This window comes from Sorangium sp. So ce1335 (assembly GCF_051521615.1).
Lineage (GTDB): Bacteria > Myxococcota_A > Polyangia > Polyangiales > Polyangiaceae > Sorangium.
The window spans coordinates 5,740,344-5,855,686 of the sequence record NZ_CP150363.1 but is presented as its reverse complement, the minus strand read 5'-3'; the positions used below and the strand labels follow the sequence as shown (position 1 = coordinate 5,855,686).

Genomic DNA, 115,343 nt, shown 5'->3' with positions numbered 1-115,343 from the left:
CGGGACGCCCGTGGCCGACGCGAAGGGGTTCGCGCGGCACGACGCCGCGTATGCGCAGGCGCGCGCGGCGCGCGCGCTCGACGGCGAGCGCGCGGGGAGGCTCGCCGTCGCCTTCTCGACGAACGCGGCGGACCTGCGGGCGGGCACGGTGTTCACGATGAGCGGCCACCCGCACCCGGACCTCGCGGGCGCGCCGAGGCTTCTCGTGACAGCGCTCTCGATGGAGGGCACGCACGACGATGTCTGGCAGGTGACCGGCCGCGCCGTCTTCGCCGACGCGCCCTACGCGCCGCCGCTCCGGGCGCCGAAGCCGCGGATTCACGGCCTGCAGAGCGCGCGGGTCGTCGGTCCGCCGGGGCAGGAGATCCACACCGACGAGCACGGCCGGGTGCGTGTCCACTTCCCGTGGGATCGAGCGGGGGTGAGGGACCCCGAGGCGTCGATGTGGATCCGCGTGAGCCAGGGCTGGGCCGGGAGCGGCTATGGCATGTTCCTGCTGCCGCGCGTCGGCCAGGAGGTGCTCGTGACGTTCCTGGAGGGCGATCCGGATCAGCCGGTGATCCTGGGCCGGGCGTACAACGCGATCGAGCCGGTGCCTTACGCGCTGCCGGCGAGCAAGACGATCAGCACCTGGAAGAGCGAGTCCTCGCCGGGGGGCGGCGGGTTCAACGAGGTAAAGCTCGACGACGCGAGCGGAGACGAGCTGTTCTATTTGCAGGCGGAGAAGAACCTCCGCGCGCTCGTGAAGAACGACGAGACGATCACGGTGGGTCGCGATCGACGAAAGCAGGTGCTGGGCAGCGAGACCGACACGACGGGGGTGAACCGGACCGAGGTGACGGGGCTGAACCGCGTGGAGGTGACAGGCGCCAACCGGGCGCTCCTCGTGGGCGCCCAGCGCGCGCACTGGGTCAGGAAGGCGGAGATCGAGCGGACCGAGGGGCTCCACGAGCGGCTCGTCGGCAAGGACGTGGACGAGGTGGTGAAGGGCAAGCGGCGCGAGCGCGTGGAGGAGGCCCTTCACACCCACGTGAAGAAGGACCGGCGGCAGAAGATCGACGGCGCGCAGTCGCTGACGGTGCTGGAGGATCAGCACGAGAAGGTGGGCGGCACGCACGCCCTGGCCGCGGGGAAGGCGGTTTATATGACTGCCGGCGAGGACGTCGTCGGCGAGGGGGACAGGGGCGTGACGGTGAAGGGCCCCGGGGGGTTCCTGCAGATCGACAGCACCGGGGTGACCATCAAGGGGACGCTCGTGAAGATCAATGCGGGCGGGTCGGCCGGCAAGGGCGAGGGCCCGAAGGCCGAGGCGCCGGAGGAGCCCGTGGAGGCCGTCGTTCGGGTGCCACCGGTGGGGTAGTACCTCGGGTCAGAGATCCTGCCGGGGCTCTGCCTCGTGAGCGGAGAGATTTTTAACGCAAAGGCGCAAAGGCGCAAAGGCGCAAAGACGCAAAGACGCAAAAAAACAAATCTGTGCATTTTTGCGTCTTTGCGCCATTGCGCCTTTGCGTTGAAATCCCCCTCTGGATCCCTGGCCAGACTCCTGGTGTGTGGAACAGGGGCCGTTCGGCGGTGGCGCAGCGAAGGACCTGCGCCTCCCGTACCGAGGATCAGCGGCTGAATGGCGACGCGCGGTGAGGGCAGGGGCGCCCGGCTCAGGCCCTCTTCGCGGCGCCGGGCACGGTGATCTGGTATTCCTGCGGGAGCGCTGCCTGGAGCGCGCGCGCCTTGTCGCAGGCTTCCTTCGCGCAGCCGGCGATGAGGTCGTCCACGGCCGCCCCGTAGTCGTCGCGCGTCAGGACCCCGTCGCCGTCCCTGTCCAGGCCCGGGTTGCGCTTGTAGACGGCGCGCTGGCGCCTCGTGACGCGGATCTCCTCGCCGCCCCTCATCGCCGTGTGATAGGTCGCCCGCTCGTCGACGCCGAGGAGCTGGCCGTCCTTCGAGCGGATCGTCCGGCCTGTCGCTTCCCTCCTGTGCGCCCGGAAATAAGCGGTCATGTCGTCGGAGACCTCGATCCGGCCCGCGCCGGGATCGTCGAAGAAGGGACCATCGCAGATCGCGGCCGAGACGCCCAGGAGGTGGTGGGCCGGGTCGAGGCCGGCCGGCTCCAGCACGGCGAGCGCGACGTCGCGGGTGCTCCGGAAGTCGGCCCCTGGAAAGGCCTGCTTCTGCGCCCTGAAGTACGCCTCGGCGATCTCGAGCTGCTCCAGGCGGCACATGTCCGCGAGCGCCTCGGTCGAGGTGCCGAGCTCCGCCGCGGCGCCCGGCGTGAGCTGGAGGAGGCCCACGGCGCTCGAGCCGGGGTCCTTGACGCGGGGCGAGGTGGTGTGGCCCGTCGCGAGGTGGATGACGCCAAGGAACGCCGCCGCGTCGCCGTCGAGGCGCCGGGCCATCTCGGCGACGGCGAGGAGGACGTTGCGATCGTTGTCGAGGCAGTCCTCGTGATGGGCGCACAGGCCGCACGTCCCCTTGCGCGCGGGCCTCAGCACGTTGGGCGTCCCGGGCGACACGGCGTTCGCGCCGGCCTTCTTCGCCTTTCTGACCAGCGTGGCGCAGAGGGGAGGCGCCGCGGGGAGCGCCTCGACGACGGCGACAGCGCGGGCGGCGGCCTCGTCCCGGGGGAGCGTCTCCTTGGCTGCGGGCGCGGCCTCTCCCTTGTGGGCGGCCTCGAGCGCCTCCCTCGTGTCGTCGTCGGCGTGACCCGTCGCCGGGAGGCCGAAGTCCGCCTGGAACCGCATCAGCGCGCGGATCGCCGCCGGCAAGACCGGCTCGAGCTCCGGATCGGCCATGTAACCGAGGTTCCTCAGGCGCTCGACGATGCCGGAGACCCCCTCGTCGGGCGTGTTCGCGATCGGGTTCAGGTGCGCGATGTCGAGGTCCCAGCCGTACCTTTCCACATCGAGCCTCGCCCTCGCCGCGTCGGCCGGCACGTCGCGGACGAGCGCCCCCGCGGCGTCGGTGGTCCCCGTCAGCGTCTCTCCAGCGACCTCCAGGGAAAACGCCCTCTCCGCGAGCGGCTGCCCCCGGGCGCCGCGGAGGATGAGGTGAAGCCTCCTCGTCGGCGGCGGGGCCGTGGTGTTCTCGAGCGCGCGCGACACGACGCTCTTCTTCTCGGCCTGTCCGGACGCTGCCGCGCCGCGCTCGGGGATGACGACGACGTCGCCCGGATAGAGCACGTTGGCGTCGCCGCCGCGCAGGTCGTGGAGCTCCTTGTTGGCCGCGTCGGTCCAGATGACCATCGGATCGGCGAAGCCGTAGCGCTTCGCGATCGACGAGAGGCACTCTCCCTGATGTACGATGTGGCTGGGCATGACGCTCCCGGGGACCTCGCGCAGCAGGCCTATCCTCGCCGCTGCTGCCGCGCCTCGCGCTCCTTGCGCTTGCGCTCGCACTCCTCGCAGAACGGCTCGTCGGTCTTCAGGGTCTCCGCCTGGGCCGAGGATCCGATGATCACGGTCGGGCACCCCGCCACGATCACGCCGCCGTGGCTCGTCGGGTCGCCCATGCGCGCCGCGGGCTTGTTGCCGATGAGGACGCTCTTCTCGCCCTGTGACACGGAGTCCGGCGGTCCGACGCAGGTGAGCGTGTCGCCCACACGGGCCGCGGGCTGGAACCCGACAAGCACCGTGGGCTCACCGAGGAGGACGGGGCCGCCGACGTGCGGCACGGGGCCCGGCTCGACCTTGGGGCATGTGTGCATGTCGGTGATCCGTGCGGCAGGGGGCATGGAGTCTCGTCTCCGCGGCGGCCGTCGCGTCCGTCCGGAGCGATGATAGTACGGATCGCGCCGTGCGGGCGAGAACCGCGCGCGGCGTAGTATGCTGGGACGGACCCAGCGCGCCTCGCGCTTGCCGGAGGGATCCCATGGGCGAAAGCGGGAACACGGGGCTCGGCGCCCCCGCGCTCGCGTCGGACGAGGTGTTGAGATCGGTCGCGGCGGGTGAGGCCACGCTCGCGCAGGGGGCGCACGGCGACGGCGTGCGCGCCTTGCAGGAGGCGCTCGGCGCGATCGGCGGCCCGATGAAGGCCGACGGCTCGTTCGGGGCGAAGACGCACGCCGCCGTCGTCGCGCTGCAGGCCGCGGAGGGCCTGCCGCAGACGGGCATCGTCGACGCCGCGACGATCGCCGCCCTCGACAGGCGCCTCGCGGCGGGGCGTCCGCTGCCGCTCGACGAGGCCCTGGCCAGGGCCGCGGGGCTCGGCCCCGACGCGGTGGCGGCGCTCGGCCGCGCGTCGTCCGCGGTCCAGGCGTCCGCCGCGCCCTCGCGCCACGACCAGGGCTATTTCAAGGACGGCAGCGGGCTCCCGCAGGTCGTGCCCGGGGCCGAGCCGGACCCGGACTCGCCGCCGCCCGCCGTGGACTCCGTCGGCGATGGCCCTGCGCGCGCCGCCGCCGGCGCGCTCGCCCCCGATCGGAGCGCGCGCCTCGACGAGGTCCGGCGCGCGCTCGGCGGCGACGCGCGCGCCCTTGCAGCGCTCGACAGGCTGCTCGCGGCGGGCCGGCTGCACACGGGGGCGCTCCTGCCGAACCTCGCGACCATGGCGGGCGTCCGGCGCGACCCGAAGCTCGTCCTCGAGGGCGGCATCGATCCGCACCTCGTGCTCGCGCAGGCGATCCGGCACGTGGACAACCCGCTCCGCGTCAAGCAGGGGGCAGGCCACGGCACGTGCGGCGCGGGGACGATGGAGTACGTCCTGCTGCGCGTCGATCCGGCCGAGCTCGTGCGGATCCTCGACGGGATCACGCGCGAGGCGGGCGAGGTGACGCTCCGCTCGGGCCGCGCTCTGAGGATGCCGCGCAACGCGATCCTGCGCGACGCCTCGGGCCGCGTCGACATCGACAGGCTGCTGCAGTCCGCGCTCATGAACCACGCGACAGCGATGAGCTGGATCTTCGATTACGACAACCCCGCGGACAACGACTCGTTCTGGGCCGCCCTGGGGGGCGACTCGCGCGTCCCGCTCGGCAATTTCACGAGCCTGTTCCAGGACGTCATGGGCGGCAGCTACACGAGCGTCTCGTCGCTCCTGCGCAGCGGCGCGTCCGTCGCCGACGAGGTCGCCGGGGCGATGGGGCGCGGCGAGAAGGTGCCTGTTCTCCTGAAATGGGACGGCGGCTATCACTGGGTCGCGGCCGAGAAGATCGAGCGGGGGGCCGACGGCAAGCCCGCCTCGGTCATCCTGCGCAACCCCGCGGGGTCGGACAGCTGCAAGGGCGCCCCGCCCCGCGCGCCGCTCCCCGAGGGCTGCGGCCGGTTTCGCATGAAGTACGCCGACCTCGCCGCGCACATCGACGGCGCGACGATCCGGGCCTAGAGCAACAAACGGGTTGAACCCGCCTGAAACGCGCAGAGCTTCGAACCGCCAAGACGCCAAAGACGCCAAGACATTGTCTTCTTCTTGGCGTCTCTGGCGTCTTGGCGGTTCATTTCTCGCTCGCTCAACGTGATCGTTGTTCTAGAAGCCGCAGCCCGCCCAGCCGTCTTCATCCACCCCGCAGGGGCCACCCGGCGGGCAAACGAACGTCTGAACGCCGGTGTCCGGCTGGCAGGTCACCGTCACGGATTGCCCATCGACAACGTCGCACATCCCCAGCTCGGGGATGCCCGAGCAGTCGACTTCCGTCGCGTTCGGAGCGAACCAGCAGCGCGGGCGCGACCCCGGCCCCTCGGTGCACGAGTCGGGCGCCGCGGCCGCCTCCACTTCGGGGCTGAACGTCAGCACCTGCTCGTACGGCGGGATGAGGCCGGGGATGGCGGTGCCGCGGAACTTGGTCCCGCAGAGCGCCCCCTGAAACGCGGTGTCCACCCTGCACTGCAAGGACGGGTAATCGTCATCTGTCACCGTCACCTCGCTGGTGTCGGGCGTGCTCAGATCGGGGACAGGACGGGAATCGCCCCATCGCGCCCAGCGACCGAAGTCCTCGGCGACAGCGGCGAGCCGATAGCACAGGTTCTGTTCATCCGCGCCGCCCCACGCCGCGTCGCAGCGCGTCTTCGCGTACTCCGTCACCGTCTCGCGGAAGCTCGCGTTCGCCTCGCGCTCCGCGGACCAGAGGCGCGGGAGACACTCCTTCGTCGCGAAGTAATCCGCCTGGCTCTCCGAGCTGCTCACCGTGCCGTACTGCCCATTCGCCAGGCCCTCGACCTGCTTGTCCTGCGCAGGTGTACGCTTGAAGGGGAAGCCCCCGAGCGCATGGCCGATCTCGTGGCACGCGATGAGCGCAGCCACGTCGGGCGTCAAGGGCGGCCGCAAGAGGTCCGAGCCCAGGTGGAGCTGCCAGGTGCGATCGGCCCCGATCTCCAGCCTGGTCGCGTCGACGACCCCGGAGGTCACCGTGAAGCGAGCCCCGTGGGCGCCCGCGTGGTCCTGATAGGCGTCCGCGGCCCGGCTCGCGATGGCGAACGCCTGCTCCATCGTGACCTCGCCGCCGGGAGCCGGCTCGGTCGTCGACTCGCCCGCCGTCAGGGGCGACTCGTCCCCCGTCAGGGCCGGGAGCTCCGCCGCCGGCTCCAGACCGTCGTGTGCCGTCGAATCCGGGAGATCGGCGCAAGCGACGAACGTCAGCGCGACAGCGCTGACGAGCGATGCGGCCGCCGCGCCGCGATACCGATGCTTCCTCGTACCATCGTTCATGTACACAGGTAGACCCTTCGTGAGAGTTGGTTGGATGGTCGCTCCGCGACCTCGGGAGGCGCGCCTCGCCGGGGACCACGCAGAGGACCGCTCGCCGCCCGGCTCCGGACAGCACACAAGGCTTGATGCCGGGAGGGGCCGCGCCCCTTCAGAGGTTTTGTTATGGCCTCGATGACCCTCTCGCCTGGCCCCACGAAGAGCGCGTCATCGCAAACATCTCGATGCATCCAGGTGCGATATTTGCTGCCGCGACGAAACCGTCGCACGCACCGCCTGCGCCGACTGCCCGATGCATGAGGGCGGCGCGCCGGGATGTGTGGTGGGAAAGGGAGATGGCGCCCGGAGCGGCCGCGCGACTGGCACGCGGCTCGGTGGATGAGGTCGCCGCGGGGGGCCGCGGCGCTCGCGGACGAGCCGCGGATGAGGCCGACCGCCGAGCGCGGATGGCCCTGCTCGCCGGCATCGGCGTCGTCGGTCGGCGGACCGGCGGGGGCGGAGCCCCGCAGATCGTGGCGCGGTGGCGGCCGTGCGCCTCGCGCGGCGGGCGCGAGCGCGCTCAGCGCGGAAGCGACCGAGACCTGTCCTTTTTTATCGTCTCGATGATCCGATCCGCGTTACTCTTGTCCTGCTTCAGCAGTCGAATCTCCTCTGCCGATAACAGAGCTTCCGTGATGTAGATGGCCGATGTACCGTTCAGGATGATGGCCTTCACCTCATCCCCCCGAGATTCGATGCGATATTCCCAGGGCTTCTCCGCAATCACCTTCATGGGTTCGACCTGATGAAGAGCAGTCTCTGTATAGCTTCGTGCTGGAGCTCGATCCACCTCGGCTTCCCTCGAGTCATCGAGCCCGGGCCCGGTGTCGGCGGGTGGGGGCGAGGGGCGGCGGGGCCGGTGCCCGCGGGCGCCGGTCAGGGGTGCGCGGCGCGTCGCCGGCGCGGCAGGAGGATCCGATGAGGATCAGCCGCCGCTCTCAGGTGCCGCCGTTCGCTGTCATGGAGGTGCTCGCCGCCGCCAACGCGCGGCGCGCGGCGGGCGAGCCGGTCATCAGCCTGTGCGCGGGCCAGCCGGGCTCGGGGGCGCCCGCCGTCGTGCGCGCGCGCGCGGCCGCGCTCCTCGCGGACGGCGACCTCGGGTACACCGAGGCGCTCGGCATCCCGGCGCTGCGCCGCGCGCTCGCCGAGCACTACGGCCGCTGGTACGGCGTCGACGTCGACCCGTCGCGCGTCGCCCTCACCACCGGGTCGTCGGGCGGGTTCCTCCTCGCGTTCCTCGCGGCGTTCGAGCCGGGCGACCGCGTGGCGCTCGCTCGCCCGGGCTACCCGGCGTACAGGAACATCCTCCGCTCCCTCGGCGTGGAGGTCGTCGAGCTGCCGTGCGGCCCGGGGAGCCGCTTCCAGCCGACGATGTCGCAGCTCGCGGCCGCGCACGACGGCGGGAAGCTCGACGGCCTGATCCTGGCGAGCCCCGCGAACCCGACGGGCACGATGGTCGACGCCGCGGAGCTCGACGCGATCGCGCGCTGGTGCGCGGAGCACGGCGTCCGGCTCGTGAGCGACGAGATCTACCACGGCCTCACGTACGGCGCGTGGGCCGGGCGCCAGGCGACGGCGGCGCGCTTCGGCGACGCGGGCGCCGTCGTCGTCTCGAGCTTCTCGAAGTACTGGGCCATGACGGGCTGGCGCCTCGGGTGGCTCGTGCTGCCGCCGGATCTCGTGCCGCCGATCGACGCGCTCGCGGGGAACCTCGCCCTGTGCCCGCCCGCCCTGGCGCAGCACGCGGCGCTCGCGGCCCTGACCCCGGAGGCGTACGCCGAGGCGGATCGGCTCGTGGAGGGCTACGCTGCCGCGCGCGACCTGCTGCTGCGGCGGCTGCCCGAGCTCGGCTGGGAGGTCGCGCCGCCCGACGGCGCCTTCTATCTCTACGCCGACGTCGGTACGGACGACTCCGTCGCGTGGTGCGAGCGGCTGCTCGCCGACACGGGCGTGGCGCTCACGCCGGGCACGGACTTCGACGGCGTCGGCGGCGCGCGGTACGTCCGGCTGTCGTTCGCGGCCCCGGTCGAGCAGGTCGACGAGGCGGTGACGCGGATCGTCGCCTGGCAGCGCGCGCGGCGGCGGTGATCGACGGGCGGCGGCGGTGATCGACGGGCGGTCGACACCGGGCGCGCCTGACGTCGCAGATCCCGTTCAGTGCTGTACAGGTGTTCGCGGCGCGTGGTAAACGCCTGAACAGGCCTCGCTCTGGCGAGGCCGCTCGAATGACCGCCCAGCGATCTCTCCCGCACGTCATCGCCGCCCGCGCCGCCGCGCTGGCCTCGTTGCTCGACGCCTCGGATCCCGCCGCGGCGAGCGAGCGCGCCGGGAGCGCGGCGAGGCACTTCGAGCGGGCGCGGCGCGCCCGGTCGGCGCGTCCCCTCGCCGCTGCGAGGCCCGACGCCGACCCGAGCCCGCCGCCGGGCGCCGCGCGGGAGTACCTCCACGCCGAGCCGACGCGCTCGCCGGTGCTGAACGCGTTCCTGAGCGAGCTCGGCGCGGAGGGCAGGGCGCTCGTGCCGGCGACCGTCCACGTCTTCGACGAGCACACGCTCGCGCCGAGGCTCGTCGAGCTCGCGCGCCAGCGCGTCGTCTCGATGCTGCTCGCCGTGGGCAGGACCGAGGTCGCCATGACCCTCGCGCAGATGCCGCCGATCGCCAACGAGCGCGCGGCGAGGCTCTTCATGCGTCAGGCCGTGCACGTCGGCGGCGATCTCGGGGCGATCACGCGCGACTACGCGCGGCACTACCGGCGTTCGGGGGCTCCGGAGCGCGACGACCAGCGCGCGGGCTGCATCATGGCCACCTTCGCCGGACGGCTGATCGCCATGGCGGAGAAGCTCCTCGGCCCGCACGTGCGCGCCGACGTGCGCGCCGAGCTGGAGCGGCTGACGTCGCAGGGCCTCCCGCCCGCGCGGCGGACGCGGGCGAGCGAGCTCCGGGCGCCGCAGGGCGCGGGGCGCGCCGTCACCCCGTCGACGGCGCCTGACGCCGCGACGTCGACGAGACGCCCGAGAGCCCGGTAGGTCCCCGCCGGTCGCGCAGCGCGGGGCCCAGGCGCTCGCGCACCATGTCGAGGAACGCCTTCACCTTCGGCGACAGGTGCCGCGTGCCCGGGTAGACGACGTGGAGCGGCACCTCGACCGGGCTCCACCCGTCGAGCACGCGCGCGAGGCGCCCCTCGCGCACGTCCTGCTCGCAGCGCGTCGCGGGCAGCATCGCGATGCCCACGCCCGCGAGCGCGATCCGGTGCAGGACCTCCAGGTTGTTCGCCGTCGCGCGCGGCGTCACGCGCACCTCCACGCGCCGCGCGCCCCGGTGCAGCACCCACCGCGCGCCGGGGGCCTCCCCCGCGCGCGCCGCGGCCGACACGAGGACGTCGTGGCCCCCGAGGTCGGCCGGCGCGCCCGGGGCGCCGCGCCGCGCGAGGTACGCGGGCGCCGCGACGAGGTAGCGCGGCATCGCCCCGAGGCGGCGCGCGACGAGCGACGTGTCGCTGGGCGCCCCGAACCGGAGCGCCACGTCGAACCCCTCCGCGACGAGATCGACGAGGCGGTCGGTGCACACGACCTCCACGCTCACCTCGGGGTGGACCCGCAGGTACTCGGCCACCACGCCGCCGATCCACCCGAAGTGCAGCGGCGCCGTGATCCGCAAGAGCCCGCGCGGCCCCTCCTGCATCTGCGTCACCGTCCGGTCCGCGTCGTCCAGCTCGGCCACGACGCGCGCGCAGCGCTCGTAGTACACGGCGCCGACGTCCGTCAGGCTGAGCTTGCGCGTGGTCCGCCGGAGGAGCTGCGCGCCGAGCCGCGCCTCGAGCTCGGACACCTTCCGGCTCACGGTCGACTTCGGCATCCCGAGCTCGCGCGCGGCCCGCGTGAAGCTGCCCGCCTGGACCACCCGCGTGAAGACAGCGATCTCGTTGAGGTCGGGCAGCATCAGATTGTTCCACTCATGGAACGATCCTTCCTGCTGGTCAAGACTAATCAGGTACACGGAACAGTCGTAGGTTGGCTCCAGAGAAGGTGGTTTGCCCCGGTCGGCGCCCGCGGCGCGCTCGCGACGTGCTCACGGCGCGTTGACGGCGTGACGGCGCCCGCGCGCGGCGCGACTCGACATCTCCCTGGGAGCCATCGAGTCGCGCCGCCGCGCGCTCCGCGCCGCGCGGGGGCGACCCACCTGGAAGAAGGAGACAGCCATGTACTTGGTCACGGGTGCCACGGGGAATGTCGGCAAGGAGGTCGTCGAGGAGCTCCTCGGCGCGGGAGAGAGGGTCCGCGTCTTCACGCGCGACGAGCGCAAGGTCGCCCACTGGGGATCCAGGGTGGAGAAGGCCGTGGGCGACCTCGCGCGACAGGAGACGATCGCGCCGGCGCTCCAGGGCGTGCGGGCGGCGTTCCTGCTGCCGGTCGCGGATGCGGAGGGCGTCGAGCACGTCCGCGGCTTCCTCGGCGCAGCGCTGGCGAGCGGCGCGCCCCGCATCGTCCTGCTGTCGAGCATCAGCGCGGGCGCGCCGACGGTGCAGCTCGCCCACCGCCACGCCGAGCGGGAGCAGCTCGTGAAGGCCTCCGGGCTCCCGTGGACGTTCGTCCGCCCCGGCACCTTCATGTCGAACACCTTCCAGTGGGCCCGGTCCATCAAGGCCGAGCGCGTAGTCTACAGCCCCCACGCGAACGGCAGGACCGCGCCCATCGCCCCGCGCGACATCGCCGCGGTCGCGGCGCGGGCGATGGTCTCGGAAGGGCTCCTCGGACAGGCGCTCGAGGTGACGGGCCCCGAGCTCCTCAGCACACCGGAGCAGGTGGAGATCCTCGCGCGCGTCCTCGGCACGCCGCTGCGGTGCGTGGACGTCTCGGTCGACGCCGTGAAGCGGAGGATGATCGAGTCCGGAATGCCCGCGTCGCTCGCCGCGGCCCTCGGCGAGCTCATCGAGCGCATCCGCTCGGGGAGCGGCGCCATGAAGACCGATACCGTCGAGCGCGTGACCGGGCGGAAGCCGACGACGTTCGAGGCCTGGGCGCGCGCGCACGCGCGGGCGTGGGCTGCAAGCTGAGGTGAACCGACGTGCGCTGACGTGAGCTGACGCAATTCAAGGCAAGCCGACGTCAGCCGAACGCCGGCGCGCCGGCGCCGCGGGCCCCCGGGCTCAGGCGCCCTGGTGGGCGTTCTTGTAGAGCCGCAGGCTGTTGCGGATCGCCATCGTCACCGTCATGGGGCCGACGCGGGGCACGAACACCTTGGCCTTGCTCTGGATATCGTCGCTGAAGTTCTTGATGGTGGAGAAGTTGATGCACAGGCTGCCCTCGCGGATCTCCGCGGCCTGCACGTGGGGGAAGCTCCGCGAGGGCACGCCGGTCACGACGATGTCCGCCTGCCGCAGCGCGCCCGCCCGGTCGACCGTCGTCTCGTGCACCTCGTGCATGCCGCCGGACGCGCTGGGGACGAAGAGCAGGGCACCGTCGATGTCGAACGAGGTCACGTGGGCCCCGTCGTGCGCCATCATGCTCGCGAGCGGCCGACCGACGACCTCGCTGCGGTTGAAGATGCACACGCTCCGGCCCTCGAGCGGCCGCTCCCCCTCGCTGAAGAAGCCGGCCGCCTCGACGAGCTTGAGGATGGCCAGCGGCGTGCAGGGCAAGATGGCCTTCCTCGTCCTCGCCTCGTCGAGGAAGCGCTGGTTCCCGTACAGACAGCGCGCCCAGAAGGTATGGAGTCCCTCGATGTCCTTGGCGGGATCGACGGTATCTCGCAGATACACGTCCTGCTCGGTGCCGAAGATCGGGTAATACACCATGATCCCGTGCACGCCCCGGTCCTCGTTCGCGGAGCGGATGGCGGCCTCGGCGCTGAGCCGCGTGGCGTGGCGGATCTCGAAGCGGACCCCGACGTCCTCGCACGCCTTGCGCGTGTACTCCGCGTACGTGTACGACGGCCCGTGATCCGCCGCGAGCACGCCGACGAGGAACAGCGGCTCAGGCAGGGCGGCGAGCTCTTCCCGGATCTCGCGGCGGAACTGCTCCGCCACAACGCTCGGATCGATGACGGTGGCCGTACAAGTGCCCTGGCTCGGCGGCCTGTCTTGGGGGTCCATCCTGGGGGCGGAGACGAGCACGCGCCAGCATCGCTGTCAAGTTTCCGGCGGCCCGGCGCGCGACCGTTCAATTGACGATGGCGACGATGGCGACGATGGCGACGATGGCGACGATGGCGACGCGTCATCCGTCGTCGGTTATCCGACCTCGTCAAATCTCACCAACCACCGATTCCCCGATAACGGCCCATGGCGTCGCAGGAGCGCGGTCCGGGGCGGCGCGCCGGGGGCGGCACGAACGCCGGCCCAGGGCCGCGCCGGGGGCGGCGCGATCGCCGCCCGCGGGCTCACCGCGAGGGGTGCCGCCGCTCCGCGCCGCCCGCCGCGCCCCTGTCGACGGGCTCGGCGGCGCGGTTGTCGACGGCCTCGCCGGCGGGGCCGCTCGTGCCGGGCACATTGAGGACCATACCGCCTTTGCCGCGCAGCTCGTCGACGAAGTCCGCGCCGAACACCTCCTCGGGCGTGTCGCCGTCGAGCCCGCCCATGCCGGAGAGCCCCTCGAGATCCGCGAGGTTCCCGTCGCGGCGCCTCGGCGCCGGACGCACGTTGAGCACGTCGTCCCGCGTCACCGACAGCGCCACGACGTCCTCGCGCATCATGCGGATCCAGGAGGCGGGGAAGTCGGCCTCGGCGCCCGCGGGGCCGCGCACGCGGAGCCGCGAGATGTCGTTGCCGGGGTCGTTCGCGCCGACGCCGACGAGCTGGACCTCGGCCTCGTCGGCGGTCATCACCCGCGTCTCGGGGCCGAGCTCGACCGTGTCGTCCGTGACCCCCAGCGCCTCGTCCAGCTCCTGCCTGCGCTCGGGCGGCTGCGGGACGCGCGACGTGTCGACGCGCCCCGCCGGCTGCGCCGTCGTCCGTCCCTCGTAGTACCGGGGCAGCGCGACGAGCTCGTCCCGACCCGGCCGCACCTGCAGGCGACCCCCGTCCGTGCCCTGAACGAGGTCCATGGATAGAAGCAGCTCTTCGCTCACGAGCGGTGAGCGGAGAACCACGTGTGTCACGATGCCCCGCTCCCGGTCGACAAGGACCCGGTCGAGGACGCCCGCATCGACGCCGCCGCCGGCGATCACGGGCATATCGAAGTCGATCTGCATGCTTCCTCCTCAGCCCCCACGAGACTCGTGCTCGAGCGAGTTCCTGAGGCGGGCCGTCGCCGATGTCCAGGGGAGCAGTCCAGGGGAGCGACCGAGAGCTCGATGCGCGGGCGCAGAGCCCGCCGGCGGGCGCAGGGCCGGCACGCCGACTGCCGACGCTCTGGTCGCCCGCGTTCGCCAGCCGTGCGGCCTCCGGCTTGAGCTCGGGCGTGAACCCCCGCCTCCGTCCCATCCCTGCCCCCTGGCGCCTCCGGAGGTGGATAGTAAGGGACACGCCATGACGGCGATTCGTGTGACCACGAACACGAGCTGGGAAGTGGGGAGGTCAACACCAGGAAAGCTCATGCACGTTTTGCAAAGCACCCTTGCATCGGCAGCTTACATTTCTCTCGACTCCTCATATCGCCCCTCGTCGATCGTACTCCGGTCCCTTGACAGGTCGATCCGGCCCCTGTAACCCGAAGGATCGGGCATGAACGCTGGAACGCCTTCACTGCATCGCTTCCACAGGACTCATTGTGGCTCGCGCGTCGCGGACGACGCGTGCGCTGTATGGAAACCGGGGTGCGCGCTGGACATTCGTCTTTGTGCTTCGCGTCGTGCTCGCCGGCAGCGCCCGGTCACCCCCGTGTCCGTCACAGGCCACGCCTGGGGGCACGTCGCTGCAGGGCGGATTCCCAGCGGGAGTACCGCGCGCTACGGAGCGAGCCGCCGACGAGGAGGGGCATCATGACCAGGATGGAGCGATGTTGGATGGCAGCCTTCGGGCTCATCATGACGACGGCGGCGTGTGCGTCGAGCGATACCCCCGGCGCCGGCACGAAGGCCGAACGCATCGAACGGGCGCCAACGCCAGAGAACGAATTCACTCCAGCGGAGCTCGAGACGACGGTCGATAATCTCATTGCCAAGGTCAATGAGGGCACGCTCGAGCCGATGCAGATGGTGGTCCTGCTGAAGAACCTCTCCGCCTTCTTCGCGCCGATCGCCACGGGGGCGAACCGAGCGATGAGCGAGCTCGACGTCACGGGAAACGTGCTCGGGCCCACTGACCAGTCGACCGACACGACGACATCACAGGACATCCAGAATCAGCAGATCGCGCAGGCGGTGGCGGACGGCGTCGAAGGGATCGGCATCTCGCCCTACGGTGACATCAATAGAGCCGCGATGGATGCGGCCGTCGAGAACGGGGTCCACGTGGTGACGCTCGACGGCGACGTGCCGACCTCGACGCGCTCGCTCTACGTCGGAACGCTCAACAAATCTGCGGGAGCCACCGCAGCGAAGACCTTGCTCGCGATGCTGCCTCAGCCGCCAGGCACCGTGCTCATCCACGGCGCCGCCGGAGCGGTCTGGGTGGACGGGTACAATCGAACGCGGGGGGCCGTGGAGGAGATCGAGAACGCCGGTTACACGCCGCTGGTGAGCGACGCCGTCTACCACGCCGACGAGGCCGTCGACGTCGACGCGATGAAATCCCGGATCGAGGCCGCTGACCCGCCCGTCATCGGTATGGTCGGCCTGTTCAATATCTCATACCGGTGCGTGATGGGCGCCGACGCCGCGGGCATACCGGATGTCCCCATCGTCGCGTTCGACTTCGATCCGAAGACCGTCGAGTACATGCGCCAGGGGCGCATCCAGGCAACACACACCCAGCGGCAGTACTATCAGGGTTACCTCGTGCCCTACATCCTCTACGGCATCGAGACCCTCGGTCTCGACGGGACCAAGGAGATCCTCGCCCCGCTGATGGACGGCGATAGCACGGTCAACACCGGCATCGACACGGTGCCGTCGGACAAGATCGACGAGTACAACGATTTCCTCGACACGATCGGCGCAATTCAGTAGCGGCGCCGCGGATCGAGGAGACGCGCCTGGACGGCAAGGCCGTCGGCACACCCTGGCACACCTGCGGGTCCGGCCCGCGCCTATTCCCGCGGATTTACTGCTCTCTCGTCCTGGTACGCGGGATGCAACTCACGGGCCGGCCGCTGGATGTGTGCCAGCGCCTTCGGGAGGACTGGACTTATGCGCGTACGCTTCAATGCACCCCACCGACGCTGGAGCTCCCCCCACGTGCTCGCCGCGCTGGCGCTCGCGGGCGCGCTCGCGGGGGCTTGCTCCTCCGACGAGGCGCCGCCGGTGGTCGTCGGCCGCCCAGATCAGCCGCAGAACGGCCTGATCGCTGTCGATGAAGCGAAGCTGCGAGGCTCGATCGAGGGGGGCGACCTGCGCCTCCAGATCCCCGTGCGCAACCTGACCGCCGGCGCGACCCGGGGCCACCTTCGCGTCACGCTCGTCGACATCGACGCCGACAGGGAGCTCGGCGCGACAGAGATCGACGTCGCCGTCGCGAGCTCGGCCGCCGCGACAGCGGAGGCGCGCCTCGAGGCGCCTTCCGTGAGCGCCCAGCCGGGGCTCGCGCGGTACCTCGTCCGCATCGACGACGGGTCGGACGCGGGCCTGCTCGTGACGCGGAGCCTGCTCCGCGTGATCCCGCCCTACGACGCGCACCTCGAGGGGCCGGCGCGCGTCGTGCGCGGGCGCGCCGCGAGCTACCGCGTGCGCGCGACGGACGCGATCACCCACGAGGCGGTGCCCGACGTGGAGGTCGAGCTCTCGGTGGGCGAGGGGGACTCGGCGCGGCAGCTCCGCGGGACGACCGACGCGCTGGGCGCCGCGGTGTTCGAGGTGGAGCCCGGCGCCCTCGGCGAGCTCCCCGTCTCGGCGCGGGCCGAGGGCTTCGGCGTTCGCGCGCTCATCGACGAGAGCGTCACCGTCGAGGGCCCGGGCCCGAAGCTGCTCCTCACCACCGACAAGCCGCTCTACAAGCCCGGTCAGACGATCCACCTCCGCGGGCTCGCGCTCGCGCGGGGGGACAACGCGCCGCTCGCCCGCGCGTCGGTCACGTTCGAGGTGGAGGACGGCAAGGGCAACAAGATCTTCAAGAAGCCCGTCACGACCGACGCGTTCGGCGTCGCCGCAACGACGTTCCAGATAGGCTCCATCGTGAACGTCGGCGACTTCAAGGTGCGCCTCGTGAGCGGCGAGATCACGACCGAGAAGACCGTCAGCGTGGGGCAGTACGCGCTCCCGAAGTTCGAGGTCGCCGTGCGGACCGACAGGCCCTGGTACGGCCCGGGCGACACGCTGACGGGCACCATCGACGCGCGCTATTTCTTCGGCAAGAAGGTCGCCGGCGGCAGCGTCACCATCGAGGCGGCGTCGCTCGACGTCGGTCAGACGACGTTCGAGCGCATCATGGGCGCGCTCGACGCGGAGGGCCATTACGGGTTCACCCTGACGCTGCCGCACAGCCTCGCGGGCCTTCCGCTCGAGCAGGGCGACGCCGCGGTGACGCTCACCGTCACCGTCGCGGACACGGCAGGTCAGGAGGTCACCAAGGCGATCCCGGTGAAGGTCGCCGCGGACGCGGCCTCTGTCGTGCTCGTGCCCGAGGCGCGCGAGCTCGTCCCCGGGGTCCCGAACACCTTGCTGCTCTTCGTCACCGACCCGCTGGGCGAGCCCCTCGCCGACATCGACGCGACCATCGAGGCGCCGGACGGCACGCCGCTCACCGCGCGCACGGACGCGTTCGGCCAGGCCGCGGTCACCTTCACCCCGCCGATCGGCGCGACGGGCACCGCCTTCACGGTCCGGGCCAGGGTGGGTGATCGGACGGTGCACCAGGCGTTCTCGTTCGCGGCGCAGACGGGCGGCGAGCACCTGATCGTGCGCACCGACCGCGCCGTGTACGAGGCGGGCGAGACGATCGAGGTCGTCATCGAGTCGAGCGAGGAGACCGGCAGCGTCTACGTCGACTGGCTCAACGACGGTCAGGCCGTCGACATGCGGTCGCTCGAGCTGGAGGGCGGGCGCGCCCGCTTCAGCATGCCCGTCGACGCCGGGCTGCTCGGCAGCAACCGGGTCGAGGCGTACATCGTGGACGACGACGGCAACCTCGTCCGCTCGGGCCGCACGGTCTTCGCGCGCGGCGACTCGGCGCTCAGCATCGAGGTCGACGCCGACAAGCCGCTGTACGCGCCGGGCGAGACGGCGACGCTGCGGCTCTCGGTCAAGGACGACGCGGGCAACCCGAAGGTCGCGGCGGTCGGCGTGCAGGTGGTCGATCAGGCCGTCTTCGCGCTCGTCGACGCCCAGCCCGGGCTGCTCCGCACCTACTTCGAGCTGGAGGACGGGTTCGCGAAGCCGAGCTACCAGATCCGCGGCCCGGCGGCGAACCTCCAGAACCTGCTGTTCAGCGCGACGGCGAGCGACGATCCCGAGCAGGCCGAGGCCGCCCAGCGCACGACGCAGGCGTCGCTCGCCGCGCTCGCCGGCACGTCGGTCACCGGCCTCCAGGCGCGCACCTGGCCCGCCGTGCTGGCGAAGGTGCAGGAGCAGCTCGCGGCGTTCCACGCGCGCCAGAAGGGCGCGCTCCGGCCCGCGCTCGCGGAGGCCACGGCGAGCGCGGTGGGGGACCTCGAGGCGCTCGGCTGCAAGCCGAACGAGTACTACTGCACGGCGGGGCAGAGCCCGTACCTCGACATGCTCGGGAAGCGGACCGGCGAGCGCTTCGAGGCCTATGACGTGTGGGGCAACGCGTACGAGGTGGTCTCCAGCCAGAGCGGGTTCTCGCTGCGATCGTCGGGGCCCGACGAGGTGGCGCAGACGCAGGACGACGCGACGCTCGCGTTCACGTTCGACGACCTCGGGGTCAACGTGCAGCAGTGGTGGGCAGGAGGAGACCCCGCCGCCGGCGATGGCGAGTGGGACAACGGCGCCTCGGCCGGCGCGGGCGGCGGCGCCGGCACGGGAGGCCCGCCGAGCGAGGGGAGCGGCGAGGGCGGGCCGCGCGTCCGGCGCGAGTTCCCGGAGACCCTGTACGTCAACCCGAGCGTGATCACGAGCGCCGACGGCACAGCGACGCTGAGCATCCCGCTCGCGGACAGCATCACCGAGTGGCGGCTCTCGGCGCTGGCGAACTCGGCCGACGGCAAGCTCGGCGGCGTGCAGAGCGGCTTCAAGGTGTTCCAGGACTTCTTCGTCGACGTGAACTTCCCGGCCACGCTGACGCGGGGCGATGAGGTGGAGTTCCCGATCGCCGTCTACAACTACCTGGAGACGCCGCAGACCGTCGCCCTGACGCTCGAGCCCGGGAGCTGGTACACGGCGCTCGGCGCGACGTCGACGCAGGTGGACCTCGCGCCGGGCGAGGTGCGCGGCGTCCGCTTCCCGGTGCGCGTGGACACCGTCGGCGTCAACTCGCTCACGGTCACGGCGCGGGGCACGGACGGCGCGGACGCCGTGGCGCGCACCGTGCGCGTGGTCCCGGACGGCAAGCCGTTCGCCGAGAGCCAGTCCGGCATGCTCGAGCCGGGCAGCGTCACCCATGCGCTGGCCTTCCCCGAGGGCACGGTCGCCGGCTCGCACCAGCTCTATCTCGAGGTCTACCCCGCGTTCCTGTCGCAGGTCGTGAGCGGGATGGACAGCATGCTCCAGGTCCCGAATGGCTGCTTCGAGCAGACGACCTCCACGACCTGGCCCAACGTGCTCGTCACGCAGTACATGAAGCAGACGGGCCAGATCACCCCGGAGATCCAGATGAAGGCCGAGTCGCTGATCTCGGCGGGCTACCAGCGCCTGCTCACCTTCGAGCACTCGGGCGGCGGCTTCTCCTGGTTCGGCGAGCAGGACGGGCACCCGTACCTGTCGGTCACGGCGTTCGGCGTGATGGAGTTCGCCGACATGATCAAGGTGCACGCCGTCGACGAGGCGATGCTCGCCCGCACGATCGCCTGGCTCGCCGGGCAGCAGAAGTCGGACGGCACGTGGGAGGGCGACCAGACGGAGTTCTTCAGCTTCCACACGGGCACGCTCCGCAACAGCGCCTTCGTGCTCTGGGCGCTCGCGAGCGCGGGGTACACGGGGCCCCAGGTCGCGACGGCGCTCGCCTACCTGGGCAGGGCCGTGCAGCCGGCCACCGACGACCTGTACACGCTGGCGATCGTCGCCAACGCGCTCGCCGTGGCCGACCCCTCCGGCGCGCTGACGGATCGGGTGCTCGACGCGCTGGACGACCGCAAGACGGTGGATGGGGATGTGATCTTCTGGGATGACGGCGGCACGCAGACGTCGTTCTACGAGTACGGCAACGACGCGAAGGTCACGACCACCGCGCTCGCGGCGCACGCGCTGCTCTCGGCGGGCGCTCACCGGGCGAGCGCCGACGGGGGCGTGAAGTTCCTGACGCAGTCGAAGGACGCGGGTGGCAACTTCGGCTCCACCCAGGCGACGATCTGGAGCCTGCGCACGCTGCTCCTCGCGGCGAGCAAGGGGACCGAGGGCGCGACGGGCTCGCTGACCGTCGCCGTCGACGGCGAGCCGATGGGCACGGTCTCGCTGCGCGAGGACCAGGCCGACGTCATGACCACGGTCGATCTCACGCGCCTCGCGACCACGGGCGCGCACGAGGTCGCGCTCGCCTTCGAGGGGCAGGGGAAGCTCAGCTACAACCTGGTGAGCCGCCACAACGTGCCGTGGAGCGCGGCGCCGAGCGACGGGGGCGGGCCGCTCGCCGTCAGCGTGAGCTACGACAAGACGTCGCTCCACGTGAACGACATCGTGACCGCGACGGTGGGCGTCAAGAACACGACCGACGCGGCGCAGAACATGATCCTCGTGACGGTCGGGCTCCCGCCCGGCTTCCAGGTCCTGACCGAGGATCTCCAGGCGTACGTCGCCGCGGGCGCGCTCTCGAGGTTCGAGATCACGGGCAAGCAGCTCATCCTGTACGTGAAGGAGCTCGCCGCCGGCAGCGCGACCGGCTTCACGTACCGGCTGCAGGCGACCATGCCGGTGAAGGCGGAGGACGGCGGCGCCGAGGCGCACCCGTATTACCAGCCGGAGCAGCAGAGCTTCGCCGGCGCGCAGACCCTGCAGGTCGTCGGCGAGTGATCGGCTGAGCCGGCGGGCGCGCTGGCCGCGGGGTGCGGCCAGCGCGGCAGCGCTGCAGCCCCTTCAGATCACGGGCAGGTGATGCGCCAGGCGTCGAGATCGAGCCGCTTGATCAGCGTCGACAGCCCGAGCGGCTTCGTGGCGGCGCAGACGGCGCTCGCCTCCGACGCGTCGACGTACTCCGCGTGGAAGACAGCCTTTCCGGCGCGGATGAACGGCGTGAGCATGTCGCACTCGTCGTAGGCGTAGCACTCCTCGTTGAGCGCCCAGTCGAAGCTGCCCACGAGGTCTTTCACCTGATCGAGATCGTTCTTCAGCCCGATGGACAGCCCGCGCGCGTGCGCCTCGGCGGCCAGGAAGCGGTTGTAGTCGAGCTGCGTCGCCGCGGTCAGCGGGAAGCCGGGGTTGTTCTGGTAGCCGTCGACGTTGTCCGGCTCCACGCCGTCGCAGCGCTTTCGCGCCGCCAGATCGAGCCGCGCCTTCATGATGTCGCGCACGGCGGCGCTGCGGGTGTCGAGCCACCGCTCGCCCGGCCACCCGTCGAGCGCGTTGCCGAGCGCCGCGGCGGGGAACGTCGACGCGTCGCTGCGCCAGTCCTCGTAGCTCCCGCCGCTGAAGTAACAGACAACCTTCTTCCCGGCCGCGCGGAGCGCGTCGATCGTCGCCTGCGGGGTGTCGAAGAGGTCGATATCGTACATGGCGACATCGAGGCTCGTGTCGATGGTGCCCGTGAGCTGCCATTGCCACGTCGTCCCCGGAGCAGGGACCCAGATGCCGCCGGAGCCGCCGGAGCCGCCGCTGCCGCCGCTGCCGCCGCTGCCGCCGCTGCCGCCGGAGCCGCCGCTGCCGCCGCTGCCGCCGCTGCCGCCGCTGCCGCCGCTGCCGCCGCTGCCGCCGCTGCCGCCGCTGCCGCCGCTGCCGCCGCTGCCGCCGGAGCCCGTGGTGCCGCCGGTGCCCGTGCTGCCCCCGGTGCCGGTGGTGTCGCCTGTCGTGCCCGTGACGACGAGCTGGTCGAGCATCGAGCTGTCGCCGGAGCTGCTCGTCGCATACCGGATCTTGAGGGCGCCGCCCGACACGAAGCGCTGATACGGCGCGGGCAGGCTCAGGCTCGCGCTCGTCCACGACCAGTCGCCGGCGAACGCGTTGTCGCCGACGGGGACCCAGGCGCCGGCGGCCGCGTCCCACGCCTCGAACGTCCAGCGCATGTCCGCCTTCCTCGGGCCGCGGTAGTTCACGCCGAGCGCGAGCGACGCGACCGCCGCCGCCGAGGTGCCCGCGGGCAGCGCGTACTCGCACGTGGCGCTCGTGCGGGGCGCGAACTCGACGTACCTGTTCCACTGGTCCTGCTCGCCCGTGAGCTCCGCCGTCGCGAGCGCCGCGGCCGTCTGGCCCGCGCCGATGCGGCCCCGGCTCACCGTCAGCTTCGAGCACGTCATCGTGAACCCGCCGGTGACAGCGTCCCCGCTCGCCCCCGAGGCGACCTCCGCGCCGGCGTCCGCGTCCGCGCTGCACCCCGCGGCCGCGATCGTCGCTGTCGCGCACACGAGGGCATGGCGCAGGGCGCTGCGGATCGAGCGGGCGGTCTCCGGTCGGCTGGAATACGTCATGGCATCTGCTCCTGTGGTGTTCCTTGAAGGTTCGTCGGCAAGTGAAGCGCGGCGCACGTCGGCGCGACGCGCCTCGACGCGCGTCGGTCCCCGCGATGGTTCCGCGCGATCGACGCCTCTCGAGGCGTGTCGGTCGCCGCGGCGGCTCCCGGCGACGGCGGCTCCCGCCTCGTCTCCGTGCGCGCCGAGGACGCAGTGCAAGCCGGGGACCAGCGCGCGCGCCCCGCGTTTCCCGCGGCCCGCGCGGCGCCGTTGCTGCGGGTTGCGCAAGCATCGTACAGTTGCGCAACCTTCGAGCGGCATGGCAGAGCGAGATCCCCGTCGACAGGCAGCCCCTCCCGGGGTGGAGCCGCCGCCCGTCGGGGCCGAGGTCGCCACCGAGCTGGACGCCGCGGAGGGCGCGCCCGGCGAGCGCGCGCCCGAGGGCCAGGCCTCGCTCATCGTGCGCGCCGGCGACGGCGCGGCGCGCGTCATCGACCTCGCCGACGGCGACGTCGTCGCGATCGGCCGCGCGCCCGAGTCCACGATCTGCCTCGACGACGCGCGCGTCTCGCGCAACCACGCGCGCCTCGCGCGGCGCGGCCGCGCCCTCGTGCTCGCCGACCTCGGCAGCCGCAACGGCACCTCGGTGAACGGCGCCGTCGTGCGCGGGGCCGAGCGGCCCCTCGCCGGCGGCGACGTGATCCGCGTCGGCCCGGCCGACATCGTCGTCGCGATCGCCGCGCCCGCGCCCGTCGCGGCGGCGCCGCCGCCGGGGTCCGCGCCGGCGGCGCGGGAGGGCCAGGACGGCCCGTCGTCCGGGCTCGGCGCCGGCTTCGTCGTCGCGGACGAGGCGATGGTGAAGGTCTTCCAGGTGGTGCAGCGCCTCGCGCGCGCCCAGACGACGGTGCTCGTCCTCGGCGAGACGGGCGCGGGCAAGGAGGTCGTCTCCGAGCAGATCCACCGCGCCAGCCCGCGCGCCGGCGGCCCGTTCGTGCGGCTCAGCTGCGCGGCGCTCCCCGAGACGCTGCTCGAGAGCGAGCTGTTCGGCCACGAGAAGGCCGCGTTCACCGGGGCGGATCGCCGAAAGATCGGCTATTTCGAGGCGGCGCAAGGCGGCACGCTGCTGCTCGACGAGATCGGCGAGCTGCCGCTCGCCATGCAGGCCAAGCTGCTGCGCGTGCTCGAGACCCGGCGCATGGCGCGGATCGGCGGCACGCAGGAGATCGAGCTCGACGTGCGCGTCGTGTGCGCGACGCACCGGGACCTCCAGGCCGAGGTGGCGGCCGGGCGGTTCCGGCAGGATCTCTACTACCGCATCAGCACGTTCGTCCTGCGCGTCCCGCCGCTGCGCGAGCGGCGCGCCGAGATCGCGCTGCTCGCGCACCGCTTCGCGCACCAGGTCGCCGAGCGGATGGGCGAGCCCGCGCCGCGGTTCGCGCCGGCCGCGATGCTGGTGCTCGAGGCGCACGCGTGGCCCGGCAACCTGCGCGAGCTGCGCAACGCGGTCGAGCACGCCGTGGTGCTCGCCGAGGGCGGCGTCATCGAGGTCGAGCACCTGCCCGCGTCCGTGGCCGGGGGCGACGCGGCGCCGCTCAGCGCCGGCCCGCCGCCCAGCGCGGGCGCGCCGGTCAGCGAGGGCGGGCCGATGCCGGCGCGCCTCGCGGAGCTGGAGAAGAAGAGCATCGAGGAGGCGCTCGCCGCCGAGGGGAACAACCAGACGCGCGCGGCGAAGCGGCTCGGCATCTCGCGGCGCGCGCTGCTCTACAAGCTGGACAAGTACAACCTCCGGCGGTGAGCGCGGGCCGGATGGCCAACCTGCTCACGCGCGCCGACGCGTCACGCCCGGGCCACGCCCCTCCGGCCGCGCCGCCGGAGCCCAAGGGACGCCGCGACCAGCGCTGCAAGCGCGAGGTGCTCTCCGGACGGAGCGCCAGTCGCCGCGCGGCAGGCACAACCGGCCGCGTCGCTCGATTGCCCGCCGGAGGTCCCCCCCGACGACGCCTGGCCGGACGTCATGGGGTCCGGGGGCGCCCCACCCGTACCGACCGTGGACCCTCCGCCGGAGCCGGCGCCGGCGCCGACGCCACCGCCACCGCCACCGCCGCTGCCGCTGCCGCTGCCGCTGCTCGTGCTCCCGGCCGCGCCACCCCCGCCGACCCCCGCGCCCCCGATGGGCGAGAACTGCCAGGAGTTCACGTTGAAGAGGTACCCATCACCGCCGGTGAAGACCAGGACCAGGTCGTGTACGCCGGTGGCGCCGTCGACCTCACACGACGTATCGCTCCACTCCTGCCAGTCCCCCGTCGCCTCGACAGCGCAGGTTCCCACGAGCGTGCCGTCGGGCGCGTCCAGGCGGAGCTCGATGGTGCCTCCCTCCGCGGCGCTCGCGACGCGCGCGCTGAAGCTCTCTGCCCCTTCGCCGAAGTCGACGCCGCGGAGACGCACCCAGTCTCCGTCGTCGATGTTGGCGAGGTTCATCCCGCCCTCCGCGCAGGGCTCGGTCTCGATGCCGCGCTGCGCGTTGAAGGTCTCGGCCTCGACGCGCGCGTAGGGGTCGAGGTGCCCGACCTGTTTGAGCCCGTCCGTCGTGTAGGTCACTGGCACGATCGAGCCGTCGTCCTTGTAGGTGAACGACTCGAGCGCGAGGCTCCGGCGATAGCCCGTGGGCTCTCCGGCGTCGGTGGCGACCGCGCGGTTGTGGTAGGCGTGGTACCACGTGCCGCCAAACTCGAAGATGGCCGCGTGGTTGTTGTTGTTGTTCTTCGGCGGCTGGGGCCCCACGGTGCCGCGGTGAGTGAAGCCGGACGTGGGGCTCGTGCTCGTCAGGTAGTCGATCCGCAGGCCGTTGTCCGGGTTCGTCGAGTACGACAGGTAGTAAACGCCGTCGCGCTTGTGCATCCAGGCGGCCTCGAAGAAGTACGGGATGGTGATCGCGGTGGCCGAGCCCGAGACGCTCACCATGTCGTCATTGAGCTTGATGACGCGCGCGTTCTGCTCTCCGTTGCCGCCGAAGTAGAGGTACGCCTGGCCGTCGTCGTCGACGAAGACGCCCGGATCGAACAGCCACATGTTGGGGCCTGAGGCGCCGGGGGTGCTCGAGGTGATCAGGGCGCTGCCCCTCGGGTCGGTGAACGGTCCGGTCGGGCTGTCGCTCGAGGCGACGCCGATACCTGATCCGTTGTTGCCGAAGTACATGTAGATGGTGCCGTCGCGCTCCACCATCGCCGGGGCCCACGAGTTGCTCGCCCAGGAGACGTCACGGGGCACGCGCATCACTTCCCCGTGGTCGGTCCAGTTCTTCAGGTCGCTGCTCGAGACGGCCACGATCGAGGCCATCAAATAGCCGTCGTCCGAGCCGTCCGCCTTGACGTTGTCGTCGTCGTTCGAGCAGTAGAGATAGACGCGCCCGTCGTACACGAGCGAGGCCGGGTCGGCGAGGTAGCGGTGCGAGGCGATGGGGTAATCGGCCAGCGCGGGAGGGCTCGCGAGGAGCCCGACGAGGACGCTCGCGCCCCCACACAAGGCCGCTCGCGCCGTTCTTCTCGTTGAAACCATGTTTGCCCGATCGGTTGAATGTAGTCTCAAGACGGGTCCCCCTGGCGATGTTCGGGACGACGAGCCGGTCATCGAAGAGGTCGGTGACCCGCAACGTCTGGTCGGCAATCGGTCGACACTGTGTGATTCAGGCGCAGCCGGAATCGTGCGCTCGCGCGATCTCGCGGCAGCGCGAAGCAAGAGGATCTTCGCATTTGTGAACGTTCACGCGGCCGGTGTCAACCCCGATCGGAGGGCGCACGACGCCACGGCGCGGGCCACCGTGGCCCACGCGGGGACCGCCGCCGGCCGTCGCTGCGCTCGGGACGCCGGGTGGTGCGGTACTTACCGCAGATAGGCCGCAGAGGATCGAACCGCCAAGACGCCAGGGACGCCATGGGCGCCAAATAATTGATGTTTCTTGGCGTCCTTGGCGCCTTGGCGGTTCCCCGAGTCCCGCACGTTTGGCCAAAGTACCGCACTACCGGACGCCGCGCGGCCGGCCCCGGGCTCGCCGGCGTCCTCCAGAGGGGGCTACGGTCGCCGGCCGGGCGGGCTCATCGGCGCCCGGGCACGGCGGTGCTCTTGCGCAGGATCAGCTCGGCCTCGACGACGACGCGCGACCACGAGCGCTGGCCGCTCTCGATCTGCTCGAGCAGCACGTGGAGGCAGCGGCGCCCGAGCTCGGAGAAGTCCTGGCGCACGGTCGTGAGCGGCGGGGTGAAGTAGGCGGACTCCGGGATGTCGTCGAAGCCGACGATGCTGATGTCGCGCGGCACCTCGCGCCCGTTCTCGTGGAGGAAGCGAAGGAGGCCGAGGGCCATCTGGTCGTTGGCCACGAACACGGCGGTCAGGCCCGGGGTGCGCACGAGCTTCGGGGCGAGCTCGTAGCCGGAGCGGGCGCTCCAGTCGCCGCGCAGGAGAGGGGGGATCTCGGCGCCGGCCGTCTCCAGCGCCCCGCGCCAGCCGTCGATGCGCTGGTCGGCCTCGAGCCAGTCGGGCGGGCCGGCGATGTGCCACACCGTCCGGTGGCCGAGGTCCAGCAGGTGCCGGGTCGCGGCCGCCGCGCCGCCGAGCTGGTCGACGGCGACGACCGGGATCGAGTCGTCCGGCCCGCCCTCGACGGCGACCACCGGGACGTCGGAGTTCAGGTGGCGGAGCGCGTCCACCGCCGACCGCTGCGGGGCGATGACGACGACGCCGTCGGCCCCCTGATCGCAGAGCCGCTGCACGGCGTCCACCACCGGCGCGCGGCTGAGCGACCGGAGGCTGGCGATGCTGACGCCGTAACCGGCGTCGTGCGCCGCCTCCTCGATGCCGTGCAGGGTCGACGCCGGACCGTAGAGCGTCGTGTCGAAGCTGACGACGCCGAGCGTCCTCGACCGCCCGGTGACGAGCGCCTGCGCGACGGAGCTCGGCCTGTAGCCGAGCTGACGGATCGCCTCGAGCACCCGCTCCCTCGTGTCGCGGCGCACGTGCGGGCTGTCGTGAAGGACCCGCGAGACCGTCTGGTACGAGACGCCGGCGAGCTTGGCCACGTCGACCATGCCCGCTGCCCGACGCCCGCCTCTCCTGACGCGGCGCTCCGGAGGAGACCCGCCAACCTTTTCATCCATCGGGGCGCGAGCTTAGTCGCGGGCGGACAGATTGGAATTGACATCCACGTTGTGAACGTTCACATTGCACGTACTGCATCCTTTCGCTCTGACCTGGGTGGGTCGTCATGCGCACCGGGACGTTTGTCATCGGGATCGATTTCGGCACGGACTCCGTTCGCGCGGTGGTCGCGGACGCGGCAAGCGGTGCGCTCGCGGGGGCTTCGGTCGCGCCCTATCCGCGGTGGGCCGAGGGGCGCTACTGCGACCCGCACGCGCACCGGTTCCGCCAGCACCCGCTCGACTACCTGGAGGCCATGGAGACGTCGGTCCGGGCGGCCCTGCGCCAGGCGGGCAGCGACGTCGCCTCGCGGGTACGCGGGATCGCCGTCGACACCACCGGCTCCACGCCGGTCCTTGCCGACGCGAAGGGCAGGCCGCTGGCCCTCTGTCCCGGCTTCGAGGAGGACCCGGACGCGATGTTCCTCCTCTGGAAGGACCACACGGCGGTGGCCGAGGCCGCGCGGATCAACGAGCTCGCCCGGACGTGGGGCGGCGTGGACTACACGAAGTTCTCGGGGGGCGTGTACTCCTCCGAGTGGTTCTGGGCCAAGGTGCTCCACGTCGTCGAGACGAACCCGGCGGTCGCGCGCGCGGCGGTCACGGTCCTGGAGCACTGCGACTGGATCCCCGCGGTCCTGACCGGCACCGACGACCTCGGGCGCATCCGCCGGAGCCGCTGCGCCGCCGGCCACAAGGCGATGTGGCACCCGTCGTTCGACGGCTATCCGTCGAACGACTTCCTGGCGAGGCTCGACCCGCGCCTGCCCGCGCTCAAGGCGACCTTCGGCGCCCAGACGTGGACCGCGGACGCGCCCTTCGGGACGATCTCGCCCGCGTGGGCGGCGAGGCTCGGCGTCCCGGGCGATGTCGTCGTCGCGGTCGGGGCCTTCGACGCCCACATGGGCGCGGTCGGCGGCGACATCCAGCCGCACCACCTGCTCAAGGTCATGGGCACGAGCACGTGCGACATGCTCGTCGTCCCCAGGACGGGCGCGCCGGAGGTGCTCGTCGCCGGGATCTGCGGCCAGGTCGACGGCTCGATCCTCCCGGGCGCGATCGGCTACGAGGCGGGCCAGTCCGCGTTCGGCGACGTGTTCGCGTGGTTCAAGCAGCTCCTCAGCTGGCCGCTCCGCGCCATCCTGCCGGCCCTCCCGGCCGGCGATCCGCTCGGGGAGGCGCTCGCGGACGCGGGCGGCCGCGCGGCGCTGGCCGACGCGATCAGCGAGCGGATCATCCCCGAGCTGGAGAGGGCGGCCGCCGCGGTGCCGCCGGCGCGGAGCTCCGTCCTCGCGCTCGACTGGCTGAACGGGCGGAGGACCCCGGACGCGGACCAGCGGCTCAAGGGCGCCCTCGTCCGCCTCGATCTGGCGACCGACGCGCCGCGGATCTACCGCGCGCTCGTCGAGGGGATCGCCTTCGGATCGCGCGCCATCGTCGAGCGCTTCCGGTCCCAGGGGATCCGCATCGACGGCGTCATCGGCATCGGCGGCGTCGCGCGGAAGAGCCCGTTCACCATGCAGGTCCTCGCGGACGTGCTCGACATGACGGTCGAGGTCCGCGCCGGAGAGCAGCCGGTCGCCCTCGGCGCGGCGATGTTCGCCGCCACGGCCGCCGGGCTGCACGCCACGATCGAGGACGCGCAGCGCGCGATGTCCCCCGGGACCGAGGCCCGCTACCGGCCGGATCCCGCGCGCGCCAGGCTCTATGACGCGCTCTACCGGGACTATGGCGCGATCGGATCGTTCGTGGAGAAGGAGCTGATGCAATGAGTGGAGTCGCCATGAAGGATCTTCGAGAGCGCTTCGAGGTGTGGTTCTTGACCGGCAGCCAGGACCTCTACGGCGAGGAGGCGCTGAAGCAGGTCGCCGAGAACTCGCGGGAGATCGCCGCGTACCTCGACGCGTGCGGGGAGCTGCCGGTCAAGGTGGTCTGGAAGCCGACGCTGAAGAGCCCCGAGGCGATCCTCGCCGTCTGCCGCGAGGCGAGCGCGTCGCCGCGGTGTGCGGGCGTCATCACGTGGATGCACACGTTCTCGCCCGCCAAGATGTGGATCGAGGGGCTCTTGCGCCTGGAGAAGCCGATCGCGCACCTGCACACGCAGCACAACCGCGAGCTCCCCTGGGGCACGATCGACATGGACTTCATGAACCTGAACCAGGCGGCCCACGGGGACCGCGAGTTCGGGTACATCGGCGCGCGCCTGCGCATCGAGCGGAAGGTCGTCGTCGGCCACTGGACGGACAGGGACGTGCTCGCCAAGCTCGACGTCTGGGCGCGCGCCGCCTGCGCCGCCCTCGACGCGCGGCGGCTCAAGATCGCCCGCTTCGGCGGCATGAACATGCGAGAGGTGGCCGTCACCGGCGGCGACCGCGTCGAGGCCCAGGTCAAGCTCGGCTGGTCGGTGAACGGCTACGCCGTGGGCGATCTCGTCGGGCGCATCGCCGAGATCGGCGATGGCGAGGTCGAGCGCCTCGTCGCGGAGTACGAGGACGCGTACACCGTCGTCCCCGCCCTGAGGAAGGGCGGCGCTCGCCACGCCGAGCTGCGCTATGCGGCGCGGCAGGAGGCGGCCCTCCGCTCGTTCCTCGAGGAGGGCGGCTTCGGCGGGTTCACGACGACCTTCGAGGACCTCCACGGGCTCAAGCAGCTCCCCGGCCTCGCGGTGCAGCGGCTCATGGCCGAGGGCTACGGCTTCGGCGCGGAGGGCGACTGGAAGTCGTGCGGCCTCGTGCGCGCCCTGAAGGTCATGGCGACCGGCCTGCGCGGCGGCGTCTCCTTCATGGAGGATTACACCTATCACCTCGTCCCGGGGAAGGAGCGCGTCCTCGGCGCCCACATGCTCGAGATCTGCCCGTCGATCGCCGCGGGCAAGCCGTCGCTCGAGACCCACCCGCTCTCCATCGGCGGCAAGGCGGACCCGTGCCGGCTCGTGTTCGACGCGGGGACCGGGCCCGCCGTGAACGTGGCCATGATCGACATGGGCGGGCGCGTGCGGGTCGTCGCGAGCGAGCTCGAGGCGGTGCCGCCCGACGAGGAGATGCCGAAGCTGCCGGTGGCGCGCGCCGTGTGGATCCCGAAGCCCAACTTCAAGCTCGCGTGCGAGGCCTGGATCCTCGCCGGAGGCGCCCATCACTGCGCGCACAGCCGCGCCGTGACGATGGAGCACGTCGAGGACTTCGCCACCATCGCCGGGGTGGAGCTGGTCCGTATCGGGGAAGGGACCGAGATCCGCGCGCTCAGGAACGAGCTCCGCTGGAACGATCTCGCCTACCGGCTTTCGCACTGAGGAGGCGGACGTGAGCGCGACGTATCGAGAGCTGCGGGAGCGCGCCTGGGCGGCGAACATGGAGATCCCCCGCCGGGGCCTCGCCATCTACACGTTCGGCAACGTCTCGGCGTTCGATCGCGACCGGGGCGTCCTCGCCATCAAGCCGAGCGGCGTCCCGTACGACCGGCTGTCGGTCGACGACATGGTGGTCGTCGACCTCGCGGGCAAGGTCGTGGAGGGCCACCTGCGCCCCTCCTCGGACACCCGGACGCACATCGTGCTGTACGCGAAGTTCCGCGGGGTGGGCGGCGTCGTCCACACGCACTCGACGTACGCGACGAGCTGGGCGCAGACGGGCACGCCGATCCCGATCTACGGGACGACCCACGCCGATCACCTGGCCGAGGACGTGCCGTGCACCGAGGTGATGAGCGCGGACGCCGTGCAGGGCGACTACGAGACCGAGACCGGCAAGCAGATCCTCGAGTGCTTCCGGGATCGTAACCCGCTGCACACACCGATGGTGCTGGTGGCGGGACACGGCCCGTTCACGTGGGGAGAGGACGCCGAGAAGGCGGTGTACAATGCGGTGGTGCTCGAGGAGATCGCGCGGATGGCGTTCATCACCCGCACGATCCACCCGGGCGCCCCGCGGCTGCCCGACACGCTCGTACGCAAGCACTTTCACCGGAAGCACGGTAAGGGCGCGTACTACGGCCAGGAGTGAGGTCGGGCGTCGGGGGGACGGGACGGACAATCGGCCTCGGCGGACGGGGCGCGTGACGAGAGGAAAGGAGCTGCGCCATGAAGAAGAGCCGTGTTATCGCCACGGTGGTGGTGGTCCTGGCCGGGCTGTTGGTGATCCTGGGCGGGCTGGGCTGTCAATCGGAAAAGAAGCAGATCACGCTCGGGTTCTCCCAGATCGGGGCGGAGAGCGAGTGGCGGACCGCCAACACGAAGTCCATCGAGGAGGCCGCCAAGGAGGCCGGCATCAACCTCAAGCTCTCCGACGCGCAGCAGAAGCAGGAGAACCAGATCAAGGCCATCCGGTCGTTCATCGCCCAGAAGGTCGACGTCATCGCGTTCTCGCCTGTCGTCGAGACCGGGTGGGAGCCCGTCCTTCGCGAGGCCAAGGCGGCGAACATCCCCGTCATCCTGACCGATCGTGCCGTGGACACGAAGGATGACAGCCTCTGGGTCACCTTCATCGGGTCGGACTTCGTCGAGGAGGGCCGCCGCGCGGCGAAGTGGCTCGTCGAGAAGACGAAGGACCGGACGGACCCCGTGAACATCGTCGAGCTGCAGGGCACCGTCGGCTCGGCCCCCGCGATCGACCGCAAGAAGGGGTTCGAGGAGGTCATCAAGGACAAGCCCCAGCTCAAGATCATCCGCTCGCAGACGGGCGACTTCACCCGCGCGAAGGGCAAGGAGGTCATGGAGGCGTTCCTCAAGGCGGAGGGCAAGAACATCCACGTGCTCTACGCCCACAACGACGACATGGCGATCGGCGCGATCCAGGCGATCGAGGAGGCCGGCCTCCGCCCCGGCCAGGATATCCTCATCATCTCCATCGACGCGGTGAAGGGCGCGTTCGAGGCGATGATGGCCGGCAAGCTCAACGTCACCGTCGAGTGCAGCCCCCTGCTCGGGCCGCAGCTCATGAGCGCGGTCAAGGATCTCAAGGCAGGCAAGACGCTGCCCAAGCGCATCGTGACCGAGGAGGGCGTCTTCCCGATGGAGACCGCCGCCCAGGAGCTCCCGAAGCGCAAGTACTGAGCGCGGGGGGCGGGTTCATCGGTCTGCGATCCGGGGAGGATGAGCGTCATGACGAGCAACGCCGTGCCCGTGCTCGAGATGCAGAGGATCTCCAAGAGCTTCCCCGGCGTGCAGGCGCTCCTGGGCGTCGACTTCCGCCTGCTGGCGGGGGAGGTGCACACGCTCATGGGGCAGAACGGCGCGGGCAAGTCGACGCTCGTGAAGATCATCACCGGCGTCCACCCCCCGGACAGCGGACAGATCCTCCTCGACGGCCGGCCGATCCGGCCGTCGAGCCCGCTGGACGCGCAGCGGGAGGGCATCAGCGCCGTGTTCCAGGAGGTGAACCTCTGCGCCAACCTCTCCGTCGCGGAGAACATCTACCTCGGCCGTGAGGGCTCGAGCCCCTTCGCCATCCGGTGGGGGGAGATGCGCCGGAGGGCCGCCGCGCTGCTCGCGGACCTCAACGTCCACATCGACGTCGCCGCGCCGCTCTCGGCGTTCTCCCTGGCCGTCCAGCAGATCGTCGCGATCGCCCGCGCGCTGAGCGCGAAGGCCAGGATCCTCATCCTGGACGAGCCGACGTCGAGCCTGGCCGAGGACGAGGTCAAGGTGCTGTTTTCGGTCATCCGGCGCCTCAAGGCGCAGGGCATGGCGATCCTGTTCATCACGCACTTCCTCGACCAGGTGTTCGAGATCTCCGACCGGATCACGGTGCTGCGGAACGGCCAGCGGGTCGGCGAGCACCCGGCCGCGGAGCTCTCGCGCATGCAGCTCGTCACGAGCATGGTGGGGCGCGACGTCGCGGAGGACGGCCCGAGCCGGGCCGAGCGCGCCCAGGCGGCGAGGCCGGCGGGCGGGGACGCGCCGTTCCTGCGGGCGCGCGGCCTCGGCAAGAAGGGCTCGGTCCGCGGCATCGACCTCGACGTGAGGCCGGGGGAAGAGCTCGGCATCGCGGGCCTCCTCGGCGCCGGAAAGTCGGAGGCCGTGCGGCTCCTCTTCGGGATCGACAGGGCGGACGAGGGCACCGTCGAGATCGGCGGCGAGGAGGTGCGCATCGGCTCGCCGATCGACGCGATCGCGCGCGGCCTCGGCTTCTGCCCCGAGGACCGGAAGCTCGAGGGCATCGTCGGCGAGCTCTCGCTGCGCGAGAACATCGTCCTCGCCCTCCAGGCCAAGCGCGGCATCTTCCGCAACCTGCCGCGGGCCCGGCAGGACGAGATCGCCCGCGCGTACATCGAGCGGCTCGGCATCGTGGCGGCCGACGCGGAGGTGCCCATCGCCAGGCTGAGCGGCGGGAACCAGCAGAAGGGGCTCCTGGCCCGCTGGCTGGCGACCGACCCGCGCATGCTCATCCTCGATGAGCCGACCCGCGGCATCGACGTGGCGGCCAAGGGCGAGATCATGGGTCAGGTCATGAACCTCTGCGACAAGGGAATGGCCGTCGTGTTCGTCTCGTCCGAGATGGCCGATGCGCTGCGCTACGCCGACAGGGTCGTCGTGCTGCGCGACAGGCGCCAGGTGGCCGACCTGGCCGCCGGCGAGACCGACGAGCAGGCGGTGTACCAGATCATCGCGGGAGGCGCGGCGTGAGCGCGGCGGCCGCTTCCCTGCGCCGGCTCACCCGGAGGAGCTCCTTCTGGCCGACGGCGATGCTCGGCCTCTTGCTCCTCGTCAACCTCGTCATCAACCCGCAGCTCTTCGCGATCACGGTCAAGGACGGCCACCTGTACGGCAGCGTCATCGACATCCTGAACCGCGCCGCGCCGCTCATGATCGTCGCCATGGGGCTCACCCTCGTGATCGCCACCCATGGAATCGACATCTCTGTCGGCGCGGTCGTCGCGATCTCGGGCGCCGTCGCGGCGGCGCTCATCGGCGGCGAGCTCGCCCTGAACGGCGGCGCCGGCATGGAGCACGTGACGCAGGTCCCGCTGCCGGTCGCCGTCGGCGGCGCGCTCGGCGTGGCGCTCGTCTTCGGCATGTGGAACGGGGCGCTCGTGTCGCTGCTCGGCATGCAGCCGATCATCGCGACGCTGATCTTGCTCGTCATGGGCAGGGGCGTCGCCCAGCTCATCACGAACGGCCAGATCATCACGATCTACTACAGCCCTTACCACGTCATCGGGAACGGCTTCCTGCTGGGCGTCCCGGTCTCGCTGTTCATCGTGGCGGGCGTGGGCGCCGCCCTCTGGCTCCTGACCCGCAAGACGGCGCTCGGCATGTTCGTGGAGGCCATCGGCATCAACCCCGTCGCCTCGCGGCTGGCCGGCATCCGCGCGCGCTCGATCACCTTCGCCTGCTACGCGGTGTGCGGCCTGTGCGCCGGCATCGCGGGGCTCATCGTGAGCTCGAACGTCAAGAGCGCCGACGGCAACAACGCCGGGCTGCTCTTCGAGCTGGACGCCATCCTGGCCGTCGTCCTGGGCGGGACGTCGCTCTCCGGGGGCAAGTTCACGCTGGCGGGGAGCGTCATCGGCGCCCTCATCCTCCAGACGCTCACCACCACGATCTACTCGGTCGGCGTGCCGCCCGAGGTCAACCTCGTCGTGAAGGCCGTCGTCGTCTTCTTTGTCAGCATCCTGCAATCGCAGAAGGTCAGGGATCTCATCGGGAAGCAGCGGGCAGGGAAGGTGGCCACGACATGAGCGACACCGCAGCCGCGACAGGGAGCGACGCCGCAGCCAGGATGAGGAGCGACGCCATCGCCGCGACGAGGAGCGGCGCCGCAGCCGCGACGAGACGGCCGGTCCGGATCGACCCGAGGCACCTGCCGCTCGCCGTCACGGTCGGCCTCTTCGTCGTCATGTTCGGGGCCGGATCGATCCTGTTCGACGGGTTCTTCTCGCTGCAGGTGTTCCTCAACTTCTTCATCGACAACGCGTTTCTGGCGATCGCCGCCATCGGGATGACCTTCGTCATCCTCTCCGGCGGGATCGACCTCTCCGTCGGCTCGGTCATCGCGCTGACAACGATGGTGTCGGCGTCGCTCGTCCAGGAGCACGGCGTGAGCCCGGCCGTCGTCATCCCGCTCGTCCTGGCCCTGGGCGCGGGCTTCGGCCTCGTGATGGGGGCCGTCATCCAGTACTTCGAGGTGCAGGCGTTCATCGTCACCCTGGCGGGCATGTTCCTGGCTCGCGGGCTCTGTTACCTCATCAGCATCGACTCCATCACCATCACCCATCCTTTCTACGTCGACGTGTCGTCGCACCGCATCCCGTTCCTGTTCGACACCTCGATCACCTGGAACGTCGTGATCGCGCTCGCGCTGTTCGCCGCGGCCGTCTACCTCGCGCACTACACGCGCTTCGGCCGCACGGTCTACGCGATCGGCGGCAGCGAGCAGTCCGCCCTGCTCATGGGCCTCGCGGTGCCGAGGACCAAGGTGCTCGTCTACACGTTCAGCGGGTTCTGCTCGGCGCTGGCGGGCGTCGCCTTCACGTTCTACATGGTGTCCGGCTACGCGCTGCACGCGGGCGGCATGGAGCTCGACGCCATCGCCGCCGTGGTCGTCGGCGGCACGCTCCTGACCGGCGGATCGGGCACGGTCGTCGGGACGCTGTTCGGCGTGCTGATCCTCGGCACCATCCAGACCCTCATCATGTTCGAGGGCACGCTCAGCTCCTGGTGGACAAAGATCGTCATCGGGCTCCTGCTCCTCGTCTCCTGCCTCTTTCAACGGCTGCTCGGTCGGCGCGGCACGAAGCGCGAGGGTTGAAAAGGGCCCAGGTCCCCGGACCTGACGGGCGCGCCGGCGCCAGGCCTGGTTGCCAGATCACAAGGGCGCCTCACAAGGCGCCTCGGTCGGCCGCCGCTGCGCACCGTCCCACCGAGATCGAGGGGGGCGACGGGCCCATTTCGATTGACGGGTGCCATGTGAACGTTCACAATGCGGCTCTCGGGTGTACTTGCCCTGGACACGCGGGTCGTGCGTGCCGGGCCTTCGTCCTCCTGCGCGTCAACCTTGACGGTCGGGCTCCGAGGAGCTCGCTGGCCCGGCCGGGCAGCCATCTGGAGACCAGCATGAACACTTCCCTCGATTTGCCCAGCCAGTCCCTGACCCCGCGACGTTTCCTGCTTCGGTTCTCTGCCCTCGGCTGTGTGCTCGCGGCGCTCGCCGGCTGCGCCAGCGACACGACGGAAGGACAGCAGCCCTCGGACGGCACGGGCGGCGGCGGCGCGCAGAATCCGACGTCCAGCGCCAGCAGCACGACGGGCACAGGGGGAGGGGGCACAGGCGGGTCGATCCCCGGCGCGAGCAGCTCGAGCAGCGCGAGCAGCGCGAGCGTCACGGGCACGGGCGGCGACATGACGGGCGGCATGACGTCGGCGGGGAGCGGTGGCGCTCCGGGCGTCGGCGGGGGTGGCACAGGCGGGTCGACGCCGACCTGCGACCTGCCCACCACGTACAGGTGGAAGTCGGGGCCTCCGGTGATCAGCCCCAAGCCGCCCGCCGGCCGTTCCTTCGCCTCCGTCAAGGACCCGACGATCGTGTTCCACGACGGCAAGTACCACGTGTTTGCCACGGTGTTCGAGACCACCAACGGCAGCGACGGGTGGAAGTCGGTGTACCTGAACTTCACCGACTTCGACCAGGCGAACTCCGCCGAGCAGCACTACATGGCGAACTGGCCCACCGGCAGCACGGTCGCGCCCCAGGTCTTCTATTTCCGGCCGCACAACAAGTGGTACCTCATCTACCAGTGGAACGGCAGGTACTCCACGAACGACGATATCAACAACATGAACGGCTGGAGCCGGCCCCAGACGCTGCTCCGAGGCGAGCCGGGCCAGATGGGGAACACCCTCGGCGCGCTCGACTTCTGGGTGATCTGCGACGACGACTATTGCCATCTCTTCTTCTCGCGGGACGACGGGAAGCTCTACCGCTCCAAGGTCAGCATCGACAGATTCCCGAACTTCGACGGGTATGAGGTCGTCATGACGGCGCCCAGCTCGGGGCTCTTGTTCGAGGCCAGCAACGTCTACAAGGTGGATGGGTCGAACAAGTACCTGCTGCTGGTGGAGGCGTTCGACAACAGCCCCCGCTTCTTCAGGTCGTGGACGTCCGAGAGCCTCGATGGCCCCTGGACGCCCCTGGCCGACACGAAGCAGAACCCCTTCGCCGGCCCCGCGAACGTGACGTTCGAAGGCGGGGACTGGACCGACGACATCAGCCACGGTGAGCTGGTCCGCTCCGGGAACGACGAGCGAATGACCCTCGACCCGTGCAACCTGCAGTTCCTCTACCAGGGGAGGGATCCGAGGTCCAACGAGGAGTACGGCCGGTTGCCCTACCGGCTCGGGCTGTTGACGCTCGAGAAGTGACCCCGCTCCCCTCCGAGCTCTCGGAGGGGACCTTCGGGCACAGGACGCGACCTCCCGGCGAGCCCGCGGCGACTCGGAGTCACCGCGGGCTCGAGCGCTCGAGCGACCGGGCTCGGAGCGCCCTCACGGCATGTTCGTGAAGAAGTCGTACATCGCCTGGATGGCGAAGCACGGCACGCCGTGGCTCGTGTTGCTGTACGCGGGGTCGTCGTGGGAGCACCAGATCGTCGGCGCCGAACAGCCGCTGTAGGAGATGCAGCCGGGGTTCACGGCCTTGCCGCTGCTCTGGCAACCCATGACCTCGGAATACGGCGTCGAATCCGTCTGGCACCCGTTGGCGGTGCGGAACCTGGCGACCGTGCTCGCTCCGTCCCCCCCGCGGACCGTGTCGTTCTTTCCCTGGATGTACATCACGGGGACGGGCACCTGCAGCGCGCCGTAATCGGAGGCCGCGACGGGGGCGACCGCCCTGAAGCTCATGTGCTCGGCATCGGACCTGTGCGCCAGGATCTGCACGATCATCTGGGCGCCGGAGCTGTGCCCGGTGGCGAACACGCGGTCCATGTCGATGCAGTAGTTGTCCATGAGGTCGTCGTAGATCCGAAGGACCCTGGCGATGTCGCTGTTGTAGTTCCAGCATCCGCCCGGGTCCGACGACCTCCCCACGGCGCGCACGTACTCCGCCTCGAAGGCCGACCCGCGGGTGAGGTTGATGAACTGGTCGATCGGGTTGCCGCAGGCGTGGAATCCCATCAAGAGCGGGAGAGGGGAGCTGCCGTCGTAGCTGTCCGGGAACGTGTAGATGTGATCCCCGTCGACCGTCACCGTTCCGCTGGCGGGCCGCCCCGATTTGCCACAGCCTGGGCTCGGGTTGCCCATGGGCGACTCCGCGCCGCCGGCCCCCATGCCGCCGTCTCCCGTCGACGACGCGCTCGCGGTCGAGCCACCTGTCGCGCCACCCCCGCTGCTCGCAGGAGCGTCGGCCCCGCCCGTCGTCGTCGCGCCGCTCGAGGAGGGGGCGCCGCCGCTCGTGGACGCGCCGCCCGTGCCCTGAGCGGTTCCGTCATCGTTTCCGTCGGGCGGGCCTGTCCCGGACGAGCAAGCGAGGACCATCAGGGCGGCGGCTGGGATGGCGGAACGAAAACCTGGTTTCAGCATGGCAAGGACTCCATGGTGATGGCGTGTTCAGGCGATGATCGGCTCGATGAGGCCGCCCTGGAGGCTCGGATCGCCGAAGTCGTCGAGCGGGCCTCCCTGGCCGTCGGTGCAGCCTACGGCCGGGCCGATCGTGTTGAGCAGCTTGTTTGTTGGTGATCTTGACGTCGACGAACTGGCCTGTCCTCAGGTAGCCCGAGGCGTCGCCGGCGAGGATGTACGGGACCTCTCGAATGGCCGTGTCAGGTTCGTGAACTGCCCGGCGCAGCGCTTCGGGCCGACGAAGGTGGTCCGGGGGGCACCGAAACAGGTTCAAGATCGAAGCGAGCAGATGGCTGTGCGAGAGGCCGCGGTACCGGACCCTGCGTCCGGTGCGCAGGCCTGCGAAGGGCTCGGTGCGCACGACCGCCCATCCGGAGCGACCCTCCCCGGAACAAAGCAACAGGATACCTGCCCGTCATGATGTGAGCGCTCACATGAGGATGTCAACTCCGATCAAAGGGCCGGTGGGTCTCCCGATCCCGAGAGAGGACGGGGCTGGCGGCGGCCCTCCGGGGCGGCGCGTCAAGGGCGTTCGTTGGACGGCTCACGAGCGCGCCGCGCTGGCCGCCGCTGCGCACCGGTGGGATCGAGGATGGCCTCATGACGGGCCATGGGGTTCTACACTGGTCATGTGAGCGATCACATGGGGCGCTTGGTCATCGAAAGGACGAGCGCCCGGCGAAGCGCCGGCGTCGCCGGCGCTACCCGCTGCAGCAGCGGAAGCCGATCGCGTGGTCCGTGTCGGCGCGCTCGCGCCCGTCGCGCGCGTCGCACCGGAGCTCGTCGAGCGAGTTCCCGCTGTCGAACGCGCCGCCCCGGGTCACGCAGTAGTCGCCGGGGCCGGTGTCCCCCGAGCACGAATCTTCCCACTCGCGGACGTTGCCGCTCATGTGCTGGAGGCCGTGATAACCGCCCTCGCACGCCGCGCTCTCCTCGTCGCCGACCGGCACCGTCACCGCGCTGTCGCCGTTGCACTGCCCGGCGTCGAACTCGCCGGTGGCGTGCGTGCGCTCGCCGCCCTTGCTGCACGCGTCGAACCACTCGCCCAGCGCTCCGCTCGCGCCGCCGTACGGCAGCGCGCCGCCGTGGATCTTGCCGCAGAGGCGCTTGCCGAGGCTCTTGCAGAAGGCGCGGGCGTCGCACCAGTCGAGGCACGTGGCCGGGAGCTCGTCGCCCGTGAGGCGCTCGTTGCAGACGTCGGGCGCGTCGGGGCCGGTGTCGAAGTCGAAGCTGCCGTTGAACAGGCAGAACGGCTCCTGCGCCTCGAGATCCGGGTTGGTGGCCAGGAAGCGGCGGTAGGCGGCGTTCGACACCTCGGTCTCGTCGATGCAGAACGTGCTCGCGACCGTCACCATGCCGGCGGGGCACTGGCAGGCGCGCGCCGTGCACGAGGCCGTCGCGCAGTCGGCGTCGGCCTCGCAGGGCTGGCCGTACAGGCACGAGGCGTTGCCGGCGCCGGGCTCGCAGGTGAGGCCGTCGAGCGGCCGCACGAGCGTGCACGCCGAGACGAGGGCGGCCACGAGGGCGGCTGCGGCGATGGGACGGTGAACCGGCGGGCGGCCTTCCATCAGAAGGCCCCCTCGACGCCCGCGGCGGCGCCCGCGCCGCCCGCGGCCGCGCCGGCGATGAACGGACGGAGCGCGGCCGCGCCGGCGACGAACGGACGGAGCGCGCCCGCGCCGGCGATGAACGGACGGAGCGCGGCCGCGCCGGTCGGCTCCGGCGACCGCGCCGCGGCCGGCCGGGTGAGGTAGAGCCACGCCGCGGCGCCGAGCGCGACGACGCCCACGCCGAGGCCGATGTCGGCCGCCGCGTGCTGGACGCGGATGGCGCGCACGTCGTCGGCCGCGCAGCGCGGGGCGCACGTGGCGCGCAGGTCGGCCTCGGCGTCCAGCGAGAGCGCGCCGGCGACGGCGAACACGGCGAGCCCCGCGACGCCGGCGCCGCCGGCGACCCACGCGAGCGGGGGGACCGCGGGCTCGGCGCGCGGGGTCGCGGCCGAGGCGAGCGGCGGGGCGGCGGGGGCGCTTCGCGGAGGCGCCGGGGCCGAGGCGAGCGGCGAGGCGAGCGGGCGGGGAGCGGCTGGCGCGCGGGCCGCGGGGGCGCCCAGCGTCACCGTGATGGCGCGGTTCTTCTCGCCCTCGCGGATCAGCACGCGCTCCGCGACAGCGGGGCCCGTCGCGGGCTCGAACCGGAACGTGCGCGGCCCCGGGTCGACCGGCAGCGCCTTGCCGTCGAGCGTCGCGGCGAGCAGGCGCCCGTCGACGAGCACGCGCACGTCGAGCCGCTCCCGGCCGTCCGGGCCCTTCGCGGCGAGGACCACGGAGGGCAGGCTCTGCTCCACCTCGGCGAGCCACGGCCCGCAGTCGGCCACGGCGGCGGCCGGGCACGTCGGCTGCGAGCAGGCGATGAGCGCCTCGCGCGCCTCGAGGAGCCTGCCGTCGCGGCGGAGGCCCTGCGCGCGCTCGTAGGCGGCAGCGCACGCCCGCTTGCTGGGCGCCGCGTGGGCGGCGACGGCGGGGGAGAGCGCCAGCGAGGCGGCGACGGAGAGCGCGAGCGCGGTCCGCGCGCGCGCCGGAGAGGGGGGCGCCGCGCACGGCGGAGGAGAGGGGTGTGGACGCGCGGCCCGCGCGCGCGCCGGAGAGGGGGGCGCCGCGCACGGCGGAGGAGAGGGGTGTGGACGCGCGGTCCGCGCGCGCGCCGGAGAGGGGGGCGCCGCGCACGGCGGAGGAGAGGGGTGTGGACGCGCGGCCCGCGCGCGCGCCGGAGAGGGGGGCGCCGCGCACGGCGGAGGAGAGGGGTGTGGACGCGCGGCCCGCGCGCGCGCCGGAGGGGGGGCGTTCGTTGATTTGCGTGTGTCTACGAGCACTTACAGGCACTCCGGCTTGAGCCGGCGTATGCCAGCCTTGTCCACGGTGTAGGGCGGGGAGCAGCGCTGGGCGTCGGCGCCGGTCGCGCGCGGGGCGGGCGAAGGCGCGCGGGCGCTCACGGCCGCCCGCGCCGGGCGCTGGGCGGGCGCAGGCGCGACAGCGCTCGGCGCCTGCGAAGGGGCGGGGGCGGCGCTCGGCGCGCCCGCGGCGCGGGTCGTGTCGGCGCCGGGCGCCCCCGCGGCAGGGGCCGCGTCGACGCGCGGGGATCCCGTGGCACGAGTCGCGTCCGTGGCGCCGGTTGCGGCCGTGGCGCCGGTTGCGGCCGTGGCGCCGGCTGCCCCGGCCGTGCTCGGCGCCTGCGGCGGGGCAGGGGCGGGGGCCGCGTCCGGCGCGTCCGTGGGGGGACGCTGGATGGTGGCCGCGTGGACCGCGTCGGCCGCGCCCTCCGGCCCGGACGGGCCGCGGCGCGACAGGTGCAACGCGAGCGCGGCCGCGCTGCAGAGGAACACGGCGCCCAGCGCGAGCAGCCGGCCCGCGCGCCGCGCCCCCGCCGGGGCCGCGCCGCCGCGCGGCGCGCCGCCTCTCGTGGAGGGCGTCCCCGAGCTCCCGCCGGCCGTTCCATCCCCGGTCGACGTCGTCGCCGCGGCCGCCGCCCGCCCGAGGGCGACGGCCGGGATCTCGGGCTCGGTCTCCGTGAGCCCCTGCGCAGCAGCGTCGTACGACGCCGGCGCGCGCGCTCGCTCCCCGTCGTCGTCTCCGCGCGCGCCCGCCTGGCTCCCGCTGCCGCGCGCTCTCTCTCCGGTGCCGCGCGCGCCCTCGCCGTTCTCGCCGACGCCCGCCCCCGCGCCGGCCGCCCTCGCGCCGGCCGCCCTCGCGCCGCCCGGCCCCGCGCCGGCCGCCCCGGGGCCGCCCGCCCCGGTGCCGCCCGCCCCGGGGCCGCCCGCCCCGGTGCCGATCGTCGCCGCGCCGCCCGGGTCCGCCGCCGAGGCGCTCTCGATCGCCGCGACCCGCGCCGCCCGCCGCGCGAGCGCCTCGCCCGCGAGCAGCTCCACCCACTCGCCCACCGCGCGCTGCGACGCGAGCGGCGCGGCGTCCTCGACGGCGATCGCGAGCTCGCGCGCCGTCGGATAGCGGCCCGCCGCGTTCCGCTCCAGCGCCCGGAGGACGATCGCGTCGAGCGCCCGCGGCACGTGCGGCGCGACCGAGCTCGGCGGCGGGATCGGCCGCTCGAGGACGGCCCCGATGAGGGCTCCCTCGTCGTCGCCCTCGAACAGCCGCCGGCCCGCGAGCGCCTCCCAGAGCACGACGCCCGCCGCGAACACGTCGGTCCTCCGGGTCACCTCGGCGCAGAGGATCTGCTCGGGCGCCATGTACGCCAGCTTCCCCTTGATCTGCCCGCCGCGCGTGGTCGTGAGCCGCCCGCGCGCCTTGGCGATGCCGAAGTCGAGCAGCCGCGCCGTCCCGTCGACGCCGACGAGCACGTTCTCGGGCGAGATGTCCCGGTGCACGATGCCGAGCGGCTCGCCGGACTCGCTGCGCGCCTCGTGGGCCGCGTGGAGGCCGTGGAGCGCGCCGCACGCGATGCTCGCGACGATGGGGGGCGGCGCCGGCGCGCCGGCCGCGCGCGCCGCGCGGAGCAGCCGCCCGAGCGACTCGCCCCGCACGTAGTCCATGACGAGGAACGCCTCGTCCTCGGCGAGGAGCAGGTCGATCGTCGCGACGACGTTGGGGTGCTGGATGCGCGCGACGATGCGCGCCTCGTCGAGCAGGCTCTCGGCGATCTCGGGCGCCTCGGCGAGCTGCGGGTGAAGCCGCTTGATCGCCACGGTGCGCGCGAACCCCGCGTCGCCGACGAGCCGGCCGAGGTGCACGGACGCCATCCCGCCGGATGCAATGGGGCCGTAGAGCAGGTACCGGCCGATTCGCCTGGGCTGGTGCGGCTCCGACGACATGCCGGGGCGATGATACACGAGCCCGCGCGCTGGCGTCGCCCGGGAGCGTCCGGCGAGCAGCCGCCCGCGCTTGCGGGTGACCCGCGCGGCTCCAGCTTCTGCGCGGAGGTCGAACACCATGGCGCGCATTGCATTCCTCGTGGACGAGATGTTCGAAGACGCGGAGTTCCAGGTCCCCTACGACCGGGTGCGGGGCGCCGGGCACGAGGCCGTGATCGTCGGCCTCGCCGCGGGAAAGGAGCTCGCCGGCAAGAAGGGCAAGGTGACGATCACGACGGAGCGGGCGGCCGAGGACATGTCGGACGACGATCTCGACGCGATCGTGATCCCGGGGGGCTACTCGCCGGACCACGTGCGCACGAGCACGGCGGCGGTCGGTCTGGTCCGGAACGCCTTCAACCAGGGCAAGCCGGTCGCGGCCATCTGCCATGCGGGGTGGGTGCTCGTCGAGGCCGACATCGCCGAGGGGCGGACGCTCACGTCGTGGCCGTCCATCAAGACGGATCTCCTGAACGCCGGCGCGCGCTGGGTCGATCGGGAGGTGGTCGAGGATGGCAATCTCATCACGTCGCGCAAGCCGGACGATCTGCCGGCGTTCTGCGACGCGCTCCTCCGTCAGGTCGAGCGCGGCGTGCCCGCGCGCGCCGAGCCCGCGATGGCGCCCGAGGCGGCGGCGCAGGAGCCCGCGCCGGGCCCCTGACGGCGCGCGCCGCCGGGCGGGCGAGCGATTCCGCGGAGGCCCGGGTGGGCGGTCACTCCGCGGGAAGGCGCCGGGCGGGCGGCAACGCGGGCGAGGCCGAGCGGTGGCTCCACGGGAAGGCGCGGGCGAGCGGCAACGCGCGGGCGAGGCCGAGGCGAGCGATCACACGTGGAAGGTCGTGCTCGGCTCGACGAAGCAGAGGCGGTACCCGTCGGGGTCGGAGACGACGACCTCGCGGGTGTGCCACGGCTGATCGCGCGGGCCGTCGACGGCGGCGCCCGCGGCCGCGGCGCGCGCGGCGATGGTCTCGATGCCGAGGTCGCCCGCGGCGCTGAAGCAGACGATGACGCCAAGGCCGCGTTGCCCGGCGAGCGAGACCCCGGGCGGCGTGGCCACGAGGAAGAGGTCGGCGTAGCGCGCCCAGCGCAGGTGGACGAACACCGGATCGTGGTGGACGCGCGTGAAGCCGAGCAGCTCGTAGAACGAGGCGGAGCGCTCCGCGTCGGCGACGAGGAGCTTGACGTACGAGGGCATCAGGTAGGGTTCGTCGCTGTGCATGGTGCCTGGGCGCGAAGGTGTGCGCCGCGCGGCGTCGGAAGGCAAGGCGCGCCCGCCGGGCGAGGCCGAGGCTGACGGCGAGCCGGCGGGACGCCGCGGGGCCCCGGGACCACATCACGCCTCGACGTCGACGCGCATGACGCCGCGCGTGTTGCGTGCTTGCGCTTCTGGCGCCTTTGCATGGGCCTGCTCTCCGCTCGGAGGCAGAGCCTTGGCAGGACTTCTCAGGTGCCGAGTGCCGGTCTTGGTCGATTTATGAATGAAATGGTGAGCGTCTCGGTAATGTTTTGCAGCGTCGATCGTGGAGGGGCGCGCGTTGCACAGGATGTGCCCTTTTGAACGCCGGTGTGATATCGGCGGTCGTCATGCAGTTTCGCCTCGATCAACGGGGGCGCTGCCGTGGCTCGTTCGGTCAAGCTTCGAGGTGCCGGAACAGCTCCTTCCAGGGCTGCCATCCGAGGAGAGGGATTTCATCATGGAAACCCGGGAATGGTACGAGCAGTGGAACGCGCGGAGGATGAAGGAGGCAAGAGAGGCGGAGGAGCGCGCTCAGCAGCGCGGGGAGCAGCTCGGGCAGCAGCTCGGGCAGCAGCTCGGGCGGCTCCAGATGGCGGCCCGGCTGTGCGGGGTGCGGCTGGGTCGGCCCCTGACCGAGGCGGAGACCGCAGCGCTGGCGGAGCGGCTCGAGCGCCTTGGGGCGGATCGGATAAGTGAAGTGATGCTTTCGTCCTCGGCTGAAGCGCTGGCGGCCTGGCTCTCCGATCCGAACGCGACGTAGCGCGCGACGGCGCCGCGCCGTCAGGTCAGCCGCTCCGGCGATCGCGCCCTACGGCGCAGCCTTCGCCGCTGGCTCCGTGACGCAGCGGATCCCGAGGAACCCGCAGCGGTACGTCACCTCGAAACCTCCCGGCCGCGCCGTCCTGACGAGCGGCGGGATGCCGTCGCGCCAGCTCCCGCCGCGGGCGACGCGCATCTTGCCGCTACCGTCGTTGGCGCTCGTCGTCCACTCGAACACGTTGCCGGCCAGGTCCTGGATGCCCTGCGGGTTCGCGCCGGCGGGGAAGCTCCCCACGTCGCACGCGGTCTTTCGCACGGTGCCGCCGCCGGACCAGCACAGCTGATCCTTCGGGGCCTCGTCGCCCCACGGGTACGGCCGCGCCGCCTCGCCGCCGCGGGCCGCCCACGCCCACTCGTCGTCGCGCGGCAGCCGCTTGCCCTGCGCCGCGCAGTAGGCCTGCGCCTGCGCGAAGTCGACGCAGACCATCGGCTGCCTCTCCTTGCCGGCCACGTTGTACGTCGACGCTTCCTGGGCGAAATTCTCGAATGTATCCGTGTACTTACCTACCTTGATGCACGCGGCGTAGGCCTCGGAGGTGACCTCGGTCCTGTCCATGCACAGGTCGCCCACGGTCGCCTTCACCTTGAGCGGGCCCATCACGAAGCTGCCGCCAGGCACCCGGGCCATGCCCTCGGGGCAGCCGTCCGAGGGCGCCGCCGGCGCGGCGGAGGCGGCCGGGTCGGCGCCGGCCTGCGCGGCGGTTGGATCGCCGCCGGGCTGGGCCGAGGCCGCGGTCGCACCGGGCTGGGGCCCCGGCGCGGCGGTCGACGCGGCGGCCTCCGGCGCGGCCTGCGCGGCGGGCGCCGGCGCAGCGGGCGGCGCGCCGTCGGGCGCCGCGGGAGAGGCGCCGCACGCGGCGGCGAGGACGCCGCACGCGGCGACAGCGAGGGACAGCGAGGAGACGGCAAGGGGGGTGGTGGAGGATCGCATGGTGTGTAGAGCGACAAACGGGTTGAAACTGCCTGAAAAGCGCAGAAACTCGAACCGCCAAGACGCCAAGGACGCCAGGAAGAGAATCCTATCTTGGCGTCCTCCGTGTCTTGGCGGTTATTTCTCGCTTGATCAACGTGAGCGATGTTCTACGAGGCGGTCACGGTCGGCGCCGGCTCGTCGTCGAGCCATTGCTCCTGGACGACGATCGCCGGCAACAAGGTGAATGGCCCGTCGTAGCCCGGGCCGAAGGTCAGGACCTGGATCACGCGCCGATCGACGCGGCGGACCGGGAACATCACCTCGCCCCCGCGGGGGAGCTCGCTGCCGCGGGGCGGCTCGATCCAGAAGGCGACGCCCTCGGTCTTTCCGCCGAGCAGCGAGATGCCCCTCGGCGCGCGGCGGCGGCACGAGGCCCCGGCGCAGGAACATCGCGATGTGGGTGGCCCGGGCCGAGAGCCCTGCCGGCGTGTGATCGATCGGCAGCCCGCCCCAGCGGTGGAAACCCATGCCCGCCTGGAGCCGCCCGAGGAGATCCTCGCTCTCGCCGTGCCAGCCGTACGGCCCGGCCGCACCCACGTTGCCGGCGACCATCGGCGTGCGCCGCGGATACCCCTTCTTCTTCGCGATCTCGGGGATGTTCTCGGGCCTGCCGACGAAGTTCGCGACCTCGACGAGGCCGGCCGCCGCGGCGGCACCTGGCGGACGTCGAAGCCGCTCGCCGCCCGAGCGAGCCGGCGAGCCTGACTGCCGCCCCTGGCGGACGCCTCCTCCGCGCCTTGCGCACCTGAGCCACCGCGCGAGCGGCCGAGTGGCGGTCGCCATCGGCGAGCCCATGACGGGCGGGGCCCGCGGGGCTCATCGCGTCGAGATCTCGTGATCTTCAGCTTCGTCGAGGACGCCCTCTCCGTGGTCCGCGGGGCGTGTTCACCGGCACGCAAGTCGTTGCGCGGTTGCGCAGCGGCCCCGCGCGTTCATCGCTGTTCACGCGGCGGCCCCGCCGATCTCCCGGGGAATCCGCGTGGGCGCCGCCGGCACGAGGTGTGCTCTGGAGGTGGGGAACGACGACGCGAGAGGCGCAGCCCGCTCCGGCGAATACGCGATCGAGGCGGATCTGCGCGGGCGACGGGGCTTCGTCGCAGCGCGCGCGTCGCAGGGGAGAACCATGGAATTCGAGTCGACAAGCGATATCACCAGCGCGGTGCTCAGCCAGCGTCAACCCGCCATCATGGCAGGTGCTCTGATCGATAACGATACCGAGACTCATGGCGCTCCTCTTTCCATACGATCGAGAGCCGCCCGGGGCATGGTGGCTCTGCGCCGCGGCGCCGACGACCACACGGACCGTGAGGGCGCGAGGGAGCGAGGCGTCGCGGTCGCCGCCCCCCGCTACCAGAGCGCCGTCACGCAGCCGGCCGCCGCCCTGGCGAAGGCCCCGGAGCTCCTCGCCGCGAAGCGGCGCGTCCTGTCCGGCGACAGGCTGCCGGCGGCCTCGACGCGCCTCGCAGAGCCCGCCGAGGTCGACGGCTTCCTCCGCGAGCTCGATCAGGCGATTCGCCCCTTCGAGGACTCTCTTCGGAAGGCAGCGTCGAGGCACGGAGACAGGGTCGCCCAGCTCAAGGCCATCATCAAGAAGGCGTCGATCCAGACGAGCAAGACCCGGTTCGACGACCCCCGGGACATGGCGGAGTTCGACGCCAGGCTCGAACGGGTGGTGCGGAGGGGCGAGCCGCTGGTGCTCGCCATGCCCGAGGGAGGCGGCAAGGTGCCGGTGCCGCTCAAGACGGGCAGGTTCGGCAGGGCGCCCGATTTCGCGGAGTTCCTCGGCCTGAAGATGCGCGCGGCGCTGGCGCGCGTCCTGCGCGAGTTTCACCCCGGCGGCGCCCACGTGATCGTCGTGCCGGACACGTGCCTGCACACCCGCGACATGGGCTTCTCCGCGGAGGAGACCCGGAGCCACCTGCGGAAGCTCTGGCGCGATCTACCCCGCCTGGGCATCCGTGACGAGGTCATCGTGGCCGATACCCTCGCGCACCTCCCCGAGGACTGGGATGGAGTCATCCAGCGGAGCGTGGCGGAGGTGGTGGCGTCCATCGCGGAGGACGTCACCGTGAGGGAGGCGGCCGCCGCCCAGGCGCAGTCGCTGATGTTCATCAAGGACTGCGGTCTATCCAGCGAGGACGAGGCGGTCCTGTTCTATGCAGCCGTGGCCGGCCACCCGGAAGGGATCCCCGCCGGGCTCGCCGCGGAGGCCAGGGCGTTCCAGGCGGCGACGGAGCGGGTGACGCCGCTCTACATGGCGATCAACCACCACGGCATTCGAGGGCTCGGCCTGATCGAGCGGGCGGTCGACGGGCTCGGCTTCTCGAGCGCGAGCTACCTCCGCGCGAGCGTCCACGCCAAGCCGGGCTGTCCGCGGCTGGCGCTCAGCGTCTTCCACGCGCTCGCGCCGGTCGCGCTCCTGCCGATGCACGCCCTGGGCGTGCGCGTGATCGACAAGACGCCTCGCTGGGGGCTCTCGTTCGATGTCGTCGGGCGCATGCGCGGCTGGAAGGCCGTCTGTGAGGCTACCACCGGGCGCTTCCTGTTCTACGAAACGACGCAACAGGACGTCGAGATGGGCGCCGTCTCCGCCGAGCGGGCGGCGGCGTGACGACGCTGCGCAGGCCGCCGGCCTCACCCTCTGTCCAGGATCGGAGAAGACGCATGCAGGAGTTCGATACGATCGTTGTCGGCGCCGGGATCACCGGCCTGTACTGCAGCTTTCGCCTCGCCGAGAGGGACCCTGGCCGCAAGGTGGGCCTGTTCGAGGCGTCCGACCGGTTCGGGGGGCGGATCGAGACGGTCGAGATGGATGGGTTCCTCGCCGAGTGCGGTCCCATGCGGTTCGAGAAGCGGCGGCAGCGCCTGCTGATGGGGCTGCTCGACGAGCTCGGCCTCGAGACAAGGCCGTTCGCCCGCTACACGGCCGAGCCCATCCAGGGGCCGCGGCACCCCCTCGCCCCCGACGAGGCCGGACCGGCCGATCGCCCTCACTCGACGCTCGAGCTGATGAAGCTCGGCATCCTCAGGATCCTCAAGGACACCGAATGGAGGAGCCCGGGTGATCCGAACGACCCCCGGGACGAGAAGCACAGGGACTGGATGAGGAGCCTCGATGAGGACGATTACGACGGAATACGCCGCCGGGCCAGGCAGGGAGGCGCGTTCCTCCACGAACGGGGGTTCTGGAACGCGCTGAGCGACGTCCTCAGCCACGGCGCCGTGCTCGCGATCCGGGATCAAGGCACGTTCTACCACCTGATTCCAGAGAACCCCAACGCCGCGGACTGGATCATCTTCTGGCTTCGCGCGCTGTCCGGCGAGGGGGAGGGGGAGGCGACCCTCGTCAGCATCGAGGGAGGCTCCCGGGCGCTCCCGCTCGCCCTCGTGCGGAGGCTCGAGCAGCGCTCGGAGCAGGTCTCCATCCACCTCCGCCATGCGCTCACGTCGCTCGCGGAGGCGGAAGGCGGGCGGATCCGCCTCCGGTTCTCCCGCGGCGAGGAGACCGTGGAGGCCGTCGCGCGGCACGTGATCCTCGCCTTGCCCAGGAGCCCGCTGATGCGGCTCGCGGGCTGCTTCTCCCGCGAGATCCAGCGAGATCTCGATGCGGTCTTCGGGTTCCCGCTCCTCAAGTGCTTCCTCGTCACGGACGCGCCCTGGTGGACGGGACGCACGCCGCCCCAGCGGAACGCGTCGCTGATGCCCGCCAGGGAGGTCCACTACACGTACCGCGAGAGCGACGGCAAGGGCATGGCCATGCTCTACACCGATCGACCGGCCACGGAGTTCTGGAAGGTGTATGTCGAGGGGGACGCCCACGATCGGGCGGAGATCGATCGCAGCGAGGAGCTGAAGCGCCAGCTCTTGAAGTACCTCGGGGTGGACCTGCAGGAGCCGGCGGAGCTGCGGCGCGCGGCCGGCGCGGTGACCACGTGGGGCATCCGGGACTGGAGCAGAGAGCCCTACGGCGCCGGGTGCCATACCTGGCGGCCAGGCGCCAGGTCCTGGGAGGTCCTCGAGCGGCTGAGGGCGTTCAGCCTCCCTGGCAGCGCCGCGCCTGCCGGCAACGTCCATGTCTGCGGTGAGGCGTATTGCGATTACCAGGGGATCGAGGGGGCGCTCCGCTCGGCCGAGAGCGCGCTGAAGACCGTGCCGTGATCCTCGAGCCCGCGCTCCCGTTCCAGGTCGACAGGCCGGCTGCGCCGAACTATCGCTCCGTGCATGACGACAGCACCTCTTGCGGGCCACGGCGGCCCGGACGGCGCGCAGGCACCCCGGTTCATCGAGGTGAACGGCGCCCACCTTGCGGTGGCGGAGCGAGGGCAGGGCGCCCCCGTGGTGTTCCTGCACGGGGCGGCCTCGGACCACCGGATGTGGGACCGGCACCTCGCCCTCGTGGGCCAGCGCCACCGCGCGATCGCCTACAGCCAGCGCTACTTCGGGACCGGCGCGTGGGGCCAGGGCTGGCCTCCGCTCGGCGTGCACACGCACGCGGACGACCTCGTCGCGCTCCTTCGCGCCCTCGATGCGGGCCCTGCGCACCTCGTCGCGTGGTCCTACGCCGGCCACGTGGCCCTGAGCGCGGCGCTGAGCCATCCCGAGCTGATCAGGAGCGCCCTTATCTACGAGCCGGGCGTGCCCTCGTACGTCACCGATCCCGCCGAGCTGAGCGCGCTCGGCGACGACATGAACGCCATGTTCGGCCCGGTCTTCGGGGCCGTCCAGCGCGGCGAGCTCGAGGAAGCCGTGCGGGTGCTGCTCGACGGGTCGGGCCAGCGCGAGGGCTATTTCGCCGCGCAGCCCGCGGAGCGGCAGGCCATCAACCTGGACAACGCGCGGACGATGCCGCTCCTCCTGTCGCAGCCCCAACCCCCGGCGATCACGTGCGGCGACCTGGCCGGCCTGAAGGTGCCCGTCACCATCGCGTACGGCGAGCGCTCCCGGCCGACGTTCAGCGTCGTCTCCCGCGCGGCGGCCCGGTGCGTCCCCGGGCAGCACCTCGTGGTCCGCGGGGCCACCCACATGTGGCCCGACGAAGACGCGGCGGCGTTCTGCGCCGCGGTGCTGCGCTCCATCGAGGCGGTCTGAAGCCCGCTTGCCGCGCGGCCCCGCGGCAGGCGACCATGCCCGCTCCATCCTGACCCGCCCGGGAGGTCCTCGACCCATGAGCGAACGGCTGAACCTGATGTCCCCCGCGATGCTCGCCGACCCGTACCCCACCTACGCGGCGCTGCGGCGCGACGCGCCCGTGTGCCAGGTGGACCCGGGCGGCTTCTGGGCGGTGACCCGCCACGACGACATCCTCGCCGTCCTCAAGGACCCGGAGCTGTTCTCGTCCGAGGGCTTCCGCGCCGCCACGAAGCCGGCGTGGCTCGGGCACAACCCGTTCGGCGACTCCATGATCGTGCTCGACCCGCCGGCGCACGGCCGCCTGCGCTCGCTCGTGAGCCGCGCCTTCGCGCCCGCGGCCATGGCCCGCCTCGAGGCGCGCGTGCGCTTCTTCGCGGACGACCTCGCGGCGCGCCTGCCGCTCGGCGAGCCGGTCGACTGGGTCGAGGCGCTCGCCATGCCGCTGCCCGCGAGCGTCATCGGCGAGCTCCTCGGCCTGGATGCCTCGCTTCACCCGCGCTTCAAGCGCTGGACGGACGACCTCACCGGCATCAGCCCGGTCACGCCGGACATGACGGCGCGCATGGAGGAGATCCGCACCACGGTGCGCGAGGCCGAACAGTACATGACCGAGGTGCTGGCCCGCCGCCGCCGCGAGCCCGCCGATGACATGGTGACCGACCTCCTGCGCGCCCAGGTCGACGGCGAGTCGCTCACGGACGCAGAGCTCATGAGCTTCCTGTTCCTGCTCCTCGTCGGCGGCCTGGAGACCACGGTGCACCTCCTGAGCCACACCGCGCGGCAGCTCATCGCGCACCCGGAGGTGCACGACCGCGTGCGCGCGGATCCCGCGCAGATCCCGCGGCTCGTGGACGAGGTCCTGCGCTACGAGCCGCCGGTGCGGTCGGTGTACCGGGTCGCCACGGCCGACACCGAGCTGAGCGGCGTGCGCATCCCCCGGGGCGCCAGGGTGCTCGTGGTGATCGGCTCCGCCGCGCGGGACGAGGCGCACTTCCCGGACGCGCACCGGTTCGACATCGACAGGGGCAGCGTCACGCACGTGCCGTTCGGGCACGGCGTCCACTTCTGCCTTGGCGCGCCGCTCGCCCGGCTGGAGGCCCGGCTGGCGTTCACCGCGCTCCTGCCGCGCGTCCGCCGCTTCACCGAGGCCGGCCCGGCGGTGTGGCGGCGATCGATCTCCGTCCGCGGGGTGACGTCGCTCCCCCTCGTGGCGCACCCGGCGTGACGCGTGGCGCCCCCGGTCCGGCGCGCGGCGCCCCCGGCCTGAGCGCGAAGGTCGCGCTCACCAGCGGGTCCAGCGGGCGATCCGGTTCACGCGCGTGTAGCCGCTGCCATCGTTCGAGAGCCCGTACGACGTCGCGACCTCGGTCTCCAGGTGCGGGCCCCAGCCGTGGTCGAGGATCGGATCGTCGGCGTTCTCGTCGGCGTCCGCGCCGAGGTTGTAGACGAAGCAATGCCCGTAGTGCTGCGTGACGCCCGCGTAGGCGGTCGCGCAGTTGCCGTCGCCCTTTGTGTCCCCGTCGAGGTCCGGCGAGGACCACCCGGTGCCGAACTGCCAGTTGAAGAGGTTGTCCTCGCCCCCCGCGACGCGGACCGGCGCGAGGAGCTGCATGGTCTCTGGAGCGATGCCCTCCGCGGTCGCGCGGAGCACCTCGGCGACGGTCCCCCGGATGTCCTCGATCTCGTCGCGGTATTCCCGGCCGGCCATGTACAGGCCAGGCTGGTAATGGTTGCTGTCGAGCGACGGCTCCCCCTTGGGGCTTAGCCGATCGGCATACAGGATCTTCCAGAACTCGAGTGTGGGCCCGTCCTCCTCGCCGACGCTGTTGTAGACGAGCGCCCACCGCCCGCCGTCCGCCGGCTCACCGCAGTGGACCTGGAGCGGCTCCGCTGGGCCGGTCCCGTCGGGATCGATCGTGTAGACGCCGGCCGGGGCGCTGTCGGGTACGGCGCCGCACCGATCGTAGACGCACCCGGCGCCCGCCTCGACGTCGCAGCGCGCGTCCGCGGGGGGGCTCCCGCCAGCCCCGCCGGCCCCGCCGGCCCCACCGGCTCCAGCGTCCGGTTGCAGGTGATAGGGCCTGTCCAGGCCGGCCACCGTCGTGCACCCGCAGGCCAGCAGGCACGCCGTCGCCAACACCCACGTTGCGGACCCGCTCCTCATCCCGATCCCTCTCCGCACCGCATCACCTTGTCCGGCCGTGTGCTGGCCACGTCCCATGTCGCGCGGACGCTACCGTCTCACCTGCGGCCAGGCAACCCACACACAGGAACCCGCCGTCCGGCGGCGAGCCCGTCCGGCGGCGAGCCCGGTGGAGCGGCGGCAGCGCGGGACCGAGGGCGACCCCCGGGCGCGCTCACCAGCGCGTCCAGCGGGAGATCCGCTTCACGCGCGTGTACTGGGTGCCGTCGTTCGAGAGCTCGAAACGCTCCGCGACCTCGGTATCCAGGTGCGGTCCCCAGTCGTCGTCGGCGATCGCCGCGTCCACCGACTGGCCGGCGGTCGGCTCGTCCGCGTCCGCGCCGAGGCTGTAGACGAAGCAGCTCCCGTAGTGCTGCGTGACGTCCCCATACGCGACAGCGCAGTTGCGGTCGCTCATGTCGTCCCCGTCGAAGTCCGGCGAGGACCACCCGGCGCCGAACTGGTTGGCGAAGATCTTGTCGATGTCCTCTCCGTCCTCGTCGACGTGCTTCGGGGTGACGAGCTCCGGGCTGGAGAGCGTCATGTCCTCGGCGTCGATGCCCGCGGCGGTCGCGAAAAGGACCTCGGCGACCTTCCCGTCGGTGTCCTCGATCTCGTCGCGGTATTCCCGGCCAGCGCTGTACAGGCCAGGCTGGTAATGGTTGTCGTCGAGCGACGGCTTCCCCTTGGGGCTGAGCCGGGCGCGATACGGGATGTTCCAGAACGCACGCGTCGTCCCGTGCTCCTCGTCGACGCGGCCGCCGACGCTGTTGTAGACGAGCGCCCATCGCCCGCCGTCCGCCGGCTCACCGCAGTGGACCTGGAGCGGCTCCTGTGGGCCGGTTCCGTCGGGATCGATCGTGTAGACGCCGCCCGGGGCGCCGTCGGGCACGGCGCTGCACCGATCGTAGACGCACCCCGCGCCCGCCTCGACGTCGCAGCGCGCGTCCGCGGGGGGGCTCCCGCCTGCCCCCCCAGCCCCGTCGTCCGGATGCAGGTGATAGCGCCTGTCCAGGCCCGCCACGGTCGTGCAGCCGCAGGCCAGCAAGCACGTCGTCACCAACACCCACGTCGCGGCCCCGCTCCTCATCCCGATCCCCCTCACATCGCGGTTTCCGGCCCTGCGTGGCCACCGGCGTCGCGTCGACGCTACCGCCTCACCTGCGGCCGAGCAAGTAACGCCGAGCGTCCCGACGAGCCCGGTGGAGCCGATGCCATGGGACCCGCGGCGACCCGCTGCGGCGGCGTCCTTCACGTCCTCGGCGTCCTGGCGCTCTTTGCCTTTCCTGTGTCCGGAGCGCAGCGCCCGCCGCGCCCGAGCACCTCGCCGCGGCAAGGACCAGGGAGCGGCGATGCGCCGCGCGCTGGCGATTGACGATCAGCGCTCGCTTCATTGCGAATGATGAAAAAATATCACGCAGAAACTGGAATGAAACACGCGCCCATGCATGGTCCTTGGCGGATCATGGGCCCATGTAGGGTTGAGACCATCCCGGGCCAACACCTGCCGCGACATCGCGCTCGGTGCGCCGATTCGCCGCGGGGCTGACCTGGCTCCTCTTCGAACCACAGGGCGGTTTCGACCGGCGGCGTCGCGGCGCGCGACAGCGCCGGTCTGCCGCGACCGACGGGCGCCATGGTCCATTGCGACCGCGTCGCCACGTCCATTCCCCGCATTGCCCCTATTTCCAGGCAAAGGACCCTTTGAATGAAGAAACGGCAACCTTCGAACGACGCATCGAGCGCCTCGCCCCCCGGCCGGCGGCGATTCCTCGGCGGCGCGCTGGGGCTCGGGGGAGCCGCGCTCCTCCCGGCCTGCGGTTCGCGGTCCGACGATCCCGGCCCGCCCGCCTCGAACGCGGCGCCCCTCGCGGCGGGCGCCGACAGGCCGGAGGTGTCCGAGCTGCGCTTCGGCATCATCGCGCTGACCGATTGCTCGCCGATCGTCATCGCGCACGAGAAGGGGTTCTTCAAGAGATACGGGATCAACTCCACCATCGTGAAGGGCGCGAGCTGGGCCGCGATCCGCGACTCGCTGTCGAACGGCGATCTCCAGGCGACGCACATGCTCTTCGGCATGCCGCTCGCCTCGACGATGGGCCTCCTCGGGTCACCGAAGAAGCCGATGGTCATCCCGTGGCTGCTCAACCGCAACGGCCAGGCGATCACGATGAAGAGCGACCTCCGGGGCAAGGTCGCCGGCGACCCCAGGGCGCTCAGGCCGTTCGTGGAGGAGGCGCGGGCGAAGGGGGCGCCCATGACCTTCGCGATGACGTTCCCCCCCGGGACGCACGCGATGTGGACCCGCTATTACCTCGGCGCGGGCGGCATCCACCCGGACAGGGACGTCGCGCTCGTCACCATCCCCCCCGCGCAGATGGTCGCCAACATGAAGGTGGGCAAGATGGATGGGTACTGCGTCGGCGAGCCGTGGGGCGCCCGGGCGATCGCCGACGAGATCGGCTACACCGCCATCACGACCCAGGAGCTCTGGAAGGACCACCCAGAGAAGGTGTGCGCGTTCACCGCGGAGTTCGCCGAGAAGAACCCGAAGACGGTGAAGGCCGTGATCAAGGCCCTCCACGAGGCGAGCGTCTGGCTCGACAAGCTCGACAACCGCCCCGAGCAGGCGGACATCGTGTCGAGGCCGACCTACATCAACTGCCCGCCGGAGCTCATCCTGGGCCGGATGCAGGGCCATTACGACTACGGCGACGGGCGGAAGAAAGAGGACAGGGACTACATGATCTTCAGCGACCGGAACTGCAACTATCCGCAGCCGAAATACGCGCTCTGGTGGCTCAGCCAGTTCCGCCGCTGGGGCATGGTGGAGGGGAAGCCGGACTACGAGGGGATCGTCAAGCAGGTCATGCGCCCCGACCTCTACGAGGAGGCCATGAAGGAGCTCGGCGCCCCGCACGGCGGCCCGAGCGACGAGCCCGAGACGCTCTTCGACGGCGTGACGTTCGATCCGAAGGACCCCGAGAGGTACGCGACGTCGTTCCCGGTCCACGCCCTGAAGGGATGACCCCCACACCGCCGGGCGCCGCGCTGTCCGGCGGCGCCCGGCGAGCGACGCGATGAAGGAGTGCTGCATGAGCGAGGCGAAGGCGATCTCTCCCAGGATTCGAGTTGACCACATGATCCTGCCCCTCTTCGGGGTGGCGTGCGTGATCGGGCTGTGGGCCGCCGCGAGCAGCCTGTGGGCCCAGACGCTGCCCTCTCCCCTCAAGACGTGGGAGGTGAGCAGGCCGTACATCTTCGAGCCGTTCGAGAAGCGCGGCGAGCTCGATCAGGGCATCCTCCGCTTCACCTGGTACTCGCTCCAGCGGGTCGCCAAGGGCTACACCCTGGCGATCCTGCTCGGGACGCCCATCGGGTTCTTCCTTGGCGCGTCGAAGCTGTTCCGGTCGAGCTTCGATCCGATCATCCAGATCCTGCGCCCCGTCTCGCCGCTCGCCTGGCTCCCGCTCGGGCTCGTGCTCTTCCAGAAGCCGGACCCGGCCGGCGTCTTCACCATCGCGATGTGCTCGATGTGGCCGACGGTCCTCAACACGGCGCTCGGGGTGCGGTCGATCCCCCAGGATTACATGAACGTCGCGCGGGTGCTCCGTCTCTCGCGCACGAAGACGCTGTTCAAGGTGCAGCTCCCCGCCGCGCTGCCGTACATGTTCACCGGCTTCCGGCTCAGCCTCGGCATCGCGTGGCTCGTCATCGTCGCCGTGGAGATGCTGACCGGCTCGCCGGGGGTCGGCGGCTTCCTCTGGCAGGAGTACAACAGCCTCATCTACGAGCACATCATCCTGTGCATCATCACCATCGGGGTCGTCGGCTTCCTCCTCGACGCCCTCATGAGCCTCGTCGAGCGCAGGCTCAAGCTGGCGGGAGGGTGACGCCGATGCCGCTCGTCGAGCTGCGCAACGTGGGGAAGAGCTACGGCGGCGGGGCCACCCGCACCGAGGTGCTTCGCGACGTCAACCTCGAGATCGAACAGGGCGAGTTCGTCGCCGTGGTCGGCTATTCGGGGGCCGGGAAGACGACCCTCATGTCGCTCGTCGCCGGGCTCCTCCGGCCGGACACGGGGGTGGTGAAGCTGAACGGCAAGGAGGTGGAGGGGCCGGGGCCCGACCGCGGCGTCATCTTCCAGAACTACTCCCTCCTTCCCTGGCTCACGGTCCATGAGAACATCTACCTGGCCGTGGACCAGATCTTCTCGTCCTGGCCCGCGGAGCGGAAGCGCGAGCACACGGAGCGGTACATCGCGATGGTGAAGCTCACCGCCGCCCGCGACAAGAAGCCGGCGCAGCTCTCCGGGGGCATGCGCCAGCGCGTCTCCGTGGCGCGGGCGCTCGCCATGGATCCGGAGGTCCTCCTGATGGACGAGCCGTTCGGCGCGCTCGACGCGCTCACGCGCGCGGCGCTCCAGGACGAGACAGCGCGGATCTGGCGGGCCACCCGGAAGACCGTGCTGCTCATCACGAACGACGTGGACGAGGGCATCCTCCTCGCCGACAGGATCATCCCGCTCAGCAAGGGGCCGGGCGCCACGCTGGGGCCGGGCATCGCCGTCGATCTCGACAGGCCGCGCGATCGAAAGGCCATCAACCACGATCCGCGCTTCAAGGAGATCCGCGGCGCGGTCATCAGCTACCTGCTCGGCCCCGGCGCCGGGGCCATGGCAGGCGCGGGCGCTCCCGGCGCGGCGCGGGGCGCGGAGGCGGTCGCATGAAGAAGTATCTCGAGATCTGGAACGTCACGAAGACCTTTCCCACGCCGGACGGGCCCGCGGTCGTCGTCCGCAACTTCGATCTGAACCTCAAGAAGGGAGAGTTCCTGTCGCTCATCGGCCACTCGGGCTGCGGCAAGTCCACCGTGCTGTCGATGGTCGCGGGCCTTTGCGAGATAACGAGCGGCGGCATCGTCCTCGCGGGCCGGCAGATCCAGGGGCCCGGCCCGGATCGCGGGGTCGTGTTCCAGTCGCCGTGCCTCCTGCACTGGATGACCGCGCTCGAGAACGTCCTGCTCGGCGTCGAGCAGGTCCACCGGCAGAAGAGCAAAAAGGACTGCAGCGAGATCGCGACCCACTACCTCGAGCTCGTGGGGCTCGGGCCGTCGATGCACAAGAAGCCGCGCGAGCTGTCCTCGGGCATGCAGCAGCGGGTCGGGCTGGCGCGCGCCTTCGCGCTGTCGCCGAAGATGCTCCTCCTCGATGAGCCCTTCGGCATGCTCGACTCGCTCACGCGGTTCGAGCTCCAGGAGGTGCTCATGGACCTGTGGGCCGAGGACCAGAAGACGGCGCTGATGGTCACGCACGACGTGGACGAGGCCCTGTTCCTGTCGGACCGCATTGCCATGATGACGAACGGCCCGGGGGCGCGGGTCGGCGAGATCCTCGCCGTGCCGTTCCCGCACCCGCGGGAACGGCAGGCGGTGCTCGAGGATCCGATGTACTACCCCCTCCGCGAGCGGCTCATCTCGTTCCTGGAGAGCCAGGCGCACAAGGACCCGCCGGCCGCGGAGAGCGCACCCGAGGCCGCCCCGGAGCCCGCCGTGAAGGCGGGGCGCTCCTGGACCGCGCTCTGGAAGGGCAGCAGGACGTCGGCCTGACGCGGCGCGCGAGGTCGAGAGAGCGCCTGAGGCCGCCAGGGCGACGCGGCGCGCGAGGTCGAAAGAGCGCCTGAAACCGCCATGGCGCTGTGGGCGCGCGATCTAGACAGGATCCGCCGAGGGTGCGAATCTGCGGGGCCGCCGTTTGCGGCTGCCCCGGGCGGTCAAGCTCCCTGGCGAGGTGAGATGCTCTCCGCAACGTGTACCGTAGGCCAGAAGATTTACAGTGATGCGGCGGTCGATGTGTTCAAGGGCACCTGGGGCGAGGGCTGGAAGCCCGTCGCCATCAAGGTCCTGAAGAACGAGTTCCCGAGCTCGCGCGAGCTGGCCTCGCTGCGGCACGAGTACAACGTCCTCCGCGAGCTCGACGTCGAGGGCGTCGTCAAGGCCTACGGGATCGAGAAGCACAGGAATGGCCTCGCCCTCGTCGTCGAGCGGCCGAGCGACACGACGCTCCACGACATCCTCCGCGCGGGGCGGCTGGAGCTCAAGGCGGCGCTGACGATCGCCCGCTCCGCCGCCCGGATCCTCGACGAGGTCCACCGCCGCAAGGTCATCCACAAGGACGTCAAGCCGCACAACCTCCTCGTCGATCCGGACACGCTCGAGGTCCACCTCGTCGGCTTCAGCATCGCCGCGCTCCTGCCGCAGGAGACGCAGCAGGCGGTGAGCCCCGAGGCGCTCGAGGGGACGCTCGCGTACATGTCGCCCGAGCAGACCGGCCGGATGAACCGCGTCATCGACCGCCGCACCGACCTCTACTCGCTCGGCGTGACGCTCTACCAGATGCTCACCGGGGCGCTGCCCTTCGCCGAGGGCGAGCCGATGGATCTCATCCACGGCCACATCGCGAGGACGCCGGTGCCCCCGTCCGAGCGGGCGCCCGGGATCCCCGAGGCGGTCTCCCGCATCGTGATGAAGCTGATGGCCAAGAACGCGGAGGATCGCTACCAGAGCGCCTTCGGGCTCGTGGCCGATCTCGACACGTGCCTGCGCCAGCTCTCGACGACGGGCGCCGTGGCGCCGTTCCCGCTCGGCCAGCGCGACCTCCCCGACACGCTGCGCATCCCGCAGAAGCTCTACGGCCGCGCCGAGGAGGAGCGGGCGCTGCTCGCCGCCTTCGAGCGCGCCGCCGGGGGCGAGCGCGAGCTGCTCCTCGTGTCGGGGTACTCGGGCATGGGCAAGTCGGCCCTCGTGAACGAGATCCACAGGGCCATCGCCCAGCGGGGCGGCTACTTCGCCGCGGGGAAGTTCGACCAGCTGAACCGCGGCGTCCCGTATGCCTCCATCGCGCGCGCGTTCCGCGAGCTCATCCGCCACATCCTCACCGAGCGGCCCGAGCAGCTCGCGCGGTGGAGCGCGGCGCTCGAGGGCGCCCTGGGCACGAGCGGCCAGCTGCTCGTCGATCTCATCCCGGAGCTCCAGTGGATCGTCGGCCAGCAGCCCGCCGTCCAGCCGCTCGGGCCGGCGGAGTCGCAGGCGCGCTTCCACGCGGTCTTCAAGGCGTTCCTCCACGTCTTCGCGCGGGTCGACCACCCGCTCGTGCTCTTCCTGGACGATCTCCAGTGGGCCGATCCGGCCTCGCTGAAGCTCCTCCAGGTCGTCGCCGCCGATCCGGAGCGCGCGCACCTGCTCGTCATCGGCGCCTACCGCGACAACGAGGTCTACGAGGCGCACCCGCTGCGCGTCGCGGTCGGCGAGTTCCAGAAGGCGGGGGCGCCGCTGCGCGAGCTCGAGCTCCGGCCGCTCGCCCTCGCCGACGTGATCGAGCTCCTCTCGGACACGCTCTCCGCCGCGCGCGAGGACGTCGAGCCGCTCGCCCGCGTCGTGTTCGACAGGACCCGGAGCAACCCGTTCTTCGTGCGGCAGTTCCTCGGCGCGCTCCACGCCGAGGGGCTGCTCCGCTTCGAGGCGGGCGCGTGGACGTGGGACATCGAGCGCATCCGGCGGCGCACGGTCACGGACAACGTCGTCGACTTCATGGCGCGCCGGCTCGCGGAGCTCGAGCCCGATCTCCAGCGCGTCCTCAAGCTGGCGGCGTGCATCGGGCACGAGTTCGACCTGCGCTCGCTGGCGGTCATCAGCGAGCGGCCGCCGCACGAGACCGTGGCCGCGCTGTGGAAGATCCTGCAAGAGGGCCTGATCTCGCCCGTGGACGCCGACTACCGCCTCGCGCACGCGACCGACGGCGAGGCGCGGGGCGGCGTCGACTGGCGCGTCAGCTACCGCTTCCTGCACGACCGCGTCCAGCAGGCGGCCTACTCGCTCATCGACGACGACCGCAAGCGCGAGGTCCACCTCCGGATCGGGCGGCTCATGCTCGCGAGCAGCGACGACGCCGCGCGCGACGAGGCGCTCTTCGATATCGTCAATCACTTCAACATCGCGGCGCCCCTCGTGACCTCCCCGGAGGAGCGCGCCACGGCCGCCGAGCTGAACCTCGCCGCCGGCAGGCGGGCCAAGGCGGCCACCGCCTACGAGGCCGCCGCGGGCTATCTCCGCGCGGGCATGGGGTTCCTGCCGGGCGGCGGCTTCGAGGAGCGCTACGACCTCGCCCTCGCGCTGCACAGGGAGCGCGCCGAGGTCGAGTCGCTGTGCGGCGCCTTCGACGAGGCGGAGCGGCTCTGTGCAGCGGCGCTCGCGCGCGCCAGGACGGCGATCGACAAGGTGTCGATTCACATCGTCCAGGCGAATCAATACCTCCTCCAGTGGCGCAACCACGAGGCGACCCTCGTGCAGAAGGCCGGCCTCCGGCTCCTCGGGTGCCCGATCCCCGAGGAAAGGGCCGAGGTCGCCGCGCTGCTGGAGCAGGAGCTCGCGGCGGTGCCCGTCCTCCTCGGCGGGCGGAGCATCGAGGAGCTCGCGCACGCCCCGAGGACGACGAACCCCGAGCACCCGCTGACCCTGGAGCTGCTCGTCAACCTGTTCTTCGGGGCGTACAACTCCAGCGATCAGACGCTCGCGAACCTCGCCATCGTGAAGATGGTGACGCTGTCGCTGAAGCACGGCAACAGCGACATGTCCGCCTTCGGCTACGTCGCCTACGGGATGGTGGTGGGCCCGCTCCTCGGCGAGTACGAGACGGCCTACAGGTTCGGCAAGATGGCCATCGAGCTGGCCGAACAGCTCGACAACCTCGTCCTCCGGGCCAAGACATACCACATCTTCTCCGCGGACGTGCACAGCTGGACGCAGCACCTGCGGCGGGCAGACCCGTATTACGATCGGGTCTACGAGCTCGGGCTCCAGGCCGGCGACTGGACGGCCATGGGCTACATGATCAGCCAGAGCGGCTCGGACAGGCTCACCTACGGGATGGCCCTCCCGGAGCTCGCGCGCCTGACCGACGTGCACCTCGCCTTCCTGAAGCGCGCCAGGAGCCACGATATCATCGACATCCTCCTCGCGGGCGTGATCCAGCCCATCAAGTGCCTCCAGGGGCTGACGAGGAGCCGGTTCAGCTTCGACGACGACGCGTTCGACGAGGCGGCGTACACGGAGAAGCACGGCGGCTCGCCCTACCACATGGGGTGGCTCTATCACGCAAAGATCCGGAATGCCTATCTGTTCGGCGACCGCGCGCGCTTCGCCGAGCTCATGCCGAAGCTCGCTGTCATCGAGGCCGCGCTGCCGACGCACGCCAAGGTGCCGGAGGCGACGTTCTACACGGGGCTCATGCGGCTCGCCGCCTGGGAGTCCGCCGGCGACGCCGAGCGCAAGGAGCACGAGGAGCACATCGAGCGGCTCCTCGGGCGGATGAAGCGCTGGGCCGACGCCGGGCCGGACAACGTCCTTCACAAGCACGTGCTCCTCCTCGCGGAGAAGGCCCGCGTCGAGGGCCGTATCGCCGAGGCGATGGACCTCTACGAGTGGGGGATCGAGGCGGCGCGCCAGGCGGATTACGTCAACAACCAGGCGCTCGGGAACGAGCTGTACGGCAGGTTCTGGCTCGCCCAGGGCAGGACCGAGTTCGCGGGCACCTTCCTGCGCAGGGCCATGTACCTGTACGAGCGCTGGGGGGCGAGCGCCAAGGTCGAGGCGCTGCGCGAGGAGCTCGCGCCGCTCGCCTCGCCGGCCCTCGGCCTGCCCGGGGGCCTCTCGCCGTCGTCTGGTGCGATGGGCGGCGCGACGGCCGGCGCGGGCTCCGGGCTCGCCCCGGGGGAGCTCTGCGATCTCGCCGCGTTCCTGAAGACGGCGCAGGCCATCTCGAGCGAGATCGTGCTGGACAAGGTGCTCGAGCAGGTGCTTCGCAACGTGATCAAGAGCGCCGGGGCGAGCCGGGGGTTCCTGATCCTCGCGCGCGGCGAGGGGCTCACGGTCGAGGCGATGGTGTCTGTCGATCCCGACACGGTGCGCCTCGGGCTCGCGACGCCCATGGAGGAGCGCCTCGATCTCGCCCGCCCCGTCGTTCACTACGTCGCGCGCTCGCGCGAGGCGGTCGTCATCGGGCGCGCGGAGGACGACCCGCGCCTCGCGGGCGACCCCCACGTGAGCGCGCGCCGGCCGAGGTCGATCCTCGGCTTGCCGCTGCTGCACCAGGGCAGGCTGAGCGGCGTGCTGTACCTCGAGAACCAGCTCGCCGAGCACGCCTTCACCGCCGATCGCATCGAGCTCCTGCGGCTGCTCTCGTCGCAGGCCGCGGTGGCGGTCGAGAACGCGCTGCTCTACGCCGATCTGGAGTCCGTGAGCGCCGAGCTCCGGCGGGCGAACGAGCGGCTGGAGCAGGAGGTCAAGCAGCGCACCGAGGAGCTCTCGCAGGCCAACGCGCGGCTCTCCGCCCAGAGCGAGGAGCTGAAGGAGACGAACCTGCGCCTCTTGCACGAGCTCGGCGAGCGCGAGCGCGCGGAGCGGTCCCGCGCCGAGCTGCACGAGGCGGTGATCCGGTTCCAGCGCGAGAAGATCGCGGAGCTCTCGACGCCGCTCGTGCCGATCACGAAGGACGTCATGGTCATGCCGCTCATCGGCACGCTGGACGAGGAGCGGGCGCAGGAGGTGCTGCAAACGCTGCTCGACGGCGCGACGAGGAGCAGCGCCCGGGTCGTCATCATCGACGTGACCGGGATCAGGCAGGTCGACAACCGCGTCGCGAACGCGCTCATCGACGCGGCCAACGCGCTCCGGCTGCTCGGGGCCCAGGCCGTGCTGACCGGCATTCGCGGCGAGGTCGCGCGCGCGCTCGTCGAGCTCGACGTCGACCTCACGCGCATCGTGATTCGCGGGACGCTGCAGAGCGGGATCGCGTACGCGGTCGGGCGCTCGGGCGCCGTCCTCGCGTGACGCGCGCGGCGTCGAATCGTGTGGACACATACGCGGCGGATCGCGCATGATGAGCGCGCGAGTTGGCCGGGGGACTGTGCTCCATCGCGATCCATCGTGACGGCGCGGCGTGCGCTGATACGAGGCGCGCGGTACGGCCGGGGCAGGGCGGCTCCTCGCGGCCGGAGGGGTGAGGGGATGTTGAAGAGCATCGGTCGGTTCGTCGTCGGGGTCTGCATGGCGGGGCTCGCGGCCCTCGGCTGCGAGAGCAACGGCGGCGGCGGCGGCAGCGCGGCGCCGGCGTCCGGCGCGAAGCCGAAGCTCGCCTACATCACCAACGGCGTCGCGCCGTTCTGGACCATCGCCGAGAAGGGGGTCATCGACGGAGCGAAGGAGTATGGCGCGGAGGTGAGCGTCGTGATGCCGAGCGACGTCAACGACCAGATGCAGCGGGTCGAGGACCTGCTCATCCGCGGCGTCGACGGCATCGCGATCAGCCCGATCGACGCGGAGAACCAGGTCCCGCTGCTCAACAAGGCGGCCTCGAGGACCAAGCTCATCACGCAGGACTCCGACGCGCCGAAGAGCGATCGCATCGTGTACATCGGCATCGACAACTACGTCGCTGGCCGGATGGCGGGGCAGCTCGTGAAAGAGGCGATCCCGGGCGGCGGGAAGGTGGCGATCCTGGTCGGGCGCCTGGAGGGCGACAACGCCAGGAAGCGCCGGCAGGGCGTGCTCGACGAGCTCCTCGATCGCGCCGACACGAGCGGCGGCAACGACCCGCTGAACGAGGTCCTGAAGGGGGCGAAGTACACGATCGTCGCGACGCTGACCGATCAGATCGACGCGGCGAAGGCCAAGAGCAACGCCGAGGACATGATGTCGGCGCACCCGGACCTCGTGGGGCTCATCGGCCTGAACGCCTACCACACGCCGGCGTTGCTCGAGGCGGTCAAGCAGGCGAAGAAGATGAGCTCGATCCAGGTCGTCGGCTTCGACGAGCAGGACGCGACGCTCCGCGCGATCCAGGACGGCGAGGTGGTCGGCACGGTGGTGCAGAACCCGTACATGTACGGCAAGGAGTCGGTGCGCGTGCTCGCGGCGCTCGTGCGGGGCGACGACTCGGTGGTGCCCCCGAACAAGTTCATCTCCCTGCCGGCCCGGCAGATCCGCAAGGCAAACCTCCCCGAGTTCTGGGCGGATCTGAAGCAGAAGGCCGCGAAGCCGGACTGACCTGCGGCGCTGCGCGCGCCGCGCGCCGAGACGGTCGACGACACCCCTCCTGCGCATGACGTCCTCTCCGCCCCATCAAGGCGCCCCGCCGCTGCTCGAAGCGCGCGGGCTCACGAAGCGCTTCCCCGGCGTGCTCGCGCTCAGCGACGTTCACCTCGCGCTCGGCCGCGGCGAGGTGCTCGGCATCGTCGGCGAGAACGGCGCCGGCAAGAGCACCCTCATGAAGATCCTCGCCGGCGTCGAGGCCCCCGACGCCGGCGAGATCGTCCTCGACGGGCGGCCCGTCGCGCTCGGCTCCGTGCGAGAGGCGCTCTCCCGCGGCATCGCGCTCATCCACCAGGAGCTCAACCTGGCGGACAACCTCGATATCGCGGCCAACATCTTCCTCGGCCGCGAGCCGCGGCGGGGCGGCTTCATCGACGAGGGGAGGATGGAGCGCGACGCGCGGGCGCTCATGGCGCGGGTCGGCCTCGCCGGGTCGCCGCGCGCGCTCGTCGGCGGCCTCTCCCTCGGGCAGCGCCACCTCGTGGAGATCGCCAAGGCGCTCTCGGCCAGCGCCCGGGTGCTCATCATGGATGAGCCCACGTCGTGCCTGTCGCCGCGCGAGGCCGAGGCCCTCTTCCAGGTGGTGCGCGAGCTCCGCGCGGGCGGCATCAGCGTCGTGTACATCTCCCATCGCCTCGGCGAGGTGAGGGCGCTGTGCGACCGCGTGCTCGTGCTGCGCGACGGCGAGAACGCCGGCGAGCTCGGGCGCGACGAGGTGACCCACGACAGCATGGTGCGGCTCATGGTGGGGCGCGATCTCTCGCAGTTCTATCCGCACGTCCCGCACCCGCCGGGCGAGCCCTTGCTCGAGGTCTCCGGCCTCCGGACGGCGCGGCACCCGGAGCGCGCGCTGAGCTTCACGGTGCGCGCCGGGGAGATCGTCGGCGTGGCGGGCCTGCTCGGCGCGGGGCGCACGTCGCTGCTGAAGGCGCTCTTCGGCGTCGCGCCGGCGGCCGCGGGCTCCGTCCGCGTGGCCGGGCGCGAGGTCACCCCGCGCACCCCGCGCGACGCGATCGCGGCCGGGATCGGCCTCGTCCCCGAGGACCGCCAGCAACAGGGCATCATCCTGGAGATGGCCGTGCGGGCGAACGTGAGCCTGCCGAGCCTCCAGCGGACGCAGCGCCGCGGGGTGCTCGACCGTGCGGGCGAGCGCCGGATGTCGGCGCAGATCGTCCGCGAGCTCGGCGTGAGGACGCCGAGCGACGTGCAGCCCGTTCAGCACCTCTCCGGCGGCAACCAGCAGAAGGTGGTCATCGGAAAGTGGCTGTCGATGTCGCCCCGCGTGCTCCTGCTGGACGAGCCGACGCGCGGGATCGACGTCGGGGCGAAGCACGAGATCTACCAGCTCATGGAGCGGCTGGCCGCGAGCGGCATGGCGACCCTGTTCGTGTCGAGCGACATGGAGGAGGTGATCGGCATGTCCGACCGCGCGCTGGTGATGCACGAGGGGCGCATCGCCGGGGAGCTCGGCCGCGCCGCGCTGAGCGAGGAGGCGATCATGCAGCTCGCGACAGGCAGCGGCGTCGCGGCCTGAGCCGGAGCGTTCGAGACGGTGGCGAGGCCAGAGGAGCATGCCAGTGACGACGACGACACGTGACCCCCGGGCGCCGGACGCCGATTCGCCAGCGCCGCTCGCGCCGCCAGTGCCGCTCGCGCCGACCGCGCCGCTCGCGCCGACGACGCGGCGGAAGGTGCTCGGCGTCTTCTGGCTCCTCCTGGCCGTGTCGCTCGGCACCGCGCTCCTCAACGGCAGGTTCCTGCTGGCGGAGAACCTCGAGAACCTGATCCGCCGGACTGCGCTGTTCGGCATCCTCGGCATCGGCGCCGGCTTCGTGATCATCACCGGCGGCATCGACCTGTCGATCGGCTCCGTCGTGGCGCTCGCCGGCTGCATGCTGCCGTGGCTCCTCGCGGTCCATCACTGGCCGCCCTCCGCCGCCGTGCCCCTGCTGCTCGGCATCGCGCTCTGCATCGGGCTCGCGCACGGCCTGCTGATCACGAAGCTCCGGCTCCAGCCGTTCGTCGTCACGCTCTGCGGGCTCCTCCTGTACCGGGGCACCGCGCGCGGGATCGCGGGCGACCAGACGCAGGGGTTCGGCGTCGGGTTCGAGTCGCTGCGTTATCTGGCGGTGGGCAGCCCGTTCTCCGTCCCTGTGCCGTTCCTCTCGTGGATCTCCGAGGGGCGGTTCAGCCCCTATGCGGTGCACCCGTTCACCGGCGTGAAGACGCGCCTCGATCCGATCACGTGGATCGATATCCCGATGCCGTTCCTGCTGTTCCTCGCCATCGCGATCGCGGCGTCCGTCTTCCTGAACCGCACGATTTACGGCCGCTATCTCATGGCGCTCGGCCGCAACGAGCAGGCGGCCCGCTACAGCGGGGTCGACACCGACCGGATGACGATCCTGGCCTATGTCCTCTGCTCGCTGCTCTCCTGCTTCGGCGGCATGCTGTTCGCGCTCGAGGTCAACTCGGCCCAGCCGGTCGATTTCGGCAATTTCTACGAGCTCTACGCGATCGCGGCCGCCGTCCTCGGCGGCTTCAGCCTGCGCGGCGGCGAGGGGGCGGTGATGGGCGTCGTCCTCGGCACCGCGCTGATGCAGGTCCTTCGCAACGCCATCAACATGCTGGGTGTCCCCACCCAGATCGAGTTCGCCGTCATCGGCGCCGTGATCCTGAGCGGCGTCATCGCCGATGAGCTGGTGAGGCGGTACGCGGCGGCGCGGCGAAAGCTCGCCCGCTCGTGATCGGATCCCCGCGCGCGGCGCACCGCATCTGGCACATGGCACGTGCCACGCGGCGACGGCGCGACGAGGCGCGATCCTCGTGCGCCGCGCGTCGCGATGCTGCCGTTCGGCCCGCGCGCAAGGGCTGCTCCCGGACGTGATCCATCGCACGCAGCCCGTCCGCTCTCCATGATACCGCCCATCGCGTGCCGCACTCGGCGGCTCGACCGCGACGCGGCGATCATACAGCGATCGCTGACACCGCCGTTGATCCGCGCGCGGCGGCCGTGATCCTCCCAGCCGACCACCGGCCGGCCGTGATGCCGATTCCGGCGATAGCGCCTCGCGATCGTCCTCGGTGATTGAAGGGCGCTGGCGGCGCGCGCCCCACATTGCCGGCACGCAACCTGCCAGGAGCGCTCTCCGGGGGAGCCGCCTCGCCGGAGAGCGCCGCTGTTCGCGGCGGCCCGGCGACAGCGCCTTTCCTGCCTGCCATCGCGCCACCGCGAAGCAGGGTCGCTGCGATCGAAACCACCGGCTCAACAAGCCACATCCCCAACTGGAGGTATGGATGTTCACGTCACTTCCATCCGGGCCCGTCTCGACCCGCTCTCGAACGCTCGCCGACGCGCCGATCTCCTCGCGCCGCATGGCGCCCGCCTTCGCCGGCGCGCCGGTCTCGGAGCGGGACGAGCTCGCCGCGCTCCTCTCGGCCCTCCTCTCGCTCGTCCAGCAGCGCCGGGACATCTGGATCCCGCTCGCGTTCGGCGCGATCGGCTTCACGCCGATCGTTTGCCTCTCGCTCGCCATCTTCGAGATCGCCCCGCTGCACGTCTCGACACCCGCGGTGGTGCTCCCGTCGTTCATCGCCGCCATCGCGCTCGGCGTCCGGTTCCCTCGTTACGGACGGATCGCGGCCAAGGGCTACCTGATCTCGCTCGCGGGGGTGCTCCTCTACGACGCCGAGCGCGCGCCCTGGATGCTGACCGGCGCGTGGAGCGACTTCGTCCCCAGGATCGGCGCGTTCCTGCTCGATCGGGAGCAGGAGCACGCGGCGCTCGGGTATGCCTGGCGCTGGCTCGGCAACGGCGGCGGGATGGGCATCACGTTCGTCATGGTCTATCCGCTCCTCTCGCGGCGACGCAACGTCGTCCATTCCGCGCTGGTCTATGGCGTCTTCATCTGGCTTTGCATGATCGTCACCTTGCTCGTCGCCCCGCGCGGCGAGGAGATGCTGTTCGAGCTCACGCCGAAGACGCTGGCCTTCAGCCTGCTGGGGCACCTCGTGTTCGGGGGCACCATCGGCGCGCTGATGCGCTGGACGGGGCTCAACGTGAGGCCGTACGCCGCGGACCGGCGGGCGCCCGCGCCGATCTCCGTCCGGAAGTAACCGAGTCGCCGAGTCGCCGAGTCGCCGAGTACCCGAGTACCCGAGCAACTGGCCGCCGCCGCGCGCCTCCGCGCGCGGCGGCGGCCACCTCCCACCACGCCCGAGCAGCGCCGCCGCCGACGTCGTCGCGGCGCACCATGCTCTGGAGCGAGCGTCCGCTCGCTCTCCCCCGAACCCACCGGAACCACCGGCTCCCTGGCGCAGAGCGCGATGCCGGTCTCCCGCGATCGCCCGGGCGCCACGGCCTGGTGCGCTGGACAGGAAACCGACACCTGCGTGCTACGCTGAGGACTGCGGGGTTCACGGCGGAGCAGCGCGGGCCGGTCGCGTGGCCCGGGCCAGGGCGCGCTTGCGCCCTGCGAAAGCACAACGGAGTCCAGCACTTACGGTGGCCGCGCAGGGGTGCTCCAGGGCGCTGCCGGGTGGAAAGGGGTTGCTGATGTTGAAGCGGGTTTGCTGTGGAACTGTAATTTTGCATCTCGCGCTGGGGCTCGCGGGTTGCGCCGCCGACGCGGGGGATCCCGCGTCCGGGGAGTCCGCGGTCCCGTTCGGGCGCGGCGGCTCGGCTCCGGCGATGGACATGAAGATCCTCGCCGCGGGCTCGGGGGTACCCTCGGTGTGGGGGCCGGCCGACAAGTCCTTCCTTGGCACCTCGACGACCTCGACGTCGAGGGTCTATTTCACCGGCCACCGCGGCATCGTGTCCGAGGTCTTCTACCCGGTGCTCGACACGGTCAACACCGTCGATCTGCAGTTCCTCGTGGGGGATACGGCCAAGACGTTCGTCGACGAGGAGAAGCTCCAGGACTACACGGTCACCCAGCCGGACAAGCGCTCGATGCGGTGGCAGGCGACGACCACGAGCGGCCAGCACAGCTGGCGGATCACGAAGACCATCTTCACCGATCCGGGGCGCAACGCGCTGATCCAGCGGGTCAAGTTCGACGCGCTGAACGGCAGGAACGTCACCCAGTTCAACCTCTACCTGCTCCACAACCCGGCGATGGACAACTCCGGCGCCGGCGACACGTCGAGGACCGTCACGGCGGGGACGCGCACGATGCTCGTCGCCTCGGAGAACAGCCGCTTCTCGGCGCTGGCGATCTCGCGGGCGTGGAAGGCGGGCGCTGGCGGGCTGCCGATGGTGTCGAGCGGCTTCGTCGGCCAGACGGACGGCTGGACCGACCTGCTCGGCGGCAACAGCGACAGGACGATGAGCTGGCGCAACGACCTCGCGAGCGGCGGCAACGTGGCGCAGATGGGCTGGATCGATCTCGGCGCGAGCGCCGTCACGAGCGTCTCGTTCGACGTTGTCCTCGCCTTCGGCGCCACCCAGGCCGAGGCGACCTCCACCGCCAACGCGACGCTCGGCAGCAACCTCGCCACCCTGCAAGGCACCTACGACAGCGGGTGGAAGACCTACACGAACGGGCTGAACAACCAGGGCGGCACGGCCGACGACCAGTATTACCTCGCGGCGATGGCGCTCAAGACGATCCAGGACAAGTCGAACGGCGCGATGATCGCCGGCATGGGCACGCCGTGGGGCGAGAGCAGCGGCGACAGCAACAATGGCGGCTACCACCTCGTCTGGCCGCGCGACCTGTTCAAGTTCGCCGGAGCGCTCGTGACGGCCGGCGACACGGCGACCGCCACGTCCGTGGTCAATTACCTGTTCAACACGCTGCAGCAGACGAGCGACTGCGGCGGTAGCGAGTACAACGCGGAGGGCTGCCCGCAGGGCTACAGCCGCGTCGGCCGCTTCCCGCAGAACGCCTGGGTCAGCGGCTGGCAGTACTGGCAGGGAACGCAGATGGACGAGCAGGCGATGCCGATCATCCTCGCGTGGCGGCTCGGCGCGTCGGTGTACAACCCGCTGTGGCCCAGGATCAAGAAGACCGCCGATTACATCGTCAAGACGGGCCCGTGGACGCAGCAGGAGCGCTGGGAGGAGAACTCCGGGTACTCGCCGTCGACGATCGCCGCGGAGATCGCGGGCCTCGTCTGCGCCGCGACGATCGCCCGCGCGAACGGCGACACCGCCAGCGCTGCCCGCTACCTGGCCGCCGCGGACTACTGGCAGCAGAGCGTCGACCGGTGGACGTTCACGACGACCGGCTTCCACGGTGAAGACGGCAGGTACTACATCCGCATGAACACGGCGGAGCGGGGCAACACCGGCACCGGACCCCAGATCTATAACCCCGTGTCAGGCCCCGACGCAGCCATCATGATCACGCACGGCAACGGCGGCGGCACGCACGATCAGCGGTACATCATCGACGGCGGGTTCCTCGAGCTCGTGCGGATGGGCGTGAAGAGGGCGAACGACCCGTCGATCGTCGCGACCTTGCCGAAGTACGACGAGGTCCTCATGCGGAAGGTTCCCAACAAGGGTTATGCCTGGTTCCGCTACAACTACGACGGTTATGGCGAGAAGAACGACGGCGGCGCCTACGACGGCCTCACCGGCCGTGGTCGGCTGTGGCCCATCTTCACCGCCGAGCGCGGCATGTTCGAGATCGCCAAGACGGGCATGGGCAGCAACGGCGTCTCCTTCCTGAACACGGTGAAGGCGTTCTCGACGCCGCAGGGCTTCATCCCCGAGCAGGTGTGGAGCGAGGAGACGGACGTCACCGGCTGGGACGTCGACCTGCCGATGGGCGCGACGGCCGGCACGCCGACCCGGTCGATGAGCCCGCTGAACTGGGCGATGGGCGAGTACATCAGCCTGCTGGCGTCGATCCGGGCGGGCAAGGTCGTCGACATCCCGTCCGTCGTCTGCGGCCGCTACAACGCCTGCGTCGTGCCGCCCGCGGCCGGCGAGGTGGCCGTCACGTTCGACGTGACAGCGCAGACCGTGACGGGCCAGCACGTGTACGTCACCGGCAACACCCCGGCGCTGGGCAACTGGAACACCGATCTCGGCATTCCGCTCGCGGTCGATACGACCACGTACCCCGTGTGGAAGAACCGCGTCAACCTGCCGGTCAGCAGCGCCGTGCAGTACAAGGTCTATCGCAAGAACGCCGACGGCAGCGTGACCTGGGAGAACCTGCCGGGCGGCGGCAACCGCACGATGAACACCCCTGCGAGCGGGACGCTCGCGCGGAACGACACGGTGACCTGGTAAGACAGCGCGGCGCGGGCGAGGGGAGCGGTGGAGGGGTGAGGTGAAGGGGTGAGCGGCGCGCTCTCCCGGGGGCTGGCCGTGGCCGCCGGGCGCGCCGCTCAGCGCTTCATGAGCCCGAGGATCACCTGCTCGGTCTGCTCGACGAGCGCCGCCACCAGCTCGGCGGCCGGCCGCGGCCTGGCGAGGGCGGCGCTCTGGCCTGCCCACAGGGACAGGTGGTCGTCGCGCTCCGCCGCCGCCGCGGCCCGGCGGATGGGCTGGGTGAGCCAGTTCTGGACCGGATAGTCGGGCACGTCGGCCTCGTGCGGCGTCATGGCCTCGACGAACTCGTTGACGAGGCCGCGCGCCGTGCGGCCCGAGAACACCCGCGTGAGCACGGTCGTGCGCGCGCGCGGCGACGCGAGCGCGCGGCGGTGGCCGGCGCTCGCGCCCGACTCGTCGCAGGCGAGGAAGGCCGTCCCGATCTGCACCCCGTCGGCGCCGAGCGCGAGCGCCGCCGCCACGCCGCGGCCGTCGGCGATGCCGCCCGCGGCGACGACGGGCGCCCGCACCGCGTCGACGACCTGCGGCACGAGCGACAGCGTGCCGACGAGCGACTCGCGCACCGGCCGCAGGAACGCGCCCCGGTGCCCGCCCGCGTCGCTGCCCGAGGCCACGATGACGTCGATGCCGGCGTCGTCGAGCGCCATCGCCTCGTCGACCGTGGTGGCGGTGCCGACGAGGGCGATCCCCCGCGCCTTGGCCGCGTCGACGACCGCGGCGGGCGGGACCCCCATGACGAAGCTGAGGACCTGCGGCCGCGCGTCGAGCGCGGCCTCGACCTGCTCCTCGAAGCGCGGGGTGAACGCGGCGGGCACCTCGGGGTCGGGCAGGCCGAGCTGCCGCAGGATGGGGCGCAGGCGCGCCACGTGCCGCTCGAGCTCCGCGGGCGCGATGCTGGACGGCTCGCCGGGCTGCGGGACCCACAGGTTGAGCGCGAACGGGTGCGGCGTGAGCCGCCGGAGCTCGGCGGCGAGCTCGCCGATCTGCGGCGGGGTCAAGAAGTGGGCCCCGAACGACCCGAGCCCGCCGGCGTTCGAGACGGCGGCCGCCAGCGCGGCCGTGGACAGGCCGCCCCCGAAGGGGCCCTGGATGATGGGGAGACGCAGGCCGAGCTGTCGCGTGAGGCGTGTATCGGTCCACATGGGCGAGCTCTCTCTTCTCTTCTGGTCACTCGGGGCAGAGGGTCGCGATGTCGACAGGGCACTCGAGGGTGCGGAGCCAGGCGGTGGCGAGCGCGTCGACGGCGGCGGCCCCGGCGGCGTCCGTGGCTGCCTTGATGGCGTCGAGGAGATCCTGCGTGCGCGCGGCCTTGCCGACGTTGGCCGTGTAGAAAGCGGCGAGGGCCCGGTCGAGCACGTCGACGCCGATCGTCTCCGCGACCTCGCGGAAGAAGAACGCCCCCTTCGAGTAGGGCACGGACGACCAGAGCGGGTGCTCCAGGATGTCGATCTCGTTGCAGGTGTCCGGCAGCGCGATGGTGTTCCGGGCCTCCGCCGGATCGCAGTCGCGCTTGAGCGTGCACTCGTGAGAGGACCAGGCGTCGACGCCGAGCTCCTCGAGCGCGTGGGCCGCGAGGTACGTGACCGTGCCCTCGGAGAGGACGAAGTCCTCCCAGCAGGCGATGCGCACGCCGTTGCCGAACCAGCCGTGCGCGGCCTCGTGCGCGTTGACCTCCTCGCTGTAGAGAGAGCCGCTCGAGACGTGCCAGAACGGGTGGTGCTCCATGCCGCCGTAGTCGCCGCCGCCCCAGTCGGCCGAGACGGTCCCGACGCTGTCGCCGAAGGGGTAGGGGCCGTACGTGGTCTCGAAGAAGTCGAACACCTCGACGAGGTGCTCGGTGCCGCTCGCCGCGTCGGCCTCCTGGCCGGGCAGGTGCCACACGCTCACCCGGGTGCCCGCCGTCGTGGTGCCGAGCTCCACCTGCGTGAGCTCGTCGACCGCGATCGCCGGCATGTAGGAGGGCGCTGCGGTGGGGATGCTCTCGGGATAGACCGCGGTCATGCCTTCCGGCACCCCGGTCACGCGCATCGTGAACCGCACGCCGTCCGCGGGATCGGGCTTGCACGGGAAGAGGTTGCCGCAGAAATAGGGCCAGAGGAACGAGACGCCCGACCCGGGCATCCACCCGTCGAAGTCTGCGTGGGGCTTGAAGGCGTAGTCGATGATGATCGTGGCGTCGCTCCCGGTCGACGGGACACCGACGTCGAGCTGGCCGGAGCGCGCCGCGTGCTCGAGGGCGCCCGACGGACCGGTGACGGACGCGATGTCGAGGTCGCCGATCTGGAAGGAGGCGGCGGCGCTGTCCGACGCGGCGAGCACGATGGTCGCCCGACCCGTGAGGCTGGCGAGATCGAGCTCGAGGGCGATCGAGAGGATGTCGCGCGTCCAGTCCTCGCCGGCCGGGGGCGTCGCGCCGCCGCCGCCGTCGCCGCCCGAGCCACCGCCGCCGCCAAGGCCGCCGTCGCCGCCCGAGCCACCGGCCCCGCCGTCGCCGCCCGAGCCACCGGCCCCGCCGTCGCCGCCCGAGCCACCGGCCCCGCCGTCGCCGCCAAGGCCGCCGTCGCCGCCTGCGGAGCTCGCGCTGCTGCTCGCGCCGGCGCCGCCGTCGCCGCCTCCTCCGCCGCTTCCCGCGGTGTCGTCGTCGCCGCAGGCTGCCGTCGCGAGGGCGGCAGAGGTCACGATCGAGAGCCAGATTCGGGTGCGTCGCATGCGTTTGCTCCTGGAATGGGAGCGCGCAGCGTAGGCGACGGAGGATCGCGCTCGAAGAAAGCTGCGTCGATTCAGCCGCCCCGCGGGCCGGCGTCGCCTCCGGGCAGCGGCAGGGTGAAGCTCACCCGCGTCCCCCGTCCGAGCGCGCTCTCCACGCCGATCGCGCCGCCGTGGCGCTCGACGAGGTTCTTGCAGATCGACAGGCCGAGCCCCGTGCTCTTCTCGCCGCCGGTCGACCGGGTGCTCGTCCTCCGGAACTTGGAGAACAGGCCGCTGATCTCCTCCGGGCGAATGCCGAGGCCCTGATCCTCGACCGTCACCTCGACCGCAGCGCCGAGGCGCCGCGCGCTCACCGTCACCGTCGTGCCCGGATGGGAGAACTTGAACGCGTTGCTCAGCAGGTTGCTGAGGACCTGCTCGATGCGCTCGACGTCGCAGCGGACGCGAGGGATGTCGTCGGGCACGTCCACGGCCACGGCGATCCCCTTCCGGCGAGCGCTGTGCTCGTTCAGGGCGACGGCCGCCGCGATGAGGCCCCGCAGATCCGCGTCCTGCATCCGGAGCGCGACGCTGCCGTGCTCCAGCGTCGTGATGTCGAGCAGATCCTCGAGCAGCTGCAGCGTGAACTCGGCGTTCGACTGGATCTTCGCGAGGTGCCGGCGGATGTCCTCGCTCCCGGCGCCAGCGCCGGCGAGCAGCATTGTCGAGAACCACTGGATCGCCGCGATCGGATTGCGCAGGTCGTGCGCGGCGATGCCCACGAGCTCGTGGCTCCGCTGGCTCTGCTCGGCGAGCTCCCGGTTCGCCTGATCGAGCGCCTCGACCTGCGCCTCCAGCCGGGAGAGCAGCCGCTTTCGCTCGCCGAGGCGCTCGCGCTGGGAGAATGCGTCCTTCAGGATCCCGGCGAGCCCCTGCGGATCCCACGGCTTGGGGATGAACCGGTGCACCCCGCCCTCGTTGATGGCCTGGATCGCGGCGTTCGTGTCCGCGTAAGCGGTCATGAGGAGACGGACGGTCTCCGGGAACTCGGCCTTGACCCTCGCGTAGAACTCCGTGCCGGTCATGCCCGGCATCCGCTGATCGCTGAGCACGACGTCGACCGGGCGCTCGCGCAGGACCGCGTAGCCCTCCTCGGCGCTCTCCGCGACGAGGACCTCGTAGTCGCGCCGGAGCTCGCGGCGGAGCGCCTTCAGCGTCTCGCGCTCGTCGTCGACGATGAGCAGCGTGCCCCGCGCGCCGTCCGCCCGCGTCACGGGTCGAGCCCCTTCGGCAGCGTGATCGTGAACGTGCTGCCCACCCCGGGGGCTGACCGGGCGGAGATCGTGCCCCCGTGCTGGTCGACGACGATCTTGTGCGAGATGGTGAGCCCGAGCCCCGTGCCCTGCCCGACGGGCTTCGTCGTGAAGAACGGATCGAAGATCCGGCCGAGGACGTCGGGGGTCATCCCGGCGCCGTTGTCCTCGAACTCGAGGGCGACGCAGCTCCCTTCGTCGCGCGCGCGGATCACGACGCGGCCGTTCCCCTGGCCGCGGCACTCGACCGCCTGGGCCGCGTTGATGAGCAGGTTCAGGAACACCTGGCCGAGCTCCGCCGGCTTGCAGCGCAGCCTCGGCAGCTCGGCCCACTCCAGCGCGACCTGGACGCCGCTGCTCTTCAGCGCGGGCCCGGCGATCGCGAGCGTGCTCTCCAGGCTCTCCCGCAGATCGGTGAGCTCCACCTCCGTCTGGTCGAGCCGCGCGAAGGTCCTCAGATCCTCGACGATCTTCTGCACGCGCGCCAGGCCGCCCAGGGTCCCTTTCACGAGATCGCCGGTGTCCTCGCGCAGGAACTCGAGGTCGGTCTCCTCGCGCAGCGCCCCGGCGAGCCCCGCGATGTCCCCGGAGCCCCCGCGGACGGCCGCGCCCTCGAGCGCCTCGTACGCGGAGAGCAGCCGCGCGAACGACTCTCCCAGGGTGTGGACGTTGCTGCGGACGAAGGCGAGCGGGTTGTTGATCTCGTGGGCCATGCCCGCGGCGAGCTTGCCCAGCGCGTTCATCTTCTCCGAGTGGACGAGCAACGCTTGCGTGGCGCGGAGCTCGTCGAGCGACCTCTCGAGCGCCTTTTGCTCGGACACGAGCCGCCGCTGGAGGTTCGTGATCTTCGAGTTGAGCGCGGACACCTCGCCGAGCACGCGCTCGAGCTCGACGACGTCGAACTCGGCGAGGATCAGCAGATCGTCGCCGAGCCGCCAGACCTCTCCCCGCACGCTGTGCGCGACCGAGCGGAGATCCCCGAAGTGCAGGATACCGCGGTACACGGGCGCATCGCCGCGCGGCCTGGCCGCGGCGAGCTGCGGGAACCCCGGGCTGACGAGGCGCGCCGGGCCGCCCGGGCCTCCCGCCCTGCCGAGCAGCCGGCGCATGCCGCGGTTCTCGAGCCGCGGCGCGCCGTCCGGCGCGAACACGCCGATCGCCAGCGCCGTCGCGTCCATGAGGAAGGCGCCGGCGAGCTCGGCGACTCGGCCGCTCAGCTCCTCCGCCGGAGGAGGGGAATCGAGCGACCTTCGGTCGTCTTCTCCTGTTCTTCGCGGCTCGCGCGGGTTCATGGGAGTCCGGGCCTCGGTCTCGATCGCGTGGAGGCCCTCTGTTCTTCTTGGCAGGCCGGCGCGGGGCTCGCTACACCAAACGCGCATCGCGCCGCGCTCCGCCGCTCGCCCGTCGATGCCAGTCGTGTTCCTCCCATGTCGAGCGCCGGAGCACGGGGGGAGAGCGGCAGATGAAGCGAGCTCGGGCGCGAGAGGCCCTGGCAGATCCGATCGACCGCGGGATGCGACTCGTCCTCTCGGCGGCCTTCCGGCTCGTCGGCGCATGGGGGCTCGCGCGGCTGCCGCTGCCCGCCTGCATGGCCCTGACGAGCGGACGGCTCCAGGGGGAGCCGGTGCAGATGAGATCTCGGGCCTTCACCGGGGCAGGTTGGGAGTCGCTGACGATCGCCGCCGTTTCCGACGGCGCGGGGGCCGTGCGCGCCGCGACCGTGTGCGGCCTGCCGGCGCGCGGCGCGCTCCGGCCTCTCCTCGGCGTCGATCTCGTCGCGCTCGGAGGCCGGCTGTCGCTCGTGGCGCTCGATCTCTCGCCGACCGACGCCGCCTTCTGGCAGGAGCACGCGCGCCCGCTCCTCGAGGCGGTCCACGCCGGGGCCGCGGCGGCGCTCGTGCCGCGGAAGCTGCCCGATTTCGCCCGGGATACCCTGTCGCCGCTCGCGCTGATCGCCGGCGCGAGGCCCGGCGCCGAGGGCGCCGCGTTCGCCGCGGCCGCCGGCCTGCTCGACGCGCTGCGCGGCCTGCCGTCGCTCGATCCCGTCCGCCCGGGCGAGCGCGGCGAGGCCGCCTTCCGCCGGAACCTCGATCTGCGCCGCGCGGAGCTCGCGAACCGCAAGGAGATGGAGGCCCTCGCGGCGATGTTCGGGCGGCCCTTCGCGGAGCGCTACCTGCGCGAGCACCTGCTCCGGGCGCCGTGAGCGCGCCGCAGGGCGAGCGCACGGCGAGGGCGCCCTCACGCGCTCCGCGCCGCGAGCAGCGCCTGCGCCACGCGGACGGCCTCCTCCGCGGTCGGCGCCGAGCCGTCGGCGCCGAGCTGCCTCCAGAGGCCGTGGACGGCGCGGAACGGCTGCCCGCCGACGAGGAGCACGACGTCCCTGCACCGCCCGTCGTGGCGCGCGGCGGTGATCAGCTTGTGGACGCTGCGGAGGTGCTCGCCGAGCGTGGCGGAGACGGCGAGAACGTCGGCCTGCCGGCGAGCGACTTCGTCGATCACGTCCTGGGCCGGCGTGCTGGCCCCGAGGTAGAACGTGTCCCACCCCGCCATCTCGAAGAAATCGGCGACGAAGCGCGCGCCGATCTCGTGGAGGTTGCCGTCAACGGAGGTGGCCACGAGCCGGCGACCGGCGCGGTCGGCGTTGAAGACGAGCGGATAGAGGTGGCTCAGGATCGTCTGGGTGATCGCCGTGCAGTGGTGCTCCTCGGCGATGCTGATCTGATGCGCCTGCCACAGCCGGCCGATCTCGTACTGACACGGCTGGAAGACGTGAGCATAGATGTCCTTGATCGGCGTGCCCGCGTCGACCGCGTCCCGGATGACGTTGATGGCTCGCCACCGGTCTCCCTGGAGCTGCGCGTCGAGGTAGGCGCACGCGAGGACGCCGAGCGGCGCGTCGGGCTGCACGAAGCTGGGGATCTCCACGTGGCCGGCGGTGAGCCGGTCGATCGCCGCCGCGAGGTACCGGCGCGGCGCCTCGGCGAGGTGCTCGGGGAGCGCGAGCGCGATGGCGTCGCCGAGCGCGCCGAGGTGGTTCACGAGCTCGGCGGGGTCGACGCCGAAGCTCGTCAGCAGCGACCGCACCCAGTCGGCGTAGTCGCCGAAGAGCGCGGGCGTTTCCAGCTCGACCGCCGCGGCGAGCTGGTCGATGTGGCGCCGGGCGTCCTCCAGGCAGCGGCCGCGCCGCGCGCGGTGAGCGAGCGCGTCGCCCGGGCGCCGCATGTAGCTGAGCGCGACGCTCATCGGCGCGAGGCGCGGCGCCGCGCGCGCGAGGGCCGTCGCCGCCTCCGCGGCGCGGCCGCGCGCCTCCGCGGCGTCGTCGTGCGCCGGCGGCTCCGCGGGGATGCTCGCGAGCGCGACCGGCGTCACGATCGGCGACGCATCGAGCCGCTGCCGCCCCGCCGCCAGCGCCCCCTGCGCGATGGCGGCCAGCGTCGGCGCGAGCTGTTCGCCGACGGTCTCGCTCAGCGCGTCGAGCGCCGCGCCGAGCGCGCTCCGGGGCACGCCGAGCCCCTCGAGGAACACCGCGGTGAACGCGCAGTACTCGCCGAACTGGGCGGCGCCCGCGGCGCGGAGCGCCGCCGCCAGCGCGTCGACGTGCGCACCGACATCCTCGCGGCACCGCGCGGTGTCCTCGCGTTCGCCGCCCTCGCCCGGCGCGCGCCGCGCGGCCTCGATCCGTCCGATGGTGGCGTCCTTCAACGGCTCGCGGCGAGCGAGGAGCTCGTCGGCTGCCGTGTTGCCCTCCGGGATGGCCATGTCCGGTTCTGGCGAGCCCCGAACGCCGGCGCACGTCCGATATCACACGAGCTCGCCCGGAAGATCCCCGCGCATGGCCGCCGCGACGGAGCGCGAGCGCGTAGCGCGCCGCCATCGCGACGGAGCGCGCGAGAGCCAGCGGGCAGCCGCCGCGGCGGAACGCCGGCGACACGGCGCGCCGCCGGCGCCGCCGGCCTTGAGCTGACATCCTCCTTCAATGTACCGTTTTCGTGCGTCGCCGAGGGGCCTCGTTGCCCGGCGCGGGAGCTGAAGAACGATGTCGATCTCCCTGGTGCGGAACAGCTACGGCAAATCGAGGGTGCGGCTGGTCAAGGTCCGCCGCGCGGAGGGGCAGCACGAGCTCACCGACATCGAGGTCGATATCGAGCTCGAGGGCGATTTCGACGACGCCTACACGCTGGGCGACAACTGCAAGGTGCTGCCCACGGACACGATGAAGAACACCGTGTATGCGCTCGCCAAGAGCCATCCGGTCGAGCCGATCGAGGACTTCGGCGTCGTCCTGGCCGAGCACTTCCTCGGCAAGGCCCACACCCGGCGGGCGCGGATCACGATCGCGGAGAAGGTCTGGTCGCGCATCGACGCGGGCGGCTCGCCGCACCGGCACGCGTTCCTCCGCGCCGCGGGGGAGCGGCGGATCGCCGAGATCTCGGCCGCCGCCGGCGAGCTCGCCATCGTGAGCGGCATCGCGGATCTGCTCGTCCTCAAGACGACCGGCTCGGCGTTCTCGGGCTTCCCGTGCGACGAGTACACGACGCTCAAGGAGGCCAGCGACCGCATCCTCTCGACCCTCATGGTGGCGCGCTGGCGCACCGCGACCCGCGACGAGGCCCCCACGCGGACCTGGGAGAGCGCCCGCCGCGCCCTGCTCGAGACGTTCGCCGATCAGCACAGCCTCTCGGTGCAGCACACCATCCACGCGCTCGGGACCGCGGTGCTCGCGGCCTGCCCCGCCGTCGACGAGGTGAGCCTCTCGCTGCCCAACAAGCACTGCCTCCTGGTCGATCTCTCCCCCTTCGGGCTCAGCAACGACAACGAGATCTTCGTCCCGGTGGACGAGCCGCACGGGCTCATCCACGCGACGATGAAGCGCGGTGGATGACCGGCGCGCGGGAGGGCTATCCTCTCGCGCTCGATGGCCCGCGAAGCGCCGCCCCCCGCCGCAGGTCCGGCCGACGAGGACGACGAGGACGACGGCGCGCTGCTCCGTCGCATGCGGAGCCACCCGCTCCGCCGCTTCCTCGGCCCGCCGCGGTCGTACCTCCTGACGCGCTTCGTCCTGCTCCGCCTCCTCGGCTTCGTCTACTTCATCGCGTTCCTCTCGCTCGCGCGGCAGCTCGGCCCGCTCCTCGGCCCGCAGGGCCTCTTGCCGGCCGACCGCTTCCTCGAGCGCCTCGTCGACCTGACCGGCTCCCCCGGCGCGGCGTTTCGCCGGCTCCCCACGCTGTTCCTGTGGCTCGGCGCCTCGGACGGCGTCCTGCGCGCCGCGGCCTGGGCGGGCGTCGCGCTGTCGCTCGCCGTCTGCGCCGGCGTCACCAACGCGATCGTCCAGCTCGCGCTGTGGGCGCTCTACCTCTCGTTCGTTCACATCGGCCAGGTCTTCTACGGTTACGGCTGGGAGCACCAGCTCGCGGAGACCGGCTTTCTGGCCATCTTCCTCTGTCCGGCGCGCGGCTTCCGGCCGTTCCGGTCGCCCCCGCCGCCGGTCGTCGTGATCTGGCTCTTTCGCTGGCTCATCTTCCGGATCATGCTGGGCGCCGGCCTCATCAAGCTCCGCGGCGACCCGTGCTGGAGCGATCTGACCTGCCTTGTCTATCACTACGAGACGCAGCCGGTCCCGAGCCCGCTCAGCTATTACCTCCACCAGCTGCCCGCGTGGGTGCACGCGCTCGGCGTGCTCTTCAACCATTTCGTGGAGCTCGTCGTCCCCTGGTTCGCGCTCGGTCCCCGCCGCGCGCGTCACGTCGCCGGCGTGTTCCTCGTGCTCTTCCAGGGGATGTTGATCGCGAGCGGCAACCTCTCCTTCCTCAACTGGCTCACCATCGTGCCGGCGATCGCCTGCTTCGACGACGGCGCGCTCGGCTGGCTCTTCCCCGCGCGGCTCCGCGAGCGCGCCGCGGCGCTCGCCGAACAGCTCTCCCCGTCGCGGGCGCACCGCATCGCCGCCGCCCTGCTCGCGGTCCTCGTGCTCTGCCTCAGCGTGGGTCCGGTCATGAACCTGCTCTCGCCGCGGCAGGCGATGAACGCGACGTTCGACAGCTTCGGCCTCGTGAACACCTACGGCGCGTTCGGCAGCGTGGGTCGCGAGCGCTACGAGGTGATCCTGGAGGGCACCCGCGACGAGGCGCCGGGCGAGGGGACGCGGTGGATCGAGTACGACCTGCCGTGCAAGCCCGGCGACGTGCGCCGCCGCCCGTGCCTCATCACGCCGTACCATTACCGCCTCGACTGGCAGATCTGGTTCGCCGCGCTCGGCAGCTACGAGAGCGAGCCGTGGATCGTCCATCTCGTCTACAAGCTCCTCTCGGGCGACCCGGGCGTGCAGCGCCTGCTCGCGGGCAACCCTTTCCCCGGCGCGCCGCCCCGCTACATCCGCGCCGGGCTCTACCGTTACAGCTTCACCCGCATCGGCGACGGCAGCGGCGCGTGGTGGCGCCGCGTCCGCGTCGCGGAGTACCTCCCGCCGCTGTCCGTCGATGATCCGTCGCTGCTCCGCTTCCTCGCCGCCTATGGTTGGCTGCCCACCTCCGCCGCGCCCGCCCCGGCGCGCGACGAGCGCGGCGGTGTCGAGCCCGCCCCGTGATGTGTTTTTAGCTCAGGCATAACTATCCAGTCCTGTCAGGCGGGCGCCATCGCTCGATCGGCGCACTCGGCCCGAACGCGCGGGCGAGGGCACATTTCAACCGAGCGCGTGATCAAGATGCCGCGCAGCGGGCATTCATGTTGCCGCTGTTCTGGCGTTCTGAGCCGCGAGCTCGTGACATAAAAGAATTTGAACCACAGAGGCACAGAGGGCACAGCGTTTTGTTTGTCCTCTGTGTCCTCTGTGCCTCTGTGGTTTCTTCTTCTCATTTCTTCTCATTTATGTTGCCAGCAGCAGCGCTTGACGCCCGGTGAGACGCCACCGTAGGTTGCGATTGACGGTAGGAGGTCACGGTATGGCTGACTTGGGATATCGTCGCTGGCGAGCGGGTCGCGTGCCGATCGTGACGCTCGCGCTGGCGCTCGCGGCCGGGTGTGAGCCCGGGAAGATCGGAATGGGAGGCCCGGGGGCGAACGGGGTAGACGGGGCGGACGGATGGACGTCCGGACAAGGAGATCCTCACGCTGCCTGTGGGACCACGGAGCGGATCCCCGCGCCGCAGCGGCGCATGACGCGATTCGAATACAACAACACGGTTCGCGATCTCCTCGGAACGTCGCAGACCCCCGCCGATCAGTTCCCGGCGGATGAGGTCGCCGGCGGCTTCAACAACAATGCATCGGTGCTGACCATCTCTCCGCTGCACGCAGAGAAATACCTCCTGGCAGCCGAGTCGCTCGCGGCCGAGGCCGTGGCGGGCGACCTCTCGACGCTGCTCCCGTGCGACCCCGCGGCGGTCGAGGGCAACGTCGCTCAGGAGGAGGCGTGCGCGCGGCAGTTCGTCGAGCAGTTCGGCCGGCGCGCGTACCGCAGGCCGCTCGCGCCGGCGGAGGTCGAGCGGCTGATGCGCGCCTATGCGGCGGGGCGCACGGACGGGTCGATGCGCGAGGGCATCGAGGTCGTCCTCCGGGCCGTCCTTCAATCGCCGAAGTTCCTCTTCCGCCTGGAGCTGCGCCACGATCTGGACGCCTCCTCGCCGAGGGTGCGCCTCGATCCGTACGAGATCGCGTCGCGCCTGTCGTACCTCGTCTGGGCGTCGGGCCCCGACGACGAGCTGCTCGCGGCCGCCGAGGCGGGCCTGCTCGCGACCCCCGAGCAGCTCGCCGGGCGGACCCGCCAGATGCTCGAGAGCCCGAAGGCCCGCCGGGCCATTGCGGAGTTCTACAAGCAATGGCTCAACCTCGGGAAGCTGGAGAGCATCGTCAAGGAAGAGGGGGCGTTCCCCGGCTTCGACGACGAGCTCGTCGCGGGGATGAGCGCGGAGACGCCCGCGTTCATCGAGCACGTCCTGTGGTCGGGCGACCGCAAGCTCTCGAGCCTCCTCACGTTGCCCGTCGGCTTTGCCACCGAGGCGGTCGCGCAGCTGTACGGGGTGACGGTGCCGCCCGGATCGAGCACACCGCAGCTCGTGAACCTCCCGCCCGAGCAGCGCGCCGGGGTGCTCACGCAGCCCGCCTTCCTCGCCGTCCACGCGCACCCGGATCAGACCTCTCCCGTCCTTCGCGGCAAGGCGATCCGGCAGAAGTTCATGTGCCAGGAGCCGCCGCCGCCGCCGCCCGACGTCGATCTCACGCTGCCGACGGGCGAGGTGGGCGTCACGGCGCGCGAGCGGTTCAACCAGCACGCCTCGGACGCGTCGTGCAAGGGCTGCCACCAGCTCATGGACCCGATCGGCTTCGCGTTCGAGAACTACGACTCCGTCGGCGGGTTCCGCACCGAGGAGGGCGGGCAGGTCATCGACAGCTCGGGGCAGATCGTCGCGTCCGAGGACATGGATGGCCCGTTCGTCGGCGTGCGCGAGCTGGCGGAGCGGCTCGCCGACAGCGCGCAGGTCCGGGAGTGCCTCGCGACGCAGTGGTTCCGCTACACGGCGGGTCGCTTCGAGTCCGCCGGCGACGACTGCTCGCTCGGCGCGCTGCGCACGGGGTTCCACGGCTCGGAGGGCGACCTCGTCGAGCTCATCGTGGCCACGACGCAGACAGAGGCCTTCATGTTCCGCAGCGCCATCGCAGCAGAGGAGGAGTGAGATGAGACCGCGATTGATTTCTCGACGACGGCTGCTCCAGGGCTCGCTGGCGGCGACCGCGGCGATCCCCCTCTTGAACTCCGAGTGGGCCCGGGGCGACGAGAGCAACGCGCCGAAGCGCTTCGTCGTGTTCTACACGCCGAACGGCACGCTCGAGTCGCAATGGATGCCCCGGGGCACGGAGACCGACTTCACGCTGGGCCCGCTGCTGCAGCCCCTGGAGCCGTTCAAGGCGAAGCTGATCCCGCTGCGCGGGGTCAACATGGACGTCGTCGTCAACTCCAACATCGGCTCGGAGCACGCGCGGGGCATCGGCGGCCTGCTGACGGGGCGCGCGCTCCTCCGGGGCAACTTCCGGAGCTTCAACTCCACGAACGCCGGCTGGTCGTCGGGGATCTCGCTCGACCAGCACCTGGCGAACACGCTGAAGCCGTCGACACTGTTCCGCACCCTGGAGCTCGGCGTCCAGGTCCGCGACGCGGAGGTGCGCGGCCGGATCTGCTACGCCGGGCCCGACCAGCCGATCCCGCCGCGCGAGGACCCGTACGACACCTTCGAGCAGCTCTTCGGGGCCGCGATGCCGAACCCGGGCGGCGCGGGCGCGGTCGATCGGCTCCGCGCCCAGCGACGGACCGTGTTCGACATCCTGCGCGAGGACATCGCGGACGTGCGCCCCCGCATCGGCGCGGAGGATCGCATCAAGCTCGACGCGCACATGCAGTCGATCCGGGACATCGAGGAGCGCCTCGCCGGCGGCAGCGGCGGGGTCGAGACAGCGGGCTGCACGGGGCCGGCGCTGGGCGAGCGCATCGACCTCTCGGACGACGCCAACATGCCCGCCATCGGCAAGCTGCAGATGGACATGGCGGCGGCGGCGCTCGCGTGCGACCTCACGCGGATCGTCACGCTCCAGTGGTCGTACGCCGAGAGCGAGCACCTCTACCCGTTCCTCGACCTCCGGGGGAATCATCACGCCATCTCGCACCAGTGGGACACGGAGGGGAAGGCGCAGTACTCCAAGATCCACACGTGGTTCGCGGAGCAGCTCGCCTACCTGCTCGGGAAGCTGGACTCGTACGCGGAGGGGGATCGCACGCTCCTCGACAACACCGTCGTGCTGTGGGTCACCGAGATCAGCGAGTCGACGCAGCACGCGCTGACGAACATGCCGTTCCTGCTCGCCGGCGGCGCGGGCGGGGTGTTCCGCACAGGGCGCTTCGTGGACTTCCTGGCCAACGGCGGCAGGGCGCGCCAGCACAACGATCTGCTCCTCACGATCGCCAACGCGATGGGGACCAGCGACACGACGTTCGGGGATCCGAACTACTGCACCGGGACGCTCCCGGGGCTCACGTAGCCGCCCGCCGCGCCGGGCCCTGCCGACGGGCCCGGCCCCTGTCGCCGCGCTCGGCCCCCTCCTGGGGTCTTCGCGCGCGAGGGGCTTGACAGGCCAGGTTGAAGGCGTGGAGATGAGCCTCTGTCTGGAGGGCATCATGCGTCGTTCTTTCCTGTCACCGGTCCCCTGCCTGCTGGCTGTCACGCTCTGCCTCGCGTCCTGCGGCGATGCTGGCCAGCCCGATCCGTCGGAGGACTCCGCGTCCGGCGGCGGCGGGGCGCCCGGCGTCGGCGCATCCGGCGGCCCGGCGTCAGGCAACGGCAGCTCGGCGTCAGGCAACGGCAGCTCGGCGTCAGGCAACGGCAGCTCGGGGTCAGGCAGCGGCAGCTCGTCCACCGGGGGTGGCGGGGCCGCGACGGGCGGCGGGGCGGCGTCCGGCGGCGGCGGGGCGCCCGGCGACGGCGGCGGAGCCCCGGAGGCGCCGGTGGATCTCGGCCCCATGGTCAACGGGATCCAGTGGGCCGACACCTCGGGCAACCCCATCCAGGCGCACGGCGGCGGGATGATCAAGGTCGGCCCGTACTATTACTGGTTCGGGGAGAACCGGAACCCGAACGGGACGTTCTACGCCGTCTCCTGTTATCGCTCGGAGGATCTGCGTCACTGGGAGTTCAGGAACCATGTCCTGACGATGGACTCGGACGAGGACCTCGATCCTGCGAACATCGAGCGCCCGAAGGTCGTCTACAACGAGTCCACGGGCAAGTTCGTGATGTGGATGCACTGGGAGAACGGGATGCACTACGGCGAGGCGCGCGCCGCCGTCGCGAGCTCGGACACGGTGGACGGCGAGTACACGTACCACGGAAGCTTCCGGCCGCTCGCCGACAGCGGGGTGACCGATCACGGCAAGCCCGGGTACATGTCGCGGGACTGCGGGCTCTTCGTCGACGACGACGAGAAGGGCTATTTCATCTCCGCCTCGAACGAGAACTACGATCTCAACCTGTACCAGCTCACCCCCGACTACCTGGAGATCGACCGCCTCGTGGCGGTGCTCTTCCCCGGCGGGCACCGCGAGGCGCCCGCGCTGTTCAAGCGGAACGGCACCTATTTCCTGCTGACCTCCGGGGCCACCGGCTGGTCGCCGAACCAGGCCAAATACGCGACCTCCCGCTCCCTCGCCAGCGGCTGGTCCTCGATGACCAACGTCGCCGACGGCACGACGTTCCACTCCCAGTCGACCTACGTGCTCCCGGTCCAGGGCAGCGCGGGCACATCCTACCTGTACATGGGGGACCGCTGGGCCGGCGCCTGGAGCGGGCGGGTCAACGACTCGACCTATGTGTGGCAGCCGATCTCGTTCCCCTCCGACACGACGATGAGCATGAGCTGGAACAACACGCTGACGATCGACACGGCGGCCGGCACCATCGCGGGGGCGACGAACCGCTTCAAGATCGTGAACAAGAAGAGCGGCAAGGTGATGGAGGTCGCGGGCGCGTCGTCCGAGGACGGGGCGGCGGTGGTCCAGAGCCCGGACGGCGGCGGCGACAACCAGAAGTGGACCCTCAACTACAATGGCGCCGGCCACTTCCGGCTGACCAACGTCAGGAGCGGCAAGGTGCTCGACGTCCCCGACGAGTCGAAGAACGACGGGATCGCGCTGAAGCAGTGGACGAACCACGACGGCGACAACCAGGCGTGGCTGTTCATCGACGTGGGCGGGGGGGATTACCAGATACGGAACAAGAACAGCGGCAAGCTCATCGGGGTCGTCCAGGGCTCCACCGGCGACGCCGCCGCGATAGAGCAGCGGGGGAGCAGCGGCGGCGACGAGCAGCGGTGGCGGCTCGTCGTCGCCAACTGACGGGCGGGGGCGCCGCGGGGCGCTACGAGCGCGGGCGGCCGCGCCGCGCGAGCGCGAGGAGCCCCGCGAGCGCCGCGGCGAGCGCTGCGGCGCCGGGCGGAGAGCCCGCCGGGCCGGAGGCGCTGCACCCCGCCGCGGCCGGCGAGAGACCGCCGTCCGCGTCGCCGTCGCCCATCAGCTCGGCGCCGTCGGTCAGCTCCGGCAGCGCGTCGGGCTCGTGCAGATCCCGGGCGAACACCGGCGCGTCGGGCAGCTCGTCGCCGGTGAACGACGTGGACAGCACCTCGCGCGCGCCGTCCTCCGGCGTGAGCGCCGCGGTCGCAGCGAGGCGCGCGGGGGAGCCTTCCTCGCCCGCGACCTGGAACAGCGTGTTGCCGATGGTCACGTACCAGCTCCCGTCGAACCAGCGCCCGTGCCCGAGATCGGTGCTGATCTCCTCGGGCGCTGCGCCCGGCCCGCCGATGTAGCGCTTGCCGTCGTTCAGGAAGAGGACCTCGCCGGAGTCGCTGAGGCCGTCGTGGCCGACCCGGAGCTTCACCTGATCGAACGTGCTGTTCGTCGCGAACTCGCTGATCTGATGCTGCTCGCCGTCGGCGGTCCGCAGCCACACCTGGTTGACGGCGCCGTCGCTCTTCAGGAAGCCTGTGTGGCCCGCGTGCACGAGCAGCCCGGCGGAGGTGCCCGTGATCGAGTCGCCAAGGAAGACCTCCTCTCCATCCGCCGTGTACAGGTAGCTCGAGCTCGTGCGCCCATTCCACCACCGGCCGGCGATGATTGTCCCGTCGGTGATCGGCCGCTGCAGGTTGCCCTCGTGGTTCCCGATGCGCACCCCGGGCCCGCGGATCCAGGGGTTGTGGTAGACGCCGTAATAGACGCTGTTTCTAGCCGTGACGTCGGCCTGGAACGGCGAGCGGCTCCCCGTGCGGCCCCAGAGGGGCTGAGTCGTCCTCGCGGACAGGTAGCTCTCGATGGCCATGTCGTCGTCGTTCATCGTCCACACCGCCGTGTCCGCGTTCACCGCGTCGAGGCGCGCCGCGCCCGCGACGGTGTACGGGCTGCCGTTGACCCAGGCGCGGATGTAGGCGTTCGTCGTCTGGTACACGGCCCCGGACCACGTGAGCGCCCCGTAGACCGCGCTGAGCGGGGCAGCGCCTCCGCCTTGCTGCATCGTCTCGAGCCACGTCACGGCCTGCGTCGCGCGCTCGAAGATCCCGAGGCGCGCGCGGTGGTCCAGGAAGAGGAACCGCGTCGCATCGAAGTCGAGGATGGCGCCGGGGGCGCGCTGGACGACGGTGAGCCGCGGGCTCCGCTCGACGTGGACGGGGCCGATGGTCCTCGCGACGACCCCGCCCAGCTCGTCGGTGGCCTCGATCGTGAGCGTGTACGTCCTGCCGGACGGGATCTCGTACCGGTCGCCGTGCTGCGCCTCCCTGACATAGAGCCGCCCCGGCACAGGGCTGGGATTTGACCCATCGTTGACGAGCGTGACGGTCGTGTCAGCGCTGCTGAACGTTGCCCGGAGGCTCTTGCACTCGTACGGCGGCGTCGAGATGCACTTCGCGTCGAAGCGCCAGCCTGCCGTGAGGGTGTCGTTCGGCTGCACGTTCCATCCGAGGGTAGGCGGCGCGTGCCCGTACAGCGTGCGCTGCGCGCTGCCCACATCGCCCAATGTGCTGTACGCGTCGATCGTCAAGACGTGAGGGCCGTCGGGAAGATCGCCCCCGAGCTCGCCCAGATCGAACGACCCCTCGAAGTAGCCGTCTTCCGTCGGCGTGAGCTCGATGAGGAGCCCTTCGAGCTCCGCTTCTACGTAGTAGATGTCGTCGGGCGCCGACGCGGCGACGCGCACCGGGATCGTCTCGCTCTCGATGAACTGGGCGCTCGGCTGGTCGATCTGGATCGTGACGGCAGCGTGAGCGGCCTCGGCCGAGAGGGACAGAACAATGGCAATCGCGGAGCCAACGTATCGACGGTAAGCTTGCATGGACCCTCCGTAGTCGACACGCTGGGGTGCGCCCGCCGTCTTGATCATTCAATTGTTCTCGTGGGAGGGGTCGACCGCGAGCCACGCGACGAAGGTGAGCGAGGCGACGCCGAGCACGGCGGGGACGAAGACGCCACTCACCAGACGTCGGCGGCTCCCAACGCAAGCTCACCTGGTCGGCGATCGCAGGTAGTGGAACAAGAACAGCGGCAAGCTCATCGGGGTCGTCCAGGGCTCCACCGGCGACGCCGCCGCGATAGAGCAGCGGGGGAGCAGCGGCGGCGACGAGCAGCGGTGGCGGCTCGTCGTCGCCAACTGAGGGGCGGGGGCGCCGCGGGGCGCTACGACCGCGGGCGGCCGCGCCGCGCGAGCGCGAGGAGCCCCGCGAGCGCCGCGGCGAGCGCTGCGGCGCCGGGCGGAGAGCCCGCCGGGCCGGAGGCGCTGCACCCCGCCGCTGCCGGCGAGAGACCGCCGTCCGCGTCGCCGTCGCCCATCAGCTCGGTGCCGTCGGTCAGCTCCGGCAGCGCGTCGGGCTCGTGCAGATCCCGGGCGAACACCGGCGCGTCGGGCAGCTCGTCGCCGGTGAACGACGTGGAGAGCACCTCGCGCGCGCCGTCCTCCGGCGTGAGCGCCACGGTCGCAGCGAGGCGCGCGGGGGAGCCTTCCTCGCCCGCGACCTGGAACAGCGTGTTGCCGATGGTCACGTACCAGCTCCCGTCGAGCCAGCGCCCGTGCCCGAGATCCGTGCTGATCTCCTCGGGCGCTGCGCCCGGCCCGCCGATGTAGCGCTTGCCGCCGTTCAGGAAGAGGACCTCGCCGGAGTCGCTGAGGCCGTCGTGGCCGACCCGGAGCTTCACCTGATCGAACGTGCTATCCGTCGCGAAGTCGCTGATCTGATGCTGCTCGCCGTCGGCGGCCCGCAGCCACACCTGGTTGACGGCGCCGTCGCTCTTCAGGAAGCCTGTGTGGCCCGCGTGCACGAGCAGCCCGGCGGAGGTGCTCGTGATCGAGTCGCCGAGGAAGACCTCCTCCCCATCCGCCGTGTACAGGTAGCTCGAGCTCGTGCGCCCGTCCCACCACCGGCCGGCGACATTCGTCCCGTCGGTGATCGGCCGCTGCAGGTTGCCCTCGTGATCCCCGAGGAGCGACCTCCCGGGGCCGACGATCGAGGCGTTCTCGTAGGTGCCGAAAAAGATCTCGCCGGAAGCCGCGATGTCGGCCTGGAACGGCGATCGGCTCCCCGCGCTGGCCCAGAGGGTCCTGTTCTTCCCCGTGGACAGCGAGTGCGCGAGGGCCCAGTCGTCGCTGTTCGTGGTCCACACCGCCGTGTCCCCGTTCACGGCGTCGAGGCGCGCCGCGCGCGCGACGGTGTTCCGTGTGCCATCGACCCACGAGAAGATGTAGCCGTTCGTCGTCTGGTACACGGCCCCGGACGGCGTGAGCGCCCCGTAGACCGCGCTGAGCGGGGCAGCGTCTCCGCCTTGCTGCATCCTCTCGAGCCACGTCACGGCCTGTGTCGCGCGCTCGAAGATCCCGAGGCGCGCGAGGTGATCCAGGAAGAGGAACCGCGTCGCATCGAAATCGAGGATGGCGCCGGGGGCGCGCTGGACGGCGGTGAGCCGCTGGCTTCGGTCGACATGGATGGGGCCGACCGTCGTGGTGACGTTCGGGCCGATGCCGACGTTGGCTGAGATCGTGAGCGTGTACGTCCGGCCCGACGGGAGCCAGTAGCCGCTGTGGCCCTCCGCCTCCTTGATGTAGAGCCGTCCCGGCACGGGCTGCGGGTAGGGCGACCACACGTCGTTGTAGAAGGAGTAGCTTCCGCTCGGGCTGCTGAACTGCGCCGCGAGCTCCTTGCACTCGTAGGGCGGCGTCGGGATGCACTTCGCTTCGAAGCGCCAGCCCGCCGTGAGGGTGTCGTGCGGCCGCACGTTCCACGCGAGGGTCGGGGGCGCGTACCGGTGCAGGGTGCGCTGCGCGCTCCCCACATCGCCGAACGTGCCGTACGCGTCGACCGTCACGACGTGAGGGCCGTACGGTAGCTCGCCCCCGAGCTCGCCGAGATCGAACGACCCCTCGAAGTAGCCGTCTTCCGTCGGCGTGAGCTCGATGAGGAGCCCTTCGAACTCCGCTTCTACGTAATAGATGCCGTCGGGCGACGACGCCGCGACGCGAACCGGGACCGTCTCCCCCTCGATGAACTCGCCGGTTTGCACGATCTCGATCGTGACGGCGGCGTGAGCGGCCTCGGCCGAGAGGGACAGGGCAATAGCAATCGCGGTGCCAACGTGTCGACGGTAAGCTTGCATGGACCCTCCGTAGTCAACACGCTTAGGTGCGCCCGCCGTCTCCGTCATTCAATTTTTCTCGTCGGAGGGGTCGATCGCGAGCCACGCAAGGAGGGGGGCGAGGCGATGCCGCGCACGACGGGGACGAAGATGCCGCTCACCACGTCGGCGAGCCGCGCCGGCCATCACGGTCTACCCCGGAAGGTCCCGTGCGGCAGCGGCGGCGTCGTCGACGCGGGCCCGTCGGCGCCGGGCGCCTGCCCGTCGGCGCCGGGCGCCTCGCCGGCCGGGCGCCCTGCCGCCCGCGGTGCTACGTGCGCGGGCGCGCCATGGAGCAGATCCTTCCGGCTCTCGGGGTGAGCGCTGTCGTGTTCATCTCCACGAACGTCGACGACATCCTGTTGCTCTCGGCCTTCTTCTCGGACCCCGACTTCACGCCGCGCCAGGTCGTCGCCGGTCAGTTCCTCGGCATGGCCGCGCTCGTGGCGGCCAGCGTCGCGTGCGCGCTCCTCGCCGTCCGCGTGCCGGACGGGTGGATCGGCCTGCTCGGCCTGGCTCCGCTCGCGCTCGGTCTGAGAGGCCTGTGGGCGCTCTGGCACGGCGACGCCGAGAAAGACGAGGGCCCGGAGGACAGCCCGCGCGGCGGCGCGTCGCGCAGCCGAGCGCTGGCGGTGGCGAGCGTCACCGTCGCCAACGGCGGCGACAACCTCGGCGTCTACGTCCCGCTGTTCTCCAGCTCCCCTGGGCTCATCCCCCTCCATGCGGCGGTGTTTGCGGTCATGACGGGCGCCCTGTGCGCGCTCGGCCACCGCCTCGTCCATCACCCGGTCCTGGGCAGCCGCATCCGGCGTCATGGCCGCGCGGCGCTGCCGTTCGTCCTGATCGGCCTGGGGCTCTGGATCCTGTCGGATGCCATCGTGCTCGTCCGTGGTCCCGTGGCGGGGATGAGAGGAATCCCAGCCGTGGTTCTGTGATGGGGTTGAAGAGGAACCACAGAGGGCGTAGAGGGCACAGAGGGGAGAGAACAGAGGAGAGGCCGTGTGTCGTCTGTGCCTCTCGGGTATGTTCCGCAACCGCGCGCACCGCAGGCCATCCCGCAACCGCGCCTGCCGCGGGTCATCGAGGTTCCACGGACAGGCGTCCCTGAACCTGTGTGATAGATGGAGCGGAATTTTTCAGCGCGAGATGGGCTGTTCGGGGCAGGCGCCTGCTGCTCGCTGCGGTCCGCAGCGCTTGCTTGCTGCGGCCACCACGTGCTGCCTGCTGCAGCCATCATCCGCGCGTTGTGAGGGGCTGGGCCATCGGGCGTCGCGCCCCGCATCTCGACGGCGGCCGGGCGGATCGACCCTGCGAGCGCCCTGATCTGCGCAGCCGTCGCTCCCGGGTCGCTGTGGCCCGATGCCTGCTAGTGGCGCGGGCGGACGAGGCGCCGTCGCGAGCTCCGGCCTTTCGGGGCGCCTCGTCGCTCTCCCAGCGTGAATGCCATGTTTCGAGCAAGAAAAGAGCCGCCCGTGACCACGGTCTCGGGCGCGATGCGTGAAATCGCCGTCGCCGGTGCCGTCGTGGCGCGGGCCGGGTCGCTCCGTGACGGCGCGCGGCCCGGGACGCTCCCGGCAGCCGAGGAGCCGTTCGGGCCCGCGCCGGTGCGCGAGCGCAGAGGAGGCGACGGTGCCTGTCGCGCGATGTGATGCGGCCGGCCAGCTCGCCCTCGATGAGGCGCTCGAGAGGGGCGAGGCGGTCGTCCTGCCGACGCCCTCGCCGCTGGCTTACGTGGTGGCTGCGAAGACGGCGAGCGCCGTGAACCGGGCGAAGGGCCAACCGGACCATCAGCCCGTCGCCGCGTGGGAGCCGCGCTTCGATCGGATCGCGCCGCACGTCGGGCTCGACGAGGCCGAACGCCGTCGTCTCGGCTGGCTGCTCTCGGTCGAGCGGGTGACCGCCCTCGTGCCGCGGGCCCGCGACGCCGGCGCGCCCGACTGGCTCGATCCCGCCACGCAGTACGGCATGGCGCTCCTCTTCGGCATCACGTGGGATCCCATCGCCTGGCTGCTCGAGCGCCATGCCCCGCTGTTCGTGAGCAGCGCCAACCGCCCCGGCGTGCCGCCGGCGGTCGATCTGCGGCAGGTCCTCGCGGCCTTCGACGCCGAGGTCTGGGTGCTCGACGGCGACTCGCTGCGCGAGCGCGCGCGCCCGCACGCCTCCACGACGACGCTCCGCTTCGTCCCCGGACGCGGCTGGGAGATCCACCGGCACGGCATCCAGGACGCCCTCCACGCGGCCGTCGCCCGGAGCGACTACCTCGCCGACGTCCTCGCCCGCGCCGACGCCGCCCTCTTCCGCAGGCCTCTCCCTCGTCGCCATGACGGCCGCGGAGGCCGCCAGGCGCGGCGCTCGCGCGCCGGCGACCGCGACCGCCCCGCGCTCCTCCGCGCCCCCGGCCCCCGCGGCCCAAGGCTCCAGCAAGCCTAGCTCTGCGCGTCAGGAATCCGGCCGGAAGAGCCGGTCAAGGACGACACCCTCGTCGACCCACGCTCGGCGGAGGAGCGCTCGAACGACGCGCGGCCCGTCGGACTGGCCATCCGAGAAGTAGGATGTGCGGATCGCGTATGACCGGGCACGTCGATGAGCTCGACGGCCTTGGCGCAACCCGCGCATCGGCCCTCCAGGCGCGCTGTGCGTCGCGGCGCACATCCTACCTCGACCGGTCCCGCTGTCCTTCACCCAGCTTCACCCAGCATCGATGGGCGGCTCAGGCGAACGTAGCGAGCGATCCGAGCCGAGGACGCCGGTCCTCTCGATGAACCGCACGGCCGGACGGGCTCAGGGGCGAGAGAGGCGATGTGTGGATGCTGCAATTTTCAACGTGGAGTTTCGACAGACCCTCATGGTAAGGTGATCCCTGTCAGGGGGGGAGATACCTAGTACGTAGGTGGATGAGGGGGGATCTGGCCTACCATGCGTGGCGGCGCGGTCTCGTGCTGCATCCGCTGCATCAGACAAGAGGGGTGGAACGGTGTCTCGGAAGAAGATTCTGCTGGTCGACGATTCTCAGACCATCTTGCGCATCGAGCAGATGGCGCTGCGCGATCACTACGACATCATCACGGCGAACGACGGCGGCGAGGGCATCGCCGTGGCGATGGATCAGCGGCCCGATCTCATTCTCCTGGACGTCGTCATGCCGCACGTGGACGGGTTCGACGCCTGCCGGCGGCTGCGCGCGGACGAGGCGACGCGCAGCACGCCGATCCTGCTCGTCACCAGCCGAAACGACGTCGCTCACATGGAGCAGGGCTTCCGGTGCGGTTGCTCCGATTTCGTCTCCAAGCCCATCGACACGATGGAGCTCCTGGAAAAGGTGAGGAACTGTCTTGGCGACTGACGCAGCGGCCAGGGCATCGGGGGGCGCATACCGCGCTCCTTCCGGCGACGCCGATCGATCCGGCTCTCCGTACGACGACGTCGGTGGAGAGGACATGGCCATACCGTCCGGCGCCACGGCACCGCCGGTGTCTGCCGGACCGCCCAGCTGGCGCGCGCTGCCGGTGAAGACCCACCACGTCATGCCGGGCCAGATATTCGCCTCGTCCGAGCCGACCGCGGTGACCACCATCGTTGGATCGTGTGTGGCCATCTGCCTCTGGGATGCCACGACCGGCGTCGGCGGGATGAACCACTACGTGCTCCCGGAGTGTCCGAGCCCGAGGATGGCCTCCGCCCGCTTCGCCGATATCGCATGCCAGCGCCTGCTCGAGCGGCTCATGGAGCTCGGGGCCTCCGGCCGGGCGCTGCAAGCGCGCGTCGTCGGGGGCGCCTGCCTCATTTCCGCGTTCCGGGAGCGCGGCACCCACCTCGGCGCCCAAAACGTCGATGCCGGGCTTGCGTTACTGCGCGCGGGGGGAATACGGATCACCGAGCTGGAGACGGGCGGCAACCGGGGACGCAAGGTCGTCTTCCGGACCCACGACGGTGCCATCGCCATCCAGCCCCTGTGAGCCGCATGGATACGGATCGCGACGAGCTCCTCCTGACGTTCATGGCAGAGGCGCATGAGATCGTCGACGAGATCGAGCGCGCGCTGCTGCAGCTCGAGGCCGGACACGACGTCTACGACGTGCTCCAGCGCGTGTTTCGCGCCACCCATACGCTCAAGGGGACCGCCGGCTCGGTAGGCCTCGGCAGCTTGAGCGATCTCGGGCACGCGGCGGAGGACGTCATCGAGGCGCTCTGCCGCGGCGACCTCGCCCTCACGACGCCCGTGGTCTCGCTGCTGCTCGAGACGGTGGACGCCGCCCGCCGGCTCGTCGCCGATGTCGAGCGGGGACAGGTCGAGCGCAGCACCTCTCACCACGAGGTCATCGCGCGCCTCCAGGAGGCGCGGCGCGGAGCGGCAGCGGCGCCGCAGGGCGCGTGGACGACGAGCGCGCGCCGCGCGACCGAGGACGACGCGGAGGGCGCGACCGGCATCAAGAGCATCCGTGTCGTCGTCGAGAAGCTGGATCGGATGGCGGATCTCATCGGGGAGCTCACCCTCGGCCGGAACAGGATCGCGCGGACGCTCGGAGCGGTGCGAGGGGAGGCTGGCGCTGCGCTGCGCGACGAGATGGAGGAGCAAGATCGGCTCTGCAAGGAGCTGGAGGAGGCGGTGCGCGCCGCGCGCATGGTGCCGGTCGGCCCCTGGTTCCGGCACTACGAGCGCACGGTGCGCGATCTCGCCCACGCGCACGGGAGGCTGGCGCGCCTCGTGGTCGTGCACGGCAACGTCGAGGTGGACACGGCCGTGGTCGAGCGGTTCCGGGACGCCCTCACGCACCTCCTGCGCAACGCCATCTGCCACGGCATCGAGGCGCCCGAGGCGCGGCGCGCCGCGGGCAAGGACCCCTGCGGCACGATCACCTTGCACGCCGCGCACGAGCGGGGCGGCATCGCGCTCCGGATCTCCGACGACGGCGCCGGCATGAGCCGCGAGCGCATCGCCGCGCGGGTCCGGGCGCTGGGGAGGCACCCTGCGCCCGGCGCCCTCTCGGATCATGAGCTGTTCAGCCTCGTGTTCGAGCCCGGGTTCTCCACGGCGACGGAGTCGTCCCACCTGGCGGGGCGCGGCATGGGCATGGATGTCGTGCGGCGCCGCGTGGAGTCGATCCAGGGCACGATCCGGATCGAGAGCCGCGAGGGGCACGGCACGTCGCTGCTGATCCAGCTCCCGCTCACCCTGGCCACCATCGAAGGGCTCTCGGTCGGGATCGGCGACGAGCGGTACGTGATCCCGCTCCGCGCGGTGCTCGCCTGCTGCGATCTGCCCCGCGGCTCGCTCGCGCACGGCGGCGCGCAGGGGCTCATGGTCCGGCGCGGGCGCGCGCTGCCGTGCGTCCGCCTCCGGGCGCTCTTCGGGCTCGGCGGATCTCCCCCGCCGGACGAGCGCGTCGTCGTCGTCGCGCTCGACGGCGCCGAGGCAGGCCTCGTGGTCGACTCCCTCGAAGGCGAGGCGCGCACGGTGGTCAAGCCGCTCGGCCAGCTCTTTCGCCGCGTCCCGGGCATCTCCGGCTCGACCATCCTCGGCGACGGCAGCGTGGCGATGATCCTCGACGTCGACGCGCTGCTCGGCGGCGTCCTCAGGGACGCGGTCCCGGTCGACGCGCTCGACGAGCGCAGGTCAGCGCCATCGGCCGCCGGAGGCAGCCCAGGATGAGCCGGCGCCCCGGCGCGCGGCGCGCGCGTTGCCCATCTCTCTCCATGGAGGCGTCATGATCTCCGGCGCGTCGAGCCCCGTGTCGCAATACATCTCCTTCATCATCGCCGGGGACGAGTACGCGGTGAACATCCTCCGGGCGCGGGAGATCGTCGAGCGCAGCGTCACGTCGCGGGTCCCGATGATGCCGGCGTGCATCGTCGGCGTCATGAACCTCCGGGGCCGCGTCGTGCCGGTCATCGATCTCGCGGTGCAGCTCGGGCTGCCGCCGACGAGGGTGAGCCGGTGGACCTGCGTCCTCATCGTCGAGACCGAGCTCGACGGCGAGAACACCCGCCTCGGCCTGCTCATCGATGGCGTGGGCGATGTGCTCACGCTCTCCGAGGACGAGATCGAGCCCGCGCCGACCTTCGGCGCGCAGGTGCGCGTGGATCAGCTGCTCGGGCTGGCGAAGGTAGGCGAGAAGCTCGTGCTGCTGCTCAACATCGACCGCATCCTCTCGCCGGCGGAGCTCCTGGCCTCGACGACGCTCGGCCTCTCGGCCCCCGGGGCCCCGCCGGCGCTCCCCGACAGCCTCGGCGCGCCGGCAGAGGAAGGGGACAGGCGATGATCTCGATCGCCGAGCTGAGCCCGCGCACCCTCAACGACGAGGAGTTCGTGCTGTTCCAGAGGCTCGTCAAGCGCCTCTCGGGCATCGCGCTGGGCCCGCAGAAGAAGCCGCTCCTGCTCTGCCGCCTCGGGCCCCGGCTCCGCGCGCTCGGGCTCCGCAGCTTCGGCGAGTACTACCGCCGTGTGACCGCGGCGGGCGGCGAGGGCGAGCTCGTGCACATGCTCGACTGCATCTGCACGAACGAGACGCACTTCTTCCGGGAGCGCGAGCAGTTCGATCTGCTCGAGCGCGAGATCCTCCCCGCGTGGCACGCGAGCGCGGGCCGCGGAGCGCCCTCGGCGCGCGGCGGCCGCCCGCTGCGCGCCTGGAGCGCAGCCTGCTCGACCGGAGAGGAGCCCTACTCGATCGCGATGACGCTGCTCGACAGCCTGCCCTCCCCGGATCGCAGCGCCGCGGCGGGACAGGCGTCGCCAGGGGCAGGCGCCGCGTCGACGGGCGCTCCGGGGATCTGCATCCTCGCGACGGACCTGTCCGCCCGTGCGCTCGACCAGGCGCAACGCGCCGTGTGGCCGATCGAGCGGGCCTCGGAGATCCCGGAGGAGCGCCTGCGCGCCTACATGCTCCGCGGGACGGGCGCGAGCGCGGGCCTCATGAAGGCCCGGCCGGAGCTGCGCAAGCTCGTCACCTTCCGGCGCTTCAACCTGCTCGACGCGGCACCCAAGCGATTCGGCCTGTTCGATCTGATCTTCTGCCGGAACGTCCTCATCTACTTTGACGCTGCGACGAAGGCGTCGATCGTGGCGAGGCTCATCGCGAGCCTCGCGCCTTCAGGGTACCTGTTCCTCGGACACGCCGAGGGCCTCCACGGGACGGACCACCGCGTGCGATGCGTCGCGCCGTCCGTTTATCGGCTCCAGCCCCCGCCGGGGCTCGAAGGAAGCCGCAACACACCCAGCCCGGAGCATGCATCATGCTTGCGCATATCGGAGTAGGCCGGAAGCTCTACCTCGGCTTCGCCACCATGGTCGTCATCGTCCTCGTCCTGGCGGGCACGGCCTACAAGAGGTTCGCGGAGCTCGACGAGGCCCGCTCATGGGACCAGCACACGTACGAGGTGATGCTCGCAACGAGTGACATCATGGAGTCGCTGCTCGACACCGAGACAGGGGAGCGCGGCTTCATGATCACCGGGGTGGAATCCTTCCTGGAGCCGTACCGCGGCGGGCGCGACCGGTTCGAGAAGAGCCTGAGCCGCGCCCGGGAGCTCACCAGGGACAACCCGCGCCAGCAGGTGCGCCTCGAGAAGGTCGCCAGGGACCACAACGAGTGGCTCGCCTCCGTGCTGGAGCCGGCGATCCAGCTCCGCCGCAGCGCGGACGAGGCGAGGCTGCCGCCGGAGCGCGCCGTCGAGGACGTCAGGCGGGGGCGCGGGAAGGGCCTCATGGACCAGATGCGCGCGACGCTCAAGGAGATCGATGACGAGGAGCTCGCCCTCCTCGGCCAGCGGCAGGCGGCCACGAACGCGCTCGTCACGACGATGTACGTGACGCTGCAGGTGGGAGGTCTGCTCGCGCTCGTCGTCGCCGCGATGCTCGCGATCCTCTTCAGCCGGATGGTCCTGGTGCCGCTCAACCAGGCGGTATCGATCCACCAGCGCATCGCCGAGGGCGACTTCACGGGCGACGTCAAGGTGAAGAGCTCCGACGAGTTCGGCCAGATGCTCGGCGCCGTGAAGGTCATGTCGGACCGCCTCGCCGGCCTCATCGGCGAGGTCCGGAGCGGCGCGGTCTCGGTCTCCTCGGTCTCGGTGCAGCTCTCGGCGACAGCGCAGAGCCTGTCGCAGGGCACCAGCGAGCAGGCGGCGTCCGTGGAGGAGACGATGGCCAGCCTGCAGCAGCTGAACGGCACGATCGCGAAGAACGCCGCCAACTGCAAGCAGGTCGAGGAGACCGCGCACCGGAGGACGAAGGACGCGGAGCAGAGCGGTCAGGCCGTCCGGGAGACGGTCGAGGCGATGAAGGCGATCGGGCAGCGGATCGTGATCATCGAGGAGATCGCGTACCAGACGAACCTGCTCGCCTTGAACGCCGCGATCGAGGCGGCGCGCGCGGGCGAGCACGGCAAGGGCTTCGCCGTCGTCGCCACGGAGGTGCGGCGGCTGGCCGAGCGGAGCCGGGACGCGGCGAAGGAGATCGGCTCGTTTGCCGCGTCGAGCATCGTCGTCGCGGAGCGCTCGGGACAGCTCATCGCGGAGCTCGTCCCGTCGATCCGGGAGACCGCGGAGCTGGTGCAGGGCGTCGCCGTGGCATCCAAGGAGCAGTCGAACGGCGTGGCCCAGATCAGCGGGGCGGTGGAGCTGATAGAGCAGTCAACGCAGCGCAACGCGGCGATCGCCGAGGAGCTCGCCAGCACGGCAGCCGAGCTCTCGGCGCAGGCAGAGCAGCTCCAGAACGTGATGGCGTCGTTCCGGCTCTCTCAAGAGGGCGACGGCGACCTCGGCAACAAGCCCCCGGGCGCGGGCCGTCCCCCGGAGCGCCAGGGCGGCAAATCGTTGTGGAGGCCGCCGCTCAAGGGCCGATCGAACGGCGGCGCATCGGGCAATGGGCGCGCGCCGCACGCCGCGGGCGATCAGGACTTCGTCCCGTTTTGACACCCTGCCTCATCGGCCTCATCGGGCTGATGCCGGCTCGACCTTCGCAGCGCTCGGCCTTCGAGGCCAGCACCAGGGCGAACGACGGGCCGACGAGGCTGCGCTCGCTCTGATGCTTGGACACCTAGCGGCCTCGACGCCGCCTTCGCGGGAGCGCGTGGGTCACAGCTTCGAGGCGGCGTGGTCCCAGTTCACCAGGTTCCACCATGCCTCCACGTACTTCGCCCGGGCGTTGCGGTAGTCGATGTAATACGCGTGCTCCCACACGTCGCACGTGAGCAGCGGCGTCTTGCCCTCCGTGAGCGGGCACCCGGCGTTGCCCGTCTGCACGATCTCCAGCTTGCCGGAGCTGTTCTTCACCAGCCAGGCCCAGCCCGAGCCGAACTGACCGATGGCCGCGGCGCTGAACTTCTCCTTGAACGACGACACGCTCCCGAACGCCGCCTCGATCGCCGCCCGGAGCGCGGCGGGAGGCTCACCGCCGCCCTGCGGCTTCATGCTGTGCCAGTAGAACGTGTGATTCCACACCTGAGCTGCCTGGTTGAAGACCGCGCCGGACGTCGTGCGCACGAGATCCTCGAGGCTCTTGCCCGCGAGCGCCGCGTCCGCTGCCACGAGCTCGTTCAGCTTCGTGACGTACGCGTTGTGGTGCTTGCCGTGGTGGAAATCGAGCGTCTCGGCCGAGATGTGGGGAACAAGTGCGTCTTTGGCGTAGGGGAGCTCGGGGAGCGTGAAGGTCATGTATCTGTTCCTCGCGGTGCGTGTCGATGGCCACGCGCTCGTGGCAGCCTGTTGTGAGTAGCTCGGCAAAGACCTTCGGGTGGCCCTCCAGCCACGGATCGAACGTCCGCGCTTCGCGGCCAAACAGCCGCTCCGCGTCGCCGGGTCCGGCGACAACGTAGCAGCTCCGGTGGGGGCGCGTGGCGCTTTGCCAATGCGTTGGCAGTTTTCCATCCGTTTGGAGGGACGGCCTTCCGGCCAGCGGTCGAGTGGCTTCGCTGGCCTGCCAGATCCGACCCAGGCCGGCTCGATCCCTGGCGCTTCCCGGCGTCCTTCCTCGCGGGCTCGGCAGCGCTGGTGTATCAGGTCGTCAGGCAGCGCGCCCCCTACGCGATCTACGGTGTCGACATCCTGTCGGTCACGATCGCCGTCATCGCGTTCATGCTGGGTCTCGGCCTCGAGAGTGGGGCGCGCTCGCGACGGCGCCCGCAAGCTGCCGTGACGCTGTTCGCGGTCTCCGAGCCCGGGTTCGACGTTCTCCGGGTCATGGCGCGGCGGCGCACGCGTCGAGCGAACAGCCTGTCGCAGACAGGCCACCATGGGCTGCGCAGAGCGGGATGCAGACGATATCCTGGGCGATCCCCGAGCAGTCGATATCCAGGCACATGTTGATCTCGACTCCGTCGGCGCAAAAACACGTCTGCTGAGCCGTGCCCGGCTGGGGAGCCTGGCAGACGCCGCCCACGCAAAGCTCGCCGGCCGGGCAGAAGCCGTCGCAGCCACAGATCGGGTTCTCATCCAGGCAGCCCGTACCCAACTCTCCGCCGTGACTCGCGCAGGCCGGGCCGCAGATCACGTCCTGGGCGGGCCCCGAGGAGCAGTCGATGTCGTCCAGGCAGAACTGGAGCAGCGACTCATCGTTGCAAAAACACCTCAGTAGTTTCAGCCCCGCGCTCTGGCACACGCCGTTGACGCAGGTCTCGCCCTCCGCGCAGCCGCCACACGCGATCTCCGAGCCGCAGCCATCCTCGATCGAGCCACAACTCTCCCCCTCGATGGCGCAGGAGGTCGGGATACAACCGGAGCGGCACTCGTCATGGGCAAACGAGCTGACGATGGCCCCGACTTGTCCGCTCGTGATCAGTCCCTCTCGCAGAAGCGCGCTGGCGGCGTTCGCGACGCACGCCACGCACCTGCCCCGGTTGGTGTAGGTGCCTTTGCACTCCGCCTGCACCAGACTCTGCGCCTCCGTCAAGGTGAGGCCCGCCCCGCACCACGGTTGCCCTGCCCAGGCCACTGGTTCGGGGGTGGCCGTGGATCCATCGCAGCTGGCGGCGGCGCCGAAGGCGATGAACACGAAATTCACAAGGATGGCTCTCGTGATCCTCATGGGTCGTCTCCTCACGTGAAGGTCGTGGCGCGGCGGACGGCCTCTCGGCCGGCGAGCACCTCATCCGTCTCGAACGAAGCCGGTAGCGTCCGGTCACAGCTTCGATGACGTGGCTCGGGCAGTATACCGGGAAGAATGAGAAATGCCATCGTTCTTGTCGTGCCGCTGTTCCGGAGAGGTTCACGTCGAGCGTACACGTCATCATCGAGGTGCCACGTCCGAGTGCCTGATCTTCATGCAGCGGCTTCAGCTTCGACTTCAACGTCGCGTTCACCGAGGAGCAACAGCGCGAGGGGACCGTCGAATACAACCCCCAGCGCGCCCCCCCACGCGATGGACGCGATACCGGTCCCGCTGGCGCCCACGGTCGCATGGAGCAGGCATCCGCTGCGCTCGGAAAGGCGATCATGCGTGCCGCGGGATTCGGGCCCATCGCGAGAATGGTCAGCCATGACGGCTGAGGCAGACGAACAAGCGCCCCAGAAACAGGCCTGGATCGTGTCACATCGACTTCTGGTACGCTTCCTGGCAGCCCCCGTCCAAGCCGCAATCACCTCGGGCGTGCACGGACGGAAACAGGGCAGCCGAGCCGGCACACGTCGCGCCCGTGGTCCTTGCTTTGCGGGCAACGCACCCTCCAAATCTTGCAAACAACGACATGGGTGCTAAGTCTGAAGCCCGCTGCGCGGCGGCGGGATCGCATCGCTTGGCAATAGAGAGCGTCCAGCGCCACCGCTCGGCGTCCCATGGTCCCTGGTAGCCTCATGGGGGCGCAGGCCGGATATACTTCCTGAATTTGATTCCGTCGAGAACGCTCCGGCGTGCAGTCGCCACGGCGGCCACGCTCGAGGCTACAGCATGGCGGCAAGTCCTGTTCGGAGTTGAATTCTTCGCTCTGCGAGCAGCCTCGCAACCCGAGGTCCAGAGGGTACTACGCGGGCTGCGCCGTTGCCTCCGCATCGGACGACGAGCATGGCATGTCAATCACCGTCGGCCTCCCTTGAAACGCTCTGGAGGCGGCGCGAGGTGACGCCCTTCGTCTTCCGGGACGCCGAAGTCGAGCTGTGTGCCCGCGACTGACATTGAATTTGAGGGAACCGTATGAGTCGAAGATTCTTGCTGACAGGAATTGCGACCGTGGCTCTAGCCTCGAGCGTGGCCGTCATGGCGACCGCACACGAAGCATGCCCCGCGAGGTCCGATCCAGAGATCATACCGCCGGAAGACCGCTTCCTTGGAGCTACGTACGGAGAATGGGCGGCCGAGTGGTGGCGGTGGGCGCTCTCCATGCCCAGCGATGCGAATCCGCTGACCGATACGGCTGATTGTAGCGCCGGCCAGTCAGGGAGAGTGTGGTTCTTGGGCGGCACGTTCACGACGACGGAAGTGGCTGAAGGAGAAGTTGCTGGAGTGGCCAGGCGCCGCTGCACCGTGCCTCGAGGTAAGGCACTGTTCATTCCGATCTTGAACGCGGCATGCTCGACCATCCAAGGGGATGGCGAAACGGAGGAGGAGCTGCGTGATTGCGCCAACGATCTCATGGATCAGGTCACCGAACGCTTCATCGTGATCGACGGCAAGAGGATTCGAGGCCTCGACGCATTTCGCCACGAATCTCCGTTGTTCGTGTTTGGTCCGCTCCCGGAGGACAATTTGATCGGCGCTGACGCGGGTGAGACGAGCGATGCCGTCGCGGACGGATTTCATGTCCTGCTCGCTCCGCTTTCCCCGGGGGCACACACCATTCATTTCGGCGGTCGGGTGGAGACCGATGACTTCACATTCGACCTGGACATCACCTACCATCTGACGGTCGGCCATTGACGGGCAGCATCTCCTGCTCCTGGCGTGTTCGCGCTTCGCCCCGCAGGCTGTGGAGTGAACGACTTCGCCCCCCTGGATGAGCCGATCGCGAGCCGGCCGGCAACGGCGGCTCGGTAGCGGGAGACGGCCCTGTCATCGTGGGCGTACTCCGACATCGACACGTTTGCCAGGGTAGCTCACTGCAAGCTCGGGGTGGGCATCGGCGAGATCGTCGGCGTCGATGGATCAACGTGGGGCGGGGCCGATATCTATCCCGGCGGCAAGTTGTATGTGTACCGCGGTAGCGCGCGCCCCGACGTGGAGCCGGACGCGGCGAGCATCGGGCGGTCCGGCGACGAGGCGGGGACGCGCATCTCGCGCGCCGGCGACCTCAACCGCGATGGGTTCGGTGATATCGTCGTGGGGCTCGGTAGGGGCCCGAGCATGCGCGTGTTCCTCGGCGGAAACCTCAGCGATGACCCGCAGGCCTCCCTCGCAGGCGCGGGCGGCGACAGCGCCGAGGACTTCGGCTCGGCGGTGTCCCCATAGCGGCGCGGCCGCGGCGTGCGGCCAGGGCCGTTCCACGAGGGCGCGAGGGCGGCCGCGCGGCCCGAGGGCGCAGGGGCGGCCGCGCGGCCCAGCGCAGCTCCCCCGCGACCAGCACGCGCACCCGACCGCGTCGCAGCCAAGCCCGCCGGAAACGCCGGTGCCCGCGCGCCGGCTCGCCGATCCTCGCGGAGCGTGCAGGCTCCCAGCGTCGTCCCCGCGACCGGCGGCGAACGGTAGCTCACGGTGGCGACTTCGCTCGCGACAAGGTCAGTCAACATCTTGATGTTTCTGGGATCCCTGCCTCTCTTCGGTCGGAGCGTTCGCTGAAATGTCCGATCTCTGCGCAATCGGCCTTCTGGTCGTGCCTGTACACGCGGTGTCGGGTTTTCAAGGTCCGGTGGGCGATGGATATCGACGATTAGTGTATTGTTATGGATGTTTCTGAAGGCGCCCCGGTCGCTGCTTGTCGTCGCGCGCGGGCGGCCTATGATCGTCCGTGGTGATGAGGGTCACACAAACAGGGGTTGATGCCATGGATATGCAGAAGGATGCGGGGCGCGACGGGCTGAGCCTGCGATCGAACGAGGTGAGTCAATCATTTCTCGATGGCGGCGATGATTTCGATGTGGATATCCGCATCAACGTTCGGCCCGCCGACGGGGCTGAGCGGTGCGCGGACAGCCCCGTCATGTGTTCCGCGACGTGCAATGAGTCGTGCGGGGTTACGTGCGCGTGTAGCTACAACTGTTGATCGCATCGGGGCCTGACGATGTCGATGGACCCGCCGACGCCGAGCCAGAGCTTCGACGTGAACCGCGATGCCGTCACGGCGGCGGCCCAGGCCATCGCGCTGGAGGTGGCCCGCCGTCTGAAAGACGACGACACCCTCGAGCGAGCCCGGTGCGCTGCCGTGCAACAGAGCCCCTATCCGGAGCTGGCGCGGTGGCAGCCGCAGTCCATCAGTCATGGTGACGCCGGGCTCGCGGTGCTGTTCGGATACCTGGAAGCCTGCTTCCCCGGTCAGGGCTGGGACATCGAGGCCAGGCGGCGCATCGAGATCGCCGCCCGCTCGGTCGATGAGGCCGATGGGGTGGGGGTGTCTCTGTTCGGGGGGCTCAGCGGCGTCGCGTACGCGGCCTGGTACCTGTCGCGCGGGGGGCGGCGGTACCGGCACCTCTCCACCACGCTGGACGAAGCCATCTGCTCGAGGGTCGAGGCGACGGCCGACGCGCTCGACGCGACGTCCGGAGGGTGCCCTGTCCGTCTCTTCGACCTGATCGGCGGCATCACCGGGGCGGGCGCCTACCTCCTCTGCCGCCTGGAGCAACAACGTACCCAGAGGACGCTCGAGCGCATTCTTCGCTGCCTCGTCTCGCTCACCGATGAGGAGGACGGGCTACCGCGCTGGCGGACACCCCGGCACCAGCTCGTCGGCGAGCAGCAAGCCCGGCACTTCCCCGATGGAAACCTGAACTGTGGACTGGCTCACGGCATCCCCGGCCCGCTCGGCCTCATGGCACTCGCGGCGTCGCGCGGGGTCTCGGTTCCAGGGATGGAGGAGGGGATCGAGAGGATCGTGGCCTGGCTCATGGCTCACCGCGTGGACGACCGCCGGGGGGTGAACTGGACAGACTGTTACCCGCTGCCTGGGCGAGGAGGTCCTCCTGCGAAGCCGCGGCCCGGCAGGACCGCGTGGTGTTACGGGAGCCCCGGGCTGAGCAGGGCGCTGTACCTGGCCGGGCGGGCCCTCGCGAAGCCCGCGTGGTGCCAGGTCGCCATCGACGCTATGCGCTCCGCGGTCACCCGGCCGGTGGAGGAACGGTATATTCCCTCTCCCACGTTCTGCCACGGCGTCGCGGGGCTGCTCCAGATCGCCCTGCGGTTCGCCCTCGACACCGGCCTCTCCGTGTTCGGGGAGGCATCCCGCGCCCTCCTCGCGCAGCTCGTGCAGGCCTATGAGCCCGCCTCGATCCTCGGTTTCCGGAGCGTCGCCGCCGGGGGGACGCGGGTCGATGATCCCGGGCTCCTGGACGGGGCGCCGGGCGTGTGCTTGACGATGCTCGCGACCACCACGCCCGCCCCGCCGATCTGGGATCGGATCTTTCTGCTGTCCTGACAGGAGCCCGCAAATGTCCAGCGGCCATGCGAGACCAGTCTCTGTCGCGGCGGGTTGCGGGGAAGGCTCGGGAGAGTCGATCTTCATACCGCTCGAGACCGTCCTGGTTCGCGCCCCGCTCCTCCCCGTCGAGTCCTATCGTGCACTCTCGAGGCCTCCGTCGGGCACGGCTGGCTGGGTCGGGGCGACGCTCGCGGACCCCCGTGCACGCCTCGCGCTGGCGGTCGGCAGCCGATCCCTGTCGGAGGCGCTGGCGCGCGACCGAACGAGCGGAGGCCTCGACGATCGGGTGAAATCCAAGCTGCTGCGGTATGTGATCCGCATGTCGAGCCGGCCCACACCGTACGGGATGTTCGCCGGGGTCTGCCTTGCCCGCCTGGACCGGGAGACCGACTTCAGGCTCTCAGGCGAGGAGCGAAGGAGGATCCGGCCCGATATGGCCTGGCTGAGCCATCTCATCTCGACCCTGGAGAGCCTCCCCGAGGTGCGTGACCGACTGCGAGTGGCCATCAACCCGGCCGCCTATGTTCGGGCAGGGCGCTTCGTCTTGGCGGCGCGCTCGACGCTGCTGGAAGCGGGGCGGGCCCCCGAGGTGTCCATCCGGGCCACGGGGGGCGTGCGTCGGGCTCTGGACCGGGCGCAGCGTCCGGTCGCCTACGCCGACCTTCGGGATGAGCTGCTCACGGTCGCCGGAGCGACGCCAGAAAAGGTGAGCCGCTTGCTGGCGAGCCTCCTGGAGCAGACGTTCCTGATCTCGGAGCTTCGTCCTCCGCTGACTGCAGGCAGTCCGGCTCAGCACGTCCTCGACCGGCTGGCGGGGATCGATGCGGCCCGCACGATTCGAGATGAGCTGCGCCTCCTGCTAGAAGAGGCGAGCGCCTGGGAGATGCTCCCTGCCGAGGAGGCACTTTCCGCCTACCCTCGACTCGTCGGCCGATCAGAGCGGTTGGTCCCGCGCGAAGCCGCGAGCACGCCTTTTCAGGTCGATCTATTCCTCTCGCCGAGCTCGACGCGGATCAACCGAGCGGTCGGCGATGAGGTGTGCCGAGCCGCGGAGATCCTCCTCCGGCTCACGCCTCATCCAGAGGGGCCGCCGGCCCTCGCAGCGTACCGGCAGTCATTTCAGTCGCGATTCGGCGTCGATCGAGAGGTGCCCTTGCTCGAGCTCCTGGACGCCCATCCAGGCCTCGGCGCCTACTCCCCGGCGCGGGCGGCGTACCAACCGAGCCCCGCCGTCGCCAGGCGAGGACGCGTGCTGTTCGAGATCGCTGCCGCGGCACAGCGCGCGCTGTGCCCTTGCATCGACCTCGACGAGGCGCTCCTGTCGCGCCTCGGCGTCAATGAGGTCAAGCCCGATCGGGCGCCGGCATCGCTGGATCTGAGCGTCTTCATCGCCGCCCGCTCGCCTCAGGCGCTCGATTCCGGCGACTTCACGATCGTCGTCGGGCCGAACCTCGGCGCCATGGCGGCCGGCCGGGTTGCAGGGCGCTTTGCCGGGGGTCTCGGCGACGCAGGGGTCGGCATGCTGCAGCAGATCGCCGCCGCCGAGGAGGCCTCGCGGGTGGACCTCCTGTGGGCAGAGCTGGTCTATCTCCCGGAGCGATCGCGAGCGGCGAACGTGAGCGTTCGCCCTGGAATCCGCGGTCACGAGATCCCGGTCGGCCTGCACGCGGGGCGGGCCGCTGCGCAGAGTATCCCCCTGCGAGAGATCGTCGTCGGCGTGAGGGACGACAGATTTTATCTGCGATGGTCCAGAACGGGGCAGAGGATCCGTGTCTCCAGCGGTCACATGCTGAATTCCTTCCTGGGCTCCGACGTCTGCCGCTTCCTCTCGGACGTCGGCTATGACGGGGAGCCTTTGCTCGTGGGGTTCGACTGGGGAAGAGCCGAGCCGCTTCCGTACCTCCCGCGCGTGCGATCCGGCCGCGTGGTGCTCCGGCCCGCCGAGTGGAAGGTGGACTATTCCTGCCGGCGACACTGGTTCCCGAGCGCGAGCCCGGCAGCGTTTGCCGTGGAACTCGATCGCTGGCGCCGGACCTGGGCGGTCCCGCGTCACGTCTTCTTGACCATGGCGGACAACCGCTTGCTGCTGGACCTGGATGACGCCGTGCAAGCCGCCGAGCTGCGGATGGAAATCACCCGCCTGACCGACGGTGCCCACCTGGTCCTCCAGGAGGTCGTTCCTGCGCTCGACGACGTATGGGCGCGCGGCCCTGCCGGCGGGTTTTACACCGAGCTTTGCGTCTCGATGGTCCGGCGTCCGCCTGCCTCGCAGACCAAGTCCCCTGACCATCGGCTCGGCGGCGCCGCACCGGCGCACACCTCGTCGTGCACGGGTGGCCAGCGGGCGCGGCTGTTGCCCCCTGGGAGCGAGTGGGCGTACGTCAAGGTGTACTGCGGTCCGGATGTACAAAACGACCTGCTGGTCGGCCCTGTCCGGGAGCTCACGCGACGGCTGCTCGACGAGGGGATCATCGAAGATTGGTTCTTCATCCGCTACACCGATCCTGACCATCACCTGCGCCTCCGCTTTCGCTGCTCCGCGCCCGACGCGCGCCTGCGCCTGTTCGCCGAGCTGTGCGCCTGGGCGACCGCGCTCCTGGAGGAGGGGCGGTGCTCGCGCTTCGCCTTCGACACATACGATCGGGAGATCGAGCGGTACGGAGGATCGAGCGCCATCATGCTGGCCGAGCAGATCTTCGGTGTCGACTCCTCCTCCGTCGTGGAGCACCTCGCCGTGCTCCAGCGGAATCATGACGTCGACCCGCGCGACCTGGTGGTCGCGACCACTGACAACCTCCTCTCCGCGCTCGCGCCGCGGGAGGAGGACGTGCTTCGGTGGCTCTGCGCGCGTCGCGGCGACAAGCGAAGATCGAGCGATGAATACCGGAAGCGAAAGTCGACGCTGCGATCGTATGTCGCCCCTCGCGATGTCGAGTCCGCCGCTGCCCTGCCGGCCGAGATCCGGGCTGGCATGGAGCGTGCTCACGAAAGATTGCGTCGGATCGCCGCAGAGCTGACGGCGCTCCGGCGCCGGTCACTCCTCCTCCAGCCGATGGACTACCTGCTGGCGTCCTTCGCTCATATGCACTTCAACCGGATGGCTGGTCCCGACGCGGAGCTGGAGCAGCTCACGCTCGCCCTGCTGCACCGGACCCGCGATGCGATGGCACACGCCGGCTACCGGGCGGCCGGCTGAGCTTGTGGTCCCGCGCGCTACGAATTCGCCCACAGCCGGACGAGGTTCCAGTAGCTCCGTCTGAGCCGGAGTCCGTGCTCGTCGCACTCGGGGCTTCGCATCGCCGCGGCGAGATCGCAGAGGATTTGTCGTTGCGCCGGATCCCTGATCCGGCTCTGTATCCACAGGACGGCAGCGAGGCGCGTCCCGCGCGTGACCTTCGCGACGTGATGTACCGTCGTGGCGGGGTAGACTACTGCGTCTCCTGCGTCGAGCCGGTACGGCCGGACGCCATTGCCGGTGTCGATGATGAGCTCGCCGCCGTCGTACGTGTCCCGTTCGTTCAAGAACAGGGTCATCGCCAGGTCAGCCCGAATTCCGCCCATGATCGCGACGTCGGTGTGGTCCGGGTACTCCATTCCCGCCTCGTACAGGCTGAACAAGGGGCGCTGAATGAGCAGCGGCAGGACGGCCGAGTCGAACGCCTCGTTCGCCCGCAGCCGATCGAGGATGATGGCGCCGGCCGCCTGCGCTGCCTCGCTGCCGATCGGGAGCTGGAGGTTTCTCTTGCCGGCGACGCCCGACGTCGCGCGACCGTCGGTGAATGTTTCGGTCGAAACGAGCGCCTTGACGCGCTCGATTTCAATGGCTGACAGGGCCTTCTCCAGTAGGATGTGCATCGATGGTGCTCTCGCTGGACGATGTGTTGAGCCCCGAGCTTGTCGCCCGCTTGTGTAGCATCGTGAGCGGTGGCGAGGTAGCCGCTGTCCATCAAGCAGCGGTGCTCGTGCGGGACTGCGTCGGCGTACATCCGCTCTTCGTTCTCGGCGTGCAGCCGCAACGTCTGTCTCAGCCGTTCTTCTGCCGGTACGAGGAGGGCATGAGGGCGAACGGGGGGGTCGACCACGCGATCGTCGGTGGGAGCGGCGGGATCCGCGCCGACGTCGGAGCGACCGTGTTCCTGAGCGATCCGTCGAGCTACGAGGGGGGCGACCTCGTCATCGATACGGGCTACGGAGAGGAGCTTTACAAGGGACGCGCGGGTGCTGTCGTCGTGCGGCCCGCCTCGGCGCGCCATCGCATTGCTCGCGTCACGCGCGGCGTCCGGTGGACAGCGGAGCTATGGGCTCAGAGCCTGGTGCGCAATCCCGCGCAGCGCGAGATCTTGCATGATATCGGATGCTCGCTTCGATCCATGGAGCTTCTCGGAATGGACGGGAGCGACGGGGGCGCTGCGGTGGACCGGCTCCGCGCCTGCCATCGCAACCTGCTTCGGCTCTGGTCCGACCCGTGACGACAGCGCTTTCACGCGAGGGACATTCTGATCCCGCGGAGTCCGGCGGAACGAGCCATGTCCACAGGAGCTTGCCCCGGTCGTCCATCCAGCCGCCGGCCAGCGCGCCGCGAGCCACCCCGGCAGAGCGCCTGACCCCGATCACGGGCCCGCGATGAAGCTGTCCTGGTAGCCCGCGTCCTCGACCGTGAGCGCGGCCGGGGTGGCCGCGAGCGGGCGGGTCGTGTCGAGCATGACCGCGAGCTCGCTCGTCTCGCGGCCCCCGAGGCTCGCCTCGTACGCGCCGGGGTGCGGCCCGTGCGGGACGCCGGCCGGGTGGTGCGAGATGCTGCCGGGGCCGACGCCGCGGCGCGAGGTGAAGTTGCCGCGGCAGTAGAAAAGAAACTCGTCGCAGTCGACGGACGAGTGCGGGTAGGGGCAGGGGATCGCCTCCGGGTGGAAGTCGACAGGGCGCGGCACGAAGCTGCAGACGAGGGCGCCGCGCGCCGCGAACGTGCCGTGCCAGTCGGGCGGCAGGTGGACGAGCCCGACGCGCGGCTGGAAGCTCAGGATCGGGAACGCGAACGGGTACACCGTCCCGTCCCAGCCGACGACGTCGAGCGGCGAGCGCGCCAGGGAGAAGCCGTGGAAGGCGCCGCTGCGCTTCACGACGAGCGCGCGGATGCCCTCGTCGAGCGGCCCGACGAACGTGGGCCGCCGGAAGTCGCGGTGGGAACAGGGCGCGTCCATCCGGAGCTGGCCGACCTCGTTGCGCCACTGGCGCGGCAGGTGGACGCCCGCTGCCTCTATCGAGAGCCACCGCTGGGGCCCGGCGTCGGGGAGGAAGCGGTAGAAGAGCCCCTTCGGGACGACCACGTAGTCGTCCTGCTCGAAGCGCAGGTCGCCGAGCATCGTGCGCAGCACGCCGCTGCCCTGAAAGACGAAGAACAGCTCGTCGGCGTCTGCGTTCGCGAAGTACACAGGGTCGGCGGCGTCCGGCTGGGCGATCCCGATCACCACGTCGTCGTTGAACAGCAGCGGCACGCGGCAGTCGACCGCGGGCCCGCCCCGCGGCGGCAGGTCCTGCGACCGGTAGTGTCGCTTCGCGAGCGGGCGAGGCGGCGCGGCGACCGGCAGCGCGAAGCCGTGCTCGGCCCGCGCGAGGCGGTGCTCGTGCGGCCGGCGCTCGTGGTAGGCGATCGTGTAGGGGCCGTCGAAGCCCTCGCGCGTCAGGCACTCCTCGTAGCGGAGCTCCCCCGCCTCGCTCCGCAGGGCGATGTGGTGCTTGCGGGGGACGGTGCCGGCGACGACGCGGTCGAGCATCAGCCGTGCCCCTCGGCCTTCTGCTGCCGCTCGATGCTCTCGAACAGCGCCCGGAAGTTGCCGGCGCCGAAGCCGCGGTCGCCCTTGCGCTGGATGAGCTCG

General features: G+C 71.1%; 82 protein-coding genes and 1 pseudogene (2 of these 83 cut by a window edge). 53 read left to right on the top strand and 30 right to left on the bottom strand.

The annotated features are described in order from the left end of the window. On the top strand, window positions 1-1,360 hold the 3' portion of the coding sequence (locus WMF24_RS21645; RefSeq protein ID WP_437738326.1) for a type VI secretion system Vgr family protein. 806 nt of this gene lie to the left of the window's left edge; 1,360 of the gene's 2,166 nt are visible here — the last part of the coding sequence; its start codon lies off the left edge, out of view; the stop codon is at window positions 1,358-1,360. Between the two features lie 295 nt (window positions 1,361-1,655). Here WMF24_RS21645 and WMF24_RS21640 read toward each other — a convergent pair whose 3' ends face one another. Together WMF24_RS21640 and WMF24_RS21635 are read right to left on the bottom strand one after the other, a co-directional pair. Next, entirely contained in the window at window positions 1,656-3,311 is a 1,656-nt protein-coding gene (locus tag WMF24_RS21640; protein ID WP_437738325.1) for a peptidoglycan-binding protein, read from the bottom strand. A gap of 29 nt (window positions 3,312-3,340) precedes the next feature. Then, window positions 3,341-3,727, bottom strand: coding sequence for a PAAR domain-containing protein (locus WMF24_RS21635; RefSeq protein ID WP_437738324.1), 387 nt, complete (start codon window positions 3,725-3,727; stop codon window positions 3,341-3,343). A 137-nt stretch (window positions 3,728-3,864) separates the two neighbouring features. Here WMF24_RS21635 and WMF24_RS21630 point away from each other — a divergent pair, with 137 nt between their 5' ends. Then, on the top strand, window positions 3,865-5,316 hold the full coding sequence (locus tag WMF24_RS21630; protein ID WP_437738323.1) for a peptidoglycan-binding domain-containing protein: 1,452 nt from the start codon (window positions 3,865-3,867) through the stop codon (window positions 5,314-5,316). Between the two features lie 141 nt (window positions 5,317-5,457). On the opposite strand, the gene WMF24_RS21625 is transcribed toward WMF24_RS21630, so the two are convergent. After that, the gene (locus WMF24_RS21625) at window positions 5,458-6,636 is read right to left on the bottom strand and encodes a hypothetical protein (protein ID WP_437738322.1); all 1,179 of its coding nucleotides are present in this window, start codon (window positions 6,634-6,636) and stop codon (window positions 5,458-5,460) included. Between the two features lie 556 nt (window positions 6,637-7,192). Then, the gene (locus tag WMF24_RS21620; protein WP_437738321.1) at window positions 7,193-7,405 is read right to left on the bottom strand and encodes a hypothetical protein; all 213 of its coding nucleotides are present in this window, start codon (window positions 7,403-7,405) and stop codon (window positions 7,193-7,195) included. Between the two features lie 185 nt (window positions 7,406-7,590). Between WMF24_RS21620 and WMF24_RS21615 the strand changes: the two genes are divergently transcribed. Both WMF24_RS21615 and WMF24_RS21610 read left to right on the top strand, forming a co-directional pair. Then, on the top strand, window positions 7,591-8,760 hold the full coding sequence (locus tag WMF24_RS21615) for a pyridoxal phosphate-dependent aminotransferase (protein WP_437738320.1): 1,170 nt from the start codon (window positions 7,591-7,593) through the stop codon (window positions 8,758-8,760). Between the two features lie 137 nt (window positions 8,761-8,897). Beyond that, the gene (locus tag WMF24_RS21610; RefSeq protein ID WP_437738319.1) at window positions 8,898-9,698 is read left to right on the top strand and encodes a hypothetical protein; all 801 of its coding nucleotides are present in this window, start codon (window positions 8,898-8,900) and stop codon (window positions 9,696-9,698) included. Here WMF24_RS21610 and WMF24_RS21605 read toward each other — a convergent pair. Beyond that, complete coding sequence (locus tag WMF24_RS21605) at window positions 9,640-10,611, bottom strand: LysR family transcriptional regulator (RefSeq protein WP_437738318.1); 972 nt, start codon at window positions 10,609-10,611, stop codon at window positions 9,640-9,642. The two genes, WMF24_RS21610 and WMF24_RS21605, sit on opposite strands and share 59 nt — an antisense overlap. A 259-nt stretch (window positions 10,612-10,870) precedes the next feature. Here WMF24_RS21605 and WMF24_RS21600 point away from each other — a divergent pair, with 259 nt between their 5' ends. Further along, entirely contained in the window at window positions 10,871-11,725 is an 855-nt protein-coding gene (locus WMF24_RS21600) for an SDR family oxidoreductase (RefSeq protein WP_437738317.1), read from the top strand. Between the two features lie 93 nt (window positions 11,726-11,818). Here the strand turns inward: WMF24_RS21600 and WMF24_RS21595 are convergent, their stop codons facing one another. Together WMF24_RS21595 and WMF24_RS21590 are read right to left on the bottom strand one after the other, a co-directional pair. Beyond that, window positions 11,819-12,763 (bottom strand): bifunctional methylenetetrahydrofolate dehydrogenase/methenyltetrahydrofolate cyclohydrolase, encoded by a 945-nt coding sequence (locus WMF24_RS21595; protein WP_437738316.1) that lies wholly within the window; start codon window positions 12,761-12,763, stop codon window positions 11,819-11,821. Window positions 12,764-13,050: 287 nt separating this feature from the next. Continuing rightward, window positions 13,051-13,860, bottom strand: a complete 810-nt coding sequence (locus WMF24_RS21590; protein ID WP_437738315.1) for a hypothetical protein — start codon at window positions 13,858-13,860, stop codon at window positions 13,051-13,053. Window positions 13,861-14,589: 729 nt separating this feature from the next. Between WMF24_RS21590 and WMF24_RS21585 the strand changes: the two genes are divergently transcribed. Together WMF24_RS21585 and WMF24_RS21580 are read left to right on the top strand one after the other, a co-directional pair. After that, window positions 14,590-15,717, top strand: coding sequence for a substrate-binding domain-containing protein (locus WMF24_RS21585; RefSeq protein WP_437738314.1), 1,128 nt, complete (start codon window positions 14,590-14,592; stop codon window positions 15,715-15,717). Window positions 15,718-15,897: 180 nt separating this feature from the next. Next, entirely contained in the window at window positions 15,898-20,826 is a 4,929-nt protein-coding gene (locus tag WMF24_RS21580) for an MG2 domain-containing protein (RefSeq protein WP_437738313.1), read from the top strand. 68 nt (window positions 20,827-20,894) lie between these two features. On the opposite strand, the gene WMF24_RS21575 is transcribed toward WMF24_RS21580, so the two are convergent. After that, window positions 20,895-22,433, bottom strand: coding sequence for an endo alpha-1,4 polygalactosaminidase (locus tag WMF24_RS21575; RefSeq protein ID WP_437738312.1), 1,539 nt, complete (start codon window positions 22,431-22,433; stop codon window positions 20,895-20,897). 301 nt (window positions 22,434-22,734) lie between these two features. Here WMF24_RS21575 and WMF24_RS21570 point away from each other — a divergent pair, with 301 nt between their 5' ends. Beyond that, on the top strand, window positions 22,735-24,210 hold the full coding sequence (locus WMF24_RS21570) for a sigma 54-interacting transcriptional regulator (RefSeq protein ID WP_437738311.1): 1,476 nt from the start codon (window positions 22,735-22,737) through the stop codon (window positions 24,208-24,210). 41 nt (window positions 24,211-24,251) lie between these two features. Here the strand turns inward: WMF24_RS21570 and WMF24_RS21565 are convergent, their stop codons facing one another. Further along, window positions 24,252-25,937 (bottom strand): glycoside hydrolase family 43 protein, encoded by a 1,686-nt coding sequence (locus tag WMF24_RS21565; protein WP_437738310.1) that lies wholly within the window; start codon window positions 25,935-25,937, stop codon window positions 24,252-24,254. Between the two features lie 569 nt (window positions 25,938-26,506). Beyond that, entirely contained in the window at window positions 26,507-27,496 is a 990-nt protein-coding gene (locus tag WMF24_RS21560; RefSeq protein WP_437738833.1) for a LacI family DNA-binding transcriptional regulator, read from the bottom strand. A gap of 176 nt (window positions 27,497-27,672) precedes the next feature. Between WMF24_RS21560 and WMF24_RS21555 the strand changes: the two genes are divergently transcribed. The 8 genes from WMF24_RS21555 (at window position 27,673) to WMF24_RS21520 (ending at window position 37,958) form a co-directional block, all read left to right on the top strand. Further along, window positions 27,673-29,376, top strand: coding sequence for a ribulokinase (locus tag WMF24_RS21555; protein ID WP_437738309.1), 1,704 nt, complete (start codon window positions 27,673-27,675; stop codon window positions 29,374-29,376). Window positions 29,377-29,387: 11 nt separating this feature from the next. Next, window positions 29,388-30,893, top strand: a complete 1,506-nt coding sequence (gene araA, locus WMF24_RS21550) for an L-arabinose isomerase (RefSeq protein ID WP_437738308.1) — start codon at window positions 29,388-29,390, stop codon at window positions 30,891-30,893. Between the two features lie 10 nt (window positions 30,894-30,903). After that, window positions 30,904-31,602 (top strand): L-ribulose-5-phosphate 4-epimerase, encoded by a 699-nt coding sequence (locus WMF24_RS21545; protein ID WP_437738307.1) that lies wholly within the window; start codon window positions 30,904-30,906, stop codon window positions 31,600-31,602. A gap of 77 nt (window positions 31,603-31,679) precedes the next feature. Further along, window positions 31,680-32,651, top strand: coding sequence for an ABC transporter substrate-binding protein (locus WMF24_RS21540; protein WP_437738306.1), 972 nt, complete (start codon window positions 31,680-31,682; stop codon window positions 32,649-32,651). 48 nt (window positions 32,652-32,699) lie between these two features. Beyond that, window positions 32,700-34,223, top strand: a complete 1,524-nt coding sequence (locus WMF24_RS21535) for a sugar ABC transporter ATP-binding protein (protein WP_437738305.1) — start codon at window positions 32,700-32,702, stop codon at window positions 34,221-34,223. Next, window positions 34,220-35,278, top strand: a complete 1,059-nt coding sequence (locus WMF24_RS21530; protein WP_437738304.1) for an ABC transporter permease — start codon at window positions 34,220-34,222, stop codon at window positions 35,276-35,278. Before WMF24_RS21535 ends, WMF24_RS21530 begins: the two co-directional genes overlap by 4 nt. Before the next feature lie 41 nt (window positions 35,279-35,319). Continuing rightward, window positions 35,320-36,348 carry a galactofuranose ABC transporter, permease protein YjfF gene (gene yjfF / locus WMF24_RS21525; protein ID WP_437738832.1) on the top strand — a complete coding sequence of 343 codons (1,029 nt, stop codon included), beginning with the start codon at window positions 35,320-35,322 and terminating at the stop codon, window positions 36,346-36,348. Window positions 36,349-36,653: 305 nt separating this feature from the next. After that, entirely contained in the window at window positions 36,654-37,958 is a 1,305-nt protein-coding gene (locus tag WMF24_RS21520) for a non-reducing end alpha-L-arabinofuranosidase family hydrolase (RefSeq protein ID WP_437738303.1), read from the top strand. Window positions 37,959-38,081: 123 nt separating this feature from the next. Here the strand turns inward: WMF24_RS21520 and WMF24_RS21515 are convergent, their stop codons facing one another. After that, on the bottom strand, window positions 38,082-38,837 hold the full coding sequence (locus tag WMF24_RS21515) for an alpha/beta hydrolase family esterase (RefSeq protein ID WP_437738302.1): 756 nt from the start codon (window positions 38,835-38,837) through the stop codon (window positions 38,082-38,084). Here WMF24_RS21515 and WMF24_RS21510 point away from each other — a divergent pair. Then, window positions 38,836-39,012 carry a hypothetical protein gene (locus WMF24_RS21510; RefSeq protein WP_437738301.1) on the top strand — a complete coding sequence of 59 codons (177 nt, stop codon included), beginning with the start codon at window positions 38,836-38,838 and terminating at the stop codon, window positions 39,010-39,012. The genes WMF24_RS21515 and WMF24_RS21510 overlap by 2 nt on opposite strands. Before the next feature lie 844 nt (window positions 39,013-39,856). Here WMF24_RS21510 and WMF24_RS21505 read toward each other — a convergent pair. The 3 genes from WMF24_RS21505 to WMF24_RS21495 form a co-directional block, all read right to left on the bottom strand. Next, window positions 39,857-40,723: a formylglycine-generating enzyme family protein gene (locus WMF24_RS21505; protein ID WP_437738300.1), complete on the bottom strand. Its 867-nt coding sequence runs from the start codon at window positions 40,721-40,723 to the stop codon at window positions 39,857-39,859. Continuing rightward, complete coding sequence (locus tag WMF24_RS21500) at window positions 40,723-41,529, bottom strand: hypothetical protein (RefSeq protein ID WP_437738299.1); 807 nt, start codon at window positions 41,527-41,529, stop codon at window positions 40,723-40,725. The genes WMF24_RS21505 and WMF24_RS21500 overlap by 1 nt, the downstream gene beginning before the upstream one ends. A 495-nt stretch (window positions 41,530-42,024) precedes the next feature. Further along, on the bottom strand, window positions 42,025-43,977 hold the full coding sequence (locus WMF24_RS21495) for a serine/threonine-protein kinase (protein WP_437738298.1): 1,953 nt from the start codon (window positions 43,975-43,977) through the stop codon (window positions 42,025-42,027). Window positions 43,978-44,095: 118 nt separating this feature from the next. On the opposite strand from WMF24_RS21495, the gene WMF24_RS21490 reads away from it, so the two are divergent. Beyond that, window positions 44,096-44,677 carry a type 1 glutamine amidotransferase domain-containing protein gene (locus tag WMF24_RS21490; RefSeq protein ID WP_437738297.1) on the top strand — a complete coding sequence of 194 codons (582 nt, stop codon included), beginning with the start codon at window positions 44,096-44,098 and terminating at the stop codon, window positions 44,675-44,677. A 162-nt stretch (window positions 44,678-44,839) separates the two neighbouring features. Here WMF24_RS21490 and WMF24_RS21485 read toward each other — a convergent pair whose 3' ends face one another. After that, window positions 44,840-45,235, bottom strand: a complete 396-nt coding sequence (locus tag WMF24_RS21485) for a VOC family protein (RefSeq protein ID WP_437738296.1) — start codon at window positions 45,233-45,235, stop codon at window positions 44,840-44,842. A gap of 475 nt (window positions 45,236-45,710) precedes the next feature. On the opposite strand from WMF24_RS21485, the gene WMF24_RS21480 reads away from it, so the two are divergent. Further along, window positions 45,711-46,013, top strand: coding sequence for a hypothetical protein (locus WMF24_RS21480; RefSeq protein WP_437738295.1), 303 nt, complete (start codon window positions 45,711-45,713; stop codon window positions 46,011-46,013). 48 nt (window positions 46,014-46,061) lie between these two features. Here the strand turns inward: WMF24_RS21480 and WMF24_RS21475 are convergent, their stop codons facing one another. Then, a complete protein-coding gene (locus WMF24_RS21475) occupies window positions 46,062-47,003 on the bottom strand; it encodes a formylglycine-generating enzyme family protein (RefSeq protein ID WP_437738294.1) in 942 nt (313 codons plus the stop codon). 1,306 nt (window positions 47,004-48,309) lie between these two features. On the opposite strand from WMF24_RS21475, the gene WMF24_RS21470 reads away from it, so the two are divergent. From WMF24_RS21470 to WMF24_RS21455, 4 genes are all read left to right on the top strand, one after another. Then, a complete protein-coding gene (locus WMF24_RS21470; protein ID WP_437738293.1) occupies window positions 48,310-49,656 on the top strand; it encodes a hypothetical protein in 1,347 nt (448 codons plus the stop codon). Window positions 49,657-49,709: 53 nt separating this feature from the next. Continuing rightward, on the top strand, window positions 49,710-51,203 hold the full coding sequence (locus WMF24_RS21465; protein WP_437738292.1) for a flavin monoamine oxidase family protein: 1,494 nt from the start codon (window positions 49,710-49,712) through the stop codon (window positions 51,201-51,203). A gap of 63 nt (window positions 51,204-51,266) precedes the next feature. Beyond that, the gene (locus WMF24_RS21460) at window positions 51,267-52,133 is read left to right on the top strand and encodes an alpha/beta fold hydrolase (RefSeq protein WP_437738291.1); all 867 of its coding nucleotides are present in this window, start codon (window positions 51,267-51,269) and stop codon (window positions 52,131-52,133) included. 76 nt (window positions 52,134-52,209) lie between these two features. Continuing rightward, window positions 52,210-53,400 (top strand): cytochrome P450, encoded by a 1,191-nt coding sequence (locus tag WMF24_RS21455; protein ID WP_437738290.1) that lies wholly within the window; start codon window positions 52,210-52,212, stop codon window positions 53,398-53,400. Window positions 53,401-53,457: 57 nt separating this feature from the next. On the opposite strand, the gene WMF24_RS21450 is transcribed toward WMF24_RS21455, so the two are convergent. Both WMF24_RS21450 and WMF24_RS21445 read right to left on the bottom strand, forming a co-directional pair. Then, window positions 53,458-54,339 carry a fibrinogen-like YCDxxxxGGGW domain-containing protein gene (locus tag WMF24_RS21450; RefSeq protein ID WP_437738289.1) on the bottom strand — a complete coding sequence of 294 codons (882 nt, stop codon included), beginning with the start codon at window positions 54,337-54,339 and terminating at the stop codon, window positions 53,458-53,460. A 193-nt stretch (window positions 54,340-54,532) separates the two neighbouring features. Beyond that, window positions 54,533-55,447 (bottom strand): fibrinogen-like YCDxxxxGGGW domain-containing protein, encoded by a 915-nt coding sequence (locus WMF24_RS21445; protein ID WP_437738288.1) that lies wholly within the window; start codon window positions 55,445-55,447, stop codon window positions 54,533-54,535. A gap of 618 nt (window positions 55,448-56,065) precedes the next feature. On the opposite strand from WMF24_RS21445, the gene WMF24_RS21440 reads away from it, so the two are divergent. The 10 genes from WMF24_RS21440 to WMF24_RS21395 all read left to right on the top strand — a co-directional run bounded on the left by WMF24_RS21440 (window position 56,066) and on the right by WMF24_RS21395 (window position 73,750). Next, window positions 56,066-57,385 (top strand): CmpA/NrtA family ABC transporter substrate-binding protein, encoded by a 1,320-nt coding sequence (locus tag WMF24_RS21440; RefSeq protein WP_437738287.1) that lies wholly within the window; start codon window positions 56,066-56,068, stop codon window positions 57,383-57,385. A gap of 67 nt (window positions 57,386-57,452) precedes the next feature. Further along, window positions 57,453-58,250 (top strand): nitrate ABC transporter permease, encoded by a 798-nt coding sequence (gene ntrB / locus WMF24_RS21435; RefSeq protein WP_437291885.1) that lies wholly within the window; start codon window positions 57,453-57,455, stop codon window positions 58,248-58,250. Window positions 58,251-58,255: 5 nt separating this feature from the next. Further along, window positions 58,256-59,086 (top strand): ABC transporter ATP-binding protein, encoded by an 831-nt coding sequence (locus WMF24_RS21430; RefSeq protein WP_437738286.1) that lies wholly within the window; start codon window positions 58,256-58,258, stop codon window positions 59,084-59,086. After that, window positions 59,083-59,964, top strand: coding sequence for an ABC transporter ATP-binding protein (locus WMF24_RS21425; RefSeq protein ID WP_437738285.1), 882 nt, complete (start codon window positions 59,083-59,085; stop codon window positions 59,962-59,964). The genes WMF24_RS21430 and WMF24_RS21425 overlap by 4 nt, the downstream gene beginning before the upstream one ends. Window positions 59,965-60,150: 186 nt before the next feature. Beyond that, window positions 60,151-65,241 (top strand): AAA family ATPase, encoded by a 5,091-nt coding sequence (locus tag WMF24_RS21420; protein WP_437738284.1) that lies wholly within the window; start codon window positions 60,151-60,153, stop codon window positions 65,239-65,241. Between the two features lie 177 nt (window positions 65,242-65,418). Continuing rightward, entirely contained in the window at window positions 65,419-66,456 is a 1,038-nt protein-coding gene (locus WMF24_RS21415) for a sugar-binding protein (RefSeq protein WP_437738283.1), read from the top strand. A gap of 55 nt (window positions 66,457-66,511) precedes the next feature. Further along, on the top strand, window positions 66,512-68,035 hold the full coding sequence (locus WMF24_RS21410; RefSeq protein WP_437738282.1) for a sugar ABC transporter ATP-binding protein: 1,524 nt from the start codon (window positions 66,512-66,514) through the stop codon (window positions 68,033-68,035). Window positions 68,036-68,078: 43 nt separating this feature from the next. After that, window positions 68,079-69,248, top strand: a complete 1,170-nt coding sequence (locus WMF24_RS21405) for an ABC transporter permease (protein ID WP_437738281.1) — start codon at window positions 68,079-68,081, stop codon at window positions 69,246-69,248. A gap of 550 nt (window positions 69,249-69,798) precedes the next feature. Further along, window positions 69,799-70,617, top strand: coding sequence for a hypothetical protein (locus tag WMF24_RS21400; protein ID WP_437738280.1), 819 nt, complete (start codon window positions 69,799-69,801; stop codon window positions 70,615-70,617). 439 nt (window positions 70,618-71,056) lie between these two features. Further along, complete coding sequence (locus WMF24_RS21395) at window positions 71,057-73,750, top strand: glycoside hydrolase family 15 protein (RefSeq protein ID WP_437738279.1); 2,694 nt, start codon at window positions 71,057-71,059, stop codon at window positions 73,748-73,750. 98 nt (window positions 73,751-73,848) lie between these two features. Here WMF24_RS21395 and WMF24_RS21390 read toward each other — a convergent pair whose 3' ends face one another. The 4 genes from WMF24_RS21390 to WMF24_RS21375 form a co-directional block, all read right to left on the bottom strand. Continuing rightward, the gene (locus WMF24_RS21390) at window positions 73,849-74,934 is read right to left on the bottom strand and encodes an NAD(P)H-dependent flavin oxidoreductase (protein WP_437738278.1); all 1,086 of its coding nucleotides are present in this window, start codon (window positions 74,932-74,934) and stop codon (window positions 73,849-73,851) included. A 25-nt stretch (window positions 74,935-74,959) separates the two neighbouring features. After that, window positions 74,960-76,501 carry a M1 family metallopeptidase gene (locus WMF24_RS21385; RefSeq protein ID WP_437738277.1) on the bottom strand — a complete coding sequence of 514 codons (1,542 nt, stop codon included), beginning with the start codon at window positions 76,499-76,501 and terminating at the stop codon, window positions 74,960-74,962. A 71-nt stretch (window positions 76,502-76,572) separates the two neighbouring features. Then, a complete protein-coding gene (locus WMF24_RS21380) occupies window positions 76,573-77,754 on the bottom strand; it encodes an ATP-binding protein (RefSeq protein ID WP_437738276.1) in 1,182 nt (393 codons plus the stop codon). Beyond that, complete coding sequence (locus WMF24_RS21375) at window positions 77,751-79,085, bottom strand: sensor histidine kinase (protein WP_437738275.1); 1,335 nt, start codon at window positions 79,083-79,085, stop codon at window positions 77,751-77,753. The genes WMF24_RS21380 and WMF24_RS21375 overlap by 4 nt, the downstream gene beginning before the upstream one ends. Window positions 79,086-79,306: 221 nt before the next feature. Here WMF24_RS21375 and WMF24_RS21370 point away from each other — a divergent pair, with 221 nt between their 5' ends. Beyond that, window positions 79,307-79,996, top strand: coding sequence for a hypothetical protein (locus tag WMF24_RS21370; RefSeq protein WP_437738274.1), 690 nt, complete (start codon window positions 79,307-79,309; stop codon window positions 79,994-79,996). Window positions 79,997-80,031: 35 nt separating this feature from the next. Here the strand turns inward: WMF24_RS21370 and WMF24_RS21365 are convergent, their stop codons facing one another. After that, entirely contained in the window at window positions 80,032-81,552 is a 1,521-nt protein-coding gene (locus WMF24_RS21365; protein ID WP_437738273.1) for a cobalamin B12-binding domain-containing protein, read from the bottom strand. A 277-nt stretch (window positions 81,553-81,829) separates the two neighbouring features. Here WMF24_RS21365 and pucL point away from each other — a divergent pair, with 277 nt between their 5' ends. From pucL to WMF24_RS21340, 5 genes are all read left to right on the top strand, one after another. Beyond that, on the top strand, window positions 81,830-82,675 hold the full coding sequence (pucL, locus tag WMF24_RS21360; protein WP_437738272.1) for a factor-independent urate hydroxylase: 846 nt from the start codon (window positions 81,830-81,832) through the stop codon (window positions 82,673-82,675). Window positions 82,676-82,708: 33 nt separating this feature from the next. Then, a complete protein-coding gene (locus tag WMF24_RS21355; RefSeq protein ID WP_437738271.1) occupies window positions 82,709-84,376 on the top strand; it encodes a lipase maturation factor family protein in 1,668 nt (555 codons plus the stop codon). 568 nt (window positions 84,377-84,944) lie between these two features. Continuing rightward, the gene (locus WMF24_RS21350; RefSeq protein WP_437738270.1) at window positions 84,945-86,462 is read left to right on the top strand and encodes a DUF1592 domain-containing protein; all 1,518 of its coding nucleotides are present in this window, start codon (window positions 84,945-84,947) and stop codon (window positions 86,460-86,462) included. A gap of 1 nt (window position 86,463) precedes the next feature. After that, a complete protein-coding gene (locus tag WMF24_RS21345; protein WP_437738269.1) occupies window positions 86,464-87,819 on the top strand; it encodes a DUF1552 domain-containing protein in 1,356 nt (451 codons plus the stop codon). Window positions 87,820-87,955: 136 nt separating this feature from the next. Then, window positions 87,956-89,668 (top strand): RICIN domain-containing protein, encoded by a 1,713-nt coding sequence (locus WMF24_RS21340; protein WP_437738268.1) that lies wholly within the window; start codon window positions 87,956-87,958, stop codon window positions 89,666-89,668. A gap of 22 nt (window positions 89,669-89,690) precedes the next feature. Here WMF24_RS21340 and WMF24_RS21335 read toward each other — a convergent pair whose 3' ends face one another. Then, complete coding sequence (locus tag WMF24_RS21335) at window positions 89,691-91,652, bottom strand: hypothetical protein (RefSeq protein WP_437738267.1); 1,962 nt, start codon at window positions 91,650-91,652, stop codon at window positions 89,691-89,693. A 208-nt stretch (window positions 91,653-91,860) separates the two neighbouring features. Here WMF24_RS21335 and WMF24_RS21330 point away from each other — a divergent pair. Beyond that, window positions 91,861-91,971 (top strand): annotated as a pseudogene (locus tag WMF24_RS21330) (hypothetical protein); the annotation flags it as partial. A gap of 22 nt (window positions 91,972-91,993) precedes the next feature. Here the strand turns inward: WMF24_RS21330 and WMF24_RS21325 are convergent. After that, the gene (locus WMF24_RS21325) at window positions 91,994-93,868 is read right to left on the bottom strand and encodes a hypothetical protein (RefSeq protein WP_437738266.1); all 1,875 of its coding nucleotides are present in this window, start codon (window positions 93,866-93,868) and stop codon (window positions 91,994-91,996) included. 401 nt (window positions 93,869-94,269) lie between these two features. On the opposite strand from WMF24_RS21325, the gene WMF24_RS21320 reads away from it, so the two are divergent. From WMF24_RS21320 to WMF24_RS21285, 8 genes are all read left to right on the top strand, one after another. Next, window positions 94,270-94,914, top strand: a complete 645-nt coding sequence (locus tag WMF24_RS21320; RefSeq protein ID WP_437738265.1) for a cadmium resistance transporter — start codon at window positions 94,270-94,272, stop codon at window positions 94,912-94,914. Between the two features lie 694 nt (window positions 94,915-95,608). Next, window positions 95,609-96,409 carry a Sua5/YciO/YrdC/YwlC family protein gene (locus WMF24_RS21315; RefSeq protein ID WP_437738264.1) on the top strand — a complete coding sequence of 267 codons (801 nt, stop codon included), beginning with the start codon at window positions 95,609-95,611 and terminating at the stop codon, window positions 96,407-96,409. Window positions 96,410-96,953: 544 nt separating this feature from the next. Then, the gene (locus WMF24_RS21310; RefSeq protein ID WP_437738263.1) at window positions 96,954-97,322 is read left to right on the top strand and encodes a response regulator; all 369 of its coding nucleotides are present in this window, start codon (window positions 96,954-96,956) and stop codon (window positions 97,320-97,322) included. 94 nt (window positions 97,323-97,416) lie between these two features. After that, window positions 97,417-97,935: a chemotaxis protein CheD gene (locus tag WMF24_RS21305; protein WP_437738262.1), complete on the top strand. Its 519-nt coding sequence runs from the start codon at window positions 97,417-97,419 to the stop codon at window positions 97,933-97,935. A gap of 5 nt (window positions 97,936-97,940) precedes the next feature. Further along, window positions 97,941-99,629, top strand: a complete 1,689-nt coding sequence (locus WMF24_RS21300; RefSeq protein WP_437738261.1) for a chemotaxis protein CheA — start codon at window positions 97,941-97,943, stop codon at window positions 99,627-99,629. 55 nt (window positions 99,630-99,684) lie between these two features. Continuing rightward, window positions 99,685-100,239 carry a chemotaxis protein CheW gene (locus WMF24_RS21295; RefSeq protein WP_437738260.1) on the top strand — a complete coding sequence of 185 codons (555 nt, stop codon included), beginning with the start codon at window positions 99,685-99,687 and terminating at the stop codon, window positions 100,237-100,239. Further along, the gene (locus WMF24_RS21290; RefSeq protein ID WP_437738259.1) at window positions 100,236-101,231 is read left to right on the top strand and encodes a CheR family methyltransferase; all 996 of its coding nucleotides are present in this window, start codon (window positions 100,236-100,238) and stop codon (window positions 101,229-101,231) included. The genes WMF24_RS21295 and WMF24_RS21290 overlap by 4 nt, the downstream gene beginning before the upstream one ends. Beyond that, a complete protein-coding gene (locus WMF24_RS21285) occupies window positions 101,210-102,889 on the top strand; it encodes a methyl-accepting chemotaxis protein (protein ID WP_437738258.1) in 1,680 nt (559 codons plus the stop codon). The genes WMF24_RS21290 and WMF24_RS21285 overlap by 22 nt, the downstream gene beginning before the upstream one ends. A gap of 162 nt (window positions 102,890-103,051) precedes the next feature. On the opposite strand, the gene WMF24_RS21280 is transcribed toward WMF24_RS21285, so the two are convergent. Continuing rightward, window positions 103,052-103,630, bottom strand: coding sequence for a superoxide dismutase (locus WMF24_RS21280; RefSeq protein ID WP_437738257.1), 579 nt, complete (start codon window positions 103,628-103,630; stop codon window positions 103,052-103,054). Between the two features lie 523 nt (window positions 103,631-104,153). Then, entirely contained in the window at window positions 104,154-104,999 is an 846-nt protein-coding gene (locus WMF24_RS21275; protein WP_437738256.1) for a hypothetical protein, read from the bottom strand. A 1,359-nt stretch (window positions 105,000-106,358) separates the two neighbouring features. Here WMF24_RS21275 and WMF24_RS21270 point away from each other — a divergent pair. The 4 genes from WMF24_RS21270 to WMF24_RS21255 all read left to right on the top strand — a co-directional run bounded on the left by WMF24_RS21270 (window position 106,359) and on the right by WMF24_RS21255 (window position 112,666). Then, window positions 106,359-106,823 (top strand): hypothetical protein, encoded by a 465-nt coding sequence (locus tag WMF24_RS21270; protein ID WP_437738255.1) that lies wholly within the window; start codon window positions 106,359-106,361, stop codon window positions 106,821-106,823. Between the two features lie 192 nt (window positions 106,824-107,015). After that, the gene (locus WMF24_RS21265; RefSeq protein WP_437738254.1) at window positions 107,016-107,351 is read left to right on the top strand and encodes a hypothetical protein; all 336 of its coding nucleotides are present in this window, start codon (window positions 107,016-107,018) and stop codon (window positions 107,349-107,351) included. Between the two features lie 775 nt (window positions 107,352-108,126). Further along, a complete protein-coding gene (locus WMF24_RS21260) occupies window positions 108,127-109,467 on the top strand; it encodes a lanthionine synthetase C family protein (RefSeq protein ID WP_437738253.1) in 1,341 nt (446 codons plus the stop codon). 13 nt (window positions 109,468-109,480) lie between these two features. Next, window positions 109,481-112,666 (top strand): lantibiotic dehydratase, encoded by a 3,186-nt coding sequence (locus WMF24_RS21255; RefSeq protein ID WP_437738252.1) that lies wholly within the window; start codon window positions 109,481-109,483, stop codon window positions 112,664-112,666. A gap of 17 nt (window positions 112,667-112,683) precedes the next feature. Here WMF24_RS21255 and WMF24_RS21250 read toward each other — a convergent pair whose 3' ends face one another. Continuing rightward, window positions 112,684-113,325 (bottom strand): Fe2+-dependent dioxygenase, encoded by a 642-nt coding sequence (locus WMF24_RS21250; protein WP_437738251.1) that lies wholly within the window; start codon window positions 113,323-113,325, stop codon window positions 112,684-112,686. A 200-nt stretch (window positions 113,326-113,525) separates the two neighbouring features. On the opposite strand from WMF24_RS21250, the gene WMF24_RS21245 reads away from it, so the two are divergent. Then, on the top strand, window positions 113,526-113,939 hold the full coding sequence (locus WMF24_RS21245; protein ID WP_437738250.1) for a hypothetical protein: 414 nt from the start codon (window positions 113,526-113,528) through the stop codon (window positions 113,937-113,939). 141 nt (window positions 113,940-114,080) lie between these two features. Here the strand turns inward: WMF24_RS21245 and WMF24_RS21240 are convergent, their stop codons facing one another. Then, window positions 114,081-115,241: a homogentisate 1,2-dioxygenase gene (locus WMF24_RS21240; protein ID WP_437738249.1), complete on the bottom strand. Its 1,161-nt coding sequence runs from the start codon at window positions 115,239-115,241 to the stop codon at window positions 114,081-114,083. Continuing rightward, window positions 115,241-115,343 carry the end of a 4-hydroxyphenylpyruvate dioxygenase family protein gene (locus WMF24_RS21235; RefSeq protein WP_437738248.1) on the bottom strand. 1,052 nt of this gene lie beyond the right edge of the window, so only the last 103 of its 1,155 coding nucleotides appear in the window; the start codon falls outside the window, past its right edge; it ends in the stop codon at window positions 115,241-115,243. The genes WMF24_RS21240 and WMF24_RS21235 overlap by 1 nt, the downstream gene beginning before the upstream one ends.

Bases quoted from the DNA above. Each gene is read 5' to 3' on its own strand.
- WMF24_RS21640 (WP_437738325.1), bottom strand. From the start codon at position 3,311: ATGCCCAGCCACATCGTACATCAGGGAGAGTGCCTCTCGTCGATCGCG.
- WMF24_RS21635 (WP_437738324.1), bottom strand. From the start codon at position 3,727: ATGCCCCCTGCCGCACGGATCACCGACATGCACACATGCCCCAAGGTC.
- WMF24_RS21630 (WP_437738323.1), top strand. From the start codon at position 3,865: ATGGGCGAAAGCGGGAACACGGGGCTCGGCGCCCCCGCGCTCGCGTCG.
- WMF24_RS21625 (WP_437738322.1), bottom strand. From the start codon at position 6,636: ATGAACGATGGTACGAGGAAGCATCGGTATCGCGGCGCGGCGGCCGCA.
- WMF24_RS21620 (WP_437738321.1), bottom strand. From the start codon at position 7,405: ATGAAGGTGATTGCGGAGAAGCCCTGGGAATATCGCATCGAATCTCGG.
- WMF24_RS21615 (WP_437738320.1), top strand. From the start codon at position 7,591: ATGAGGATCAGCCGCCGCTCTCAGGTGCCGCCGTTCGCTGTCATGGAG.
- WMF24_RS21610 (WP_437738319.1), top strand. From the start codon at position 8,898: ATGACCGCCCAGCGATCTCTCCCGCACGTCATCGCCGCCCGCGCCGCC.
- WMF24_RS21605 (WP_437738318.1), bottom strand. From the start codon at position 10,611: ATGCTGCCCGACCTCAACGAGATCGCTGTCTTCACGCGGGTGGTCCAG.
- WMF24_RS21600 (WP_437738317.1), top strand. From the start codon at position 10,871: ATGTACTTGGTCACGGGTGCCACGGGGAATGTCGGCAAGGAGGTCGTC.
- WMF24_RS21595 (WP_437738316.1), bottom strand. From the start codon at position 12,763: ATGGACCCCCAAGACAGGCCGCCGAGCCAGGGCACTTGTACGGCCACC.
- WMF24_RS21590 (WP_437738315.1), bottom strand. From the start codon at position 13,860: ATGCAGATCGACTTCGATATGCCCGTGATCGCCGGCGGCGGCGTCGAT.
- WMF24_RS21585 (WP_437738314.1), top strand. From the start codon at position 14,590: ATGACCAGGATGGAGCGATGTTGGATGGCAGCCTTCGGGCTCATCATG.
- WMF24_RS21580 (WP_437738313.1), top strand. From the start codon at position 15,898: ATGCGCGTACGCTTCAATGCACCCCACCGACGCTGGAGCTCCCCCCAC.
- WMF24_RS21575 (WP_437738312.1), bottom strand. From the start codon at position 22,433: ATGACGTATTCCAGCCGACCGGAGACCGCCCGCTCGATCCGCAGCGCC.
- WMF24_RS21570 (WP_437738311.1), top strand. From the start codon at position 22,735: ATGGCAGAGCGAGATCCCCGTCGACAGGCAGCCCCTCCCGGGGTGGAG.
- WMF24_RS21560 (WP_437738833.1), bottom strand. From the start codon at position 27,496: ATGGTCGACGTGGCCAAGCTCGCCGGCGTCTCGTACCAGACGGTCTCG.
- WMF24_RS21555 (WP_437738309.1), top strand. From the start codon at position 27,673: ATGCGCACCGGGACGTTTGTCATCGGGATCGATTTCGGCACGGACTCC.
- araA (WP_437738308.1), top strand. From the start codon at position 29,388: ATGAAGGATCTTCGAGAGCGCTTCGAGGTGTGGTTCTTGACCGGCAGC.
- WMF24_RS21540 (WP_437738306.1), top strand. From the start codon at position 31,680: ATGAAGAAGAGCCGTGTTATCGCCACGGTGGTGGTGGTCCTGGCCGGG.
- WMF24_RS21535 (WP_437738305.1), top strand. From the start codon at position 32,700: ATGACGAGCAACGCCGTGCCCGTGCTCGAGATGCAGAGGATCTCCAAG.
- yjfF (WP_437738832.1), top strand. From the start codon at position 35,320: ATGAGGAGCGACGCCATCGCCGCGACGAGGAGCGGCGCCGCAGCCGCG.
- WMF24_RS21520 (WP_437738303.1), top strand. From the start codon at position 36,654: ATGAACACTTCCCTCGATTTGCCCAGCCAGTCCCTGACCCCGCGACGT.
- WMF24_RS21510 (WP_437738301.1), top strand. From the start codon at position 38,836: ATGGGCGACTCCGCGCCGCCGGCCCCCATGCCGCCGTCTCCCGTCGAC.
- WMF24_RS21515 (WP_437738302.1), bottom strand. From the start codon at position 38,837: ATGGGCAACCCGAGCCCAGGCTGTGGCAAATCGGGGCGGCCCGCCAGC.
- WMF24_RS21505 (WP_437738300.1), bottom strand. From the start codon at position 40,723: ATGGAAGGCCGCCCGCCGGTTCACCGTCCCATCGCCGCAGCCGCCCTC.
- WMF24_RS21495 (WP_437738298.1), bottom strand. From the start codon at position 43,977: ATGTCGTCGGAGCCGCACCAGCCCAGGCGAATCGGCCGGTACCTGCTC.
- WMF24_RS21490 (WP_437738297.1), top strand. From the start codon at position 44,096: ATGGCGCGCATTGCATTCCTCGTGGACGAGATGTTCGAAGACGCGGAG.
- WMF24_RS21485 (WP_437738296.1), bottom strand. From the start codon at position 45,235: ATGCACAGCGACGAACCCTACCTGATGCCCTCGTACGTCAAGCTCCTC.
- WMF24_RS21480 (WP_437738295.1), top strand. From the start codon at position 45,711: ATGGAAACCCGGGAATGGTACGAGCAGTGGAACGCGCGGAGGATGAAG.
- WMF24_RS21475 (WP_437738294.1), bottom strand. From the start codon at position 47,003: ATGCGATCCTCCACCACCCCCCTTGCCGTCTCCTCGCTGTCCCTCGCT.
- WMF24_RS21470 (WP_437738293.1), top strand. From the start codon at position 48,310: ATGGTGGCTCTGCGCCGCGGCGCCGACGACCACACGGACCGTGAGGGC.
- WMF24_RS21465 (WP_437738292.1), top strand. From the start codon at position 49,710: ATGCAGGAGTTCGATACGATCGTTGTCGGCGCCGGGATCACCGGCCTG.
- WMF24_RS21460 (WP_437738291.1), top strand. From the start codon at position 51,267: ATGACGACAGCACCTCTTGCGGGCCACGGCGGCCCGGACGGCGCGCAG.
- WMF24_RS21455 (WP_437738290.1), top strand. From the start codon at position 52,210: ATGAGCGAACGGCTGAACCTGATGTCCCCCGCGATGCTCGCCGACCCG.
- WMF24_RS21450 (WP_437738289.1), bottom strand. From the start codon at position 54,339: ATGAGGAGCGGGTCCGCAACGTGGGTGTTGGCGACGGCGTGCCTGCTG.
- WMF24_RS21445 (WP_437738288.1), bottom strand. From the start codon at position 55,447: ATGAGGAGCGGGGCCGCGACGTGGGTGTTGGTGACGACGTGCTTGCTG.
- WMF24_RS21440 (WP_437738287.1), top strand. From the start codon at position 56,066: ATGAAGAAACGGCAACCTTCGAACGACGCATCGAGCGCCTCGCCCCCC.
- ntrB (WP_437291885.1), top strand. From the start codon at position 57,453: ATGAGCGAGGCGAAGGCGATCTCTCCCAGGATTCGAGTTGACCACATG.
- WMF24_RS21430 (WP_437738286.1), top strand. From the start codon at position 58,256: ATGCCGCTCGTCGAGCTGCGCAACGTGGGGAAGAGCTACGGCGGCGGG.
- WMF24_RS21425 (WP_437738285.1), top strand. From the start codon at position 59,083: ATGAAGAAGTATCTCGAGATCTGGAACGTCACGAAGACCTTTCCCACG.
- WMF24_RS21420 (WP_437738284.1), top strand. From the start codon at position 60,151: ATGCTCTCCGCAACGTGTACCGTAGGCCAGAAGATTTACAGTGATGCG.
- WMF24_RS21415 (WP_437738283.1), top strand. From the start codon at position 65,419: ATGTTGAAGAGCATCGGTCGGTTCGTCGTCGGGGTCTGCATGGCGGGG.
- WMF24_RS21410 (WP_437738282.1), top strand. From the start codon at position 66,512: ATGACGTCCTCTCCGCCCCATCAAGGCGCCCCGCCGCTGCTCGAAGCG.
- WMF24_RS21400 (WP_437738280.1), top strand. From the start codon at position 69,799: ATGTTCACGTCACTTCCATCCGGGCCCGTCTCGACCCGCTCTCGAACG.
- WMF24_RS21395 (WP_437738279.1), top strand. From the start codon at position 71,057: ATGTTGAAGCGGGTTTGCTGTGGAACTGTAATTTTGCATCTCGCGCTG.
- WMF24_RS21390 (WP_437738278.1), bottom strand. From the start codon at position 74,934: ATGTGGACCGATACACGCCTCACGCGACAGCTCGGCCTGCGTCTCCCC.
- WMF24_RS21385 (WP_437738277.1), bottom strand. From the start codon at position 76,501: ATGCGACGCACCCGAATCTGGCTCTCGATCGTGACCTCTGCCGCCCTC.
- WMF24_RS21375 (WP_437738275.1), bottom strand. From the start codon at position 79,085: ATGAACCCGCGCGAGCCGCGAAGAACAGGAGAAGACGACCGAAGGTCG.
- WMF24_RS21370 (WP_437738274.1), top strand. From the start codon at position 79,307: ATGCGACTCGTCCTCTCGGCGGCCTTCCGGCTCGTCGGCGCATGGGGG.
- WMF24_RS21365 (WP_437738273.1), bottom strand. From the start codon at position 81,552: ATGGCCATCCCGGAGGGCAACACGGCAGCCGACGAGCTCCTCGCTCGC.
- pucL (WP_437738272.1), top strand. From the start codon at position 81,830: ATGTCGATCTCCCTGGTGCGGAACAGCTACGGCAAATCGAGGGTGCGG.
- WMF24_RS21355 (WP_437738271.1), top strand. From the start codon at position 82,709: ATGGCCCGCGAAGCGCCGCCCCCCGCCGCAGGTCCGGCCGACGAGGAC.
- WMF24_RS21350 (WP_437738270.1), top strand. From the start codon at position 84,945: ATGACGCGATTCGAATACAACAACACGGTTCGCGATCTCCTCGGAACG.
- WMF24_RS21345 (WP_437738269.1), top strand. From the start codon at position 86,464: ATGAGACCGCGATTGATTTCTCGACGACGGCTGCTCCAGGGCTCGCTG.
- WMF24_RS21340 (WP_437738268.1), top strand. From the start codon at position 87,956: ATGCGTCGTTCTTTCCTGTCACCGGTCCCCTGCCTGCTGGCTGTCACG.
- WMF24_RS21335 (WP_437738267.1), bottom strand. From the start codon at position 91,652: ATGCAAGCTTACCGTCGATACGTTGGCTCCGCGATTGCCATTGTTCTG.
- WMF24_RS21320 (WP_437738265.1), top strand. From the start codon at position 94,270: ATGGAGCAGATCCTTCCGGCTCTCGGGGTGAGCGCTGTCGTGTTCATC.
- WMF24_RS21305 (WP_437738262.1), top strand. From the start codon at position 97,417: ATGGCCATACCGTCCGGCGCCACGGCACCGCCGGTGTCTGCCGGACCG.
- WMF24_RS21300 (WP_437738261.1), top strand. From the start codon at position 97,941: ATGGATACGGATCGCGACGAGCTCCTCCTGACGTTCATGGCAGAGGCG.
- WMF24_RS21295 (WP_437738260.1), top strand. From the start codon at position 99,685: ATGATCTCCGGCGCGTCGAGCCCCGTGTCGCAATACATCTCCTTCATC.
- WMF24_RS21290 (WP_437738259.1), top strand. From the start codon at position 100,236: ATGATCTCGATCGCCGAGCTGAGCCCGCGCACCCTCAACGACGAGGAG.
- WMF24_RS21285 (WP_437738258.1), top strand. From the start codon at position 101,210: ATGCTTGCGCATATCGGAGTAGGCCGGAAGCTCTACCTCGGCTTCGCC.
- WMF24_RS21280 (WP_437738257.1), bottom strand. From the start codon at position 103,630: ATGACCTTCACGCTCCCCGAGCTCCCCTACGCCAAAGACGCACTTGTT.
- WMF24_RS21275 (WP_437738256.1), bottom strand. From the start codon at position 104,999: ATGAGGATCACGAGAGCCATCCTTGTGAATTTCGTGTTCATCGCCTTC.
- WMF24_RS21260 (WP_437738253.1), top strand. From the start codon at position 108,127: ATGGACCCGCCGACGCCGAGCCAGAGCTTCGACGTGAACCGCGATGCC.
- WMF24_RS21255 (WP_437738252.1), top strand. From the start codon at position 109,481: ATGTCCAGCGGCCATGCGAGACCAGTCTCTGTCGCGGCGGGTTGCGGG.
- WMF24_RS21250 (WP_437738251.1), bottom strand. From the start codon at position 113,325: ATGCACATCCTACTGGAGAAGGCCCTGTCAGCCATTGAAATCGAGCGC.
- WMF24_RS21245 (WP_437738250.1), top strand. From the start codon at position 113,526: ATGAGGGCGAACGGGGGGGTCGACCACGCGATCGTCGGTGGGAGCGGC.
- WMF24_RS21240 (WP_437738249.1), bottom strand. From the start codon at position 115,241: ATGCTCGACCGCGTCGTCGCCGGCACCGTCCCCCGCAAGCACCACATC.